This is a genomic window from Paenibacillus helianthi (genome assembly GCF_001909055.1).
Lineage (GTDB): Bacteria > Bacillota > Bacilli > Paenibacillales > Paenibacillaceae > Paenibacillus_AQ > Paenibacillus_AQ helianthi.
Genome location: NZ_LVWI01000037.1, coordinates 230,686 through 327,223 on the forward strand (window position 1 = coordinate 230,686; position 96,538 = coordinate 327,223).

Below are 96,538 nucleotides of genomic sequence, written 5' to 3' on the forward strand. Positions count from 1 at the left end.
TATGAAGCCGGGCAGAAATCTGCAGAAAGGCTGATTGAGCTTTTAAATGGCTACGGGGAGATCGGCATCATCAATTTCACAAATTCCACCGGACACCAGGGCTCATCCGGATCGATTGATTATGGTGCACGGGATGCGAACGAACGGGAGATGGGCTTTCTGAACTATGCTGCCCGGTTTCCCAATATTGAGGTCGTTCAGATTTCCTATACTTCATCCAATACTAGCGACGCTGAACAACTGACCCGGGATATGCTGTTGAACCATCCTGATCTCCGGGGCATTGCCACCCTGAATGAAACGGCTTCACAGGGTGCGGGCAATGTGATTCAGGAGCTGGGCTTCAGCCAGTTGAAGATGGTCGCCTTTGACAGCTCTCCGTCCATGATGGAGCTGCTGCAGAATGGGACGGTTCAGGCCACCGTCATCCAGAATCCCTTCAGCAACGGATATTTAGCCGTCAAATATGCCGTAGAAGCCTCTGAAGGCATTGAAGTGCCTGAACGTGTGGATACCGGCACGAAGCTGATCGACCTGGAGAACATGTTATGGCCGGAGAACCAGAAGTTATTATTTCCCTTTGTCCGGTAGAAGGCTCACATCATTAGAATTTTTATAAAAATGAGTAGGATTTTATATTCGCAACCGCTTTCACGTCGGGCATAATAAGGATGTACCCGGGACATACTGGGCACAACTAAAAAGAAACATATATCAGGAGGTCAAATAATTATGAAAAAAATCACTTCCGTTTTACTAGCTAGTGCTTTGCTGGGTGCAGCTCTCGCAGGCTGCGGCGGCAACAATAATGCTAAGACTGACAATACAGGCAACGCTGCAAAAGCTACCAACAGTGCAAACTCCGGTGCTGCTGGTAAGACTCCAAAGGTCGGCGTGGCTATCTACAAATTTGACGATACGTTCATGACCGGTGTCCGCAATGCCATTGACACAGCTGCCAAAGGCATCGCTACTGTAGACATCGTAGACAGCCAGAACTCACAGCCTACACAGAACGACAAGGTGGACCTTTTCATCACCAAGAAATACGACGGCATGCTGATCAACCCGGTTGACCGCACAGCAGCAGGCGTAATTATCGATAAAGCCAAAACAGCAAATATTCCGGTAGTATTCCTGAACCGCGAACCGCTTCCAGAAGATATGAAGAAATGGGATAAAGTATACTACGTAGGCGCTAAGGCTGAAGAGTCCGGTACGATGTCCGGCCAGCTGATTGTAGACTACTGGAAGGCTCATCCAGAAGCTGATAAGAACAAAGACGGCGTGCTCCAATATGTAATGCTGAAAGGCGAACCTGGACACCAGGATGCCGAGCTGCGTACCACCTACTCCATCCAGGCCATCGAAGATGCCGGCATCAAGGTAGAGAAACTGGCTGAAGACACAGCCATGTGGGATCGTGTAAAAGGACAAGAAAAAATGGCAGCCTTCCTCGGCTCCCACGGTGACAAGATTGAAGCCGTTCTTGCCAACAACGATGATATGGCCCTCGGCGCGATTGAAGCTCTGAAAGCTGCGGGATACTTCACTGGCAACAAGTATATGCCGGTTGTAGGGGTAGATGCGACGGCTCCAGCTGTTCAAGCGCTGCAAGACGGAACCATGCTTGGTACGGTGCTGAATGATGCCAACAACCAAGGTAAAGCTGCAATCACATTGGCTGCATTGCTGGCCAAAGGTGAAACGCCTACCAAAGAAAATGTGGGCTTTAACATCACAGACAACCAATACGTATGGATTTCCTACAAAAAAATCACTAAAGATAATGTAGCTGACGCGAAATAAAGCTTAATACAAATAAAGCCGGGGAGTGGAAAACTGCTCCCCGGAATTCCTTACGGGTAGGAAGCAGAAGGGAACCGCTGTGCCTCTCATGGAAAAAGAAAAATAGCGTAGGGGGCGTAACAACATGGCAAAAACTGAATTTTTGCTGGAAATGAACAATATTACCAAAGAATTTCCCGGTGTAAAGGCGCTGGACGGCGTCAGCCTGAAAGTTAGGCCGGGTTCGGTCCATGCACTGATGGGTGAGAACGGCGCAGGCAAGTCTACACTCATGAAATGTCTGTTTGGGATCTATTCACCGGATGCCGGTGAGATTTTTCTGGATGGTGAAAAGGCTAATATAACCAACTCCAATGATGCTTTGGGTCACGGAATCTCCATGATACACCAGGAGCTGCATCCTGTGCCGTTCCGCAATGTGATGGAGAATATCTGGCTGGGGCGTTTTCCGACGAAAGGGTTCGGACCGATTCAGTTCATTGACCACAAGAAAATGTTTACTGACACTGAAAACCTTTTCAAGGATCTGGATATCGATCTGAATCCCGAAACCCTGGTAGGCAAACTGTCTGTATCCAAAATCCAATCTATCGAAATCGCGAAAGCCGTCTCTTTTCATTCACGCGTTATTGTAATGGATGAACCTACCTCCTCGCTGACCAGTGTGGAAGTGGAGCATTTGTTCCGGATTATCCGGGATCTGCAAAAAAGAGGCGTGTCCATTATTTATATATCCCATAAAATGGAGGAAATCCTCGAGATTTCTGACGAAGTGACGATCATGCGTGACGGCAAAAAAATCGGTACCTGGCCTTCAGCAGAGCTGACAACAGATCTGATTATTTCCAGAATGGTCGGCCGCGACCTCACGAACCGGTTCCCTGAACGCTCCAACGTTCCCGGTGAGGTTTTCCTGAAAGTGGAAGGGCTTACATCGCCAGAACCGAGATCGTTCAAGGATGTATCCTTTGAGCTCAGACGCGGTGAGATTCTGGGTGTCGGCGGTCTGGTTGGCGCACAGCGTACGGAGGTTATCGAGGCCCTGTTCGGACTTCGTGCAATAAAATCCGGAAGCATTTCCATTGCTGGCAAGAAGGTTAATATCCAGTCGCCGCAGGACGCCAAAAAACACGGGTTGGCACTGCTTACCGAGGAACGCCGGGTAACAGGTATTTTCCCGGTGCTGTCCGTTCATGAGAATGGGGCTATTGCCAATCTGGACCGTTACCAGACGCCATATCTGCTGCTTGACGGCAAGAAGAAAAAGGTTGAAGTCGATAAGATGATTGAAAAGCTGCGTACCAAGACACCAACTACGAAAACGCAGATTATGAATTTATCGGGGGGGAATCAGCAAAAGGTGCTGCTCGCCAGATGGCTGCTTACCGAGCCTGAGGTACTGCTGCTGGATGAACCAACCCGCGGGATTGACGTCGGGGCCAAATTCGAAATCTATTCGATCATCGCCGATTTGGCGAAGCAAGGCAAAAGCATCATCATGATCTCTTCGGAAATGCCGGAACTGCTCGGAATGTCCGACCGCGTAATGGTTATGTCTGAAGGCAAGCTGACAGGAATACTAGAAGGCGAGCAGGCTACGGAAACCGAAGTTATGCGTCTCGCTGCACAGCATTAAGGGGGAAACTACTAATGAACGTTAAAAAAGCTCAATCCTTTGTCACTCAAAACGCGATCTATATCGTACTCGTACTGCTGATCATGGGTATTATCATCTATGAGCCAAGCTTTATGTCCATCAATACGCTGCGTGACGTCCTGATTCAATCCTCCACACGTGTAATTATCGCTCTGGGTGTGGCCTTTATTCTGATCACAGCAGGTACGGACTTATCCGCAGGACGTGTTGTAGGGTTCACGGCGGTTATCTCCGCTTCGATGCTGCAAATTCCGGATTATTCTCGCCGGTTCTTCCCTGATCTTCCGCAGGTGCAGGTATGGCTTCCAATCGTAATCGCTATCGTTGCCGGTCTGCTCTGTGGTCTCGTGAACGGGATTATTGTCTCCAAGCTAAATGTTCCGCCATTCATTGCTACACTCGGTACGATGCTGATTGTATACGGTTTGAACTCCCTGTACTTTGATATGGACCCGAACCAATCGCAGCCGATCGGCGGTCTGCGTCCTGACTTCACCAAAATAGGCTCCGGTTTTATAGGTGAAGGAAAATATTCTATTCCGTACATTGTCATCATAGCCCTTGTAGTCGCCGCCATTGTATGGGTGCTCTTCAACAAAACCAAGCTGGGCAAAAACATGTACGCTATCGGCGGCAACATGCAGGCTGCCAAGGTATCCGGGATCAACGTATCCAAGAACCTGATCTACATCTACGCTATTGCTGGTGCCCTGTACGGTCTGGCTGGTGTGCTTGAGGCTGCCAGAACAGGCGGCGCAACAAACAACTACGGTAACATGTACGAGCTTGATGCCATCGCGGCTTGCGTAGTCGGCGGCGTATCCACTACAGGCGGTATCGGTACGGTGCCGGGCGTTCTCGTCGGTGTAATTATCTTCACCCTGATCAACTACGGTCTAACCTTTATCGGCATCAGCCCTTACTACCAATTGATTATCAAAGGTCTGATCATTATTGCGGCGGTATCGTTTGATATGCGGAAATATTCGTCGAAGAAGTAAGCGAAACAACAACAATAACTACTTAAGGTGATTGGGGCGTGGCTACGGTGAGTGTTTGGGCTTTCGGCCGCTGTTAGGTTTGGATTTCCTGATTTAAACCGCTGGTCGCGGTAGAAATCCAAACCTAAAGGCGGACGCATTCGCTCCTACAGCTCCAAACCTCCCCTCCACCATTTGCATCACCTTAGGTAGTTTCCCTCCCCGCTTCGCGAGGGGGAGGGGCAGTATAAAAAGCGTTTGCTGGGTATCCGGCAAACGCTTTTTTTGTAGTGCTGAGGGAGTCTATTGGAACATGATGCCAGTGAGGTGATTAAGGCGTGAAAAGCAGCATCAAGTTCCTTTCTTCACCCAATTAGCTCTGATGTAGCCAATTCTCATTCCTGCTCTTTCCATATTGTTCTGGCTTGTCGAAGTATACGCACATTGACCTACAACTAACTCGCATTTTTGTAATGCTGCTTCGTACATGCGCTTACCTAAAAATGCTGATTGCAGACCCTGTCCTCTAAACTCAGGAAGCGTGGCGGCAAAGGTCAAGGATGCAATCCCGCTATGGATATACATTACCGCAACCCCGGCAGGAATTTCATTTACGAATCCAAGGGAAATACGCCATCCGGAGCGATTGAATAATACTTTATTATTTGCTGCAACGTACTTTGAACCACTTTCCGCTGAACCGCTGCCCAAACAATGTAACTTACCATATAGTTCGAATTCGTCTTCATTTATTTCACGAATGAATATATTGGATGGATAGTCCGGATAAACCTCATTTGGAATACCATACATAGATGTATGGAAAGTGTTTTGATAAAAACCTTTACTGGATAAATACTGAAGTAGCTCAGGGCTGGACTTAGAAGGGATAATTTCAAATTGGCAAGGTCTGTCACGTTCATGATAAAAATGAATAATTTCATCTACTTGGTCTATATCATCAAGTGTGATGCCTTTAACGGTATTAAAAGCCCCCCATGGCATTGTTTTAACATATATCGCCGTTGTATTACCAAATTTCTCTATCTCGGCTCCTTCAGGGTTGCCCGCTCGTTCACGTATGGCTTTTACTCTGGAAACCATATAATCAATTTCTGATTTTTCGATCCGTTCAGCAAGCTCTCTGGTGATAACAGGGAATGGCAAGTTATATTCACTCCTTCCAAATTAATTCTTAATATCTAAGCAAACATGCCCTAGTCTATTACCTCAATCCCGATATGCGAATAAGAGGCGAAGTCGAATAAACCCCGGTCTGTCAGCTTGAGCGCAGGAATGACCGGCAGGGCCAGGAAGGATAAGGTCAGGAAAGGATTGAAGTGATCCGGTGCACCGATCTCACGAAGGGCGGCGTACAGCTGCTTCATCTCGGCATAGACCTGTTCATACCCCTGCTCGGACAGGAGTCCTGCTACCGGAAGCGGCAGGGAGGCAAGAATTTTGTCACCGGATACTACAGTCAGTCCGCCGTTCATAGCTTCGATGTGGCGAATGGCGGTGAGCAGCTCCAGATCGGAAACACCGGCGGCGATAATGTTATGCGAATCATGAGCTACGCTTGCCGCGATGGCACCTTTGGAGAACTGAAAGCCTTTTACGATACCCAGACCGATATTCCCGGTACGGTTGTGTCTTTCCACTACAGCTAATTTGAGCAGATCCTGCTGAACGGAAGGGGCGAAGCAGCCATTCTGCACCTGAACCTGTTCCTTGAGGTGGCGGGTTACGATTGAGTTTGGAATAATTCCGATAACATTGCAGTAGCCGGACTCTAGAGGGATTGAGAGATCACCGTTTTCCACATTGGCCAGGCGGCAGCTCTCGGCAATTGAACTTTGAACCTCAGCCGCTGTATTTTCTGTGAAAGCTCCTGTAACAAGCCCGCCATTGTCAACAACACATTCGCCTTGTTTAAAGACCTGTGAGATGGAGAGTGAATTCAGATCATCCAGCAGCACCAGATCCGCCCGGTATCCTGGTCCAATGGCGCCCCTGTCTTGAAGCCCGAAGCATTCCGCTGTGTTCAGCGTTGCCATCTGGATGGCTGTGATGGGATCAAGGCCTCTGCGGATGGCGAGCCGGATGTTATGGTCCACGCTGCCTTCTTCCAGCAGATCATCGATTAATTTATCGTCGGTCACGAAAAGGCAGCGTCTCGCATTCTTTGCAGTGACGGCGGGCAAAAGGGCTTCCAGATCCTTGGCGGCGGTTCCTTCACGGATCATTAGATACAGGCCCAGGTCAAGGCGTTGTTTGGCCTCCTCCGCATGGACACATTCATGATCTGTCCGGATGCCGGCTGCACGGAAGATGTTGAGGTCTTCCCGGGCAATCCCGGCAGCATGCCCGTCGATCCGTTTCCCTTGGTCAAGTGCACCGGCCAGCTTATCCAGCATCCCAGTGTCAGGCCCTGCCAGCGCGGGGAAATCCATTACTTCTGCGAGTCCCAGCACCATGGGGTCGGCATACAGCGGGCTCAGGTCAGCGGCCTCCAGCCGGGCTGCACAGCTCTCGAACTTCGTTGCCGGCACACAAGAGGGGAGCATGACGTAAATATCCACCGCCAGGTCTCTGGAGCGCTCCAGCATGTATTTAATACCCTCTACCCCGGCCACGCTGCCGATTTCGTGCGGATCGGTGACTACTGCTGTCACTCCATGCTGCAACACCACTTTGGCAAATTCCTTGGGAGTCAGCATGGAGCTCTCAATGTGTACATGCCCGTCGATCAGGCCGGGAATAATCCATTTTCCGGAGGCGTCTGCCGTCCGTTTGCCTTCATAGGAGCCGATTCCTGCAATATATCCATCCACAATGGCAATATCGCCCTCCATTAGCTCACCAGTGAATACATTGACTATGGTTCCGCCTTTGATTACAAGGTCCGCCGGGATTTGCTTGCCTGCCACCTGAATGCGTCTTGTGAGCAGGGATTTCGTACTGTTACTCATAGGTTTCACTTCCTTGTCTGTGTTAAGGTATGCCAAAAATCCTGATCACAAAAAAATGCACACCGGCATTTTTTTGTAATCAGGATTTTACGGTTCCTGGTAGAGACCCCCGGCCCTTATCGCCGAAGTTATACAAAAATGTTATGTCTATAGTATGCGAGGTCGCCATGAATTTCAAGATCACACCACATGTCATATAGAACCCTGCCTGCTTAGGCACATAAATCCGCCCCTGCCCATATCCTGTAGGCATAAGGTTATGGTAAAGGGGAGCGAATGGATGCTGAGGATCAAATTGAATGAGCTGGGTAAAGGCTGGGATACCGGCCTTGTCCAGACTGAAGTATGGCGGTGGGACGGAATCGGCTGGAACGAGTGCATTCCCCAGCAGGAAGAGGATTTTATCCGGGCAGATGACGAGCTGTTCGTAACGATCCCCGCGGTAGAGGGATTGTACCGGGTGGACTATTTCCGTAAACCTCCCGAACCGCAGATTGTACTCCCAGAAGTAGAGGAGAGCGCGTTGAGGGCTGATCTGCTGCACCCTGCGCCTTTCAAGCTGAAAGAGGGCACACTGTGGGGATACATTAATAATGAAGGCCGGACAGCCATTGAGCCCAGATACGACTATGCCGAGGATTTTCAGCCGAACGGTCTGGCTATAGTGCAGCGTAAAGACAGAAGCGGGCTGATTGACGGCACCGGAAAGGAGAAGGTAAAACCCGTCTATTCCTTTATTGCCCCCTTTTCCGAGGGCCGGGCTGTAGTCTCCGATGCGAAAGGGTATACCCTGATTGATGAAAAAGGCAAAGAGGTCACTTCCGCCCGCGCAGACTATTTGAATTCGCTGCATGAAGGACGGGCGCTTTTTTCCAGACAGAGCACCACAGGTACTTCCCGCTATGGCTACTGGGATGCTCAGGGCAAAGAGGTACTGCCTGCCGTATATGAGGATGCTGGTGATTTTATGGGTGGAACGGCACTCGTCAAAATCAAGGATGGAGAATTTGCACTGATCGATCCGCAGGGAGCGGTATTGCATTCTTATCACTATCCGTTTGTGGGGTATCCGGGGGACGGACTGCTGGCGTTTCAGGCAGAAGAGAACGGCAAATACGGCTATCTCCGCACGGATGGAACGATTGCAATACAGCCGCAATTTACCGCTGCACTGCCTTTTTCCGGGGGAAGAGCGGTCATCAATACAGCAGCTGATTACGGTAATGCCTACGGGCTGATTGATATGAAGGGACAACAGATCATCCCGGCCACCTATTACGAGGTGCTGCAGCTTGGCGAGGATCGCGTTGCACTCGGAACCCCCCTGGATGCTGCCCGGCCTTACATCGGGTCTCGTTATGTCATCGCAGATGCGGTAACCGGAAGGATCCTCAGCAATCATCCCCTGCTCGGTGTGAACAATTATCAGAATAGCCTGGCGTCCGTATATGATGCCAAAGAGACTTATTTTATCGATAAAAGCGGCCAAAAGGCCGCCCAGCCCCCCGTTATCCCTGGTGCTGGCACTCTGTCCTTCAGCGGCAGTCTGATCCGGGCGGATGTAGATCTGCGCATGTCTTATTATGACCGCAGCGGCAAACAGGTATGGAGACAAAACAGTGTGATTCCGCTTCGGCCGCCATATTCCGTACTGGAGAAAAAATATAAGCCGAACAAAGACTATCTGGTCTATTATCCCGTGGTGGAAGGCATTGCTATTACGGATGTGTCCAGAGTAGTGAACGACAAGCTGCGCAGCCTTTCTCTTGCTGAGGGTGCAGGGACAGGCGGTACGGCTCAGGATTTCAGCTATACCGGTGATTTTAACGTATCCTTCTTCCGTAAAAATCTCCTGGTCCTGGAGCTGAACGGGTATCGCTTCCCATTCGGAGCAGCACACGGGATGCCGACAAAAATCTATACGCATATCAATCTGCGGAACGGTAAATTTTACAGGCTCGGCGATTTGTTCAAACCGGGCAGTAAATATGTGCAGAAGCTTAGTGATATTGTCGGTAAGCAGATTGCGAATGATCCCCAGTACTCCTATGTATTTCCCAATACCTATAAGGGCATTACCGCAGACCAGCCGTTTTACGTGGATGAAGAGGCACTATATCTGTATTTTGCCCCTTATGAAATTGCGCCGTATGCTGCCGGATTTCCTACGTTCCGTATTCCTTATGCGGAGATTATGGGACTGATCTCAACCGAGGGGGAGTTCTGGCAGTCTTTTCACTAAGAGGAGCTCTGCCCTGTCCCGGTATATAATGTAAGAAAATTTAACAAAATATACGGCTGCCGTTCCAGAAGGAGCGGTGTTGCCGTTTTTTTTCGCGGAATACAAGCCTTAGACAGTCTGCCGCTAGACGGGACAAGCGGTCTGAACTCTACTAGTTCCCAGAATTTAGAAGCGCACAGCAAATAGATTTGTGTTACAATGACTGAGGAACAAATTACAACTTTGTAATATTTGATTCAGCGACTCTTGGCAGAAGACCAAACTACAACAAGAACAAGGAGATGGCAGAATGAAGAGCAAGACTTTAAGAGCAGTGATTGGTGGAAGTGTAGCGGCTGTTATGGCGCTTAGCATCTCTCTTCCATTACAAGCAAATGCAGCATCGGAAACTCAGACGATGACCATAAAGACCACTAACTTTGCACAATTCATGGAATATCTGAAACAATACAGCACAAACGGATTTTCGTTGGACGGTTCCACGGTAACTTTTACGAAGCTTCAGCCTGTTGTTACAAATCCGGCAGCAGCTGCTCCAACAGCTACAGCGAAGCCTGCCGCAACACCAGCGCCTGCGGTTCAGCCCGTAACGCCTGTGGCAACACCAGCACCAACGGCTAAACCCGTAGCAACAGCCAAACCTGTAGCAACAGCTGCGCCAATAGTGGCAGATACGTCCGGAACTGCTGCATTTACCCAGCAGATCGTAACATTGGTCAATAAGGAACGCGCAGCAGCTGGACTTGCGCCTGTAGCAGCACTAGCCAGCCTTAACAAGGTAGCGGCAGCCAAGGCAACAGATATGCGTTCGAACAATTACTTTTCCCACACGTCTCCAACGTACGGATCACCCTTTGACATGATGTCTTCTTTCGGCGTGACTTATCAGTATGCAGGTGAAAATATCGCTATGGGACAAAAAACACCTCAGGAAGTCATGACCGCTTGGATGAACAGCACCGGGCACCGGGCCAACATTCTTAGTGCGAATTTCAATTATATCGGCGTTGGTTTTGACAATAACTACTGGGTACAAGAGTTCATCGGCAAGTAAGCTTCAAAAGCTTCAATCCCTGCAAGGTATAACGGTTCCTCTTTCAATCCCAAGAGAACCGCAGCTGTATCAGCATTTAACCGTTCTCCGGCGCAGCCGGGGAGCGGTTTTTTTAAGAATATAAGGATTAATATGTATTAAGGTATCAATCATGGTTATATTTCTACGCTGAAACGGGTACCGTCCTTTGAAGGGGGGTATCCGTTTCCGCTTGCATTCAGTATTTGCAAATTGAACATAGAAGAATTATGTTTATCTACATAGTTAAGAAGTTTGTAAAATGTGGAACAATACAGAATAGAACGGCACACGGAGGGATAGCTTTGAACGATTCCAAATGGACCTGGCGCGCAGTCAGCTTGATTTCCATAGCGGCTACAATCATTTTACTCGTCGGGTTTGTGTATGCGGTAAAAGATGTGCTGTACCCAAAAGGAGCAGCCACACTAACTATTCTACCGGAGCAGACCGCTGCTCCAGTCTCTGCTGCCGGAGAAACGATCAGAATAGTGGCATTAGGCGATTCACTGGCCAAAGGAACAGGCGATAATGAAGGCAGCGGGTATGTGAAGCGCACGTTAGACGGCTTGACAGCAAAAGGAAGCAAGACAAGTCTGATCGGCAATATGGGGATCAACGGTCTGACAACAGCAGGTCTGCAGAGCAAGCTGCAGCAGGAAGGCGTGAAATATGCGCTTCGCCAGTCTAACGTGATACTGGTGTCCATAGGCGGGAATGACCTTTTCAGAGGGGCTGACCTTTTGGGAAGCGGCAGTGAAGGCCAGCAGATTGCGGTACCGGATACGGAAGGTCAGAAAGCTGGAAGCATGGAGGAAGGTACAGGTGTAAGTACAGGTGCGGGTATCGCAGAAGGGAATGATAAAATATCTCCTGATTCCCTGCTGGCAGCATTGCCTGAAGCGGCGAAACGGCTTAATACCATTCTCGAACGTATTTCAGAGATTAATCCTGAGGCGCAGATCTATTATCTGGGGCTCTATAATCCATTTGGAGATGTTCCCGAGCTGCTCGTGCCTGGTAATCAAGCGGTAACGGCCTGGAATAACGCAGCGATGGATATTATTAATAAGCATAGCAACATGACGCTGGTTCCCACCTTTGATTTGTTCAACCGGCATCTGGACAAGTATCTGTCGAGCGATCATTTTCACCCGAATGGCAACGGTTACCAGCGGATCAGTGAGCGGGTCATACAGGCATTGCAATAAGCCGGGACATTTGTCAGCAGGGCAAAAAAATCAACAGAAGGGAGCTGCAAGGATGACATCAAACCCAAGAGACGGCTCCGGTACGGTAGTGCTGTCTGTCGACGGTGTCCGTAAAAAGATAGGGCGCAAATGGATTATTGATGATGTAACCTTTGATGTGCGTGAAGGTGAAATATTTGGTTTTCTCGGTCCGAATGGGGCCGGCAAAACGACGACTATCCGCATGCTGGTAGATTTGATCCGCCCCAGCGAAGGGAAAATCACCGTATGCGGCTACAACGTAAACCGTGAGCCCGAAAAAGCGCTGCAATATGTTGGTTCCATTGTAGAGAATCCAGAGGTCTACACCTATCTGACCGGATGGGAAAATCTGCAGCATTTTGCCCGGATGCAGCCGGGAGTAGGTAAAGACCGTATCGCTGAGGTAGTCGATATTGTCCGGCTGGATCAGAGGATACACGATAAGGTAAGTACGTATTCCCTTGGCATGCGCCAGCGGCTGGGTATTGCCCAGGCACTCCTTGGACGCCCCCGGCTTCTGATTCTGGACGAACCCACGAACGGGCTGGATCCGAAAGGAATCAAGGAACTGCGTGAGTTCATCCGGCGGCTGGCCGATGAAGGGCTTGCCGTATTTGTCTCCAGCCATCTGCTGAGCGAAATTCAGCTGCTCTGCGACCGGGTAGCCATTATCAGCAAAGGTCGGGTGCTCGCCGTGGGCGGAGTCGAGGATCTGGTTGCCCAGAGCTCGCCATATGTGCTATGGGAGCTGGATCCGTTAAGCAGAGCAAAGAACCTCCTTGGCGGCCGCCCGGATATTTCAATACTAGAGCTGGATGAAGTAACCCTGGATGATTCCGTTATTGCCGGCATGGGGGCGAATTCCCTGATCACTGTGATGGAAGAGGATTTGATTCCGGAGATTGTAGCCGTACTTGTTACAGATGAGGTGGAAGTACGGGCCGTGCATAAAATCAACCCTACACTGGAACAGCTATTCTTGAAGTTAACGGAAGGTGAAACTATTGACTAGCCTAATACCGCTCATCCGCAATGAGTGCCTGAAGATTATTAAAAAGAAGCGCTTCTACATTATTCTGCTTATTCTGCTTGTACTTGTGCCTATGTTTACCTATGCACAGATGCGGATTGCCGAGCGCAGCCGGGATAAGTTCAACTCGGACTGGAGGCTGGAGGTTCAGCAGCAAATCACAGATAATCAGAATTCACTCGGCAGTGACCGGATCCCTGAGGAGTGGAAGTCTTACCGGAAAATATTTGTCCAGCAGCTGCAATATTATCTGGATCACGATGTGAATCCGAATGAGCCTAGCGGAGTAACCTTCACCCGTGAGTTTCTGGACAATTCGGTATCCTTATTTATTCCGCTGCTGATTATGGCTGTAGCCTCCGATTTGGTCTCTGGAGAGCGGACCACCGGAACCATCAAAATGCTGCTGACCCGGCCGGTGAAGCGCTGGAAAGTGCTGTTCAGCAAAATGGCGGCGCTGCTGATGTTTGTCTCGCTGATCGTGCTCTCAACTTTTCTGATCAGCTATCTCGTTTCGGGTCTTGCCTTTGGGTATAAAGGATTTAATGTCCCTGTCTTTACGGGGTTTCAGCTGAATGGAGATACAGTGGATATGTCTAGCGTGCATGCGGTGCCGCAATGGAAATATTTGCTGATGCAGGGCGGATTGATCTGGTTCGTGAGTGTAGTTGTTGCGCTCCTGGCTTTTATGGTATCAGTGCTCGTGCGAAGCACAGCCGCGAGTATTGTAGTGATGATGGCGGCACTGATTGCCGGCACCATATTGACAAATATGGCATCAGCATGGACTACGGCCAAATATTTATTTATGGTCAACCTGGGCTTGACTGGTTATTTATCCGGATCGCCCGCCCCTATTGAGGGGATGACACTGTCCTTTTCTATGGGGGTGCTGGCCGTTTGGGGAATTCTTTCGGTGATCATTTCATTCGCCGTCTTTACGAAACGGGATATTTTGAATTAGAATGTACAAAGTGAACCAAAACGTTTGTTTGCATTTCGCAGATAGAGAAAGAAGGAGGAGCATGAATGCTCGAACAGATCGATATGTTTGCAAAAGTCTCCAAGAACGGCGATACCGCCCGGACTGGATACGATGCTGACGACATTCAGGTGCTCGAAGGTCTGGTTGCAGTACGCAAACGGCCCGGCATGTATATTGGCAGTACGAGTGCCTCGGGACTGCACCATCTGGTATGGGAAATCGTTGATAACGCCGTAGATGAGCATTTGGCCAAATTTTGCTCGAAAATTGATATTACACTCCGCAAGGACGGTTCGGTGACCGTAATCGACAATGGACGCGGAATTCCGACCGGAATGCACAAGACAGGAGTCCCCACACCGCAGGTGGTATTTACGATTCTGCACGCGGGTGGCAAATTCGGAGGCTCAGGCTACAAGAAATCCGGCGGTCTGCACGGCGTGGGAGCTTCAGTAACCAATGCCTTGTCCGAGTGGCTGGAAGTAGAAATATACCGGGATGGCAAGATTCACCGGCAGCGCTTTGAATATTGGGTGGACAAAAGCGGCAAAGAACATGTCGGTGAGCCAGTGACCGGACTTGAGGTTTTGGGGAATACCAATAAGACCGGATCGAAGATCACCTTCAAGCCGGATATTCGTGTCTTTCCAAACGGTATTGCCCTGAACTATGATACGCTGGCGGAACGGGTGCAGGAGATCGCCTTTCTGAACTCCGGGCTGCGCATTAATCTGACGGATGAACGCAGCGGCCGGCAGGATGAATATTTTTATGAAGGCGGGGCCAGCCAGTTCGTACAATTCCTTAACGAGGGCAAGGACGTACTGCATGATGTAATCCATTTCAGCTCGGAAAAAGACGAAATTGAGGTTGAAGTGGCCCTGCAGTACAATGCCGGGTATACCGAAACTATTGCTTCCTTCGTTAACTCGATTCCTACCCGCAGCGGCGGCACGCATGAGACAGGCTTCAAGACAGCCTATACCCGGGTTCTGAATGATTATGCCCGCCGGACACAGCTGCTCAAGGAAAAGGATAAGAACCTCGAGGGTAACGATTTGCGCGAAGGCATGATGGCGGTTATCAGTGTCAAGATGTCCGAGGTGGAGTTCGTCGGCCAGACGAAGGATCAGCTCGGAAGCGCGTCTGCCCGCAGTGCAGTAGATTATATTGTATCCGAGAATATGGCGCGTTTTCTGGAAGAAAATCCGCAGGTGGCACAGAGCCTCCTGAAGAAGTCGATCCAGGCCTCCAAAGCGCGGGAAGCTGCGCGTAAGGCCCGCGATGAAATCCGCAGCGGCAAGAAACGCAGTGAAAGCTCGAACCTTGGCGGCAAGCTGTCGCCTGCACAGTCCAAAGATGTAACACGTACTGAACTGTTCATCGTCGAAGGCGATTCTGCAGGTGGTTCTGCCAAGCAGGGACGGGATTCCAAGATTCAGGCGATCCTGCCGCTGAAGGGCAAACCAATGAACTCGGAGAAGGCCAAGCTGCTGGATGTGCTTAAGAACGACGAATTCAAGGCGATCATTTCCACCATCGGTGCGGGAATCGGACCGGAATTTGCCGTAGAAGACAGCAATTATTCCAAGATTATTATCATGACCGATGCCGATACCGACGGTGCGCATATACAGGTGCTGTTGCTGACCTTTTTCTACCGGTATATGAAGCCGCTCATTGATGCCGGCAAAGTCTTTATCGCCCAGCCGCCGCTGTACAAGCTGACGCGCAAATCGGGCAAGCTTGAGACCGTGCGTTATGCCTGGAGCGACGAGGAGCTGGCGAACTACCTGAAGGAATTCGGCAAGAATTTCGAGCTGCAGCGCTACAAAGGACTTGGTGAAATGAACCCGGATCAGCTCTGGGAGACCACGATGAATCCGGAGTCACGCAATTTGCTCCAGGTGCAGATTGAGGATGCTGCTAAGGCGGAGCGCCGCGTATCCACTCTGATGGGAGACAAGGTCGACCCGCGCAAGCGCTGGATTGTGGAGAACGTCGATTTCACTGAGATTGAGGAATAGCAAGAGCGGCAGGATATCTAAGAGATGCTGCGGTTACAATGTGGCATAGATAAATGTATAGCGGTAAGTGACGATTACTTCCGCTGTTTTTATTTTTTGGTGATCCTTTTATGCGAAGCAAAAGGGAACATTCTCTGGTTTTGTCTTTGCCAGGTTCTACAGAGTAAAGCGAAGCTTATGGGGTGGAAAGTAACGGAGGGGAAGTTTGGAACTGGAGGAGCGCTAGCGTCCGCCTTTGTCTGCAGATTTCAACCGATAACATCGGTATAAATCAAGAAATCTGCAGACAACAGCGGCCGTAAGTCCAAACATTCTCCGTAGTTACGCCGGACACCAATCAGCCAAGTTTTACCTTTGAACATTTCAGGCAATAAACCTGAAGAATTTCCAGCAGCGTAGCCGCCAGGTATCACCAATCATTAAAATGCGGACAGATTGAGGAACAGAAGGTGAGCGAATGAGCAGTTTATCAGAACAGTTTTTGCCGGCTTTTCTGGAAGAGGTCGTCGGTGACCGCTTTGGCCGGTATTCCAAATATATTATTCAGGACCGGGCGATTCCGGATGTCCGTGACGGGCTGAAGCCTGTGCAGCGCCGGATTCTGTATGCCATGTACGATTCCGGTAATACCCCGGACAAGCCGTACCGCAAGTCTGCCAAAACGGTAGGGGACGTTATGGGGAATTATCATCCCCATGGTGACTCTTCCATCTACGAAGGTATGGTGCGGATGGCACAGCCCTGGAAGATGGGCCATGTGCTAATAGACGGACACGGGAACTGGGGCTCGATGGACGATGACCCGGCAGCAGCGATGCGTTATACAGAAGCGCGGCTGTCACCGATCGCGATGGAGATGATGCGCGATATCGAGAAGCGTACGGTGCTGTTCAAGGATAACTTTGACAACACGGCCAAAGAACCAGTCGTGGTGCCCTCCCGTTATCCGAATCTGCTGGTCAATGGGACCAGCGGCATTTCGGCCGGCTTTGCGACGGAAATTCCACCGCATAATCTGCGCGAGGTAATTGACGCGTGCATCGCAGTCATGCAGAAGCCGGATATTGAACTGGAGGATATCATGACCTTTATCAAAGGCCCTGATTTTCCGACAGGCGGCACAATTATGGGCGGCGACGGCATCATGGATGCTTACCGCACCGGGAAAGGGCGCATCTATTTGCGCTCGAAGACGGAGATTGAAACGCTCCGGGGCGGGAAGCAGCAGATTGTGATTACCGAGGTACCGTTCCAGATCGTCAAATCCCGGCTGGTCACTTCAATGGAGAATATCCGGCTGGAGAAAAAGATCGAAGGCATCGCAGAAGTCCGAGATGAGAGCGGACGTGATGGCCTGCGGATCGTAGTCGAGCTGAAGAAGGAAGCGGATGCCCAGGGGATCCTAGCCTATCTGCTCAAAAAAACAGATCTTCAGATCACTTATAATTTCAACATGGTGGCTATTGTCAACAAGTCTCCGCAGCAGCTTGGTCTAAAAGCCATCCTGGAGGCTTATATTGCCCACCAGCGCGAGGTGGTTACCCATCGCACGCGGTTCGATCTGGAAAAGGCAGAAGACCGTGCCCATGTGCTGGAAGGACTGGTTAAAGCCCTGAATATTCTGGATGAGGTCATCGCCGCCATCAAGGCGTCGAAGAACCGCCAGGATGCCCAGAATAATCTGGTCTGGATGTTCGGTTTCAGCGAAAGACAGGCAGACTCCATTCTCACCTTGCAATTGTACAGACTAACCAATCTGGAGATTCATTCACTCCAGAAGGAGCTGGACGAGATGCACGCGCGTATCGCTGTGCTTCAGGGGATTCTGGACAGTGATAAGAAATTGATCGCTGTAATCCGGAAAGAGCTTATTGAAATCCGCGACAAATACGGTATAGACCGCCGCTCCCTCATTCAGGGTGAAGTCGAGGAGCTTAAGGTCAGCCTTGAAGTGCTCGTGAACGCCGAGGATGTCCTTGTTGCTCTTTCGGCTGACGGGTACATCAAGCGTACCGGCATGCCATCCTTCACACGTTCAGGCGGTGAACGGCATGCTTCGGGCGTGAAGGAAGGCGACCATATCATCAAGCTGATGGACCTCAATACCCGGGACAGCCTGCTTGTGTTCACCCGCAAAGGGCAGTATTTCCTGCTGCCGGTGCATCAGATACCGGAGTTCAAGTGGAAGGACCCCGGAACAGCGATTGTGAACGTGATAGCTCTTGCCAAAGGCGATGGAATTGTCACCATTCTCCCAGTCGGCAATATGGAGGATACTCAGGCCAGCCTGGTCTTCATCACCCGTAAGGGGCAGGTCAAGCGTACCGAGCTCAAGGAATACTCTACGAGCCGTTCAGGGGCTGTTGCGGCATGCAAAGTGGCTGATGGGGATGAGATCATCACAGTGGCCCTGAGCAGCGGTGACAAGGAGATCGTGCTGGTGACCCGTGAGGGGATGAGCATCCGCTTCCGCGAGAGCGAAGTGAACCCTATGGGCCGTGTGGCCAGTGGGGTAAGGGGAATTCAATTGCGTGAAGGAGACGAAGTGGTCTCTTGCTTCTGGGTCAGTGAAGATGAAGGCGAAATCCTGTCGGTAACCGAAATTGGCTATGCCAAACGTACTCTGCTGCTGGATTACCCGTCTCAGAGCCGTGGCGGAAAAGGGTTGCCAACCTTTGAATTCAAAGAGGGCAAGCGAGTACGTCCGAACGGCAGCAGAATTTCAGGTGCCTTCTATTGCCGCGAACCACTTGAACTGGTGGCATTAACCCGTGATGGATCAATGTATACCTTCTCCTCTGAATCGGCTCCGCTCGGCGAACGGCGTTCGATAGGCAAGCAGCTGGTGTCTGTTGAGAAAAAGGACGAGATTATAAGCCTTTTCCTGGCAATTAAATAGGTATAGGCTTCATAATGACTGCAAGTTATGAAGAAATAAACGGTGTCCCGAATCTCCTTGTGGAGAATAGGGACACCGTTTTATGATAGATATGCCGTACGTTAATCTTAGTTCAAAGGATGCATTTCTGTATGGCTTTGGGTTAATTATTTTTCCCTTTTGCAGGAAATGGAATTTTTCTCGCGAAAATGTAGTTATGGCGACCCGAAAAGATACCATCCTTATTGATCAAGTAGAAACGGCTTCGCTGTCCTTATCACGACGGTATCCGTTTCAGCGAGAAATATAAGGATAATTTATTGTGTGAAACATATAAATTCTTATATTTCAAGAAAGGAAGGAATACGTGTGCACTCCACTGAATTCAGTAAGATCTGGCATAAAATATTAAAGGATTATAAGTTACATATGGACAGCAAGCTTGCCCCTACACTTACAGACGCCCAACTCACTGTACTGGAATTACTGCAGGAACGTGACGCGATGAAGCCTTCTGATCTGGCTCCGCATCTGGCGACCAGCCCTGCAGCAGTAACGATGCTACTGGACCGGATGGAGAAGCATGGTCTGATTGTCCGGGAGCGTGATGCTGCTGACCGGCGAATCGTATGGGTAAGTATAACGAAGACGGGCAAGAAAGAGACCGAACGCGGACTTCAGATCCGCAGTGATTTTTTTGCTGAGGCGCTGGACCCCATCTCTTCCCATAATCAGCAGCTCCTCCTGTATCTGATGGGGAAGATGGTGGTGACACCAACACCAACATCAACATCAACATCGGCACCAACACCGGCACCCGAGGGCTCAACCCCCTGACCAGTCAGGGTTTTAGAAAACCGAAAGCTCTTTTTCCAAAATGGTTGCTGCCCCACTTCTCCTGACCGCTACGGAACGTACAGCCTATAATTTCGCTTTAGCGTACTCTGCTAGACTAACGGGCCGTAGAACGTTTAATGCCCCTTCATCAAGCCTATTTCAGGTGATTATCCGTACATAACTCCTATGCCTTTTACATGATAAAAGCGGGCAATCAGCCATATAATGCCTATATCACATACAAAAAGCAGGCCTCCGTTACCGGATGGCCTGCTTTTGTGTATGCTGCGACCACAAGCTCCAGGGATGAGTCTGCGGCGGCAGAGAGATCAATTCAACTTCTTCTTTGGTGACGGGGTGGGGGAAGCCGACAAGTGCGGACCACAGAGCAATCTGCTGGCCGGGCTTGTTCACAGCGGCCCCGTATTTCTGATCACCATACAGGGGACAGCGAATGCCGCTGAGCTGTACACGGATCTGGTGGGAACGTCCGGTGAGCAGGTCGATCTTCAGCAGACTGTAGCCTTCGGCACTGCCGAGCACCGTATAGTCCAGAATAGCTTCCTTGCCGCCGGGTGTCCCCTGGCGTACAATCGTCACTGTATTGGTCTTGGCATCCTTGAGCAGTGTATGGACCAGGCGGCCCTTCGCAGCTGGAGGCTTGCCGTGAACCACGGTCAGATAGACTTTATGGAAGCTGTGGGAGCGGACACTCTCGGACAGCCGTGAAGCGGCTTTGGAGGTCTTGGCGAAGATCATGGCTCCTCCAACCGGACGGTCCAGCCGGTGAACCAGGCCCATATATACATTGCCCGGTTTGTTGAAGCGCTCCTTCACGTCCTCCTTGAGCAGGCTTAGCAGATCAGGATCACCTGTTGCGTCCTCCTGCACCGGAATATTGACAGGCTTCACGATGCCAAGCAGATGATTGTCTTCGAAGAGGATCTCGAACCGGGAGCTTCCGCTGCCGGATTCGCCCATCGTACCAGGTGTCATTTCTGACATGGTTTACGCCTCCCAGCGGCCCAGAATACCGCAAGGCAGGTTCATACCGGAGGCAGTAATCGGCAGGCCGATTTCACCGGAGGTCAGCTTGCCGCCGTAGCGTTTGCCCATCGTCATCGAGAGCATGTTGCGCAGTACGGTTGGAGAAATACCGGTCGTGTAGGAGTTAATCAGCATGAACAGCGGTCTGTCGCTCATAATCTCCATACAGCTCTCCAGGAACGGATACAGGCTTGCCTCCAATTTCCACATCTCACCGCCGGGGCCTCTGCCATAGGAAGGCGGGTCCATGATGATCGCATCGTATTTACTGCCGCGGCGCTGCTCGCGCTGAACGAATTTGAAGACGTCATCGGTGATGAACCGGACCGGACGTTCTGCCAGGCCGGACAGCTGTACATTTTCTTTTGCCCATTGGACCATGCCTTTGGCAGCATCCACGTGAACGACAGAAGCTCCTGCGCTGGCGGCAGCAACAGTAGCCCCGCCGGTGTAGGCAAAGAGATTGAGCACTGAAATCGGACGGCCCGCTTCAGCGATCTTGTCCATCATCCAGCGCCAGTTGGCCGCCTGCTCGGGGAATAGTCCGGTATGCTTAAAGTTGGTGGGACGCAGGTGGAAATTCAGCTTCCCGTAGCTGATTTTCCAATCGTCAGGAATAGTCTTCTTCATTTCCCACTGTCCGCCTCCAGCGGAGCTGCGGTGATAATGTCCATGCACATCGCGCCATTTCGCTGTCTCATTCGCAAGCGGCCAGATGATTTGCGGGTCCGGACGGCGCAGGATGATATCTCCCCAACGCTCCAGCTTTTCTCCGCCGCCAGTGTCGATTACTTCGTAGTCCTTCCAATCACTTGCTATATACATGATTAATCCATCCTTCAAAAAGTCATTTAGCCTTTATTGTACAACATTTTGCCTTGCAGCTACAATCTAAATGGTTGCAAAGCTGCGACTATTCTTATTTTGCCCCAATACTCATTTATGTATAATAATTCCAATAATCGAAGAGATCAGGGAGGACGATATCGCAGATAAAAAAATTCGCAGCGGAATATAGATAGCTGTCATTCTGGCGCTACTGGCAATGATTGTGTATGATCAAAGAATTAAATGAATGGAGGCGGAATCGGATGTTTGACCTTTCCCAGCTGTATTATCCGATTACGGCAAAACCTGCCGGAGCCGGTGAGGTAATGCCCTGCAAGGCATTGCGGTCATATATCCGCTGCTTCTGGGGAACTGCAGCCCTGCCAGAGACAAGTGGACTCTTACCAAAGACCGCCCTAATTGGCGAGTCAATTTCTTTATCTCCGGAGCCGGAAGTGATTATCCCGGATACGTGCATGGATATTATTTGGGAATGGGATGAGCGTACGGGAGAATCCGAAGGCTTTTTTTGCGGGATCAATGATGCGCCGTTTGAAGTGGGACAAGCCACGGAGTCAACCGGCAGAGTGTATTTCGCTATCCGTTTTCATTTCTGGGCCGTGCATTTGTTCGCGGATGATCACCTCAGGGATGTTCTTAATGTTCATGTTCCGGTGGAGCAATATTTCGCTTCTTTTCGCAGAGAACTGGGTTACAGGCTGGGCGCTTCTCTTACCTACGCAGAACGTATCACTGTGGCGGAAGAGTATCTGCTTAAGCGTCTGGAACGGACCGTGCATAGCCGGGATAGCTTGCTGAACGCCGTCTACAGTATTCTTAAGCAGAGAGGTGTCGTTGATGCCAGGGCGCTTGAGAGCACTGCAGGGGTAAGCAGCCGTCAACTGGAGAGGCTTTTCCGCGAGTACATTGGTCTTTCTCCGAAAAAGACAGCAGATCTGGTCCGCTTTCAAAATGTATGGCTTGATTTATATCGTTCACCTCCGCCAGCAAGGGCGATGCAGGATATGGTATACGATTACCGCTACAGCCACCAGTCGCATATGATCAACAGCTTCAAGAAGTTTGCCGGCAGAACGCCGCTGGAGGCTTTGGCTTATGCGCGGAGGTAGATGTCGTTTTTTTGCAATACAAAAATGGCAGCAGCGGGTACACTGTTGTCAGCGGGCCAATGTGCAGCTGGATAATAATCTTAAAGGAGTGCGAACCGATGATTTCTTCTTTTGAAGGCATTAACCTGTATACCAAGGATACGGCCGCTTTGGCTAAATTTTATGCTGAACTGCTGGGGGTTCCAGTTCCTTTTGAGGGATTTGGCAATTATGACGGCGCGAAGATCGGTTTTGACCGGGGTCTGCCAGGGCTGATTATCTGGGATGAGAACAAATGGGGCAAGCACACCACTGGAGTTGTTAATCTGGTGTTCTCCTGCAGTAGTCTGGACGAGACCTATGAGCAGCTGAAAGCCCGGGGTCTGGATTGTCAGCCGCCGGCCACCATGGAGTATGGGGGAAAAGAAATGAACTTCCGTGATCCGGACGGCAACGGGATTACCCTTCTGGAAGGCGCTTATTGCGCATGACGTGCCACTTGTGAAAAGAAGCGTTGAACGCGGGCTCTATCCGGTAAGGGAACCGGAGGGCCTTTTTTTTGCGTGCTTAATATTGACAATGAGAATCATTATCAAATAGAATGAAGGAAGTAATACTTGGTTTGAATTTTAACTTGTAATAATCGTATAACATTGTGTTTACTTTGGGAGGAAACCATACATGGCTAAGGTGCTTGTAGCATATGCCAGTTTGACTGGCAACACGGAAGAAATAGCTGAACTGATTGCAGAGGGGATACGCCAGGCCGGAGGTGAGGCTGTTCTGAAATCGGTCACCGACTGCAATGCGGATGAGATCAAAGCCTATGAGGCTGTACTGCTGGGGGCATATACCTGGGGAGATGGCGAGCTGCCGGATGAATTCCTGGATTTCTATGAAGAGATGGATGACCTGGATTTGACAGCCTGCAAGGCTGCAGCCTTCGGAAGCGGAGATACGGGCTATGAAATTTACTGCGGCGCGGTGAATCAGATTGAGGAGAAGCTGAGGGAGCGCGGAGCAGAAATTATTCAGGAAAGTCTGAAGATTGAATACGGGCCTAACGCAGCGGAAAAAGAAGTCTGCCGCAGCTTTGGCCGCCAATTTATCGAAACCTGCGCGGCGGTATCTTAGGAATGGGCGGCGCGGCGGGAAGCAGGACAGCAGGGAAACGCGATGCATATGCCCTGCAATACAGCCGGTTGAATGATTTTCGTATGGAGCATATTATGCTGGGAGGAGCGGGAATTTCCGGCAGCGGGCCATCCACCGGGCTACCGCGCTGGAGGCAGCAGGTGCAGTATGCGGTGGGGCATACGCTGAATGACTTCTACAGTCTGCAGCCCGAGGTGCGCAGGGAAACGCCGATCCAGTTCCTGCTGGAGCGGCGCTGGCCGCCCAAAGGGGATGCTTTTCCATCGTTGCTGCACTATTGGGAGGTCAAGACAGCCGTCGCCGACGAACTGATGCGGATCGTTAGTGTGAATCATCTGCTGGAGGTCCCGGTGCTGCTCTATGAGCAGTGGCATGTACCGGTACCGGTGCTTGATATCGAGCTGGCGATGATTTTTCAGCTGGCCTGGCACTCTATAGTTCCAGGACGCTGCCTCAGCATCCAGAAATTTATGGTGAACGGAAATGAAGACGTAATCACCGGATTTTTGCATATGGCTAATGTGTTCTGCCATCAGGCTTATGGGATGCCAGCCGAGAAGGTGGAGGTCTATTCTCTCCTGGACAGCCGCCGGCATATATTTGATGGTGCGGGAATCCCGCTCCAGGAATCCATGGATTATGTGCGGTTATTGTCCGTATTCCTGGGGCGGGAGGAGTCTACAGGGAAGCTGCTGAAATACGGAGTGCGCAGAAGCGAACAGGAAGAACTGGTTCACCGGGGGTATGGGCTGATGTGAGCGTGAGTCTGCCTGCAGTATAGCCTGCGCTTGCAAGCAGACGGCCAAGGCGATATGGTTAAGAACAGGGGGTGTTCAAAACCATGCCGGAACCAATCAAAACATATAACACCGCTGTGGAGGCCACGCTTGAGGTAATCGGCGGCAAGTGGAAGCCGGTGATCCTATTTTTTCTTACCTTCGGCAAGAAACGCAACGGTGAGTTCATGAGCCTGATGCCTGTTATTACCCAGAAGGTGCTGACCCAGCAGCTGAGAGAGTTGGAAGAGGACGGCGTTATCCAGCGGACTATATTCAATGTAGTGCCGCCCAGAGTCGAGTATGAGCTGACCGATTACGGCTGGAGCCTCAAGGAAATTCTGCACCTGATGTGCAGGTGGGGCGATACCCATATTGAGCGGGTCTACGGTGATCAAGCCGCTGTACTGGCCCAGCCGCAAACGAAAGAATAAAGAAGCCTGACCCGGAAGGATGGGGTCAGGCTTTTCACGCTGTTAGGGCTTAATGAATTTGGAGGTTACGGGATGATTTTACGGCTGCGGAAATCTGCAAAGATACGCATGAACATCACTTCGGTTTCGATGAATTCATGGAATCCGAACCGCCGTGCCTTGCTTCCGTCGGCAAAAAAATCATAGTCCCAGGAGAAGACAAAATCTCCGAATCCCCATGACGAAACGTCCTGGTAGCTGTTCGGCTCCAGCCCGTATTTCTCTACCATGCCATTCCACAGCTGTTCCTTGTCCTCCATCACTACCGAGAGAGACATGGGCAGCGGCGGCGCGGTATCGAGCCCGAAAAAAGCCGCAATCTTCGGCCAGAGTTCATCCCAGCGGAACAGGTCGCCATTTGTAATGTTGAAGGCCTGATTGGCGCAGCGGGTGTCTGTCGCCGCCCATACGGTTGCCTGGGCAAGCAGGCCTGCATCCGTCATTTCCAGCAGACTATGGTAGGCACCCGGCTTTCCGGGGAACCGGAGCGGAAGTTCCAGCTCCTTCGAGAGGGAGGCATAGACAGCGATGACCATTGCCAGATTCATCGGGTTGCCGAGAGCGAAGCCGCAGACCACAGACGGCCGGATCGCCGACCAGGTCCAGGATTTGCCCAACTGCTGCTTCTCCAGGAAGTTCTGTTGATCGATATTGAATTCTGGCGGCATATGATTGGCATCTGTCTCCCGGGCAGGGGTTTTGAAGGGTCCCAAATGGGCTCCATACACCTTATAGCCCTGCATCAGGCTGATGTGCTGCAGATGATGGGCACGGGGCTCAATGGCCTCAACAACATTCACCAGCATGGCCAGATTCGGAGGGACCAGCTCCGCCCAGGTTGGTCGCTCCTGATAGGCGGCGTAAAAGATATGCGTCACCTCCGGCAGGGCCTCAAGCCTACGTCGTGAGTCCTCAGGACTCAGCAAATCGGCCGCGATGTAGCGCACACGGCTTGTATCTTCTCCGCCCCGGCGTGAAATTCCGATAATATCCCATTCAGGCAGGGTTACCAGGTATTCGATCAGATTGCGTCCGATCACTCCGTTTGCACCAACAACCAGTGCGGTTTTACGTATTCCAGCGTCATCTAGTCTCATAAGCGGGTTCTCTCCTTCAACTTGTGTATGCCCTCATTATGTCTGCTGGACAGGGGAGCGGATAGTACGCACTTTGAGGTTATATAGGCACCTGTTAGTAACAATGACTCCTTCTATGATTGTGCGGATACCAAAGGTCATACGTAAAAGCACCCTTCCTTAAGGCACTGTGCCAAAAGAAAAGGTGCTGTTCAGATTGTGATATGCTTTAGCCGATATAGCGGAAATAATCCTGTTTGTTCAGAATGACGAAGCCGCAGCTTTCATACAGCTTCAGTGCATTAGGATTGTCGAGAGCCACTTCCAGATTCACACCGTTGTAATTGTGCCGTTCCCGTTCAATCGTCTGCAAAAGCGCGCTCCGGCCTATACCCAGTCCACGCAGCTTTTTGTCCACCGTAAACCCGTAGATCCAGGTTTCGTTGTCCTCCGTCCATAGCCGCATCTTGCCGGCGGGCTGTCCATTCATTTCAATCACGATGTGTTCCTGCTGATTGTCATTCATCTGCAGTGTGTACATCTCTGCGGCGTCCTCCCGCGACATATCGAATCCTCCGCAGTCCAGCTCGACCAGAATATCAGCATCTTCCTGGCGTGCAGGCCGCAGGACTATGGTTCCTGCGGCTGAACTGGCTTCGACTGAACCTTGTGGTACAGCAGCCCCATCCCATTTCATCTGATATTCCGCATGGTTGAATGCCAGGGGCAGGGTCTTCAGATAACCGGCTGCCGAGGCCGAACTTGCCGGGGCATTGAGCAGCAGTGTTCTGATATTACTACGTTTGATGATGCTCTGTGCCCGTACCCATAGCGAGGTGAAAATGCCTCTGCGCCGGAATCCCGGCCGCACCATTCCGCAGATTTCCATTTCGCCGGCGAAACCGTACAGCCCTATAAAACCAATTAGTTCTTCTTCCTCATAAGTTACCAGCCATTCGGCTCCCCCGGATTCTGGAGACATACGCAGCATGTCCCAATTGAGCTTCAGGCTGATCCCTTCATATTGCTCGCAGCGCTGCTGCAATTGCTCTATATCCCTTAATGTATCAGCTGTAGTCAAACGCATATCCTCCTGAAAATTTAATCCCGCAATGGTCTCAATAACCGGGTTCAGCTGCTGAGAACATCCCCGTATTCCGCATGTTTCTTGAATTGATGTGCAGCATAAGGGCACTGGGGTACAATCTTAACCTGTTCGGCGCGGGCTTTATCCACAACCGCACGCACTAGCTTCTCACCGGCACCTTGGCCCCGCAGATCTTCGGAGACAAAGGTATGGTCAATCACCCAATTCCCTGTGGCCTCTTCCGTTCTGTATGTAATCTCGGCAAGGTCCTTACCGTCACCAGCAATATAAAAACGTCCTTCTCCCTGTTCAATCTGTCCCATATTCTTCACTCCAATCAGGTTATTGTGACTATATTTTACTACCGTGATCTGGAAAAAGCGAGGATATGGACATGCAGATGTATGTAATTAGGTTACACCTATATATCTCTAAGGGTCAGATAATCTATATAACTTGCGCATGCTCTGTAAAATACCATAAGATTACACTAACGCTGTGATGAATAGAAGTTGCATCAGGGGGAATGGCCATGGAGTATGAGGTTGAGGTTCAGTTTGAGCCGGTTTTTGAACTGGTATGCAGTATACATACGTTTATATGCAAGAAATCCAATAAGAAGATGGATCTGGGTGCCTCATGGTCTGCTGATGTGGGAGGCAGGCTTAGCCCGGAACTGCTGTCCGCTTTGGACGAGACAGACCTCGGTAATGACTGGAAGCTGCTGAATCTGCTGATTCACCAATGTCCGGTGAAGGAGAGCGTAGATCAGGTGCTGGAATGGTTGCAGCATTTGCCGGTAGGAGAGATGTACGAGACACTTGCAGAGTACGTCAGCGTGTTCCCGGTGCAAATGGATCAATTCCGCAGCCGGATGCATTTTCTGCTGTCTGAGTGGAACAGGCAATATTTCAGGGACTGCAGTCCGGAGATCAGCGGCAGACTGCGTCAGCACGCGGACGAACGAAGCCTGGAGCTGGACAAGAGTGCTGTTTCTGATTTTGTGAACAGGACAACGAACGGATTTTATTTTCTTCCGGTGGACGGACTGCGCAAGCTGGTGCTGATTCCGCAGTTCCATTTTCAGCCTGCCAATATTATTTACAGCTTCGGTCCACTGACAATTTGCCATTATGCGGCGAGAGTCTCGGTAACAGACGAAGAGATTTCACCTTTTATGTACAGAACTTTGCGCAGTCTGGGTGAAAAAAGCCGTCTGAAGATTCTACAGTCGCTGGGCGGCGGACGCAGAACCTTTACCGAAATCGCCAAGCAAGCCGGAATCTCCAAGGGGATTGTGCATGACCATATCTTCAGCCTGCGCTGTGCGGGCCTGCTGAATGCCTATATCGAGGGGGAGAACGTTACCGCCTACAGTCTGCGTCTGGAAGGAATTCACCGGATGAATGAGCAGCTGTTCGAATATTTAAAATAAACTTAACGCCGTTTGAGCGGTATTACACCAAGTCAAAGTGTTCTCTTAGGGGAGAGAATGCTTTGGCTTTTTGTTTTGCAGGTTTTCGTATAAATTCTGTTTGTGAAGAAAAAATATTTAGTTCTCTCTTTACAGAACCACAATAAATTCCTATAATGTGAACTATCGGTCTTAAACATACTTAGTGGGTAGGAATTGTAAGCATTAAAATTTAGTGAGAAAAGAGATGATTTATTATGAGAAAAAGTACGCTTGTATTGTCCACGCTGCTGATTACAGGTTCAATGCTGCTTGCGGCCTGCTCGGACAATAACAACAGCAATACAGCGACGGGGAATACTCCGACGTCTGCAACAGCTGACTCGGGCGGGACGGCTGGAACGGAGGCGACAGCATCCCCGGCGCCAGTATCAGCGGGTGCGCTAAGCGAACCTTTTACGGCAACGGATTTAACCAAGCTTCCGGCTGTAGCCCAGAACCGCACAGATACGATTATCGTTGGCCTTACGGATCCCAGCGGGGCATTTACACCTTATTTTCAGGAGAGCGGCTATGACGGCAATGTATCCTCCCTGCTGTATGCTTCCCTGGTAACTGTGGATGACAAAGGGGTCCCGACGCCTGAGCTTGCCGAGAGCTGGGATGTATCGGATGATCAGCTTACATACACTTTCCACTTAAGAAAAGACTTGAAGTTCAGCGACGGTTCGCCGCTAACAGCAGATGATGTAGCCTTTACCTGGACGATTCAATACGACAAAGCCTATGACGGCGGCTCCTCATTGCCTTCCCTGAATGTGAAGGGCGGCAAAGCCTATAAAGAGGGAACGGCCAAAACAGTCGAAGGCATCAAGGTCATTGATCCGCAGACGATCTCAGTGACACTGGAGAAGCCGAATGCGACGGCGCTGGTGACACTCGGCTCTAACGTGCTGTCCAAGGCTTACTATGGCAAGGACTATAAGTTCGGCCAACTGGACTATATCAAGAAGCTGCATGAGCACCCGCTTGGCGACGGACCTTACAAGCTGGAGAAATTCCTGCCTGGGCAGGAAGTGCGCCTTACGGCCAATGAGAATTATTTCAAAGGCAAACCTAAGACGGAGCATTTCATCTACAAAACATCGGAAGGCGATGTCTGGCAGTTCCTGGAGACCGGAGAGGTTGATTATGCCTCTTTCAGTGCCTCGGAAGAGAATATTGAGAAGCTGAAAGCACTTGGATTTGTGAACATCATTCCTTATACACCAAGCACTTATGGCTACATGCAAGTCAACCTCAAGCATGAGCAGCTTAAGGATAAAGAGGTCAGACAGGCGATTATGTACGGGCTTGATCGTCAGAGCATTTATGTTGATGCCCAGCAGGGAGCAGGCGCCATTGCCAATATTCCGGCTTCGCCAATCTCCTGGGCCTATACCGAGGAAGGCATTAATCCTTACAAATATGATCCGGAAAAAGCCAAACAACTGCTGGATGCAGCCGGCTGGACCGTAGGTGCAAATGGAATTCGCGAAAAAGGCGGCAAGCCGCTGTCCATCCATTATCTCGGCTCCAAAAGCAAGAACACCGATATTTTCATCGCTGTAGCCAAGGAGAATTTTGAAGCACTTGGCATTGAATTCCAGCCGGAGGTCTTTGCAGACTTCAACTCACTGGTGTCCAAGGTGGAAGGCGGAGACTATGATCTGGTATCCTTCTCGACCAGTATGCTGACCGATCCGGCGGACGGGTTCATGCAGTTCTTTGACGGGGAAATCACCGATTATGATAATCCGAAATTCCTTGAACTGTACAACAAAGCGCTTGCTACAACGGATATTGAACAGCGCAAGGCCGTATACAAGGAGCTGTACCAGCTTTTCAATGATGAGCTGCCGATTCTGTTCACCAGCTACAAAAAAACAGTCTATGCCTACAATGGACGCATCCAGAATCTGACGGTCAGCCCGTTCATCGGGCTTGCCGGAAGCCTGCCGGAGTGGACGCTGAAATAATTACACATTCGTCCCTTGCTTCAGCTGTCATGGGCAGGGGACGATCCATAAGGAGCGGGTCATGAGTACCTATCTGACGAAAAGACTGCTGTACATGCTCGTTATTCTGTTTGCGGCTTCGCTGCTGATCTTCTGTCTCTATGCCTCTACACCCGGGGATTTCATTACAGGAAATATTAAGCTGACTGCGGAACGCAAGGCAGAACTGCGGGAAATCTACGGCCTCAACAAGCCGATGCTTGAACGTTACGGCATCTGGATGAACAATGCTTTTCACGGGGATTTCGGGTATTCGCTTGCCCAGCAGAAGCCGGTGCTTCAGTTGTTCAACGATTATATTTGGAATTCTTTTTTGCTGGCCGCCGTGTCCACTTTTCTAACTTGGGTGATTGCGGTCATTGTGGGGGTAATCTCGGCCTATAAGCAGTATTCCTGGTTCGATACGCTGGTGATGGTGGCTATCTTTGCCGCAATGTCGCTTCCGTCCTTTTTTATCGGCTTATTCCTGATCAAGATTCTGGCTGTGGATCTGAAGTGGCTCCCGCCGGGCGGGATGATTACAACGGGCAGCAATGCCACGGGGCTGGCATATCTGAAGGAAGTGGTGCGGCATATGGCACTCCCGGTTGTGGTGATGACCTTGCTCGGCTTGGGCTCGCTAACCCGTTACTTCCGCAGCAATATGATTGATGTGCTGAAGCAGGATTATATCCGCACAGCGCGGGCCAAAGGGCTGAAGGAGCGGAAGGTGCTGTTTACCCATGCCCTGCGCAATGCTCTGCTGCCGGCGATTACACTAGTCGGCTTCGAGCTCCCGGCACTGTTCGGCGGCTCGCTGATTATCGAGCAAATCTTCAACTGGCCGGGGATCGGCCAGCTGTATATGAAGTCCTTCGGGCTCCGTGATTATCCGCTGCTAATGGGCTTTACCATGTTTATTGCCATTCTGACCGTCATCGGAACGCTGCTCTCGGACATTTTGTACCGGGTTGCCGATCCGCGCGTCCGGTTATAGGGAGGAGGATACCATTTTGGAAGCTAACAGCAGGATGACCGGGCTGCACGAATCACGGGTACAGAGGCAGAAGTCCTCACTGTTCAGACAGTCACTGAAGAGGCTGATGAAGAACAAGCTGGCGGTTGCAGGTTTTGGAGTGGTTGTGTGTATGTTTGTCTTATGTTTCATCGGGCCGTTCTTTTCACCATATACGGATAACAAAATTAATATGACCCTGATGAACAAGGCGCCCAATCTGCAGCATTTACTGGGAACAGATGCACTTGGAAGGGACATTCTCACGCGGGTGATGCAGGCCGGACGGATTTCGTTGACGGTTGGTTTGGCTTCGATGCTGCTGTCCGTGTTTATTGGCGCTCTGCTCGGAGCAATAGCCGGTTATTACCGCGGTATCGCGGATCAGGTGATTATGCGGATCGCCGATCTGCTGATGACGATTCCCAGTCTGCCGCTGCTTTTTATCTTCGGGGCGCTGCTCTCGGAATGGAAGGTTAGGGCGGATTACCGGATGTATATCGTCATGCTGATGCTCAGCATTGTGAATTGGCCGGGACTTGCCCGGATGGTGCGGGGGCAAATGCTCAGCCTGCGGGAACGCGAATTTATGCAGGCGGCGGTAGTGCTGGGCCTGCGGGACAGCCGGAAGCTGTTCCATCATCTGCTGCCGAATGTAGTTCCGCTGCTGATTGTCATGGCTACACTCAACATCGGCGGAGCGATATTAAGCGAATCAGTGCTAAGCTTTTTCGGGCTGGGCGTCATGCCGCCTACGCCGACCTGGGGCAACATGATTGATGCAGCGAACAATATGATTGATTTTCAGGATCATCCGTGGCTGTGGATTCCTCCTGGACTGTCCATTTTTGCCACAGTGATTGCCATTAATATATTTGGTGACGGCCTCAGAGACGTGCTTGATCCCAAACAGAAAAGGTAGGTGGCCAGCAGCTGATGAAGCATTTAATGAATATAGAAGGTCTCAGTACCGTTTTCTATACAGAAGAAGGGAAAGTAGCTGCCGTTGATCATGTAAGCTTTCAGGTCCGAGAAGGAGAAACGGTATGCATTGTTGGTGAATCCGGCTGTGGCAAGAGTGTAACCGCTATGTCGATAATGGGTCTTGTGGAAGCGCCAGGCGGGAAGGTGGCTGGAGGGAAGATCGATTTTGCGGGTGAAGATTTGCTGGGGATGGACCCGAATACCCTGCGGGCGATCCGGGGCAATGAGATTGCCATGATCTTTCAGGAGCCAATGTCATCGCTGAATCCCGTGATGAAGATCGGGGAGCAGATCATGGAGCCGCTGATGGTGCATCTGAAGCTGAACAAGAAACAAGCACGTCTCCGGGCCATAGAGCTGATCACGCAAGTTGGCATTGCGCGCCCGGATCAAATCGCTGACAGCTATCCCCATGAATTAAGCGGTGGCATGCTTCAGCGGATCATGATTGCCATTGCCATCTCTTGTAACCCGAAGCTGCTGATTGCCGATGAGCCGACCACAGCGCTTGATGTAACCATCCAGGCGCAGATTCTCGATATGCTGCGGGAATTTAAAGCAAGCGGAGGGATGTCTATTCTGCTCATTACCCACGATCTCGGCGTTGTAGCCGAAATGGCCGATTACGTGATCGTGATGTATTCCGGCAAAGTCGTTGAAGAGGGTGGAGTCGTGGAGCTGTTCAACAATCCCAAACATCCCTATACAAAGGGGCTGCTGAAATCCAAACCGGTGGTGGGTCAGCGTTTGGAGGAGCTGTATTCGATTCCGGGCCAGGTGCCGAATCCGCTGGAGCTCGAGCCTTCCTGTTACTTCCATGACCGCTGCGAGCAGTGTCTGCCCGTCTGCCGCAGCCGCCAGCCGCAGCTTAAGGAGCTGGACGGCGGACAGAAGGCAGCCTGCTGGCTGTATGAGGAGGCGGAAGTCCATGTCTGAGGCGTTACTTGAAGTTAATCATCTGAAAAAATACTTTCCGGTTACAGAAGGGCTGCTGAACCGCACGGTCGGACAGGTGAAGGCCGTGGATGACATCAGTCTTACCCTTCAACCTGGTGAGACCTTTGGACTGGTCGGTGAATCAGGCAGCGGCAAAAGCACAGTAGGACGGACAATTCTGCGTCTGACCGAAAAGACAGCGGGTGAAGTGAAGTTCAAAGGTCAGGATATCCACAGCCTCTCCTCTGTAGAGCTTCGTCTGCTTCGGCCACAAATGCAGCTGATTTTCCAGGACCCTTATAGCGCGCTTAATCCGCGTGTACGGGTGGGTGATGCGATCGGTGAAGCCCTGCTGGACCATGGATTATGCTCCAGGCATGAGGTGCGGGAGCTGGTGCTGGAATCACTCGATGCCTGCGGCTTGTCCGCTTATCACATCGACCGCTTCCCGCATGAATTCTCCGGAGGGCAGCGCCAGCGGATTGGCATCGCCCGGGCACTCATTCTGAACCCGGATCTAATCATTGCCGACGAGCCGGTTTCGGCGCTGGATGTGTCAATTCAAGCCCAGATTATCAATCTGTTCAGCAAGCTGCAAAGAAGCAAGGGAATGGCCTACTTGTTCATCTCCCATGATCTGAGTGTGGTCGAGCATTTATGCTCCCGGATCGGCGTGATGTACCTTGGTTCCATGGTGGAGACCGCTTCCCGGGACGAGCTGTTCCACAGCCCGCTGCATCCGTATACTAAGGCGTTGCTATCTGCAGTGCCTGTGCCGATTCCTAGACTGAAACGGGAACGGATCGTGCTGAAAGGTGATATTCCAAGTCCGGCGAATCCGCCTTCCGGCTGCAAATTTCATACCCGTTGCCCGTTTGCCGTGGAGGTCTGTAAGGCGCAAACCCCTGTTTTCCGTGACGCCGGAGGCGGACATTTTGTGGCATGTCATTTGGTTTAGTTTAGATGAAAATGGATTAAAATTGAATAATACCCTATTTTGACTTGACAGGTACGCAGTGCTATACTGATTCCAATGTAGGCATATATGGTTAATAAGAGACTAATTAGACCTGCATATCTAATGGGTCTTTTTTTATTTTGTGCCAAGAACTACTCAATGCAGCTAAGCTGACAAAACTTGGCGTATGCTTCCGAGGCAGTTTTTCCGAAGCTGAATCGCGGGTGTTGCGCTAAAAAAATTTTAGGAGGAATATCATGAATACCACAGTACGTTTGACTGAAAGATCCGGCTCGACCTCTTCACAGCGGAGCAAAGGCTTTGTACCGGTTGTCGTCTACGGTGCAGGTTCAGATAGCCAGTCCTTTACAGCAGATGCGAAGACATTGAACGAAATACTCGGCAAAAACCCCCGGGCCATCCTTAAGGTAGAACTCCCGGATTCCGGCTCCAAAAACGTGGTGATCCAGGAAGTGCAGCGCCAGCCGTTGTCCCGCAAGCTGCTGCATGTGGATCTTCACCAGATTGATATGAAGGCTGAACTGGTCACCAAGGTTGCTTTTCACTTCAGCGGAGATCCTGTAGGCGTGAAGAACGGCGGTATTCAGCAGGTAGAGCTGTATGAACTGGATATCCGCACCTTGCCGGACAAGCTGACCGCAACATTTGAAGTGGATATCACCGGCCTCGACATTGGGGACCAATTGCTGGTCTCGGACCTGCCGAAGCATGAGGGCTGGGAAGTGCTCACTCCCGAAGATACGCTGATTATCCGTATTGCACCTCCGGTAGCACTGGAAGAACCTGCTGATACAGATTCGGATACCCCGGCAGCTGCAGTAGCTTCCGAGGAAGCGAAGACAGTGGAATAACTCTAATCACAATTACATGGGCGTATAAATATACGTAACTAACAGGAGCAGACATATCCTTACCAAGGAGCTGTCTGCTCCTTTTTGTTGGCAAGGGGCCATAGAATAGTCTGGAAGAATGAGCGGAAATCCTCCTGAGGGCGGAGGTCCGCTGTATTGTTGTGGAATACAATCGGAAGTACAGGATGGGGATATGAGGCATTCGGTCAATCATTAGAGGGGGTCAGGTTATGGATCAGGCAACGGCGGCAGATTTAGTGATTGCCGGGATAGGCGGGGCAGCTGGAGGAACATACCATCATGTTAATCTGGAGGGAGTGAGCCGGATCGGCGGTCCGGTGCGCGCCCGAACTTTCAAGGGGAACGGCCTCATGAGGCTGGGGGGAAGCCTTACCGTAGATGAAATGGAGACGAATGGTGATCTCAAAGTAGGCGGAGGCCTGCAGATGGGAACGATGAAGCATGACGGGCTCCTGGAAATGGATGGCGGCCTGCGAGGAGAAAACTGTACATTGAGCGGGGTCATCGGTATCAAAGGAGACTGTGAGCTGCGGAATTTCACGGTTGAGGGTTCACTTACCATCAGCGGCTTCCTTAGCGCAGAGCATGTGGAGCTTGCGCTGCAAGGGCAGACCCGAGTGAAGAAGATAGGGGTAAAGAGCCTGGTAGTCCGCAAGGCGGGCTCGGGGGTCTGGAGTAAGCTTGCGGGTGGCGTTATACCAAAGCTCAGGGCAGAGCTTCAGACGAGTGTAATAGATGGTGATTTTATTGATTTGGAGTATACGACAGCGGATGTGGTAAGAGGGGCTATAGTTATTATCGGAGAAGGCTGCAGCATCGGCCGGGTGGAATACCGTGAAGGATTAACTGTACACCCTGGAGCCACAGTAGGGATGGAGGTGAAGACCGGTGAATGAAACAGAAGAGCGGACGAATCTGAAAGTACTGGGGAATTCAACCTCAGCGGGTGGATACTTCCTGGACGTGAAGGTGACCGGGGAATGCACATTTAATGGTGATGTGGATTGCCGGAAAATGACGCTGATGGGCGAAACCGAGGTCAATGGCAGACTGGTTATGGAGAGTATGAAGCTTACTGGTGAATGTGCCGTAAAGGGTGGTATTGAGGGTGAATCCATGCGTGGACAAGGGGATATCAAGGCTGCAAGTATTCACGTGGAGGGCATTAAATTCACTGGAAATCTTAGCGTCTCAGGCGATTGCGATGCAGAGGACATGCACATCAGCGGTGCACTCCAGGTACAAGGAGTGCTAAGCGCAGAGACATTGGAAATATCGCTGTTCGGTCCTAGCAGGGCAGCCGAAGTCGGAGGCGGAAGCATCAAGATCAAACGCAGTCTTGGCGGGAAGCTGATTCGTCCGGGACATCCGGGAAGTCTGCGGTTTACCGCGGGCCTGATCGAAGGAGATCAGGTGGAACTGCAGGGGACGACAGCAGGAACAGTCAGAGGCGGAAATGTTATCATTGGTACCGGCTGTGAAATTGACATAGTGGAATACCGGGATTCTCTGGACATTCATAGGAATGCTACAGTAAGGAACCAAGTGAAGCTGTAAAGTAATCCATTAGAATCAAGGGATAAGGAGTGGAACCTGTGAGCTCAGCTTCAAAAACACCCAATCTGGGCATTGTCATTGCCGGTTTGCTGTTAGGCATACTTATGGCTTCTATGGACAGCACGATTGTCGCCACGGCGATGGGCAACATTGTCGGCGAGCTGGGCGGGATGGACAAATTTGTCTGGGTCACCTCGGCGTACCTGGTTGCCGAAATGGCGGGAATGCCCATCTTCGGCAAGCTGTCGGATATGTACGGCCGCAAAAAGTTTTTTATCTTTGGAATTATTGTATTTATGGCCGGCTCGGCCTTATGTGGTACTGCGGAGACAATTACCCAACTGGCCGCTTACCGGGCCATTCAGGGAATAGGTGGCGGCGCGCTGGTGCCGATTGCCTTTGCCATTATGTTCGATGCGGTCCCGCTGGAGGCACGCGGTAAGCTTGGCGGCGCTTTTGGAGCGGTGTTCGGTCTTTCCAGTATCTTCGGTCCCCTGCTTGGGGCTTATATTACGGATCATATTGCCTGGCAGTGGGTCTTCTACATCAACTTGCCGCTGGGATTGGTTGCTTTGGTTATGGTCGTGGGCTTCTACCGGGAATCGGTGGAGCATTCGAAGCAGCCCATTGACTGGCTGGGTGCAGGAACACTGCTTGGTGCAGTGATCAGCTTAATGTTCGCGCTGGAGCTGGGCGGCAAAGAATACGCCTGGAGCTCCGGGCTGATTCTGGGCTTATTCGCAGCGTTTGCCGTCCTGACGGTGCTGTTTCTGTTCACAGAGACGAAGGCAAAGGAGCCTATTATTTCTTTTGCCCTGTTTCGGCAAAGACTGTATGCCACCAGTATTCTGTGCGCCTTATTCAGCGGTGCGGCCTTTATCGCCGCCTCGGTCTATATCCCCATCTTCATCCAAGGCGTGCTTGGCGGATCGGCTACGAATTCAGGGCTGGTGCTGCTGCCGATGATGGTTGCCTCGGTCATCACAGCCTCAACTGGCGGTTTCCTGATGGCCAAAACCAGCTACCGCAGCCTGATGGTGCCGACACTGGCCCTGCTTGTACTGGGTACTGGACTTGTAGCAACGCTTGCACCCGATGCCTCGCGCCTCCTCCTGACGCTGTACATGATCCTCATTGGACTCGGAGTCGGGGCATCCTTCTCGGTGCTCGGAACAGCAGCGATCCATGGCCTGACACCGCAGCAGCGCGGTTCGGCCAGCGCGACCATGAACTTTATCCGTTCGCTCGGCATGACCATTGGAATTACGACCTTCGGGATCATTCAGAGCCATTATCTAAGCTCGAAGCTGCTAACTGATATAGGGTGGTGGAGCGGAGGAGATCCTTCAGGCGGCCCACTCAATTTTAAGGACCCGCATGCGCTGCTGTCCCCGGAGACCCGGGCTCAGATTCAACCGGAAATTCTGGACAAAATTACTAAGGGTCTGTCTTTCTCCATTACTACCACTTTCGCCTGGGCTGTCATACCAGCCCTGCTGGCGCTGCTGGCGGCATGCTTCATGGGCCGCCAGAGAATGGATGCTTCAGCGGAAGGGAAGGTACCTTCCGGACACTGAGACTGCCTGCGAAGCTAACCTTCGGAGAACGCTCTTATACCAGGCTGCTACTCCTCCCGTGATACCAGAAAACGCAGGACAGTCTTCAGCTTCTCCGGCTGCGTTCTGCGGGCATCCGAGAGATATATTTCCCGGTGGGTCTTGGAGATCCGCCGAAGTCCTTGCTGCGCGCAATATTGCTCCATCTTGCTGAAGCTCGCCGGCTCATCATCGTAGGGTCCCGAATGCAGCATTTGTACACAAAGACCGTCTTCGCAGCTCCCGAAGGTGGCTCTATCCAGTAAGGGCTGCGGCTTCGTCCGCTTAACCTTCTCTATAATTTCGACGGCAAGGGCCGGTGTGACAAAGTCCGGCTGCCGGATCATTATGGTGTAGACCAGCTCGTCCTTGTCGAGTCCTGCCTTCAAGCGTCCTTGTTCACTGAGATCCCATACACCTTCCAGGGGGAAGATGCTATATTCATGGTAACCTTCGGGTGCCGGACCTTTCTTGGGCAGCATCTTGATGGCATAAGATAGGGAATACAGCACTCCAACTGCCTCAGCGAACGCTTCACTGTTAGGATTGCCTTCACCTGACAGCATGAAGTATGGATAGGCGGGCACCGTTATCAGCGTAGGTTCTGATGGGGGCAAATAGAACGCTTTTTCTTGTTTTTTCCACTCGTATTTCATGGATATCCCTCCGTAGTATATAGCGGCTGGCCGCTATGATTTATGATTGCCTTCAGAATACCATGCCTAACTGGACAGGTGTCTGTCATATTCATTGAAAGTGGATAATTAAACTCAGTGAAGGTAGAATGGAAAAGGAAGTGTCATATTCTGGAGTGAATGAGGAGGATATCCATTGATCATACAGGCTGAACTGGTGCTGGACGCCCAAGCGGAGCTTGGCGAGGGTGCCCATTGGGACCCTGAGGCAGGAGAGTTGTTATGGGTAAATATTGAAGGGCAGCAGCTGCGGATTGTTGATTCCCGGACGCTGAATGAGAAGATCTATACCTTCACGCAAATGATCAGTGCGGCGGTTCCATCCGTTGGTGGCGGCTGGGTAGTCGCCTTGCAGGACGGGATCTACAAATTTCAAGAAGACGGGTCTCTGAAATTACTGGCTTCGGTGGAGACAGAGCTATCCGGGAACCGGTTAAACGATGCCAAATGCGACAGCAAGGGCAGGTTGTGGTTCGGCTCCATGAGTATGGAGGACAAACGGGATGCGGGAAGCTTATATGTGATGGAGCCGGAAGGCGAAGTGCGTAAGGTGCTGTCTGGTATCGGAATTTCCAATGGCATGGCCTGGGACGATAGCCGCGGTCTGATGTATTACATTGATACCTTGACCCGGAGAGTCGATGTAATGGATTATGATCTGCAGAATGGCACTGTAACCGGACGCAGAACTGTGGTGGAGTTCCCGGAAGGCGCAGGCGGACCGGATGGAATGACCATTGACAGCGAGGGAATGATCTGGGTTGCCCATTGGAACGGCAGCTGTGTCTCACGTTGGAATCCGCACACCGGGGAGCAGATCGGGAAGATCGAAGTGCCCGCACCGTTCGTGACCTCGTGTGTTTTCGGAGGTGAACATCTGGACGAGCTCTATATTACCACTGCCCGGGTTGGCATGAGTGCTGAGGAACTGCAACGCTGGCCCTTAGCCGGCGGATTGTTCAAGGCGGACACGGGCGTGAAGGGATTAAAGGGCAACCGTTTTGCAGGCTGAGATGCACAGCGGGAAGCCGTCCGTCCGGCTCTCCTGCTGATGAAGCATGAAGCCGGGGATACATACGTGTAAGATGAACTGAGCTTGGAACGATATTCTGAATTTGGGGGAGGGACGGATATGCAGCTATTGAATTTTTGGGAATCAGGAACGCTGCGTCTCGGTGTAAAACAGGCAGAAGGCATCCTGGATGTGGCGGCGGCATTGCATTCGGTGCCAGAGAGGGCTGCAGAAGCTGTTCCGGCAACGCTAAGAGAACTGCTGGACGGAGGAGAGGCAGCGCTCGGCCGTTTGCGCGAATTCGTGGGTAATCTGCCTGTCCAGGGCGAAGGCGCCTTTTATAAAGAGGAAGACTCGCTTGAATTCGCGCCTTTTGTGGCAGATCCCGGCAAAATCATTTGTATCGGGTTGAACTACCGCAGACATGCCGAAGAGACCGGAATGCCGCTGCCGGAATATCCGATTCTTTTCAGCAAATTTACGAATAGCCTGGCCGGACACGGTATGGAAGTTCCGCTTCCGGGCACCACGCAGAAGGTCGATTATGAAGCTGAGCTGGGCATTGTGATCGGTCGGACAGCCAAGAACGTAAGCGAGGAAGAGGCGCTTGATGCGGTTTTTGGTTATTTTGCTGCAAATGATCTGTCCGCACGTGATCTGCAGACGCGCACCAGCCAGTGGCTTGCAGGCAAATCGTGCGACCGGTTTGCTCCAGCTGGGCCTTATGTGGTAACGAAAGACGAGGTGGAGAACCCCGGTTTACTGCGCATTAGAAGCTCGGTGAACGGGGAGGTCCGGCAGGACTCCAATACCTCGGATATGATCTTCAATTGCCAGCAGATCATCAGCTATATCTCCGGGTGTATGACGCTTACGCCAGGGGATATCATTCTTACAGGAACCCCGGAAGGTGTTGTGATGGGATATCCGCCGGAGCAGCAGATTTACCTGCAGCCGGGTGACGAGGTTACGGTGGAGATCGAGAAGCTAGGGAGTCTAACGAACCGCATGATTGCTGACAAGGCTTAAGTGGGGAGAGGCGATGCAGAGAGACAAGCGCTGCACCCTCGCGTTCGCATGGATATAGGAGGTAAATAAGAAGGAACTGTTCATTTGCAGAGCTTGCAGATGGCCGGTTCCTTTTTTTTGACAGCAATAAATGTAACGGGAAATTGGTCCACTGACCTGTGAAAATGGTCCGGAACTGTATTACCGCTCTCGCAGAAGGCCTACCGGCGCTCTCTCCCGGCGAAGATTCGTTATGAACTAAGATGAAAGCGTAAACAAAAATCCGGGTAGAGGAGATTTGATATGGGGGTACCTTCAGGCGAGCTGCTCCGCGGTGTGGGTCCGGTCCGGCCATCCCGCAGGAAGCTGCAGAATAAATACAAACTGTTTCTTATGGCGCTTCCTTTTCTTGTAGTGACCTTTGTTTTCTATTATCTGCCGGTTAGCGGGTGGATCTACGCCTTTTATGATTTCATCCCCGGTATTCCGCTGTCGGACACACCGTATGTAGGGCTGAAGTGGTTCAGGACCATAGTTGCCAATCCTACCCAGACAGCAGAGGTGCTGCGCGTACTGAAGAATACGGTAGCCATGAGTTCACTCGGGCTGGTGACTTCCGTCTTTCCGGTTATTTTCGCTATTCTCCTTACGGAGATACGGGCAGGCTGGTACCGCAAGTTCGTGCAGACGCTGACGACGATACCGAATTTTATCAGCTGGATTCTGGTCTATGCCCTGGCCTTCTCACTGTTCTCGGTCGACAACGGAGTGGTGAACCACATTCTGATACAGCTGGGCTTCGTGAATGAGGAATTCAATTTTCTGGCCTCCAGCTCGCATATTTGGGTGACGATGATTGCCTGGTATTGGTGGAAGTCCCTGGGCTGGGGAGCTATTCTCTATCTGGCGGCCATTGCCGGCATCGACCAGGAGCTGTATGAAGCGGCAGAAGTAGACGGGGCCAGCCGGTTCCGCAAAATCTGGCATATCACCGTTCCCGGCCTCATTCCGACGTTCTTCGTACTGCTGCTGCTCTCCATCGGGAACTTTGTCAACAACGGCATGGAGCAGTATTTTGCCTTCCAGAACGCCATGAACAAGGATGCGATAGAGGTGCTGGATTTGTACGTGTACAATATCGCGTTTGCCAACAATTTTCCGTTTGCCACAGCAGTCAGCATGTTGAAGTCGGTCGTCAGTGTCATTCTGCTGTTTGCGGCTAACACGCTGTCTAAGGTTGTGCGCGATGAATCGATTATTTAAGGACGGTGATTCCAGTTGCGTAAAAAGCTAAAACCCGGCGATGTCCTGTTCCAGGGAATCATCTATGTGCTCTTTGGATTGTTCACCCTGAGCTGCATCTATCCCTTCTATTACCTGTTCATTAACACCATCAGCTCCAATGATCTCAGCGCGGCGGGTTACATCAAGTTCTATCCGCAGCAGATCCATTTCGACAACTATTCTAAGGTGCTGCGGATCAGCGGGCTCAGCCACGCGGCGCTGGTCTCGGTCTACCGGACTGTAGTGGGTACCTTGCTCACGGTGGGCGCCTCCGCCTTTCTCGGTTATCTGTTCACGAAGAAGGAGATGTGGGGCCGGCAGGTCTGGTACCGCAGCGTCGTCGTCACCATGTATTTCAGCGCAGGGCTGATTCCCTGGTATATTACGATGCACAACCTGCATTTAACCAACAACTATCTGGCCTATATTTTGCCGACGATCATTACTCCGTTCAACATCATTCTTGTCAAAACCTTCGTCGAGGCGATTCCTCCCTCGCTGGAGGAGTCGGCAGCCATGGACGGCGCAGGGTATCTGCGGTCCTTCTGGAGTATTATCGTTCCGCTGACCACCCCGATTCTGGCCACCATTACGATTTTCTCGGCGGTCAACCAGTGGAACTCCTTCATTGATACGGCATTCCTGATGACGGACACCAAATATTTCACGCTGCAGTTCCTGCTCTGGAGATACCTGAATGAGTCCAGCTCGCTGGCCGCACTCATCCGAAGTTCCCCGGATATGGCGGCCAGTGTGCAGAACATGCAGACGCCAACCTCTGTGCGGATGACGGTGACGATGATCGTTGTGCTGCCCATTCTGATTGTATATCCGTTTTTCCAGCGTTTTTTTGTCAAAGGCATCATGATCGGCGCCGTCAAGGGCTGACCGGTCCGTAAAAGCAGGTATGGCTGGAGTTCGGCTCTGCCGGCAGGCGGAGCTTTAACTTAGGAGCACTCTTCACCTTTTACCAATTCATTAGGGGGTATGACGCAATGAGATTAAATAAGCTGCCGCTTCTTCTGCTGAGCATGGTTCTGGTGCTGGTTCTGGCATCCTGCGGCGGAGGGAACGGGAATTCGGGCAAGACGAACACAGCGAAGGCTACTGATAAGCCTACGGCTGAAGCAACCAATGCTGCAGCGGAAACGACAGCGCCTAGTGACGGGGCACCCGACCATTCCAAGCCGCTGAAGCTGACGGTATTCTCGACCACAGCTAACTATGCAGGCCCGCAGACCGGCTGGTTCGCCAAATTGATCAAAGACAAGTTCAATATTGAGCTGGAAATCGTAGCCTCCAATCTGACTGGCGGTGACACCAAAATCTCAGCAATGATGGCTTCCGGTGATCTCGGCGATATTATCATCTTCGGGGATGACAAGAACCACTATCCGAATGCCATCAAGGGCAACCTGCTGCTGGATTGGACCAAAGACGGGCTGCTCGACAAGTACGCCCCGGATATTGCGAAGCAATTTCCCAAAGCCATTGAGAAAGCAAAGGTCGCTTTTGGCGGAGGCAGCGCGGTCTACGGGATGGGAAACAGTGTGGCGACGAACCCGTCTGGACCTTCCGAGGGCAAGGATATGACTTGGGGACCGGACCTGCGCTGGGATCTCTATCAGCAAATCGGAGCTCCGGAAATCAGCAAGATCGAGGATTATCTGCCGGTGCTGAAGAAGATGCAGGAGCTGGAACCCAAGAATGAGCTGGGTAAAAAAACCTATGCGTTCTCACTCTGGTCCGACTGGGACGGCAATTATAAAATGACACTGGCGAAACAGTTCGCCAATATGATGGGCTATGATGAAATTCCTGACACTGCCCTATATGTCAAAGCGGATGAAGAGAAGTATTATGATTTTCTCTCCGACGACAGCTGGTATATGAAATCGCTCAAGCTGTATTTTGAGGCCAATCAGATGGGACTGCTTGATCCCGATTCGCTGACACAGAAATTTGATGACGTGGTTGCCAAGTACAAGGATGGCCGTCTGCTCTTCTCCTGGTTCCCGTGGCTGGGTGCTGCCAACTACAATACACCGGAAAGAACGGCGGAAGGCAAGGGCTTCGCTCTTGTACCGTTCAAGGATGAGCTGATGTATTCCACAGGCTTCAATGTATACGGCGGTAACGGGATCATCTCCATCGGTGCGAAGGCCAAGGACCCGGCGCGGATTATGGAATTTATCAACTGGATGTATACACCGGAAGGCGCAATGATCTCAGCAGGCAGCGGAACGGCGGTACCGAATGGACCGAAGGGACTGACCTGGGATATCGACAGCAGCGGCAAACCGGTCGTTACTGACTTTGGCTGGAAGGCATACGCTGATCAGCAGAACACCAAGGTTCCGGATGAATATGGCGGCGGGGACTACTACTACGGCTCGAATCAGATGAACTTCTCATTCGTGGTTCCGGCCATGGTGAATCCGCAGACCAGCGAGCCATATGACCACAATTTGTGGAAAACATCCCTGGAACGCAACCCGTCGAAGCTGGACAGTGACTGGAGAGCAAAGATGGGCGTGCTGACGGCGAAGGAATATTTTGAGAAAAATAATCTGCTTGCCGTTGCCCCTCAGGGCTTCACCGGGAAAGAACCGTTGACGATGGATAAAACTTTGGAACAGAATAAGCAAATCGGTACGGTGATTCAGCAAATTTCCTGGAAAATGGTCTTTGCCAAGAACCAGGCTGAATTCGACAAACTGAACAAAGAAATGCACGACAAGGTGAACGGCCTAGGGTATGCCGATGTGATGGACTTCTCTGTCAAGAAAGCACAGGAGCTGTTTGAGGCCCGTAAAAGTGTAAAATAAGCCATTCTGACAACTAGGAGCAAGGCAGGGCGGTGATGAAGCTGCTCTGCCTTATTCTGTTCGAGTTAGCGTAAATCTGGTATTCTATCAGTATTGGATAAAACGCTTTCATTGGAGGAGAAAAAGGACGTGCGGATGCTCAAAAAGAACGGGGGAAGGCATGCTCCGGCAAGCCATTCCCTGCGGACGACCTTAGTGATCTACCTGTTGGTCGGAACTCTGCTGCCGCTGCTTATTGTCGGAATGGTCTCGTATACTTCAATCTATTCCATTCTTTCCGGCAAAATCGGCAGCGGCATCAGCGCAAGTCTGCGGCAGGAAGCGCTCAGCCTGGAGAATGCCATCGATAATCTGGATTTCGCCTCCAAGCAGTTTGCGCTGGACGGTCAAATCGTAGCAGAGATGTCGTCCTTTCTGGAGGAGAAGCAGATCTACCGCAAATCCCAGATCATGAATTCCATCAATGAGAAGATTAATCTCGTGAACTTCACCAATCCCTACATCGGTCTGACGGCCTATATTATGCCGGGCAGCGAGGACCCGGTGCTGTTCACCAATATGAGCACACGGCGGAATTTTGATATCAGCAGGCTCCCATCCTTTATGCGTTACAACGGGGCTGATTATTACGGGCCCCATGGGACGATGTATGCGGTTGGCGACAATGTTGTGTTTTCGGAGCGGAGAATCGTCCGGGTGAACGGCCAGCATGATCTGTATGTTTATCTGGAGACGAACTACAGTCTGCTGCGCAAAATTTTTAATCCGCAGGCTTACGGGATGCAGGTGAAACATCTGCTCGTCAACCAGGATGGCACGGCTACGAATATCATTGACGGCCAAGTGCCTGCACGGGTTGTGGATGCTGCCGGCACAAGCACAGGGGCTGCCCATGAGGAGCTTGACGGCTATCATCTGTTCCGTTACGAGAGTCCGCAAGGGTGGAAGCTTGTAGCTGTCGTTAAGAAATCAGTATTTAACAGCGAAATTTATACCTGGTTCTACAAAATGATTCTGCTCGCCCTGTTAACGCTGCTGTTTGCCGGAATGCTGGCTTGGCTGATCTGGAGAAGGATCTATGGCCCATTACGTAAGGTGAACCTCGAAATTATCCGTATGGCAGAGAATGTAACGGCTCCGGTAGCCTTCACTAATGTAGAGGAGTTCGACTTCGTGCTGACGAACTTTCAGCAGATGAAGGATCAGGTCAACGAGCTGATCCTGGCTGTAGCCCGCAATGAGAAGCAGAAAAGCCAATTTGAAATCGAGAAGCTGCTGAGCCAGATCAACCCTCATTTTCTCCATAACACACTGAATACAGTGCAATGGCTTGCACGGCTGAACGGCCAGAAGGAGATCGACAAGCTGGTTACGCTGCTGGTGAAGGTGCTCCATTATAATCTTGGCAAACAGAGTATTATCGTTACGATTGGCGAGGAGATTGAAGCGATCCGCAATTATATGGAGTTGCAGCGAATCCGTTATGATTATGAGTTTGAATTCAATGTGCTGGCAGAAGAAGCGGTGCTGAGTGCAGCGGTTCCGCGCTTTCTGCTCCAGCCTCTGGTTGAAAATTCGATCTATCATGGACTCAGCGACAACGGCAGGGTAGATGTCATTATTACGGCCCATGGTCCGGGGGAAGTACAGCTGTGTGTCAGGGATAACGGAACAGGTATGGATGAGGTCCAGATCGGGGAGCTGCTGGCTGACGGTGAAGTTGGCAAGCGCGGGCTTGGGATTGGCTTCTCCTACGTCATGCGTATGTTGAGGACGTATTACGGAGAGCGGATGACCCTACAGATTCACAGTGCAGTAGGGGAAGGAACCATCATCTCCATTATCATTCCCATTAAAGGCAAGGAGGACTTCGATGATTAAAGCTGTTGTAGTCGATGACGAGCGCCTGGTGCGCAAAGGCTTTATCTCGCTGATTGACTGGTCGTCCTTCGGGGTGGTGATCGTCGGCGAAGCCGGTGACGGCAACGCCGCACTGTCACTACTCCTGGAGCAGGAGACAGACCTTTTATTTGTCGATCTGACCATGCCCGGTATGTCCGGCTTTGAGCTGATCCGGCAAGTGCGCCAGCGCTTTCCGGCTATTCGCTGTGTGGTGCTGACCTGCCATCATGAATTTGATTATGTGCAGGAGGCACTGCGCCTCGGAGCCGTTGATTACATTGTCAAAACCCTGCTGGAGGTGGAGAATGCCGATGAGACCATCCGCCGGCTGGTTGAGCGTGTGAAATGGGAAGACAGCACGAGGGAGCTGCTGGCACGTGGAGAGGGCCGGGTGGTGGCTGCTGACCTGGCGCTGATCTATCTTCCACGGCTGCAGGGTGGCAGTGAAGAAGAACTGTTTCAGCTTGCAGTAACGAAGAATAATCCGCTAATCACTATTCAGGACATGTGGATGACCCCGCTGCTCAGCCGTTTTACTGTGGATGAAGCCTGTCTGGAATTCACAAGGATACTAGGCGGACGATGGCGGGCGGCGCTGGTTAGCGGGCTGAGAGACCGGCAGCTTCAGGAAGTTGAAGATGTGCTGGGCAAGATGCTGCGGCAAGCGCTTTTTTACTATAGCGGGGCGGAGGATCCTGCCCGGCTGAACTTTGGTGAGCTGAAGCGAATGGCCGGTGAACGGCATCCCGCAGGAGAAGAGATTTTGGCTGAAGGGCTGAATCTGAGATGGACGCTGGACCACGAAGCTTGGGAAGTGTTCACCTCCAGCGTGCAGCAGCTTCAGCCGGGGCATGAACCCATTACAGCATTCAGTCAGTCGCTGCTCCAGGACTGGAGCCGACTGATCCTGAAGGCAGAAGAATCAGAACAACTGGAAATATCTGTTACCGGGAACTTGAACTGGTATCAATGGAAAAACTGGCTCCGGCAGTTCTCCGGGTGTGTCCAGCGGCGGATGCTTGAGCTCGGACTGAGCAAAGAGGTCATGTTCTGTCTGATTCGTGCAGTCCGCTTCATGAGAACCCATGCAGGAGATAAAATCAACCAAGGGGATGTTGCCGCTGAGATCAATATGAGCAGAGGCTACTTCAGCCAGTGTTTTGCCCGTTTTGCCGGGGAGACCTTTGGCGAGAGCCTGCGGAGCATGCGTCTGGAATTGGCCAAAACTCTTCTGTTGGAGACCCATTATCCGGTTTGTGAAATCGCAGGCAAATCTGGATTTGAGGATGACCGCTACTTCAGCAGGCTGTTCCGTGAACATGTCGGTAAGCTGCCAAGCGAATATCGTGCGGAGGGGATGGAGAGGTGAGGAGAATGGTGAAATATGTTCTTGCCGCCGCGGCTCTGCTCTCCCTGACGGCTTGCCGGGGAGGCAGTATGCCGGTTACCGGCTCAGCAAGTGCTGCAAATCCGGCAAATCATCCAGATGCGGCTGCTTACGGGAGATACGAGAATCCGGTAATGATGCGGATAGGTTTCAAAGTGCCCGATTCCCGGCTTAATACGGGAGACAGCAACGACAATAACCCGATTTCACGTTATTTGGAGAGTCTGACGAATATTAAGGTCATTCATTCCTGGGAAGCGAAGGGTGAAGAAACTTTTACGCAAAAAGTACAACTGGCGATCGACAGCAACGATCTCCCGGACGCGATCGTGGTCGACAGGGACCAGCTCAAAACGCTGATGGACAGCGATATGATTGCGGATCTGACCGAAACCTACAAGGAGTATGCTTCCGAGCTGATCAAGGATATGTATGATTCCACCCAAGGTGAAGCGCTTCGGGATGCCTCCCGGAACGGCAGGCTGTACGGTCTGCCCAACGTGGCGATTAACGCGGATTCGCCGTCCCTGCTGTGGGTCCGTCAGGATTGGCTGGACAAGGTGGAGCTGCCGGCTCCGCGTACCTTTGCGGATATTGAAGCCATTGCCAAGGCATTTATCGAGAAAGACCCGGACGGAAACGGCAAGCGGGACACCGTAGGGTTAAGCGCCTATAACAATATCGTGTACGGCACAAAACCCCATGTCAACGGATTAGATACCCTATTCAGCGTATTTCATGCCTTTCCCACCAATTGGATCAAGGACAGCCAGGGTCATATTGTTTATGGTTCGATTACCCCGGAGACCAAGGAGGCACTGGGCAAGCTGGCTGACTGGTACAAGCGGGGGCTCATTGATCCTGACTTTGCCTTGTATAAGGAAACGCAGGAACCGATCATTTCCGGTAAATCGGGGATGTTCTTCGGCCCGTGGTGGATGCCTTACTATCCGCTGTCAGAGGCAGTCGCTGCGGATACCAAGTCGGAGTGGCGGGCCTATGCCGCCCCGCTTGATGCATCCGGCAAATTCGTGACCCATATGGCTCCGGTCACCGACCGCTATCTGGTTGTCCGCAAGGGTTATGAGCATCCTGAAGCCGTAGTGAAGCTGCTGAATGCCTTCACCCGGCTGGAGCGTAGAAGAGATCCGAATGAGGAGGCGGTTCGGAGCCTGGATGATTTCTCGGCGCAGACCGGCATTCAGCCTCGGGCGTATTACCCGTTCGATCTGCTGATTGATTATGCAGACGCTATCGAGAAGCATTATGCGGATGTGCAGCAGGCGGTTCACGGCAAGATCGATCCGGATTCACTGGACCCTGACACCAGAGTGCTCTATGAGCACTGGCTTGCAGAGGAGGAGCAGCCCAAAAAAAATCTGGAGGGCTGGAAAGCGGCAAATGCCTACAAATACGGAGTCGCAGTATTGTCTACGACAGCGATCGAGAGAGTACGCAGTGTCTTTTACGGAAGTACACTGCATATGCGGAGCAAGTGGCCTGAACTGCAGAAGCTGGAGAGCGAAACCTTCCTGAATATCATCGTGGGTGATTCGCCTCTCAGTGATTTTGACCTCTTTGTAGCCAAGTGGAAACGAATGGGCGGAGAGGACATAACCCAAGAGGTTACCAAGCTTGCGGGCACCACTTACACGAGCCAGTAGCAACATTCGGCACCAGTCCGTTAAATGACGTTGGAAGAACTGAACACTGAAGTATGATATCCCATATAGCAGAGACACAGGCCGGAGTCCCCTTGAGGAGGATTCCGGCCTGTAGCTATATTCATGATGCGGCGCTTACGTTGCTTGCACTTTCGTTCACAGGTTCTCTGAATTTTTATAGACCTTTTGCAGTAAAATAACAAGCTGGTCTACCTCATCCGCAGTGAAGTCGAGGGTAAGCTTGCGGTTCAGCTCTGCCAGAACCGATTGCAGAACCGGGGCGAACTCCAATGCCTTGGCTGTCGGATAGAGCAGGGACGAACGCCGGTCTTTGGGATCGGTTCTGCGCTCAATGTATCCGGCTTCCTCAAGCATCTTCACTGAGCGGGCGGTAGTGGCTTTATCGAATTTCATTTCACTTGTCATTTGATCCTGTGTGATGCCCGGATGGCTCAGAATCAGCTTCAAGAAGCTGTGCTGCCCGCCGCTGCCGATGCCATAAGGCAACAGTTCTTTGACCAGCCACTTTTGGTGCTGGCGATGAAGCTGGGAGATCAGCTTGCCGATGGGTTCTCTTTTCATATTCAACCTGCACCCCTCTTTGGTCAAAATCCTGCTGTCAGCAGACTCAACTCAAAAATATAAGGATTTATAAGTTTCACGCTATAAATCATCCTTCTATTTCTCGCTGAAACGGATTCCGTCCCTTAAAAGGACGGCGAAGCCGTTTCCACTTGATAGTACATTAATATAGTTGCGCATGCAACTAAATTGGAGTACACTGGGAAAGATCTATTCGTTGCGGACGCAACTATATGCGAAAAATGTTCGAAGAGGGTGTTAAATTTGAGTACAATCAGTGCAACCTATCAGGAGGATGCGGCGGTTCAGAAGAAACGCTGGATCATTTTAATCGTTCTGAACTTGTTCACCTTTATGTCCACACTTGACGGAAGCATTGTAAATATTGCCTTGCCAGTGCTCGTAAAGGAGCTGCAGCTGCCGATGGCACAGGTCGAGTGGGTTACAACCGGCTATTTGATGGCGATTTGCGCAGCCATATTGTTCTTTGGAAAGCTGGGGGATATCGCCGGCAAGATCCGGATTTTCAAGACCGGAACCGTTATCTTCATCATCGGATCACTGCTCTGCGGCCTGAGTGCAAGTCTGCCGTTTCTGATTGCATCCCGGGTCATTCAAGCGATTGGCGCTTCAATGACCATGGCCAACAGCCAGGGAATTGTCACAGACATTTTCCCGGCCACGGAGCGGGGCAAAGCGCTTGGGTTGATCGGGACCTTCGTTTCGCTCGGCAGTATAGCAGGTCCCAGCCTGGGCGGCATTATCGTCTCCGCATTGGGCTGGGAATATATTTTCTGGGTGAACGTTCCGATTGGCCTAATCGCTATTGTGCTCGGGTGGAAGGTTCTTCCGAAGGACCTGGTCCGGGTGAAATCCAGAATTGATCTTCCCGGAAGCCTGCTGTTCGCTATATTCATAGTGACCCTGTTCGCCGGTCTGCTGCTTGGACAGCAGCTAGGATATGGGGACAGCCGGATTCTATCGGCGTTGATTGCCGCAGCCGCTGCCTTTCTTGCATTTATTATTGTGGAGCTGCGCCGGACCCAGCCGCTCCTGCAGCTGTCGCTGTTCAAGAACCCCTTATTTTCACTCAGCATTCTGTGTGCGTTTCTGGTATTCGTGGCGAACTTCTGCTTTAACATTATTGCTCCGTTCTATGCACAGAACATGCTGAACCTGTCGCCATTCTATGCCGGCTTCCTGCTCATGCTGTTCCCGATTTCCATGGTCGTTGTAGCACCGCTGAGCGGGGCCTTGTCCGATAAAATCGGCTCAGAGTTCCTGACCTTTGCCGGACTGATTGTGATGGTCATCGCTCAATTCGGCCTGGCCCGCCTGCATGACGGAAGCGCGGTAGCCCTGGTGGGCGTGTGGATCGCCATGCTCGGAGTCGGCAGCGGACTGTTCCAGTCGCCCAACAACTCGCTGATCATGTCCAAAGTGCCGCGAACCCAGCTGGGCTCAGCAGGCAGCGTTAACTCGCTGGTCCGTAATGTGGGTATGGTGGTCGGGATCACCATCGCCACGACCCTACTCTTTAATGTAATGAGCAGCAAAGCGGGCTACCGGGTAACCGGCCTGATTCCGGACCGTCCGGATATTTTCCTCTCTGGCATGCATGTCGTATTCATGACTTCGTCGGCTATCTGTCTAGTTTCGGCACTGCTGACTGGCTGGCGGATGATCACGATCAAAAAAGCCAAAAGGGCAAAGAATGCCGCGGTCTGATATTCTGGCAGCCTGATACTGCAGTACAGGGATGCTCATTTCGTAAGCCATATTTAAGCAAAAGCCTTCCAGCCTGAGTCAGGCCGGGAGGCTTTTCCTAGTACGCCAGCTCAGGCTCACCTATTGAGGGAGAAGTGGCGGAAGAGAAGTTTGGAACTGGAGGAGCGATAGCGACCGCCTTTGTCTGCGGATTTCACCCGTTATAAACGGTATACAATCAAGAAATCTGCAGACAACAGCGGCCGGAAGTCCAAACATTCTCTGGAGTCACGGCCAATCCCAAAACAGAAAAATTGCTAGTTTAATTTATATAGTGGATTTTTGAAAGCACCGCTAGGGCACTACATGGTTGATTTTTATGTGTTTGGAGCGGTTTGTCACAAATCACCACGCCACATTGTCTTCATTATGTACACACATTATGGAGGCGATTAGAATGAGTTTAAGATTTAATTACAGAGCGGCAAATGAACAGGCCTTTCGGGCAATGATGGCCATGGAGCAGCATGCGGGCGGGCGGATCCAGGATAAGGTATTATATGAATTAGTGAAAATCAGGGTCTCCCAGATCAACGGCTGCGCCTTCTGTCTGGATATGCACGCCAAGGACTTAATGAAGCTGGGCGATTATGCAGACCATATTTTGCTGCTTAGTGTATGGCATGAAGTTCCGCTGTTTACAGAAAAGGAAAAGGTGCTGCTTGAGTTTGCTGAGGCTGTTACCCTTATCAGTCAAGGGGGGGTTCCCGTGGCACTGTACGACAAGGTTATGGAACATTTCAGCCAGGAGGAATATGTGGACTGGATTCTGGCGATCAATACGATCAACAACTGGAACCGGATCGCGATTTCTACCGGAATGTATCCCGGTTGTTTTAATTAAAATAGGAGCGGCGAGTCATTAAGCACAGGAGGGACAGCAGTGAAAGACCGGGGAAGCAAGGCGGGTATTCGAACGGGTCCGGAGACCATGGGGGGGAGCCGCATGGAGGAGCTGTACCGCAGTTATTATCGTTACGCCTTCTCGATTGCTTATAGAATGCTCGGAACTGTTGCGGATGCGGAGGATGCCGTACAGGACTGCTTTGCAGAGCTGCAGCGCCGGGAACCCGGCGGTATTCAAAATATGAAGGCTTATGTGGCCAAGGGGATCACTAACCGCTGCCTGAATATGATTGGATCGGCGCGCAGCCGCAGGGAGACATATGTCGGCGAGTGGCTGCCGGAGCCGGTAAGTGAGGCGGATGACGGGCCTGAAGCGTCGGCGGAACGGAAGGATACGCTGTCTTATGCTTTTCTGGTGCTGCTGGAGCGTCTAACCCCAACCGAAAGAGCTGTGTTTGTGCTGAGGGAGGCTTTTCAGTACGAATATGATGCCATAGCAGAAATGGTCGGCAAATCCGAGAGCAACTGCCGGCAAATCTTTAGCCGGGCGAAGCGGACGCTTCAAGCCAGACCGTCTTCGGCACTGCAACCGGCTGCCGGCAATGGTGCTTCAAGAGAACAGCTGCTGCGCAGGTTCACAGAGGCATTTACTGCATATGATGTTGGCGGAATGCTTGAGCTGCTCGCCGAGCAGCCTGTACTTATCGGCGATGGAGGCGGACAGGAAGTGCATACCATTCTTAGGCCTATGGCAGGACGTAAGGGCGTGCTGGCTCTTCTGACCTCACGGCGGGTACTGAAACAGATGCGCGAATGGGAAATTGCAATGGACTGGATCAACGGTGAGCAGAATCTTGTGTTCAAGCAGCAGGGAGTGGTTAGAGCAGTACTCTGCCTGGCACTGGACAAGAGTGGAGAACAGATTCAGGAATTATATCTGATGATGGCTGCCAGCAAGCTGGGTCATGTGACGCCTTGAATCGCATATTAACAGGGCTACGCACAAGCCGTTTATGTTTTTAACTCAATGTTCATAGAGACCTTGCTAATAGCATGAGCATTGGAGGCTTCTCCATAATCGTCAGGTCAAAAAAAAGCGCCGTCTCCCCGTTGCCCGGGCAGGCGGCGCTTCTTCATGGATCTAATTCTTGAAGCTGTGTATCGGAGCGGGGATACGGCCGCCCCGGTTCACGAACCCCGAGCAGTCGAATTGGTTCACGGCCATAACTGGCGCATAGCCGAGCAGCCCGCCGAATTCAACCATTTCGCCGACTTCCTTACCGATGACCGGAATCACGCGGACCGCTGTAGTCTTGTTGTTAACCATGCCGATAGCGGCTTCGTCCGCAATGATTCCTGCGATAGTTTCTTTGCTTGTGCTGCCAGGAATAGCAATCATATCGAGCCCGACCGAGCAGACGCAGGTCATCGCTTCCAGCTTCTCCAGCGTCAGCGCCCCGCGCTGCACCGCCTGAATCATGCCGTGGTCTTCACTGACCGGGATAAAGGCGCCACTGAGTCCTCCCACATAGGAGGAAGCCATAACGCCGCCTTTCTTGACATTGTCATTCAGAATGGCGAGCGCGGCTGTTGTGCCGGGTGCTCCCGCTTCCTCCAGCCCCATGACCTGGAAGATCTCGGCGATAGAATCACCGATCAGCGGAGTGGGTGCCAGGGACAGATCGATAATGCCAAAAGGTACGTTCAGCCGTTTGGACGCTTCCTGGGCTACCAGCTGACCCACCCGGGTAACCTTGAAGGCGGTCCGCTTGATGGTCTCGCAAAGAGTCTCGAAGTCATGGCCCTTCACTTCCTCCAGTGCCCGCTTGATTACACCCGGACCGCTGACACCTACGTTGATAACACATTCGCGTTCACCGACCCCGTGGAACGCACCCGCCATGAACGGGTTGTCCTCAACCGCATTGCAAAAGACCACCAGTTTGGCACAACCGATGGAATCGCGGTCCTTGGTACGTTCTGCAGTCTGAAGAATAATATCGCCCATCAGCTTCACTGCGTCCATATTGATCCCGCTGCGCGAGGAGCCGACATTCACGGAGGAGCAGACTCTTTCCGTAACTGCCAGCGCTTCAGGGATACTGTCGATCAGAATCCGGTCACCTTTGGTACAGCCCTTCTGGACCAGTGCGGAGAAGCCGCCGATGAAGTTTACACCGACCTCTTTTGCCGCCTTGTCCAGAATTTCGGCCACCGGCACATAGGTGTCGGTATGAATTGCACCAGCGGCGATGGAGATCGGGGTCACTGAAATCCGCTTGTTGACAATAGGTACCCCGAATTGCCGTTCCAGATCCTCACCGGTCTTAACCAGTTTTTCTGCGGAGCGGGTGATTTTGTCGTAGACATTTTGGTTGAACACGCGCATATCTGTGTGGGCGCAGTCCATGAGACTGATCCCCATTGTAATCGTACGGACATCCAGATTCATTTCCCGGATCATTTTATTCGTTTCCTGCACTTCGCCAATTGAAATCATAGGTTTAACTCCTTAAATTATAGTCACATCTATTATCTTCAGCCGTCTAAATCCGGTGCATAATATTGAAGATATCTTCATGCTGGAGCTTGATTTCCACACCGATCTCTTCGCCCACATGCTGCAGGTCTTCCACAATCTCTTCAAAAGATTTGCTGGGCGCGGAAATATCCACGATCATCATCATATTGAAATAATCCTGTACAATCGTCTGTGAAATGTCCAGAATGTTCAAATTGTGGCCTGCGAGATAGGTGCATACCTTAGCGATAATACCAACTTTGTCTTTACCCAGTACTGTGATAATCCCCTTCAATGAAAAAGCCTCCTATTATTTAGTTAATATTTTTCTAGTCCTTTGTCCATCCGCCGCTTTAACGGAATGAACCGTTTCAATTATTATGGCAAAGGAAAGGGGAATCGACAACCGAAGTTTTTTTGTCCATCTGATTACAGATTTGATCTTAAGCTCCATTTTACATAGAATACAGTTGACAGAGTTAAGAAGCTATGGTTACTGGCTTGTACTATATTAGCAGCTCGAAGGAGTTATGATGACAACGAGAAAATACAAAGAGCTGGTAGAGCAGCGTACCAGACAAACCCTCCAAACATGGTCTGCACAGGAATTCGTAAGTGAAAAGGATATTTACCGCTTCCTCCATAACTTGAAAGGGACCGCCGGAACAGTAGGTCTTATCAAAGTCGAGAAGCTGGTAGACAGCACACTGCTCTATTTCTCGGAGGATATCCACCGCTGCTGGCCGGAAGAGGAATGGGGAGATTATCTATACCCCCTGCTGGAGCTTTTTGGCGACGATATGGATGCACACGATGGGCTGCTTGGCTCTCGTTCGCAGGAGTCCGGGCATATTCACGGCATGCCGATCCAGCAAGAAATTCTGATCATTGATGACGATGTAGAACTGGTTGCTTTTTTGCGGGAATCCCTGGAGAAGCAGTCCTATTATGTAAGTATTGCCTTATCCGCGGAACGCGGATTGAAGATATTTTATGAGGGCAAACCGGATCTGATTCTGCTCGATGTTCTGCTCCCGGACCAAAGCGGGATTGATGTGCTGAAGCAAATCATCGGCAAGGCGAAGAAAGAGCGGATTCCCATTATTATCGTCAGTGGTGAGCACGCCAAGGATATTCAGATGTATGCCTACTCACTGGGCGTGATGGATTATATGCCGAAGCCGCTGGATATCGATTTATTCCTGGTGCTGATTAAGAACCGATTTGACCTGAAGCGGGAATGGCAGGAATCGATTATCGTAGATGAGCTGACTGGGGCATTCAACCGCAGATATTTCAACCAGACCATGAAGCAGCTGGTGTCAGACTTCCGCCGGACCGGCCGGATATTTTCATTGGCCCTTATGGATCTTGATTTTTTCAAGCTGGTGAATGACACCTACGGTCACCTGATCGGGGATGAAGTACTACAGACCTTTTCGGAGGTCGTGCGCCATTCGATTCGGGTAGAAGATACCTTTTGCCGCTTCGGAGGGGAAGAATTTGCTTTGTTCATGCCAAACACGGATGCAGGTTCTGCATTACTGGTCGTGGACCGGATCCAGCAGCAGCTTGCCGCAAGAACCTTTACCGCGAAAAAAGAGGAGTTTCAAGTGACCTTCTCTGGCGGTATTACGGAGGTCCGTGAGGTAGTAAATGAACCGGACAGGCTGATCGGGGAAGCGGACCAGGCACTTTACGTCAGCAAGAATACGGGACGGAATCGGACCACCCTGTATACGGACAAGCTGGACACAGGCAAAGCCGAATCTCTGCTGAATGTGATTGTTGTGGACGACGATGCGCTGATCCGGCGGATTGTGACTCATCATTTTGCATCCTGGGACCCGGCTGGTATCGACTCTGTGAAGGTCAGCAGCTATGCCAGCGGTCCGCTGTTTCTGGAATCGGACTGGTATGCGCAAGGCGGCAAATATATTATTTTGCTGGATGGAATCATGCCGGAGCTGGATGGTCTGGAGGTTCTGGAGCGGATTCGCAGCAACTACCCTGAAGTGAATATTCTGGTAATCATGCTGACAGGAAGGAATAACCAGCGCGATATTATTCATGCTTTGCAGATGGGAGCCGATGATTATGTAGTGAAGCCATTTCATCTGCCGGAGCTGCTGACCCGTATAGAGCGGTTGGCCCACAGATTTCTGTTCTAGAACAGAAGCCAACACAACATCAGGAGGAACAGAAGGGTGAGGATTGAATGCAAAGAGTACTTGTAGTCGATGATGAAGAGGTCTTGCGCATGCTGATTGAAGACACGCTGGAGGATCTGGAGAATGTAGAGATCCATACCGCCGAGAATGGCACAGAAGCGCTGACCAAGCTGTCGGAGGAGCTGTATGATCTGGTCATTCTGGATTATATGATGCCCGAGATGACTGGAATTGAAGTTCTCGAGGCGCTGGAAAAAGAACAAAAAAACGCCATGCCCATTCTGATGCTGACCGCCAAGGCGCAGGAGAACGACCGTAGTAAAGCCCGCGAGGCCGGCGCCCGCTATTTTATGCCGAAGCCTTTCAGCCCCATGGAGCTCCTGCAGATTGTGGAGGGCATTCTCAGTGAGAACAACGAAGCGCTCTAATACCAGCATCAAAACGAAATATTACCAGATTATTACGCTGTTGTTCGTGCTCATTGTCCTGACAGTGAGTGTCCTCTTCTTTTATATTAATACCCAGCAGAGCAGACTGAAGTCGGAACGGGAGGTCCTGCAGACCAAAGCGAATATCATAGATGAACTGGCCGGGACGCTGAATGAAGTGTTTTTCCGGGCCAGAGGGTATATCGCCTTGAAGAGCACCAACGAACTGGGTCTGCTGAATACGGCACTTGAGAATCTGGATGGTATTCTGAATCAATACGCCGGGCTGAATCTGTCACCGGAAGAGGCGGAGTATCGGGAGGCTTTATCCGCTTTTTATACGAATTACAAGAGTCAAACGCTGCCAAAGGTGATGCGACTGGTCGAAAATGATGACTATGAAGGGATCCGAACCCTTTCGCAGAGCGGCAGCACGAAGTCCTTGAATGATTTTCTCGCCTATACGAAGGCCTTCAAGGAGAGCTCAGATCAGCAGCTAAGTGATATGGCAGACCGTTCTATCCTACGAGCTGACAGCTATACCGTTGCGGCCTTCGGCATCAGTGCCTTTTTGTTGCTCTTCTTTACCTTAATGATCTGGCGGGGGCTGAAGATTCTGATTGATCCGATTGTCCGGCTGGAGGAGGCTACCCATTCACTTGCTGCGGGGGAGACGGTTCTGCTCGGAAAACTGGAAAAGCAGGATGAGATTGGACGCTTGTACGAGGCATTCCTGAACATGGCCCACAGCATCCAGGACAAGGAAGAAGAATTAACGATGCAGAACGAGGAGCTATATGCCCAGCAGGATGAGCTTCAGGACCAGCAGTTCAAGCTGGAGCGTTCATTAAGCGAAATTGAAAGCATGATGAAGGCGCTCGATCAGACCTCGGCTGTCGGCATTCTGTCGGATAAAGGGCTGTTCACTTATGCGAATAGCAATCTTAGCAGCTATACAGGCTACAGAAATGCCGAGATTATAGGCTACCCTTTCCGGCTATTCGAACTGCTGAATATGACTTCCTCCCAGATGGAGCAGATTATCAGTAAATTATCCACCGGCGGAAACTGGAGCGGGGAAATTGAAGTTCTGGTGAAGGATGGCCAGGAGTCCGTATGGCTCCATATGACGGTCATGCCTTATTTGAACGATGAGGGCAAGGTTTACCAATATATCCTCATCGCGAACAACATCACCTCCCTGAAAAGTGTGCAGCAGCAGCTGGCGGTTACCCTCCAGAATACGGAGCAGACTACCTTCATGCTGGAGCGTTATAACCGGTTGAATCATGAGCTTACCTACACGCTGGACAAACAGGAATTCGCCGAGAAATTCAGCGGGTTCATGAATCAGATCTATGACTTTGATTCCAGTCTGTTCCTGCTTGTTCAGGATAAGATTACCGTTGTCAAAGGCGTGCCGCAAGCGAATGTGGAGCGGTACCTCGATCATCACCATTCCGAAATTCTGCACCGCCTGGGAGAAGAGCAATCCTATATTATCCAAAGAGTAGGCTCGCCGCGGGAACAGGGCATCTCTCCTGACGAAGTCTACTGTTATGATTTATACACTTCAGTAGTGGGCAGCAGTAATGAGATTCTGGCGGTCTTCTGCGGCAGCCGGATCGGCCGTACCTTTACCGAAGAAGAACTCAGCGAGATCCAGGGGCTGATGAGCCGGGTGGCGCTGGCGATCGAGCGGCTCATGATGTATGAGGAAATCGAACATGGACGCAAGCTGAACCGGGATATCGTCAACAATGTAAATGAGGGTATCCAGTTCGTCAATACCGAAGGCGTAATGCAGCATATCAACAAGGCGCTCAGTGAGCTGTTCCGCTATAGCGATTGGACCGAGGGTTCGCTGGTTCCTGCGGAGGATTGGCTGGAAGCATTCACCGGCAAGTCCAATGAATCTGCAGAGCTACGGCAATTCTACGAGCATGCGATGTCCGAATCGGCCATGGATTCCAGCACAATGAAATATTCACTGGGCACCGAGGAGATTCAACATGTCGATGTCTATGCAATTCCGGTCCTCCGCCGTGAAGACCGGATCGGGACGCTGTTCGTACACCGCGATATCACACGTGAATATGAGCTTGACCTGATGAAGTCCGAGCTGGTCAGCACAGTCAGCCATGAACTGCGGACTCCGCTGTCCAGTGTTCTTGGCTTCACGGAGCTGCTGCTGTCCAAAACCATGAAGCCGGAGAAGCAGCTTAAATATCTGGAGACAATTCACAAGGAAGCGAAACGTTTGACCGAGCTGATTAATGACTTTCTGGATCTGCAGCGAATGGAATCGGGGACACAGCAGTATAATGTCGAACCGGCACATCTCAGTGAAATTGTGCTCGGCGTTATTGACCAATACAAGCTCAGCAGTACTCACCATATCCTTTTGGAAGACGATGCTGTGCAAGATGAGGTGGCTGTTGACAAGGACAAGATCATTCAGGTGCTTACCAACCTGCTGAGCAATGCCATCAAATTTTCACCGGGAAGCCATGAAGTCAAAGTACTGCTCCACAATGAACCGAACCGGATTATAGTGCGGGTCCACGATCAGGGGCTGGGTATTCCCAAGAATCAGATTGGCCAGCTGTTCCAGAAATTCAGAAGAGTGGATAACAGCGCGTCCAAGCGGATCGGAGGAACCGGACTAGGGCTTGCGATCTGCAAGGAAATTATTGAAAAGCACAAAGGGACCATCGGCATCGAGTCAGTGGAGGGTGAAGGCACTACCGTTTGGTTCAGCTTGCCTATGGAGTTGGCAGAAGACAGCGGGCATGTGGAGGAGTCTGCCAAGTGGGGCGCTGATAAGGAACAGAAGCCTAATGTAATGATTGTTGAAGATGATTACAGCCTGTCCCTGCTGCTCTCGGAAGAGCTGAAGGGCAAGGGCTTCCGGGTCACCCATCATTACCATCCCCAAAAAGCATTCGACCAGGCGCTGAAGTCATCTTTTGTGGCTATTGTCGTAGATCTGATGCTGGGAGTGGAGCTGGACGGTTGGGATCTGATCCGTATGCTCAAAAATGATCCCCGGACCGAACAGGTGCCGATTGTGATCTCCTCGGCGCTGGACAAGACGGATAAGAGTATGCTTGAGAACGTGAAGACATATCTGACGAAGCCGTATCCGCCGGGAGAGCTATCGAACACACTACAGGAAATTGTGGAGATACAGCTGAAGTCGGGAGAAGTCCTCTTTCCGGATAATGACTGCTAATATGGCTTGCCTTACAGTAGACTCTAAGGTATATAGTGATCTTGCAGCAGACAACCAATCAGGAATGCAAGGGAGGAAATGCGAGTGAAATACAGTTATTTGGGAAAATCCGGTTTGAAGGTTAGCCAACTATGTCTGGGTACCATGAATTTCGGCCCAGAAACCGAGGAAAAGGAAGCCTTCAGAATTATGGACGCTGCCTTGGATGCGGGCATCAACTTTTTTGATACAGCCAATGTATACGGCGGCAATGACCGGCGCGGCTGGACTGAAGAAATTATCGGCCGATGGTTTCAGCAGGGAGGCGGCCGGCGCGAGAAGGTTGTTCTGGCTACCAAAGTCTACGGTGACATGTTCGACGAGCAGGACGGTCCCAATTCAGGTGCAGGTTTGTCCGCATACAAGATCAGACGTCATTTCGAAGGCTCACTGAAACGTCTGCAGACGGATCACATTGAACTGTATCAAATGCATCATATTGACCGGAATGTCTCCTGGGACGAGTTGTGGGGCGCATTTGAAATTCTGGTCTCCCAGGGCAAAGCCGATTACATCGGGTCCAGCAACTTTGCGGGCTGGCATATTGCCGCTGCCCAGGCAAAGGCCAAAGAACGCCATTTCCTGGGGCTTGTCTCCGAGCAGCATCTGTACAACCTGCTGGAGCGGACGCCGGAGCTGGAGGTCCTTCCAGCTTCGCAGGAGCTGGGTCTGGGAGTGATCCCATGGAGTCCGCTGGCTGGCGGCCTGCTTGGACGCAATGCGCTGTCCAAAAGTGGTGTGCGCAGCGCCCGTTCGGCCAAGCTGGAGCAGCACCGGAGCCAGCTGGAGCAATTCTCCGCGCTCTGTAAGGAGCTTGGGGAGCATGAAGACCAAGTGGCGCTGGCCTGGGTACTGGCCAATCCTGCCGTTACCGCACCGATTATCGGGCCACGGACGATTGAACAGTTCGAAGACTCGCTGAGAGTCACCGAGATCGTGCTCGATGCAGATACGCTGAAGAAGCTGGACGAGATTTTCCCGGGACCGGGCCGTCCGGCACCGGAAGCCTACGCCTGGTAAGAGTTCCGGCGGAAATCAATATAGTATACCGGCTGCGGGAGCTGGACAGCGCGGGAGCATCCTTTGGGATATTCCCGCGTTTTTTTATTTTTCTCGCTAAGGCAGCGCTGTCCTTAAAAAAGCGGGTGTAGCCGTGGGCGTAGTAATCACCGGGCGTCGCCTCAAAGTCCAGATTGTTTTGCGGAGGCTGGCAAGGATGAATCCAGGGTCTTCCTGTGATAAGCTGAACAGTAAGAATGAACAGTATCGCTATTTTTGCCGAGTGCAGAGGGGGTGGCCATTACGCTTTTTTATTTAATATCCATATTGGTCGTTATAGCGGATCAGGCCGCCAAGTGGGCGGTACGCTCCAAGATGCAGCTGGGGGAAACCATTCCTGTATGGAGCGGGCACCTGCAGTTTACGTATTACGAGAACAGTGGCGCAGCATTCAGCTCTTTTCAGGGATTCGGCCCATATTTCGCCATTGTTGCGGTAGCCTTTGTTGCAGCGGTGTTCTATTACAGACGAAAGGGAGTGCTGAGGGGACCGTTACTGGAAGCGGCGAGCGGATTTCTGGTAGGCGGGGCAATCGGCAACGCCATGGATCGTGTTATTTACCATCAGGTAACGGATTTTCTGGTCTTCGGCAGCCGTGGCGGCATTCTGAACCTTGCAGACTTGGCGATCAACGCCGGGGGGCTGCTGGTTTTGGTACATCTGCTCAAGAAACCGCTGAAGCGTTTTTCTTTAAAAAGGTAAGACCTTCGGGCTGAATGTCCTTGGAATGACTATCCGGCATATCAATAGGCAGGTTTTGTGAAATTCTTGCTGCTTTATCGATTACTAAGTATCATTTTATCTAATAAAAGTTATCATAAAATGTAATGAAGCTGGTTAAATCAGAGCTTTTTACTCTGATTTAAGCGGCTTTTGTGCGTTTTATTGAATTTATTGGATTATAAGTGTGAATTTAGCAGCCGGCTGTCTCGTTGATCGTTTCATATAATTGTGATAGCCTGAATTTATGTTGTTAAGAGGGAAGCAGATTTCATGCGAGGAGAGGTCGATAGTGTTGCAATTACATGTTACGAACAGTCCTTTTACCGAGGAACAGGTTGATCTTCTAAACCGCCTTCTGCCGTCACTGACGCAGACACAGCAGATTTGGCTCGGCGGCTATATATCCGCAATAACACTGCAGGGCATATCCGTTGACTCCACTACTGCGCCGGCTGTGCCTGTAACACCCGTTCCGGGTGCTGCAATTGCTTCAGCTGCTTCAGTTGCGATTGCCCAGCCGTCCTTTTCCCGCGATATCACCGTACTCTTCGGATCGCAGACTGGCAATTGCCAGCGTCTCGCTTCCAGCCTGTCAGGCAAGCTGAAGGAGCAGGGATTCGAGGTCACCGTATCTGCGATGAACAGCTTTAAGCCGAATGCACTGAAGAAGGTAGAGAACCTGCTGATTCTGGTCAGCACGCATGGTGAGGGTGAACCACCGGATAATGCACGTTCGCTTCACGAATTTCTCTATAGCAAAAGAGCGCCCCAATTGAATCATTTACGGTATTCGGTGCTGGCACTCGGGGATACCTCATATGAATACTTCTGCCAGACGGGCAAGGATTTCGACCAGAGGCTGGAAGAGCTGGGCGGCCAGCGTCTAAGCCCCCGTGCAGATTGCGATCTGGACTATGACGAGCCGGTCGCTGATTGGATGGAACAAGTGATTACCGCCCTTAACGGTGCCCAGAGTGCCCCCGCTATTGCTGAAGAGGCTGTGCTTGCGGCCGAACACGCGGAATCGCTGCAATCGGCATACTCCCGCAATCATCCGTTCCAGGCAGAGGTGCTGGAGAATCTGAATCTGAACGGACGCGGCTCGGATCGTGAAACCCGCCATCTGGAGCTGTCGCTGGCTGGTTCTAACATGACCTTCGAACCTGGTGACTCCCTGGGAGTCTATCCCGAGAATCATCCCCGGCTGGTAGAAGAGATTATTGCCGCCATGGGCTGGAACTCCGGGGAAACCGTTCCCCTGAACAAAAAAGGTGAAGAGGGCACCCTTCATGAAGCGCTTCTCCGCCATTATGAAATAACCGTCCTGACCAAACCGCTGCTGGAGCAGGCAGCGAAGCTGTCAACAGCTCCCGCGCTGCATGAACTGCTGCTGCCGGACCGTTCCAAGCAGTTGAAAGAATACATCCAGGGTCGTGATCTGCTCGACCTGATTCAAGATTTCGCGCCATGGGATGTACCAGCCTGCAGCTTCGTAACCATCCTGCGCAAGCTGCCGGCAAGACTATACTCCATCGCCAGCAGCTATAATGCCAATCCTGAAGAGGTTCACTTTACCGTGCGGGCGGTACGCTATGAGTCCCATGGACGAGAACGCTATGGTGTCTGCTCGGTTCACTGCGCGGAGCGTGTGCAGCCAGGAGACACTTTGCCGGTATACATCCAGAACAATCCGAATTTCAAGCTTCCGGCAAATCCCGATGTGCCAGTGATCATGATCGGACCCGGTACAGGAGTTGCGCCGTTCCGCTCGTTCCTGGAGGAACGCGAGGAGCAAGGTGCAGAAGGCAAGACATGGCTGTTCTACGGAGACCGTCATTTTGTGACAGACTTCCTCTACCAGACAGACTGGCAGCGGATGCTGAAGGACGGCGTGCTGAATAAGCTGGATGTGGCCTTCTCCCGGGATACAGAAGAGAAAGTCTATGTGCAGCACCGCATTCTGGAGCATAGTCAAGAGCTCTATGCCTGGCTGCAGGAAGGCGCCCATGTATATGTCTGCGGGGATGAAAAGCATATGGCCCACGACGTCCACGCAGCGCTGATCAGCGTTATTCAGGAGGAAGGCGGACTAAGCCCCGAAGCAGCAGCAGCCTATCTGGACAATCTGCAGCAGGAGCAGCGTTACCAGCGCGATGTGTACTAAACATTAACATACAGTGAATGCGGGAGGAGACTTGCAGCAATGGCGAATAATGAATCAGTGGTGAAGCCCATCGGCGGCCCGCCTAGTGATGTTGAACATATTAAGCTCGAGAGCAATTATTTGCGGGGAGCCCTTGTGGAGACGTTGAAGAACCCGATCACCGGAGGTCTGCCTGAGGATGATAACCGGTTGCTTAAGTTCCACGGCAGCTACATGCAGGATGACCGGGATTTGCGCAGTGAACGGGAACGCTCGAAGCTGGAGCCGGCCTTTCAGTTCATGCTGCGTGTGGTCGCACCTGGTGGTGTGGCTACCCCGGCACAATGGCTGGTCATGGACGAACTGGCACACAAATACGGCAACGGTACCTTGCGGCTGACGACAAGACAGGCCTTTCAAATGCACGGAGTGCTCAAATGGAATTTGAAAAAGACCATCAAGACCATCAACGATACGCTGATGACGACCCTCGCTGCTTGCGGTGACGTTAACCGCAATGTGATGAGCGCTCCCAATCCGTACCAGTCCGAGGTTCATGCCGAGGTCTATGAGTGGGCACGCAAGATCAGCGATCATTTGGCACCGCGTACCCCTGCCTACCATGAAATTTGGCTGGACGGTGAAAAGGTAGTGGACAGCAAAGACGGAGCAGAAGTCGAACCGATCTACGGCCCGGTCTATCTGCCCCGCAAGTTCAAAATCGGCATCGCGGTCCCTCCATCCAATGATGTGGATGTATTCTCCCAGGATCTTGGCTTTATCGCAATTCTGGAAAACGGCAAGCTGGCAGGATTCGATGTAACGGTTGGCGGCGGCATGGGGATGACTCATGGGGATACAAGTACGTATCCGCAGCTTGGACGGGTAATAGGCTTCTGCCGGCCGGAGCAAATGATTGATCTGGCGGAGAAAACCGTTACGATTCAGCGCGACTTCGGCAACCGCTCGGTCCGCAAAAATGCCCGTTTCAAATACACCATTGACCGTCATGGTCTGGAATGGTTTACCGGTGAATTGCAGAACCGGTTAGGGTGGGAGCTTGAACCGGCAAGGGGCTTTCACTTCGACCATAACGGTGACCGTTACGGCTGGGTGAAAGGTGTGAACGGCAGATGGAACCTGACGCTGTATATCCAGAGTGGACGGATTCATGATACGGAGAGCAGCAAGCTCATGACAGGCCTGCGGGAAATCGCCAAAATCCATGACGGAGACTTCCGGCTGACCCCCAATCAGAATCTGATTATAGGCAATGTCAGCAGTTCGAAGAAACGTAAGGTTACGGAACTCGCCAAGCAGTATGGATTGACAGAGGGTGCGCATCATTCGGCTCTGCGGCGCAGCTCGATGTCCTGTGTAGCGCTGCCGACGTGCGGATTGGCCATGGCCGAGGCAGAGCGTTATCTGCCGCTGCTGCTGGATAAGCTGGAGCTGATCATTGACGAAGCAGGACTTCGGGAGGAAGAAATTGTGATCCGCATGACGGGTTGCCCGAATGGCTGCGCCAGACCGGCGTTGGGGGAGATCTCGTTCATCGGGAAGGCTCCGGGCAGATATAATATGTATCTGGGAGCAGGTTTTACCGGCGACCGTCTGAATAAACTGTATAAGGAAAATATCGATGAACAGGAAATTCTGGCAACGCTTGAACCAATCCTCCATCAATACGCCAGGGAGCGCCAAAGCGGCGAGCACTTTGGGGATTTTGTAATCCGCAGCGGATACGTCAAGGCGGTTACCTCTGGACTTCATTTCCACGACTGATTCATGAACTTAACGAACCCGTTTCCTTCTTTAAGAAGGCAGGGTTCGTTTCTTTTTTTGAAAATATAAGAATTTATATGCTTCACGCATTAAATTATCCTTCTATTGCCGTTTCTGCTTGTGAATTCAGATTAAATTTGGATTTTCGGCGAATATCTTTCATAATATAGAGAAGAACGACCAAACTATAACCAAGAGCCATTATTGTAAGTAATGTGTTCTGTACAGAAGAGGCGAAACGAATGATCATCATGAAAACGATGGAAGAGATCGAGAAAATGCGGGCAGCCGGCAAAATTCTTGCGGAATGCCACCGGCAAATCGCCCAAATCATTAAGCCCGGAATCACAACCTGGGAAATTGACCAGTTTGCAGAGAAATTCATTCTCTCCCAAGGAGCTACCCCGGAGCAAAAAGGCTATCACGGCTATCCTTACGCGACCTGCGCATCTGTAAATGATGTGATCTGCCATGGATTTCCGAAGCATGAGGAGTTGAAAGACGGCGATATCGTAACCATTGATATGGTTGTGAACCTGAATGGCTGGCTGGCAGATTCGGCTTGGTCCTACGCCATCGGCAATATTAGCGAACAGGCGGAGAAACTGCTGAATACGACCAAAGAGTCATTGTTCAAAGGTATTGAGCAAGCGGTCGCCGGTAACCGGATCGGGGATGTTGCCCATGCGATACAGGTCTATGCCGAGTCGAACGGCTTCTCGGTCGTACGTGATTTCATTGGTCACGGCATTGGTTCTGAAATGCATGAAGCACCTGAGGTACCTCACTATGGACCCGCAGGGAAAGGACCAAGACTCAAAGAAGGCATGGTATTTACCATTGAGCCGATGCTGAATACCGGAAGCTATCGTACTAAGGTAGATGCGGACGGGTGGACGGCCCGCACGATCGATGGAGGCCTGTCAGCCCAGTATGAGCATACACTGGCCATTACTCCGCAGGGCACAATTATCCTGACTGAACTGTAAACTGCCATACCCGAACCCGGGCGTTCTCCTTCTTGTAAGGAAACGTCCGGTTTTTTGTTTTTTTGACACGGATCGAGCTTCTGATAGTTTTTTTTGCTGTGTGTGTCGGAATTCACGGCTGAATGAAAATTAAATGCATATAATGGTAAGGTTTCAAAGCTGAATCAGAATAGAGGACGAAGAATGGCAGTAGATAAACATTGCAAAAATCTGCACAGGGCACCCAGCCCCGAGCAGTGCATGGACCATTATGGCTGCATTTATGAAAACAACCATCTGATTACTTTGCTGGTGAATCCGGTAGACGGATCGATTACCGATGCCAACAGGGCAGCCTGTGAATTCTACGGCTACCCTATCCGTATTTTTCGGAAACTTCATATTACGGATCTGCAGGCCGACCCGTATGCCGGATTGGAAGATTTCATTGTACAAGGAATGCCTGGTGACGAACATGGGGCTAACAGGGTCTTTATGGACAGGCACCTGCTCGCTGGGGGGCAGGTAATTGATGTGGAGATTCATACCGGCATGATGTCCATGCTCGGGAGGTCAAGCATCTACATGGTTGTTCATGACATCAGCGAGCGGGTTCGTTCGGAGCAGCGGCTTCGTGAGAGTGAAGAGAGATACAGGGATCTGGTTGAGCTCTGTCCCGAAGCCATTATGGTCTATAGCGGAGGCACCATCCTGTTTGCCAACAAACAAACCGAAAAAATGTTCGGTAAAAAGAAACAGGAGCTGATTGGACAGAGAATAGAGTCCTTTTTTAGCGAGCAATACATAAGGAGCGCCAAATATAACAAGCTTATGACCTGGGGCTCCATCGCCAAGGAGAGATTTCGCTTCGAACAGCGGTTCATCCGGCATGATAACCGTATTTTCGATGTTGAGATTTCAGGTGTACCGATCATTTATGAGGAAGAAAAGGCGTTACAGCTGGTGCTGAGGGACATCACGGAGAGCAAAAAGGAAGTGGAGCGGGCAGTCAAGCTGCAGGATCACCGGCATGCAGTGGTTTTTCCGCTGGAGGAGAAGGCAGAACTGGAGAAGCTGTATATTCCGGCCCGGACACTGAGTGGCGATTTCTTCATTTTTCATAAGATTGATGAGGAAAGGGTAGTTGGAATGATTGGTGATGTGACGGGCAAGGGAATCACCGCCGCGCTGAACATCTCTGCCCTTAGGGTGTTGTTTGCGGATTGTATGGAGGTTACTGATGATCCGCTGCAGGTCATGAAGGAATTGAACCAGAAAGCTATACTGCATCTGGGCGAGGATTATATTGCGGGCTGCTGCTTTTGTCTGGATTTTGGAACCGGCTTGCTGAAGGCAGCGGGTGCAGGGATCAATGAATTCATCTATGTGCCCAAGGACCGGGAGGGCCAATGCATTACCGTCAAAGGCGCGCCGCTAGGCATGTTCGGAGACAGTGAATTTGAGGAGAAATCCATATCCTTTCAATCGGGAGACCGTTTTTGCTTTTACAGCGACGGGATGGATCTTCTCTTTGACAGCCAGGAACTGAGCGGCAGCTACGAATATCTGACCGACCGGATTGCGGGAGCTTCATTACAGGATGACTGCACCTGGCTGAGCCTATCTATTAAGTGAATGAAGGAGCGGATTATGAGAGCTGTTCAGAAGGAAATTCGAATCCATGGTTTGGAGCAGCATCAGCGAATTATTGACGGAATTATAGAAGAGCTTCATCTGGAGGCTTATGCGTTTGACATTCGGCTGATTCTGATCGAAGCCATTACCAATGCTTACTACCACGGTAATCATAGCGATGCTAGCAAGCCGATTATTATCCGGTATTTGCTGAGCGGCGAGCAGCTTGAACTTCAGGTGGAAGACTCCGGGGAAGGAGCAGGTACATTGGTATTCCCGGACATGATCAGCAGTGACGAGCTGCTTGATGAAGGCGGGAGAGGTCTGTACCTGATCCGCTGCTTCTCCGATCAAGTGGACATGATTCACAACACGATGTACATCAGCAAATGCGTAAATCCCTCGTAGACAGAAGAAGGAGAGAATCCCGTGAAGTTAAGTCTAAAAGTTAAAATGAGTATTCTGCTGTTTTTGATTATTAGTGTGCCTTTGTCCATTTCGGGAATCATTTCGTATAATCAAGCCTCTAATGCGCTGCAAAAAACGATCGAGGAGGAATTGCGCGATACCACTGCCTCAACTGGCCAATCTGTCGATTCGGAGCTAACGGCCGTAAGTAATTATCTTGGGATTGCCGGTCAAAATGATACGCTGGCAAGCTTTGCGGGTAATCCGGCAGGCAAGACAGCGAAAAGCCTGGCGTATTCTTATATCTCAGGCTTACAGAAGGATCATGCGAAGCTGCTGGAATCTATCATCATAGCCGGCAATGACGGACAGGTATTGCTGACCAGCAGCTCTGTGAATCCGAATCTTAGTGTTAAGGACCGGGATTATTTCAAACAAGCCCTGCAGGGAAAAGAAACAGAGAGCGAAGTTCTCGTCTCTGAAGAAAGCGGTCATAATATTGTGGCTATTGCCCGCCCGCTGGAGCAGAATGGACAAATTACAGGGGTGCTGATCGGAACTGTTCTGTTCGATAACCTTACCGCTCCAGTAGCCAAGGTCAAGGTTGGAGACAGCGGCTATGGATATATGGTCGACCGCACTGGTCTGATTATATATCATCCCAAGAAGGAGAAGATTCTGAAGGAGACGCTTGACGGTAACAGTAATAAGGAACTTAGTGCAATCTTTCAGGTTATGAAAAATGGCAAGGCTGCCCACGGGTTCTACACCTATGAAGGTGTTCATAAGTATGTATCCTTTCAGCCTGCCGGAAACTGGATAGTGGCCACTACCGCCAATGTTCAGGATTATATGGCTCCAGCGATTAATATCCGCAACATGACTATTATTATCACTCTAGCCTGTATAGTAATCGCCCTGCTTGTGGCTTATTTTTTCACCACCCGCAGCATTGTCAATCCGATTATCAGGCTGGAGAAGGCGATGTCTCTTGCGGGAGAAGGGGACCTGACTGTACATACCTCTATCCGCACAGGAGACGAGCTGCAGGAGCTGAGTGAAGCATTTAATACGATGATTGACAAACAGGATGCCATCATCGAGAAAGTGAGGGCAGGCTCGATCTCCTTGACTTCCATGTCGGAAGAAATGGCGGCCTCGTCGGAGGAGATTAGCGCATCGATTCAGGAGATCAGCTCGAGTACTCAGGAGATTGCCGCCGGCGCAGAGAATAACAATCAGTCCGTAATCAATGCCTCCCAGGTTCTTGTACAGCTCTCCAGTCTGGTGCAGCTGGCCCAGAGTAAGGCGTCTGCTACTTCCGGTAATGCCGATCTGACCAATCAGGCGGCCCAGCGCGGAAGAAAACAGGTCATGAATACGGTCGAAGCCATGAACATTATCAGCAGCAGCACACAGGAAACCGAAGATCAGCTGCAGGAGGTGAGTGAACTCTCAGGCAAGGTATCATCAATTATTGGTACGATTAACGCTATCGCCGGTCAGACCAACCTGCTGGCCCTGAATGCAGCCATTGAAGCCGCTAGAGCCGGTGAGGACGGCAGGGGCTTCAGTGTGGTAGCTGAAGAAGTGCGGAAGCTCTCCGATGAAACCCACAGGCAGGCCAGTGAAATTTCAGTTCTGGTGAATGATATGGTCACACGGATTACCCAGGCAGTAGCCTCCATGAGAGGTGCTTCAGAGGCGGTTGAAGGTGGTGTTCGCGAAGTGACTGAGACGGATCACGTTTTCGTGCATATTATCAATTCCGTGGAGCTTATTACAGACAGTGTCCGCGAGATTCTGGATATTACCCGGGACGAGGTAGCTACCTCAGATCAGATTATCAGACTGATTGATTCGATGGGGACCATTTCGGAAGTGGCGGCAATCAATAGTGAGAATGTATCAAGTGCTACAGAAGAACAGGCGGCAACGGTCACAAACTTTGCGGCCTCTGCCCAGGAAGTAAGTGCCATGGCGTATGAACTGGAAACGCTCGTAGAGAAATTTATAATCAGGGGTGAATAGCTTGAGCGAGATTACCATCGAAATGCCGGAGATGTTCTCCGTGGAAGAAGCCAGCGACTTCAGAGAAAAGGTAAAGGAATATATTGATAAGGGGACCTACAGCTTTGTTCTTGATTTCAGTACATGCGCCTTTATCGATAGCACCGGGCTTGGAGTAATCGTCAGCTCCTACAAGAAGTGTGTGGAGAACGGTGGCACAATCAAGCTTCAGTCGCTGAATGCCAATGTGCGGAAGATATTCGAACTTACCCGTCTGACCCATGTATTTGAGATTCTCTAAGAAAAGCTATTCACACAAGCAGCGGCTGTGCTGTCCCACCCGGGACTGCACAGCCGCTGCTTGTGTATCATGGCGTACATGAATGTCTGCTAATCGGTAATATTCCGGGTGTAATATTCAATAATGTCCTTCCGGCGGATAATGCCCAGGAAGATGCCTTTGTCATCGACAACCGGAACAAAATTCTGATCTGCAGCCAGCGTCAGCATATCCTCCATCTGTGCGTGAATCCCGACACTTTCGTTGTGAACATGACGCTGAATATCGCCTACGGTCACATCCCGCATGTTCTCAAAGCTTAATCCTGCCGTATCCTTCAGCTTCCACAGCAAGTCCCCTTCGGATAAGGTTCCCACATATTTACCTTCTCCATCAATAATGGGGATGGCAGAATAATAATGATTCTCCAGTTGTACCAGGGCCTCCAGCATGGTAATGGAGGAGGTAATATACGATACCTGGTCCTTGGGCAGCAAAAAAGCGGATATTTCCATTAGTGAGGCTCCTTTACAGCGGAATTTGCCGATAGCGGTATACTTATTAAAACACAGATTGGGCTGAAAGCGCATAAAAAAATGGTATTCGTGATACTTTAATCTGCATGAAAAAAGGATACAGCATCTCCCAAATGGCTCAGAGAACTATATCCTTAACAGTATTTGGATGACCGGAGTGGGAGATTAAGCGTTGTCGCCGCTTTGGCCGTCTTCATGGCTTAGCTGCCAGATGATCCCGAATTTGTCCTTCAGACTGCCGTAACATTTGCTCCAGAAGGTCTCCTGTAGTTCCATGATAACAGTACCGCCTTCTTTGAGCTTGTCGTACCATGCTTTGATTTTGCCGGTATCAGCATTCATCAGGGTGAGATTTATATTATTTCCTTCAGTATAAGGCATACCGGGGAAGACATCCGAGAACATCACTGGACTTCCGTCAATGAACATCATGGCGTGCATGACCAGATGCTTGGCTTCCTCGGGAAGAGGGTGGGAAGGGTCCGGAGGTGCCTCACCAAAAGTCATGATCTGCGGGGGCTCTGTTCCAAACACTGTTGCATAAAACTCTACAGCTTCACGTGCGTTTCCGTTAAAATTGAAGTACACATTAATTGCCACAGGCTTCACTCCTCTAAAGTGGTTATTGTAAAGGCAAACGCAATATTTCCACATTGTATCATGTACTTGTCCATTTAGAAATATACGAGCAGTGCACAGTCTTTGCCGCCGGAACAGAGTGGGAACCAAGGTCGCTGGAAGGACTCACTGTGAGATTACGTGGATTAGTGCCTCGCAGATGATCTGTATATCATTAGATATGGGCGCCTTTCTGTCTTCAGATGGACAACCTGCGGATGGTTTCAATATACTGGAGGAAAGTATGGGAACTGATGTTAGGACCTGAGGCAAAGGAGGATGGAAATCGTGAATACGGACATCGCGGACCGAAGACTGGCTAATCAGTTTATTCACAGCTCTGCCTCTATGGAGCCGGAGGAGGTTGTCCGGAGATTAGGGGCTCTGCAGGCCCAGGATTATCTGCAGGCTGTGTGGGCGATTGGCCTCCGGACGCCTTCCGCCACGCTGGCCCAGGTTGAACGGGCAGTAGCAGAGCGAAAGATTGCGCTAACCTGGACGCTGCGGGGAACGATTCATTTCGTGCCGCCGGAGGATGTGAAATGGCTGCTTCAGCTATGTGCTCCGCGTCTCTTAAGGCAGGCTGTGCGGAGAATGGAGCAGCTGGAACTGGATGAGAAGACCCTGGGACGCGCCAGGAAAATCATCTATAACGCACTTAAGAATGGCGGAAGTCTACGGCGGCCGGATGTGCTTGCCCTGCTCGAGGCGGAAGGTATCCGCACCGGAGGGCAGCGCGGTTATCATATTTTGTGGCATAGTGCTTATAATGGGCTGATCTGCTTTGGTCCGCGCAGCGGCAAACAGCAAACCTTTGTGCTGCTAGACCAGTGGGTGGAGCATTCCCGGGAGCTGTCCTTCGAGGAATCGCTCTCCGAGCTGGCTTTGCGCTATTTCACAGCCCATGGACCGGCTACCGTACAAGATTTTGCCTGGTGGGCCGGATTAACGCTAACAGAAGCCAGAGCCGGGCTGGACGCAGTGAAGAGCAAACTTGAGACCGGTGTATTCTCTGGCACGGAGTACTGGAGTCCAGCTTCATCCAGAGGACACATGCCAATAGCCTCTGAGGTTCATTTGCTTCCCGGCTTCGATGAATATATTCTCGGTTATGGCGACCGTAGTGCTGTGCTTGAGCCTGAGACCGCCCCGCTTATCGTACCGGGTAATAATGGTGTGTTTCTTCCGACGATTGCCGCAGGCGGGCAGATCATCGGCACATGGAAACGAACCGTCAAGACCAAAGGGGTTGACCTGAAATTCAGTCCCTTTACCAAGCTGGCACAGGACCAAGAAGAAAGGCTGATGTTGGCCGCTGAGCGGTATGCTTCTTTTCTAGGACTTCCTGTCCTTACAATAACAAGATAGAGGAGTAATGAGTGAATTCAGCGAAAGCTATCATCTGCAGCTCTGATTTTGATCTTACGCTTGGCTATCAGCAACCCAACGAAGAGGAAGTGTGGACCTTGGAAGATTATACTTTATTATTGGAACAGCTTTTGCAGCAGGAGCGGAATTTGCAATTCAGCACATTTACCAATCAGACAGCCATCCGGCTGGGCAATGCCATTGTGGAGAGAGCTGTGGCAATGGATAAGCTAATCGTGGTGGATATCCGCAAGAATGGCCAAGTTCTGTTCCATGCCAAAATGAATGACACAGGTCCGAACAACGACCGCTGGATTGCCCGCAAAATAAACACAGCCAACCATTTCGGCCACTACTCTTACTATATGCATGTGCTATATAAATCATGGAACACTACGATTCAGGACAATGCCTTCGTTGATCCGATGGAGTATGCCGCTGAGGGCGGATGCTTCCCTGTATATATCAGGAACGCAGGTCAGGTCGGAACGATTTCGGTCTCCGGATTATCTGGTGAGGAAGATCATGAGATGATAGTCAGTGTTCTTGAACCCTTTCTTAAGGCGGAGCAGGATTAATCTATTCTGATAATAAATTACATTATTTCCATATTAAACGGGCGTTCCACAGCCATATCCCTGGCCGTGTGGGCGCCTTTTGCTTGTGAGCTTCCAGGCTGGTACGAAAATGGTAGGAATGGTTATAAACAAAGCAGGAATAATCTGGACTGATATCGAATAGTTTCGTTCATCACAAAATTCGACTTTTCAACTATAAGAGGGGTTACCGCCATGTTTAAAAAAAATAAAACGTTCTTCCTGATCCTGACTTTTGCTCTGATCTTTCTGCTTCCCTTGATTGGGAGCCTGGTCAAGTGGAAGGGGCAGCTGCCGGGGTATGGCGATTTTCCCGCTCAAAAAGTAGAGGCAGACCCTGGTTTCAGCCTGCTGTACTTTTCCCTGGCCTGCATTGTCGCGCTGCTGATTACATTGATTCTGGTTTTTCCCCGGTGGTTTGGCTTCAAAAAGGTCCGCGAAACACCCGTACCGAAAGACGGGGGAACTCCTTTTCCGGTCTGGTTCTGGTGGAGCCTGCCAGTGCTTGCCATCAGCTGGTTCCTAATGTGGGCCCGGGTCAAGCTGTTCATTTCGTTCGAATACTACACTTTTGTACCATTATGGTGGTCATTCATATTAATTCTAGACGGATTGGTGTATAAAAGAAATAAAGGCGCTTCGATCATATCGCGCAAACCGCATGTGATGCAGCTGCTGGCTGTAGTGTCCTGCTTCAGCTGGTTTGCTTTTGAATATCTTAATTTCTTTGTGATTGAGAACTGGTATTATCCGAATAATGAGGTGTTCTCGAACTTTGGCAATGTGTTCTGGTTCTCACTGTCGTATACGACGGTGCTTCCGGCAATCTTTGAATGGTACCTGTTACTTAAGACTTTTAGCGCGTTCAGGAACCGCTATCGGTATGGTCCGAAATTCAACGTCTCCCGGATTTTTCTGATCATTTACTATGTGATAGGGCTGATATTGGCTTTTGGGATGGGTTATTATCCATATTTGCTGTTCTGGGTGTTGTGGGTGGCACTTGTCCCGATGCTCTCCGCGGCAATGGCACTTGTGGGATTCTGGACGCCTTTTACTCCGGTTAAGAACGGGGACTGGTCCAGTGTCATTCTGATTGGGCTTGCCACACTGTTTAACGGATTCTTTTGGGAGTTCTGGAATTTCGGCAGCGAGTGGTTCCATGATTCTATGCCAACCAATCCTAACTACTGGAAGTACTCGGTACCTTATTTGGACAAATTTCATATATTCTCAGAGATGCCCGTCCTGGGGTATTTCGGATATCTCTTTTTTGGGCTGAACTGCTGGATTATTTGGCTGATTGCTGCCTATATCTTTAAGTTTGATGCGGATATTGAAGTGACGGGAGAACAGAGCTAAAGGTGGAGTGGGTATGGTTGTGTTTGACCGATATGAGGTACTGGAGACGATTTCTGATCAATATATAAAATCCGTATACAGAAGTATCGATTCCGTAACGGGTGAATCGGTCATTCTGAAAGTACTTAAGCCGGAATATGCCGGAACGGAAGCAGTGATGAGGTTCAAGCAGGAGTACAAGCTGCTCAAGGAGCTGAGCGAGAACACGAGCGGTGTCATCAAGCCATACAGGCTGGAGGAGCAGAATAACTCCTACATTATGGTGCTGGAGGATATTCACGGACGTTCGCTCAAAAGAATCATGGCAGAGGATCAGCCGGAGCCAGAGGTACTGATACAGCTGGCGGTTCGGATCGTAGATATTCTGGGGGCGATTCACGAGCGGAATGTCATCCACAAGGATATCAAGCCTTCCAATATCATTTGGAACAGGGATCAGAATATTGTACAAATTATTGATTTCGACCTAGCCGTGAAGCTGTCCAGGGAGAAGCGGGATTTTCAGAACAATGGTGTACTGGAAGGCAGCTTGCTGTACATATCACCCGAGCAGACCGGCAGAATGAACCGCAATGTGGACTACCGAAGTGATTATTATTCCTTGGGCATAGTCCTCTATGAGATGATGACGGGCAAGAAGCCTTATGATGCGGGAGAGATGCTGGAGCAGATCTACTCCATTATTGCCAAAGAAGCAGTTCCTCCATATAAGGCAACTGGGGGAAGGGTCTCAAGCAGTCTGTCAGCAGTAATAATGAAGCTAATGGAAAAGTCTTCGGAGGACCGGTACCGCAGCGCATATGGAATTAAAGCGGACTTGAAGAAATGTCTGGCTGGCCAGGAGAACTTCGTAGTTGGTGCAGAAGACCGGCTGAATATCTTTCGGATTCCGCAGCGGTTATATGGACGCGATCAGGAGCTTGGACGTCTCGTGGATTCGTTCCGCAGAAGTGTCAAGGGCAGTACACAACTGATGCTGGTCACCGGAGAAGCCGGGGTGGGTAAAACCGCACTGGTCCATGAGCTGCACAAGTACATAAGTCAGGAGAAGGGACTTTTTGCAGAAGGAAAGTTCGATCAGTATAACCAGAATATCCCCTACAGTGCCATTATTCAGGCGTTTCGGCGATTAATCAGCCAGTTGATGGATAGTCCTGATGAGAATCACAAGGCCTATCTCAAGGAGGCATTAGCCAAGGCTCTCGATGGGAATGGCAATCTGATTGCCGGTCTGATTCCTGAACTGGACACCTGGATTGGCATTCAGCCGGAGATGGAATCGCTGAATCCGGCAGAAGAAACCAACCGGTTCTATCTTACCTTTGCCAAGTTCATCGAAGGAATTACGCATAACGAGAAACCCTTAGTGCTGTTTCTGGATGATGTGCAGTGGGCGGATTATTCCAGTCTGCAGCTGATCGAGAAGCTGCTGCTGGGTCATCAGCTGCAAAAGGTTCTTATTGTCTGCTCTTACCGGCAGAATGAAATTTATGAGGGGCATCCGCTGATCAGTACGATCTCCGCGATTGAAGTTAGTCGTGAGGTTGGAAGCATAATCCTAAACTCCTTAACTGAGGCACAGGTTGGCAGTCTGGTATCCGATACGTTGTTCACTACACCCTCCCGGGTTCAGGAACTTACCGAAGTAATTTATAAGCGGACCAAAGGAAATGTTTTTTTTATAAAAGAAATTCTCAAGGATTTGTACAGGAATGGGTATTTGTACTTTGACGAGTCGGAAGGATTATGGGCCTGGCAGACGCAGCGGATTGTCAGCTTGCCGGTGAACGAGAGCGTGGTCGACTTCCTGATGCTGAAGCAGCAGGAGCTTCCGCAGAATGTGCGCAGAATACTGATGCTTAGCGCAGCAGTGGGTAATGTATTTGATTTTGGAATATTGGCCCTGATTGCTGATGAACCGCTTGAGGTGGTTGCTCATGCCATAGCCACAGCTGTGGAAAAAGAGTTTATCTTACCCGAGGACTACCGGTACGCCCGGATGTCCAGCTTCCTGTCGGCACCGGAAGAAGAGGCATTGCAGAATCTGGATATCCGATTCAAATTTGCACATGACCGGATTCAGCAGTCGTTTTACCAGATGCTTGACGAAGAGGAACGGGCTGCTCTGCATCTGGCCATCGGCCGTTTGCTGCTTGAACGCCTGAGTCACGGGGAGATCGAAGGGATTATCGTTGATATTGCCGCACACCTGAATAAAGGGCTAGACAGGCTGTCCGGCAAGGCGGAAGTCGATAAAGTGATCAGGATTAATCTAAGAGCCGCGCGCAAGGCCAAGGCAGCCTTCGGCTATGACTCGGCTTTCCGGTTGCTGGAAGCGAATATCGGGCTGATGGGAGAGACATCATGGGAAGAGGACGGAACGCGTGCGGCTGAGATTTACCAGCTATATGCGGAATGCGGATATCTTACTCATCAGGTTGAAGCAGCTGATTCGGCATGTGGGGTCCTGATCAGGCATACCAGAGACAGATTGGCCCTCGCCCAAATCTATGAAATGCAGGCCAATCATTACATGTACCTGGGAATGATGAAAGAGTCCATAGCCTCTGGAAGGCTGGGGTTATCTACACTGGGCGTTCATATTCCTGCCCGGGTAGGCATGGCATCCGTTCTTAAGGAGCTCGTGAAGATTAAAACCGCGCTGCGGGGAAAAACGGTTGATCATATTTTTGAAGCCGAAGAGATGAAAGACCCGGAAATGAAGCTGGTGATGCGGCTATTGATCAACTTTATTCCTCCAGCCTTTATTTCCGGAGAAACTTCGCTGTTCGGGCTGGTTGTTCTGAAGAAGGTGGGACTTACCCTGAAGCACGGCAATGCTCCAGAGTCAGCGCTCGCGTTCATCGGTTATGCGATGCTGCTGTCCGGGTTCGGAGATTCCAAGGGAGCTTTTGATTATGGCCGTCTAGGTATTCGAATCAATGACAAGTTCAACGATCTGCAATGGAAAGGCGCGGCGTATGTGCTATATACGCTATTCTGTCATACCTGGACCGAACCTTGGGATACGCTGCATGAGTGGTACACTACCTCCATTGAGGCGAGTCTGCGCACAGGAGATTTACTCTATCTGGCGCATTCCTGCTACTATGTGAACCTCTGGAATCCCGGGATGGATATTCCCACGAATCTGCAGGAGAGCTTAAGAATGATTGCCATGATCGAGAACACGAAATACAAGGAGTCCTTAGCCACCGCACAGTTGTCCCGGCAATACCTGCTGAATCTATCGGGCGAGCTGCAGGACCGCTTATCCTTTGACAGTGCAGACTTCAGTGAAGCGGCCTATCTGGAGGAGCTGGAGGCAGCCAAATATTACTCCGGGATCGCAATCTACTATATTTATAAAATGAAACTGCTGTTTACCTATGAGAACTACACCGAGTCTCTGACCTATATCGACAAAGCTTACCCGATCATCGACACGCTTGCCGGATCAGCTTTTATGGAAGAGTTCGCCCTCTATACGTTCTTGAATTTGGCCTATGCCTATAAAGATTTGGGCACTAAGCGGAAAAGGCAAGCCAAAGCCAGAATGCGCAAGGAGTACCGCCGGGTGCTCAAATGGGCCAAACATGCGCCCGAAACCTTCCGGCAGCATGAGGTGCTGATGAAGGCTGAATGGGCCAGAATGGCAGGACGTGACGATGAAGCTGGACAGTATTATGATATGGCGATCGAGGCCAGCGATCAGGGAGGGTTTGTACGGTACAAGGCACTCAGTAATGAGCTGGCTGCCCGCTTTTATTATCATAAGGACTTCAAGGAGTTCGCCGGTTACTTGCTGAGACAGTCGGAGTATTATTATTCCGTATGGGGTGCGAAAGGTAAAATTGCCTTTCTCAATGAAAGATACCCGGATATGATCACAAGAATTAATGCCAAAGAGTTCATGAGCGGCCGCACGATAACGGATTACACAGAAAGTCTGGATCTGAACTCTATGATTCTGGCTTCACAGGCCATCTCCAAGGAAATCGAGCTGAACAATCTGCTGGAAGCGCTGATGCAAATCGTCATAAAGAATGCAGGAGCGCAAAGAGGCTGCATCGTGATGACCTCCAAAACCAATCTGCTCGTCGAAGGGGAATACCGGCCGGTTGAAGACCGGATTACGGTAGCGGTGCATGACCGGACAAGGTACGACCATTTGCCATATTCTATCCTGAAGCAGGTAGAGGAAAGCAGCGAGAGTGTGATCTACAATGATGCGTTCTCTGAAACGCCGTTCGTAAATGATCCCTATATTGTCAAACACCGCCCTAAATCGATGGTCTGCATGCCGCTGATCAACCAGAACAAGACCATTGCAGTCATTTATCTTGAAAACAACCTGATGACAAGTGTATTTACTGAGCAACGGATGAAGATTATTAATTTGCTGTCACGGGAAATGGTCTTCTCGCTGGAAAATGCCACTCTGTATTCCGAGCTTGAGCGCTCAGAGGAAAAGTACCGGGAACTGGTTTACAATTTGCAGGACGGCGTCTTTATTACCCAAGACAAAATATGCAAATATGTCAATGGGGCTTTGGCACAGATGCTCGGTTATGTAGCGGAAGAAATGGTGGGGCAGCCTTTTGAGAAATTCGTGAGTCTTCCTGAACGGGATAAGGTGTTGCATTATTATGCCAGAAGGGTTGAAGGGAAACCGGTTCCATTTGAATATGAGACCAAATTGATTCACAAAGACCAGAACCGTGAGGTCATAGTGATCCACAAGGTCACACGGATCAATTATATGAACCAGCCGGCCATTCAGGGTACCGTCAAGGACATCACTGAACGGAAGAAGGCGGAGCAGGAGCTTCTAAGGCATAAAGAGCATCTGGAGGAGCTGGTAGCTGAGCGGACCAAGGAGCTGGAGCTGAATAATGAAGAGTTGAATAAGTACATTCAGCTGATTGAAAAGATATCCATCACCGATGAGCTTACAGGTCTCTATAACCGCAGATATTTTAATAAGCTCCTAGTGATTGAAGTGGAAAAAGCTGCAGCGGCTCAACAATATCTGACCTATATGATGCTCGATATTGATTATTTCAAGAAATATAATGACACCTATGGGCATTTTGAGGGTGATACTGTATTGCGCAGAGTCGGGAGACTGCTGCAAGAGCTGTCCGAACGTGCGGGTGGATTCGCGTTTCGGCTGGGCGGGGAAGAGTTCGGGATCATAGTCAGCGGTTTCACCCCTCAGCAGTCCAGGGAATATGCCGAGAACATCAGAAGAAGCATTGCTGATCTGGGAATCGAGCATGCGCTGAGTACGGATTATGGAATCATTACCGTTTCTATTGGTGTGGCTACAATTCATGTGGACTTTATCCGCGAAGGCGATCTCTACAAGCTTAGTGATGATGCGCTGTATCAGTCCAAAGCCAATGGCAGAAACTGCGTTACCCTGTTTCAGGAGCCAGAGGGAGCCGCCAATCTATAAAAGTTGTAACAATATTGGCCGTGCCGGAGACGGGTTAACCGTTACCGGAGCGGCCTTTTTAAAAAGATAAAAATGTATATGTTTCACGCTATAAATGATCCTTCTCTTTCTCGCTGAAATGGATGCCGTCCTTATAAGGATGGCGTAGCCGTTTCTACTTGTTTCCATGGGTAAATTCCCGCATATTGCAGATACTCTCCGTAAAACGCGGGGAGGCAGCAGTATGGGGCAGGGGAATAAGGGATTATCGGTGTGGGGATTAACAATGCTTGCACTGGGGACGGTGGTCGGCGGCTCCTTTTTCCTGGGATCGTCGGTGGCAATCCGTGCGGCAGGACCGTCTGTGCTGCTGTCCTATGTAATTGGAGGGATTCTTGTCTATTTTATTTTGTCCGCATTGTCGGAGATGACGGTAGCTAATCCGGTTGCGGGGTCCTTTCGAACCTATACGGAACAGGCTTTTGGCCGCGGCGCAGGATTCACGGTAGGCTGGGTCTACTGGACAGGACTCGTGCTTGCGATGTCCAGTGAAGCTACGGCAGTGTCCATTCTGCTGCGGGGCTGGTTTCCCGCCTTGCCGCTTGCACTCCTCGGATCGGGGATTATCGTGGGGGTGACCCTGCTTAACCTGCTGGGTGCAAAACGGCTGAGCAAGCTGGAGAGCGGACTCGCCGCATTTAAATTGCTCGCCATTGTGGCTTTTGTGCTGATTGCCGTGGCTTTAATTGTGGGCTTGGGTACAAGAGGTGCAGGTCCGGTAGGTCTTGGCGTTGCCCGCGGGCAGAGCTTGATGCCTGGAGGGATTGCCGGAATCGCGGGGAGCATGCTGATGGTGATGTTCACTTATGCAGGCTTTGAGGTGCTCGGTCTGGCGGCATCGGAGACGGGCAATCCGGGAATCACTATTCCACGGGCGATCCGGTATACCATCGTGCTCCTGGTCGGATTGTATTTGGCAGCAATAACCGCTCTGTTCCTGCTGTTGCCCCCGGCACGGGTATCTGAACAGATTAGTCCATTCGTATCTGCACTAAGCCTATACGGATTGGGGTGGACCGGGACCGTGATGAATATCGTGCTGGTATCTGCCATTTTGTCTACGATGCTGGCTTCGGTATTCGGTCTGGGCCGAATGCTCCGTTCTTTGGCTGAGGAGGGGCATACTCCCGAATGGATGCGGGACCGTACGGACATTCCCTTTAGAGGTATCCTGATCTCCGGGGCCGCGATGCTGGCAGGACTCTGGATGGGAATGCTGCTGCCGCAGGGGGTCTATCTCTTTCTGGTCAGCTCAGGCGGCTTTTCGTTGCTGTTCTCCTATGTAATCATCATGGCCAGCCATTACCGGCTGCGCAAGCGTCATGGCAGTCCACTGACCGGGCAGCATGGGCTGCGCGGATATCCTTACACCTCATGGATTGCGATCGTAAGTCTGGTAGCGATTCTTGCCAGTATGCCGCTGATCCCGGGACAAGGCGGAGGACTCGCGGCGGGTGTGATGTTTGTTGTGTTATTTTCCGGGATTTATGCGCTTGGAGTCATGCGGAAGACCAGGGAACCGGCCGGATTTCGGAGACAGCCTTTTCAGGTGCCAGCGATAATGGCCCAGATGGAGGCGGCAGAGGAGCTGGAAGGGAAAAAAGAGCAGGATACTATGAATGAATAGGGAAGGGAAATCCTCGAGAGGTTAGTTCAGCTTACGGGATTCCTTTTTTTCTACGACAGCATAATTAACTACCTTATAAGTGAATTCCATTTTGCTCTAAGTCGTTGAGGTAGCCTGCGCTATTGCGATTAAATTTTTAATGGTCGTAACAAGTGAAAAAGCCTTTCCAAAACTCTCTGGAAAAGTTAAGTAAATTGTTAACCATTAGCTCGTCACTCTGATGCGTATAGGTTTGTTTCACCCATTCCAGTAGCAGGGACAGTTCCCACTCAGCCGTTTCACTACTTTTGTCTTCCTCAGGAGTGAGTAGGCTAGCGATTTGTTCCAAGGGTTTCACTAGCCGCGAAACGGCTGTATGACTAGGTTTTAATTCTTCAATTTTTACTGAATAATCTGACAACACCTTGAAGTAAATTAAGCTCTTTTTTTACTCAAGCATCTTTGTAAGGAAGCTTGTATGGCTTGTGCACGTTCATAAATTTTGGTAATCCTAACGCTGATAATCTGCCGTTCTACCTTACGGATTCTAAAGGTAATAAACTGGATACAGGGGTCGCCGATCAAGGCGAGCCAGAGGGGGTCTTCGCGTTCATGACGGTTGTTCATAAGCTGCCGCAAGAGATGGTATTGCAAGTCAATGTGAATTGCCCAACTGAAGTCATCAACCCCAAGTACCAAGTAATCCGTGCTTTAAAAATTCCAATGAGAAACGTGGACACCTCATGAGTGTCCACGTTTTTTTGTCGCGAATAAATGAATTTTGAACCGGGGTCCCTTTTCTTGGTTTTGAGATTCTTAAAGTATGGATTCAGCAATCGGTATGCCGGGACAGCAACCGTCAGTGCTTAGGTAAGAACTTTTATCACTTCAACAACAATCTTAGATTAATAAACTATACTCCGTTAGCTGAGCGAAGGGCTGCCACGCGGCAGCCCTTACGATGTTGAACTATAGTTCCCCCGAGGGAGTTTAATAAGCATAATGGTGTTAATAAAATTTAGTGTATATGCTCAGGGTGACACTTACCTTTATGACAGTACCTGTACTAAATGTGCGTACTTACATAGTTAGAGTGCAATCTTTATACTCAAAGAACGAAATAAATAAATTTCTATACACCCGGAAATATAGAAACTTAAGAAAGAGGGATAATTATATGTCTAATGCCTGGAAAGTTTACTTATTAGCCGCTGTTAGCTTCTTGCTTGGAACATCCGAGTATATCATAGCAGGGATTCTCGACACAGTTGCAAGAGACGTTAATGTCTCTGTCGCTGCTGCTGGTCAGCTCATTACTGTTTTTTCACTCGCCTATGCTTTTGGAACACCTTTCCTTATCGCATTTACAGCACGAATGGAGCAGCGCAAGCTTTTAGTTTATTCACTTGGCGTATTTGTGATTGGAAATAGTATCGCCGTAGTTTTACCTGGCTTTGAATTTCTTATAGTCTCACGCGTTATTCTTGCACTAAGCATGGGAGTATTCGTTGTAACCTCCTTTACTGTCGCTACCAAGATGACTCCACCTGATAAACAAGGAAGTGCAATTGCAACAATCCTTATGGGCTTTAGCACCTCGTTGATTATCGGTGTTCCGCTAGGCAGAGTTATTGCTTCCGCTTATGATTGGAGATTGATCTTCGGAGGAATCGGTGCACTTAGTATTCTTGCGATGATCGTTATACTCTTAGTCATCCCACGCTCAAATGGCGACGAGTCGGTTCCCTTACGCAAACAGCTTGCTTTAATTAAGCAACCGAAAATAATTGTAGCCCTAATGATCACTTTCTTATGGATTTCTGGTTATTCTATTGTCTACACCTACATTTCTCCCTTCCTACTGTCGGTTACAGGGATGAACAGTAAAACAGTTATCATTGCTTTATTCGCTTTCGGGATTGCCAGCTTATTCGGCTCAAAGCTTGGCGGCTATAGTACGGATAAATGGGGATTCCCTCGTACTTTATTTGTCAGTATGGTACTGCATGTAGTAGCCTTAGTTCTACTGTCATTATCAGCCCACTCGCCTGCTATCGTTTTCCTTGTGCTCATATTTTGGGCTCTCTCCGCTTGGTCAACAAGTCCAACTCAGCAATATCACTTAATGACGCTTGCTCCGGCGGCTTCAGGCATTATGGTGAGTATGAATAGTTCAGTTTTACAGCTTGCTATGGGTGCTGGTGCAGGAATTGGAGGCGTTGTAGTGGAACAAGCTTCCTTAGCTTCGATTAGCTGGATTGGAGCTGCGGTTGTTGCCATCGCTGCAACAACCGTTATGGTATATTTACGAGTAACCGGCTCCAAAGCTCCATTAGAACTTAGTAAAGCTATAGGAAGAAACTAATATCTAAAAGGTTAGTGCTTAGCCAACTGCAAAATCCAAAGCGCACAAAATCGCTCAAGCGATCCAGTTGATTAACCGGCAATACGAATTTTCGTGTCGGCGAGTGCCGAGAGGCTATATAAGAAATAAGGAGGACAAATCTTTGAAAACTCTTGTTGTCGTGACACACCCGAGCATAGAAACATCCGTAATTAATAAGCGATGGGTAGAAGAACTCAAAAAACATCCTGAAAAGTATACTGTTCACGAATTGCATAAGGCTTACCCTGATGGAAGCATAGACGTGAAAAAAGAACAAAAAATGGTTGAATCACATGGTAATCTTATTTTGCAGTTCCCTATATATTGGTTTAATTGTCCGCCTCTCCTTAAAAAATGGCTTGACGATGTTTTAACTTATGGGTGGGCTCATGGTTCAAATGGAGGAGATAAATTAAAGAATCGCAAAGCTGCTTTAGCTGTATCTGCCGGAAGTAAAAAAGAAGATTATAGTGAAGATGGAAGATATCCCTATGTACTTGATTATTTATTATCTCCTTTCGAAACTACCTTCTTATACTGCAATGCAAATTACCGTTCGTTCTTTGCGTATTATGGTACGGAAAACGAGACTGGTGAAAATGTGCCTGATACAGAAAATGAGCCGTCTGTAAGCGAATTGGAAAAAAGCACACTAAATTATTTGAGTTTTCTTGACAATCTGTAATAGTTAGCTTTATTAAGACTGCTATAAAAAAAGAAGTATTTCCCTGTTCAGGAGATACTTCTTTGTAATATAAACAAAACAACTTTGCCTACCGCTGTACAGCCTCCAGAGCTGGCAAACTGTTTTTCTCTCCCCACTCGCACATCATATTTAACAATGGAATGAGAGAAAGACCACTTTCAGATAATGAATATTCAACTTTTGGAGGTATTTGGGGAAATTCCTTGCGTATGATAAGCCCATCTGCCTCCAGCTCTTTTAACATGATGCTTTGTGTTTTAAAGGAAATGGTACCGATACATCGCTTCAGCTCATTAAACCGCATTACCTTATTTTCAGACAGCCAATACATAATGATCATTTTATATTTACCGCCTATTAAGGACAACGTGTATCCAAAGCCAGTTTCTTTTAGTTTCACGCCAGTTGGAATATAGGTTTCGCGCACAAGTACACTCTCCTTTTGGTAAGTATATGATATAAATATGCATACTTTATAATACATCATTATGCAATCTTATTGAAAGGATGTAAATCGCTATAATAAATTTTAGAAATGAAATGGGACCGGAACGATGGCAGCGCGAACGCGGTGGGCGAGTGATGGCCAAAACAGGAACCGGTTAGTTCAGTAAAGATAACCTTTTTGTTACTTCTTCAGATATTCGATTCACAATGGAGAATGTATCTAAATAACCCTCTATGACAATGTCTGAACTGGGTTTAACTGTCCTTCCTTTAACTAAATAGAAGTCCCGTAATACGACGGTGACTAGCCTTCGTCCGTCGAAAGAATTGCTCTAAGTCATTGTTCGTTCTTGGAATGTAGTAATGGTCATAACAAGTGAAAAAGCCTTTCCAAAACCCTCTGGAAAAGTTAAGTAAATTGTTAACCATTAGCTCGTCACTCTGATGCGTATAGGTTTGTTTCACCCATTCCAGTAGCAGGGACAGTTCCCACTCAGCCGTCTCACTACTTTTGTCTTCCTCAGGAGTGAGTAGGCTAGCGATATGTTCCAAGGGTTTCACTAGCCGCGAAACGGCTGTATGACTAGGTTTTATTCTTCAATTTTTACTGAATAATCTGACAACACCTTGAAGTAAATTAAGCTCTTTTTTTCCTCAAGCATCTTTGTAAGGAAGCTTGTATGGCTTGTGCACGTTCATAAATAATTAATCCAGGAAGCCCCAATGGTGGATCTCCATCTTCAAGGAGCAGAGCTCGAACGGCTGCCACATATCCCTTAGCAGTTCGTACAAATTTTGAGCATGTCTTTCACCCGTTGGAATGCCTTGTTCGTTCACTGCTTCGGTAACTTCCGAACCGTTCGATGTTGCTTAAAGCGTAGTTCCCCAACGAGAGCTGGCACGTCATATCCATACGAGGAATGCTTCAAGCTAAGCATCTCAGCTTCAGCAGATTTATACGCAACGCCTGCGTGTGCACAGTCTGGATTTTTACAAGCATAAGCCATGCTCCATGCATGGATGATTCCGTCTCTTGTGATAATCTTTTCTCCCATTCGGTATGGGTTCTCCGCAATTTAGATTCACAGTGTGGACCATTTTTAAACTCAGGTCTGAAGTAAACTCTGAGCGCGGCACCCAATCTATTTTTCTCAAGCATGAAGGTCATCTCCTGGGGTAAATTCTGACCTATATACCTTCGACAAAAGACTGGAAACCTGCTAGTTAATCTTGCTGTAGTAGTTTTTTTTTTTTTTTTTGAATTTGCTTACGTGCAGATTTTGTTGCCGGGCAGCGTCTGAGAAGTCCTCCAGGCGAATAGATATTGGTGATGCGGGTTTTAGTTCAATGACCAATACCTGTCACTAAAGGGGGAATTAGTATGCATCCGTCTGCAATCTATGCTGCAACAGTCGATTCCCATACCCTTGCAACATTTCGAGCACTTGTTGAGGCAATCATACCTGATTCACCAGTGTCTGCCATATATCCGCTGGAGCTGACTGCAGGAGCAGCTGATTTGTGCATACACGAGTATATGATCTGGGAGCTGGACCACAGCCTGTCTCTTGTATTGGGATTGGGTTTGACGGACATTCCATTGTCCTGTTCCACCGCAGGATTGCTTAATGCTGGTGCCCTCCATTTAGCCGCCTTGGGACAGCTGCAGTATCCCCCCAATCACCTGCTTTGGGAAAGCGGACCATTCAGCGCAATATCCCCGGCTGACCGGATTCGTGTTCTTGCTATGCTGGAGCAAGGGATTATTGACCCAGGGGTTTTGCCTTCTCCATACCGGAACGATTTGGGGTTTACCCGGTATATGATTGACTTTCTTAACCGGCAAACGATGTTTGGCAACTATTCGGAGTGGTCGGCATACGGAACGACCCGGCTTAGGACACCGACCGAACGAAGGCTGGAATATTTCCCGGTCTCATGGAAGCAGGCGGAATATCCTGGAGTTGTGCCGGGATACCGGGCGCTCATTGGATATATGCTGACCATCCAACGCAAGGGAGGGGAATCCACCATTGAATAGTGCAGAAACAATGTTCGATGCGGACGTCATCGTGATCGGATCAGGCGGTGGAGGTGCCGTTGCAGCGAAGGAACTTGGGGAGGCAGGCTTGAAAGTGCTGGTATTGGAAGCCGGACCATGGTACGGAAACAAACAATGGGCGAATCCGAACAGCGAGCGGGGCGGAGAGTGGAGCTCCGAGTATAAGGATTTGGATGTAGGGATATACAAGAAGATCTTCAATGCATATGAAAACAATATGAATGATTTTGTGTCCGGCGTATTCCGTTTTGGGCCTGCCGACCGCCGCCGCACACCGTGGCACCGGGTCATGCGCCAGAAAGGTGACATCTGGCAGCTATCTGGGGTAGGGGGAACGACCCAGCTTTATTGGTCGCAGTCACCGCGCGCTTTCCCCCTTGCGGTCGACAATATTTGGCCGATCAGCTATCGGGAGCTGATTCCTTATTACGAAAAGGCCGAAGCCACGCTGCCGGTCCAGTTCGCGCCTACAACGCCCAAGGAAGAGCTTTTTTTCTACGGCGCCAAAAGGTCAGGCTGGCAGCTGAATCCGACGCTGAATGTCACGACCCCGGGTTACCGTCCCAATCCGAATGCCATTCTTCCCACCAACGAGCATTTGATGGACCCCAATTACTCGCTTGAGCAACTGTCCAACATGGAAGGATGTACCTTGAAGGGGAATTGTGTCAATGGTTGCTCATCCGGGCCTTCTGTGGATAAGATCGCCAAAAGGAGCACCCTTGTCAGCTACGTTCCACTCGCTCTCAAAACTGGAAACGTTGCAATCCGGCCGAACTCCTTCGTGATCAAGCTCTTGACGGCGCAAGATCAGAAAGAAGGACTTCGCGCAACTGGTGTGCAGTTTCGGGATACGTGGACGGGAGAAATCGGCGAGTTAACGGCTAGAACGGTTGTTATGGCCGCTGGCTGCATCGAATCTCCGCGTCTCTGGCTGAATTCGGGGCTACCCTTTAACGAATGGGTGGGAAGAGGACTAACCAATCATTGCTTTGACTGGGTTGCAGGCGTTTTTGATGAAAAGGATCTGATGCGCACTATTGGACAGCCAGCGGTCTATCCGTATGTCGGCCATACTTCGGGGGCCAGGGTCGATATTCCGGGAACCGGGATTTTTCAAGTCTCTTGCCTAAGCCCTGGTCTAATGGCCTTCTTGACCTATGGGTTCAGTGAAGCGGGATATGACGCTCTTAATCCGCCGGAGCCGGGAGCGCCGTGGGATATTCACGGCCGTGTCGTTGGTCCTCAGCTCAAAGAGCTGATGATGAACTATTCCCGGACGATGAGCATGCTGATTCTTACGGATGACGAGACACTCTATCGTAACAGGGTACAGGTCGATCCACTCCTGAAAGACGAGAACGGTCCGATTCCGATCATACATTATACTCCTAGCCCGAAGACACTGAAGAAGAGGGATCAACTGGCGAGATACGCTTCGGAAACGCTGAAGCAAGCCGGTGCCAGAAAGATTATCCGCTCAGATACTCCCTTTGGCTCCATGATCCATCTCGAAAGCACGATGCGGATGGGATATGTCACCGATACGAACTGTGAGGCTTATCAAGTGAGGCGCCTGTTCATAGCCGACAACAGTGTGCACTTCAATGGAATCGGCGGCCCTAACCCTACTCTCACGACACAAGCGCTGGCTACCCGGACGGCAGAGAAGATTGTCACTAAGTATTTCAGCTAACCACCCATTGCGGTGGCATAATACAGGACGGCTCCTGATAAAGCGATAATAAGCAAAAAGGCGGCTGCTTTTCCGAGCACTTTCATTGTTCTTGCCCCCCTTCCATATGCATTCTTTTGTTATGCATGAAGTATGCACGGCGGCAGGGAAAATATACCTCAATGGAGCCCCCACTAAGGGACTATCTCAAAAGCTTTGGAAAAAGCAAAAGGGATGGCCCCTTTTTCGAAATATAAGAATTTATATGTTGTACAAGCCGTTTCAACTTGCCTCTCACTCATGGTATTTAATTCCGAATAATCCAATAATGGATGGGGGATGTTATATCTTGAAAGGGGTGGCATATGAAAGCGAAAAAAAGAGTATCTGGTCCTTTCGAAAACAGGCTGAAAGAATTAGAAAAAACAATTGAATCGAAGATTTCCGGCAAGTTGGATGACAATGAGTCTGCCATCACTCAATTGTTTGCTAATTGCTCCGATCTGGTCGTGCGCAAACTACATATGTTAGGCTCCATTCCCGGTATGGTGGTTTATTTGAAGGTTTTAGTTGACGATCAGCTTTGGGATGCCGGATTTTTGGAGCCTTTGATGCAGCCGGAGGCCGTATCTATTGACAACCCCCGTCAGCTCTATGAAATACTGAATTTCAAATTCGCTTCCATTGTACAACCCCGTATCGCCACGAACATGAATGAAATCGTTCAAAGCATCGTTAGGGGAGAAGTCGTGTTATTCGCCCAATCCTCCTCAGAGGCGTTCACCTTTGGGCTAAGCGACAAGCTGCATCGTCCGCTTGAGGAACCGGCAACGGAAGCAGTCATTCGCGGTCCGCGATACGGTTTTAATGAGAAGCTCGATATCAACATTGCCCTCATTCGCCATCGACTCCGGACGCCCCTGCTAAAGACGGAAAAGCTCTGTGTAGGAAGACTTTCTCAGACTGACGTAATGATTGTATATATTGATAATCTAGCAGAACAAAGCGTAGTTGAAGACGTGAAAAAACGGATATCCAGCATCGATATGGACAGCGTACTGGAATCCGGATATATCGAGGAATTGATTAGCGATCATCCCTACTCACCGTTTCCCCTGATGCAGGCGACTCAACGGCCCGATTTGGTTTCAGGTTCACTGATCGAAGGTAAAATAGCGGTCCTCATTGACGGCTCGCCGATGGTACTTGTTCTCCCGATCACATTCTGGTTCGGGTTTCAGTCAGCCGAGGACTATTATACTAATTTCATATACGTTACGATGCTGCGATGGCTCAGATATTTATTCGCTTTTTTAGCGATGGCGCTCCCCTCCTTATATATTGCCGTAACGACCTTCCATCAGGAAATGATCCCGACAAGCTTGGCCCTCAGCCTTGCAGCGGCGCGGGAAGTTGTTCCTTTTCCGGCAATAGCGGAAGGATTGATCATGGAAATTACCTTTGAGGCGCTGCGCGAAGCAGGAATCCGCCTTCCCCGTCCAGTAGGCCAGACGATCAGCATTGTGGGCGCACTTGTCATTGGACAGGCTGCGGTTCAGGCAGGTATTATTTCCGCTCCCCAGATCATCGTCGTATCCGTTACAGGGATTGCTTCCTTTCTCATCCCGAACCCGGGCATGAGCCAGGCGATCAGTATTATACGGTTTCCGCTTATGCTTCTCGCTGCAAGCTTCGGCCTGTATGGAGTTGGGATTGGCTTGATTTGTATCTTGATCCATCTGGTAACCCTGAAATCCTTCGGTGTTCCCTATATGACACCAATTGCACCATTTAACCCCACAGGACTAACGGATACTTTGATCCGTGCCCCATGGCGGGTAATGCGGAGGCGTCAACAGCAAACACAGCGAAGAATGGAGTGAAAGGAGCAAATGACCAGAATACTCCGGACATTCAGGTTCCTGGTTATTTTCGTTATTCTCGGATTGACGACCGGCTGCTGGGACCGCAATGAAATGGACGATCTCGCTTTGGTCATGGCAAGCGGAATTGATCTTACAGATGATGGACAGCTCGAAATAACCCTTCAGATCGCCCTTCCAACGGGAATCCCCAGTGCCGTACAGTCCGGGGGGAGAGGCAAGAAATCAGTCATCGTCATCTCGGCCAACGGGAAGAACTCATCGGAAGTGACAGGGAAATTGCAGCAGCAACTGTCTCGTACCATTTATTTCGGGCATAGAGGCGTCATCATTTTCGGAGAACATTTCGCCCGGCATGGTATCAATAAGGTAGTGGATACATTTACCAGATTCCCTGAGAGCCGCTCCAATAGCTATGTGCTAACAACTTATGGAGGGACAGCCAAAGAAATTTTGAACACCCCTTATCAGCTTGAACTCATTCCGGGTATCGGCATCAACAAAATTCAATCCAGCAAATTAAGCTTTCCTGTCAAAATGGACGAATTCTTGAATGCCCTGGCCTCACAAGACAGATCACCGGTTACCGCTGCCATAAGGGTCATTCATAAAGGCACTGATAAGGAAACGTTCACGATTGACCGGGCTGCAGTTTACCATAGAAATCAATTATCCGGATACCTGTCATCCGATGAAGTAAAACTATTACGTTGGTGGACAGGAAAGACACACCATTTGAGGTTTAGTGTGCAAATGGAACCTGAGAACGAACAATACGGAGGGACCGTAGGTGTTGAACTGCTGCATAGCAGCATGAAAATGCACTCGGTAATCAAGAATGACCTCCCCAAAGTAAAGGTGTCGTTACATGCCTCCGTCCGGGCGGTCGATAACGATACGGAGCTGGACCTGAGCAAAGTGAATCATATGAAACGTGTCGAAACCTTGTTGTCGAATCAAATTCAAAGCGAGGCAGAGAGCATGATAACGCATGTACAAAAAGTGCTCAAGTCGGATATCCTCGGCATCGGAGAGAACATCCACATCGAGCATCCGTATGCATGGGGAAAAATGGGAGATAAATGGCTTGATATTTTTCCTGAGGTTCCCGTGACTGTCGATGCCCACATCAAGATCGAACGAACGGGCAAAACGCACTCCCCCGCACATAAAGAAAAAAGGGACTAATCTCAACTGGAAAAGGGGTTGCTTGCGATGAAGATGAAATTGACGGGTCTACAGGTTTTCTGGATCATCCTTATCATGGATCTCGGGATGACATTGGTCATGACGGTCACCCCAAGCCTACAGGCAAAACAGGATGCGTGGATTTCCGTTGTCGTTGCCGGAGGTATCGCTTCGCTGATCGCACTCTTGGCGACGCAAGCCGCGAAGCTTTACCCCGGACAGACTTTTTTCGAATACAGTCATATAATTCTTGGGAAATGGATCGGCAAAGCTGTAATCGTAATATACTTGATTCAATGGTATACAATCACCCCCATTATTCTCCGCCAATTCTCCGATTTGGTCCAAGTCATGCTGCTTCACGGAACACCGAAAGAAGCAGTCATGCTTCTGATGATCATCGTGATTGTCTATGCAACCTATGCCGGCGGAATTGAAGGCATTGCCCGCTGTGGCGAGGTTCTGGGGCCGATCATCTTGCTCATGATCAGCCTTGTCCTGATCGCTAGCGCCAACAATATTCAATGGAGGAACATCCTCCCGGTCTATGCGGATAGCGGAATGACGGGAATACTGGGTGGAGCGCTGGCACCAGCCTCCTACCTCGGTCATTCTGTTGAATACCTTATGTTTGCCGCATTTTTGACCCAGCCGCGTAAGGGGGCGGTGTACGCGTTCGGGGCCGTCTTGACCTCGGTATTCTTTGTACTGATAACAACGCTGATGGTGATCTTCACTTTGGGGGTCAATCTTTCCTCTAACACGTGGTACCCTTTTTTCGAAATGACCAAAAAAATATCACTGTTCGGCTTTATCGATAATTTCGATGCGATTCCGGTCGTCGTATGGCTTGCCAGCGTATTTGTCAAATTTGCTGTGATGCTCTTCCTGATGAGCTATGGTACCGCCCAATTTTTGCATGTCCGCAACTGGAGGAACCTGATTTGGTTCATTGCCCCGGTGATGTTTGTATTTGCGTTAATTCCCCAAGATGTAACGGAGGCGACTTCAAATTATTTGCAGCGTTACTGGGTGCCGTTTGCTATGCCGGTGAATATGCTCGGCCTGCCCTTGCTCTTGCTTGTAGTAGGTAAATGGAGACAAAAGAAACGGCCGGCTGCTGCAGATCATGCTTAAGACCGTATGTTCAGAGGAGATTTGGCAGGACCGCCGTACAAATTATACGTATAGCCTAAAGACAGTTCATCGGTGGGGGTATAGGAAGTAGAATCACAATACTCGGTGCAAAGATTATAGATAAAAAACGGGGCTGTCCCATAAGTGGGTTTTCTATGATTTAGACAGCTTTCTTCATTCTTAAGACCACAAAAAGTGAGCAAAGCAGCGATTCTCCCGTTATTGGAGGATCGCTGCTTTGCGTTTTTGGTCATGGGTGGCTTGCTTCAGCAGATTATGGGCAAGTGAAAGCCACCCGACTTCAAGCGTCACTTTTTCGATGCCGCGAAGCAGAAATCGCCGGAAGCCCCGGTTGTTCTTCAGTTGTCCAAACACACTCTCCGGTTCCGTCATCCGGCGCACGGCCAAGGCGTAACCTTCATCACTCC

Annotated in this window: 77 protein-coding genes and 1 riboswitch (1 of these 78 cut by a window edge); of the genes, 62 read left to right on the plus strand and 15 right to left on the minus strand. The window is 50.4% G+C overall.

Annotated elements, in window-relative coordinates; all coding sequences use genetic code 11:
- From A3844_RS12905 to mglC, 4 genes are all read left to right on the plus strand, one after another.
- Positions 1-591, plus strand: the 3' portion of a protein-coding gene (locus A3844_RS12905) for a substrate-binding domain-containing protein (RefSeq protein WP_074107577.1). Its footprint begins 426 nt before the window's first position; the window shows 591 of its 1,017 coding nt (coding positions 427-1,017); its start codon lies off the left edge, out of view; its stop codon occupies positions 589-591.
- A 141-nt stretch (positions 592-732) separates the two neighbouring features.
- On the plus strand, positions 733-1,809 hold the full coding sequence (locus A3844_RS12910; RefSeq protein WP_143186237.1) for a galactose ABC transporter substrate-binding protein: 1,077 nt from the start codon (positions 733-735) through the stop codon (positions 1,807-1,809).
- 124 nt (positions 1,810-1,933) lie between these two features.
- Entirely contained in the window at positions 1,934-3,445 is a 1,512-nt protein-coding gene (locus A3844_RS12915) for a sugar ABC transporter ATP-binding protein (RefSeq protein ID WP_074087689.1), read from the plus strand.
- Between the two features lie 14 nt (positions 3,446-3,459).
- Positions 3,460-4,467, plus strand: a complete 1,008-nt coding sequence (gene mglC / locus A3844_RS12920) for a galactose/methyl galactoside ABC transporter permease MglC (protein ID WP_074107578.1) — start codon at positions 3,460-3,462, stop codon at positions 4,465-4,467.
- A gap of 330 nt (positions 4,468-4,797) precedes the next feature.
- Here the strand turns inward: mglC and A3844_RS12925 are convergent, their stop codons facing one another.
- Both A3844_RS12925 and ade read right to left on the minus strand, forming a co-directional pair.
- Positions 4,798-5,613 carry a GNAT family protein gene (locus tag A3844_RS12925; RefSeq protein ID WP_083606825.1) on the minus strand — a complete coding sequence of 272 codons (816 nt, stop codon included), beginning with the start codon at positions 5,611-5,613 and terminating at the stop codon, positions 4,798-4,800.
- A 50-nt stretch (positions 5,614-5,663) separates the two neighbouring features.
- Positions 5,664-7,418, minus strand: a complete 1,755-nt coding sequence (gene ade / locus A3844_RS12930) for an adenine deaminase (RefSeq protein WP_074107579.1) — start codon at positions 7,416-7,418, stop codon at positions 5,664-5,666.
- 56 nt (positions 7,419-7,474) lie between these two features.
- Positions 7,475-7,574, minus strand: a riboswitch (purine riboswitch).
- 124 nt (positions 7,575-7,698) lie between these two features.
- Here ade and A3844_RS12935 point away from each other — a divergent pair.
- From A3844_RS12935 to A3844_RS12970, 8 genes are all read left to right on the plus strand, one after another.
- Positions 7,699-9,660, plus strand: coding sequence for a WG repeat-containing protein (locus A3844_RS12935; protein ID WP_074107580.1), 1,962 nt, complete (start codon positions 7,699-7,701; stop codon positions 9,658-9,660).
- A gap of 289 nt (positions 9,661-9,949) precedes the next feature.
- The gene (locus A3844_RS12940) at positions 9,950-10,714 is read left to right on the plus strand and encodes a CAP domain-containing protein (protein ID WP_074087693.1); all 765 of its coding nucleotides are present in this window, start codon (positions 9,950-9,952) and stop codon (positions 10,712-10,714) included.
- A 323-nt stretch (positions 10,715-11,037) separates the two neighbouring features.
- Positions 11,038-11,943, plus strand: a complete 906-nt coding sequence (locus tag A3844_RS12945) for a GDSL-type esterase/lipase family protein (RefSeq protein WP_074087694.1) — start codon at positions 11,038-11,040, stop codon at positions 11,941-11,943.
- Positions 11,944-11,995: 52 nt separating this feature from the next.
- Complete coding sequence (locus tag A3844_RS12950; RefSeq protein ID WP_074101349.1) at positions 11,996-12,976, plus strand: ABC transporter ATP-binding protein; 981 nt, start codon at positions 11,996-11,998, stop codon at positions 12,974-12,976.
- Positions 12,969-13,958, plus strand: coding sequence for an ABC transporter permease (locus tag A3844_RS12955; RefSeq protein ID WP_074087696.1), 990 nt, complete (start codon positions 12,969-12,971; stop codon positions 13,956-13,958). Before A3844_RS12950 ends, A3844_RS12955 begins: the two co-directional genes overlap by 8 nt.
- A gap of 65 nt (positions 13,959-14,023) precedes the next feature.
- Positions 14,024-16,006: a DNA topoisomerase IV subunit B gene (gene parE / locus A3844_RS12960; protein ID WP_074087697.1), complete on the plus strand. Its 1,983-nt coding sequence runs from the start codon at positions 14,024-14,026 to the stop codon at positions 16,004-16,006.
- Between the two features lie 457 nt (positions 16,007-16,463).
- Positions 16,464-18,905: a DNA gyrase subunit A gene (gyrA, locus tag A3844_RS12965; RefSeq protein WP_074107581.1), complete on the plus strand. Its 2,442-nt coding sequence runs from the start codon at positions 16,464-16,466 to the stop codon at positions 18,903-18,905.
- A gap of 348 nt (positions 18,906-19,253) precedes the next feature.
- A complete protein-coding gene (locus A3844_RS12970; RefSeq protein ID WP_074101353.1) occupies positions 19,254-19,721 on the plus strand; it encodes a MarR family winged helix-turn-helix transcriptional regulator in 468 nt (155 codons plus the stop codon).
- 258 nt (positions 19,722-19,979) lie between these two features.
- Here A3844_RS12970 and A3844_RS12975 read toward each other — a convergent pair whose 3' ends face one another.
- Entirely contained in the window at positions 19,980-20,717 is a 738-nt protein-coding gene (locus A3844_RS12975) for an RluA family pseudouridine synthase (RefSeq protein WP_083606838.1), read from the minus strand.
- A gap of 12 nt (positions 20,718-20,729) precedes the next feature.
- Positions 20,730-21,593 carry a class I SAM-dependent methyltransferase gene (locus A3844_RS12980; RefSeq protein WP_074087700.1) on the minus strand — a complete coding sequence of 288 codons (864 nt, stop codon included), beginning with the start codon at positions 21,591-21,593 and terminating at the stop codon, positions 20,730-20,732.
- Between the two features lie 266 nt (positions 21,594-21,859).
- Between A3844_RS12980 and A3844_RS12985 the strand changes: the two genes are divergently transcribed.
- The 5 genes from A3844_RS12985 to A3844_RS13005 all read left to right on the plus strand — a co-directional run bounded on the left by A3844_RS12985 (position 21,860) and on the right by A3844_RS13005 (position 25,070).
- Positions 21,860-22,726, plus strand: coding sequence for a helix-turn-helix domain-containing protein (locus tag A3844_RS12985; protein WP_074107582.1), 867 nt, complete (start codon positions 21,860-21,862; stop codon positions 22,724-22,726).
- Positions 22,727-22,824: 98 nt separating this feature from the next.
- On the plus strand, positions 22,825-23,196 hold the full coding sequence (locus A3844_RS12990; RefSeq protein ID WP_074087702.1) for a VOC family protein: 372 nt from the start codon (positions 22,825-22,827) through the stop codon (positions 23,194-23,196).
- A gap of 190 nt (positions 23,197-23,386) precedes the next feature.
- A complete protein-coding gene (locus A3844_RS12995; RefSeq protein ID WP_074107583.1) occupies positions 23,387-23,839 on the plus strand; it encodes a flavodoxin in 453 nt (150 codons plus the stop codon).
- A gap of 2 nt (positions 23,840-23,841) precedes the next feature.
- A complete protein-coding gene (locus A3844_RS13000) occupies positions 23,842-24,618 on the plus strand; it encodes a hypothetical protein (protein WP_074107584.1) in 777 nt (258 codons plus the stop codon).
- A gap of 83 nt (positions 24,619-24,701) precedes the next feature.
- A complete protein-coding gene (locus A3844_RS13005; RefSeq protein WP_074087707.1) occupies positions 24,702-25,070 on the plus strand; it encodes a winged helix-turn-helix transcriptional regulator in 369 nt (122 codons plus the stop codon).
- Between the two features lie 65 nt (positions 25,071-25,135).
- Here the strand turns inward: A3844_RS13005 and A3844_RS13010 are convergent, their stop codons facing one another.
- The 3 genes from A3844_RS13010 to A3844_RS13020 form a co-directional block, all read right to left on the minus strand.
- Positions 25,136-26,206 (minus strand): SDR family oxidoreductase, encoded by a 1,071-nt coding sequence (locus tag A3844_RS13010; protein WP_074107585.1) that lies wholly within the window; start codon positions 26,204-26,206, stop codon positions 25,136-25,138.
- 208 nt (positions 26,207-26,414) lie between these two features.
- Complete coding sequence (locus tag A3844_RS13015) at positions 26,415-27,266, minus strand: GNAT family N-acetyltransferase (protein ID WP_167374675.1); 852 nt, start codon at positions 27,264-27,266, stop codon at positions 26,415-26,417.
- Positions 27,267-27,316: 50 nt separating this feature from the next.
- Positions 27,317-27,595 carry a GNAT family N-acetyltransferase gene (locus A3844_RS13020; protein ID WP_074101364.1) on the minus strand — a complete coding sequence of 93 codons (279 nt, stop codon included), beginning with the start codon at positions 27,593-27,595 and terminating at the stop codon, positions 27,317-27,319.
- A 209-nt stretch (positions 27,596-27,804) separates the two neighbouring features.
- Between A3844_RS13020 and A3844_RS13025 the strand changes: the two genes are divergently transcribed.
- The 10 genes from A3844_RS13025 to A3844_RS13070 all read left to right on the plus strand — a co-directional run bounded on the left by A3844_RS13025 (position 27,805) and on the right by A3844_RS13070 (position 38,642).
- Positions 27,805-28,707, plus strand: a complete 903-nt coding sequence (locus tag A3844_RS13025; RefSeq protein WP_074107587.1) for an ArsR/SmtB family transcription factor — start codon at positions 27,805-27,807, stop codon at positions 28,705-28,707.
- A 236-nt stretch (positions 28,708-28,943) separates the two neighbouring features.
- Entirely contained in the window at positions 28,944-30,704 is a 1,761-nt protein-coding gene (locus A3844_RS13030) for an ABC transporter substrate-binding protein (protein ID WP_074107588.1), read from the plus strand.
- Between the two features lie 61 nt (positions 30,705-30,765).
- Positions 30,766-31,719, plus strand: coding sequence for an ABC transporter permease (locus A3844_RS13035; protein ID WP_074087715.1), 954 nt, complete (start codon positions 30,766-30,768; stop codon positions 31,717-31,719).
- Between the two features lie 34 nt (positions 31,720-31,753).
- Positions 31,754-32,659, plus strand: coding sequence for an oligopeptide ABC transporter permease (gene opp4C / locus A3844_RS13040; RefSeq protein WP_074107626.1), 906 nt, complete (start codon positions 31,754-31,756; stop codon positions 32,657-32,659).
- Positions 32,660-32,673: 14 nt separating this feature from the next.
- Complete coding sequence (locus tag A3844_RS13045; RefSeq protein ID WP_074101369.1) at positions 32,674-33,657, plus strand: ABC transporter ATP-binding protein; 984 nt, start codon at positions 32,674-32,676, stop codon at positions 33,655-33,657.
- Entirely contained in the window at positions 33,650-34,615 is a 966-nt protein-coding gene (locus A3844_RS13050) for an ABC transporter ATP-binding protein (protein ID WP_074107589.1), read from the plus strand. Before A3844_RS13045 ends, A3844_RS13050 begins: the two co-directional genes overlap by 8 nt.
- A 257-nt stretch (positions 34,616-34,872) precedes the next feature.
- Positions 34,873-35,487, plus strand: a complete 615-nt coding sequence (locus A3844_RS13055; RefSeq protein WP_074101371.1) for a 50S ribosomal protein L25 — start codon at positions 34,873-34,875, stop codon at positions 35,485-35,487.
- 230 nt (positions 35,488-35,717) lie between these two features.
- Positions 35,718-36,404 (plus strand): hypothetical protein, encoded by a 687-nt coding sequence (locus A3844_RS13060; RefSeq protein WP_074107590.1) that lies wholly within the window; start codon positions 35,718-35,720, stop codon positions 36,402-36,404.
- Complete coding sequence (locus A3844_RS13065; RefSeq protein ID WP_074107591.1) at positions 36,397-37,065, plus strand: hypothetical protein; 669 nt, start codon at positions 36,397-36,399, stop codon at positions 37,063-37,065. Before A3844_RS13060 ends, A3844_RS13065 begins: the two co-directional genes overlap by 8 nt.
- Positions 37,066-37,169: 104 nt before the next feature.
- Positions 37,170-38,642, plus strand: a complete 1,473-nt coding sequence (locus A3844_RS13070; protein ID WP_083606839.1) for an MDR family MFS transporter — start codon at positions 37,170-37,172, stop codon at positions 38,640-38,642.
- A gap of 47 nt (positions 38,643-38,689) precedes the next feature.
- Here A3844_RS13070 and A3844_RS13075 read toward each other — a convergent pair whose 3' ends face one another.
- Positions 38,690-39,316 (minus strand): GyrI-like domain-containing protein, encoded by a 627-nt coding sequence (locus A3844_RS13075; protein ID WP_074107592.1) that lies wholly within the window; start codon positions 39,314-39,316, stop codon positions 38,690-38,692.
- Between the two features lie 175 nt (positions 39,317-39,491).
- On the opposite strand from A3844_RS13075, the gene A3844_RS13080 reads away from it, so the two are divergent.
- The 8 genes from A3844_RS13080 (at position 39,492) to A3844_RS13115 (ending at position 50,440) form a co-directional block, all read left to right on the plus strand.
- On the plus strand, positions 39,492-40,367 hold the full coding sequence (locus A3844_RS13080; RefSeq protein ID WP_083606827.1) for an SMP-30/gluconolactonase/LRE family protein: 876 nt from the start codon (positions 39,492-39,494) through the stop codon (positions 40,365-40,367).
- Between the two features lie 120 nt (positions 40,368-40,487).
- Positions 40,488-41,396: a fumarylacetoacetate hydrolase family protein gene (locus A3844_RS13085; RefSeq protein WP_074107593.1), complete on the plus strand. Its 909-nt coding sequence runs from the start codon at positions 40,488-40,490 to the stop codon at positions 41,394-41,396.
- Between the two features lie 282 nt (positions 41,397-41,678).
- Positions 41,679-42,638, plus strand: a complete 960-nt coding sequence (locus tag A3844_RS13090) for an ABC transporter permease (protein WP_074087732.1) — start codon at positions 41,679-41,681, stop codon at positions 42,636-42,638.
- A 15-nt stretch (positions 42,639-42,653) separates the two neighbouring features.
- Positions 42,654-43,547 (plus strand): carbohydrate ABC transporter permease, encoded by an 894-nt coding sequence (locus tag A3844_RS13095; RefSeq protein ID WP_074087733.1) that lies wholly within the window; start codon positions 42,654-42,656, stop codon positions 43,545-43,547.
- Positions 43,548-43,654: 107 nt separating this feature from the next.
- Positions 43,655-45,487: a type 2 periplasmic-binding domain-containing protein gene (locus A3844_RS13100; protein WP_074107594.1), complete on the plus strand. Its 1,833-nt coding sequence runs from the start codon at positions 43,655-43,657 to the stop codon at positions 45,485-45,487.
- 135 nt (positions 45,488-45,622) lie between these two features.
- Positions 45,623-47,368, plus strand: coding sequence for a sensor histidine kinase (locus tag A3844_RS13105; RefSeq protein WP_074087825.1), 1,746 nt, complete (start codon positions 45,623-45,625; stop codon positions 47,366-47,368).
- Positions 47,361-48,758 carry a response regulator transcription factor gene (locus A3844_RS13110; protein ID WP_074107595.1) on the plus strand — a complete coding sequence of 466 codons (1,398 nt, stop codon included), beginning with the start codon at positions 47,361-47,363 and terminating at the stop codon, positions 48,756-48,758. The genes A3844_RS13105 and A3844_RS13110 overlap by 8 nt, the downstream gene beginning before the upstream one ends.
- Before the next feature lie 5 nt (positions 48,759-48,763).
- Positions 48,764-50,440 (plus strand): extracellular solute-binding protein, encoded by a 1,677-nt coding sequence (locus A3844_RS13115; RefSeq protein WP_074107596.1) that lies wholly within the window; start codon positions 48,764-48,766, stop codon positions 50,438-50,440.
- A 156-nt stretch (positions 50,441-50,596) separates the two neighbouring features.
- On the opposite strand, the gene A3844_RS13120 is transcribed toward A3844_RS13115, so the two are convergent.
- Entirely contained in the window at positions 50,597-51,022 is a 426-nt protein-coding gene (locus tag A3844_RS13120; protein WP_074087826.1) for a MarR family winged helix-turn-helix transcriptional regulator, read from the minus strand.
- A gap of 264 nt (positions 51,023-51,286) precedes the next feature.
- On the opposite strand from A3844_RS13120, the gene A3844_RS13125 reads away from it, so the two are divergent.
- The 3 genes from A3844_RS13125 to A3844_RS13135 all read left to right on the plus strand — a co-directional run bounded on the left by A3844_RS13125 (position 51,287) and on the right by A3844_RS13135 (position 54,614).
- Complete coding sequence (locus tag A3844_RS13125; protein ID WP_425270602.1) at positions 51,287-52,750, plus strand: MFS transporter; 1,464 nt, start codon at positions 51,287-51,289, stop codon at positions 52,748-52,750.
- A gap of 436 nt (positions 52,751-53,186) precedes the next feature.
- Entirely contained in the window at positions 53,187-53,633 is a 447-nt protein-coding gene (locus A3844_RS13130) for a carboxymuconolactone decarboxylase family protein (protein ID WP_074087741.1), read from the plus strand.
- Between the two features lie 87 nt (positions 53,634-53,720).
- Complete coding sequence (locus A3844_RS13135) at positions 53,721-54,614, plus strand: sigma-70 family RNA polymerase sigma factor (RefSeq protein ID WP_074107628.1); 894 nt, start codon at positions 53,721-53,723, stop codon at positions 54,612-54,614.
- 162 nt (positions 54,615-54,776) lie between these two features.
- Here A3844_RS13135 and A3844_RS13140 read toward each other — a convergent pair whose 3' ends face one another.
- Positions 54,777-56,132 (minus strand): PFL family protein, encoded by a 1,356-nt coding sequence (locus tag A3844_RS13140; RefSeq protein WP_244169765.1) that lies wholly within the window; start codon positions 56,130-56,132, stop codon positions 54,777-54,779.
- Positions 56,133-56,181: 49 nt separating this feature from the next.
- Complete coding sequence (locus A3844_RS13145; RefSeq protein ID WP_074087745.1) at positions 56,182-56,451, minus strand: ACT domain-containing protein; 270 nt, start codon at positions 56,449-56,451, stop codon at positions 56,182-56,184.
- A gap of 235 nt (positions 56,452-56,686) precedes the next feature.
- Here A3844_RS13145 and A3844_RS13150 point away from each other — a divergent pair, with 235 nt between their 5' ends.
- The 12 genes from A3844_RS13150 to A3844_RS13205 all read left to right on the plus strand — a co-directional run bounded on the left by A3844_RS13150 (position 56,687) and on the right by A3844_RS13205 (position 73,061).
- On the plus strand, positions 56,687-58,327 hold the full coding sequence (locus A3844_RS13150) for a diguanylate cyclase (protein ID WP_083606829.1): 1,641 nt from the start codon (positions 56,687-56,689) through the stop codon (positions 58,325-58,327).
- 47 nt (positions 58,328-58,374) lie between these two features.
- Positions 58,375-58,755: a response regulator transcription factor gene (locus tag A3844_RS13155; RefSeq protein WP_074107599.1), complete on the plus strand. Its 381-nt coding sequence runs from the start codon at positions 58,375-58,377 to the stop codon at positions 58,753-58,755.
- Positions 58,733-61,990, plus strand: coding sequence for an ATP-binding protein (locus A3844_RS13160; protein ID WP_074107600.1), 3,258 nt, complete (start codon positions 58,733-58,735; stop codon positions 61,988-61,990). Before A3844_RS13155 ends, A3844_RS13160 begins: the two co-directional genes overlap by 23 nt.
- Positions 61,991-62,074: 84 nt before the next feature.
- The gene (locus A3844_RS13165; protein WP_074087751.1) at positions 62,075-63,049 is read left to right on the plus strand and encodes an aldo/keto reductase; all 975 of its coding nucleotides are present in this window, start codon (positions 62,075-62,077) and stop codon (positions 63,047-63,049) included.
- Between the two features lie 273 nt (positions 63,050-63,322).
- The gene (lspA, locus tag A3844_RS13170) at positions 63,323-63,790 is read left to right on the plus strand and encodes a signal peptidase II (RefSeq protein WP_244169762.1); all 468 of its coding nucleotides are present in this window, start codon (positions 63,323-63,325) and stop codon (positions 63,788-63,790) included.
- A 313-nt stretch (positions 63,791-64,103) separates the two neighbouring features.
- Entirely contained in the window at positions 64,104-65,975 is a 1,872-nt protein-coding gene (locus tag A3844_RS13175; RefSeq protein ID WP_074107630.1) for an assimilatory sulfite reductase (NADPH) flavoprotein subunit, read from the plus strand.
- 39 nt (positions 65,976-66,014) lie between these two features.
- Positions 66,015-67,739 (plus strand): assimilatory sulfite reductase (NADPH) hemoprotein subunit, encoded by a 1,725-nt coding sequence (gene cysI, locus A3844_RS13180; RefSeq protein ID WP_074107601.1) that lies wholly within the window; start codon positions 66,015-66,017, stop codon positions 67,737-67,739.
- Positions 67,740-67,981: 242 nt separating this feature from the next.
- Positions 67,982-68,728, plus strand: coding sequence for a type I methionyl aminopeptidase (map, locus tag A3844_RS13185; protein WP_074107602.1), 747 nt, complete (start codon positions 67,982-67,984; stop codon positions 68,726-68,728).
- A gap of 183 nt (positions 68,729-68,911) precedes the next feature.
- A complete protein-coding gene (locus A3844_RS13190) occupies positions 68,912-70,342 on the plus strand; it encodes a SpoIIE family protein phosphatase (RefSeq protein ID WP_074107603.1) in 1,431 nt (476 codons plus the stop codon).
- A gap of 15 nt (positions 70,343-70,357) precedes the next feature.
- Positions 70,358-70,750 (plus strand): ATP-binding protein, encoded by a 393-nt coding sequence (locus tag A3844_RS13195; protein ID WP_074087833.1) that lies wholly within the window; start codon positions 70,358-70,360, stop codon positions 70,748-70,750.
- A gap of 21 nt (positions 70,751-70,771) precedes the next feature.
- Complete coding sequence (locus A3844_RS13200; protein WP_074107604.1) at positions 70,772-72,781, plus strand: methyl-accepting chemotaxis protein; 2,010 nt, start codon at positions 70,772-70,774, stop codon at positions 72,779-72,781.
- On the plus strand, positions 72,774-73,061 hold the full coding sequence (locus A3844_RS13205; RefSeq protein ID WP_244169763.1) for an STAS domain-containing protein: 288 nt from the start codon (positions 72,774-72,776) through the stop codon (positions 73,059-73,061). Before A3844_RS13200 ends, A3844_RS13205 begins: the two co-directional genes overlap by 8 nt.
- A gap of 89 nt (positions 73,062-73,150) precedes the next feature.
- On the opposite strand, the gene A3844_RS13210 is transcribed toward A3844_RS13205, so the two are convergent.
- Together A3844_RS13210 and A3844_RS13215 are read right to left on the minus strand one after the other, a co-directional pair.
- Positions 73,151-73,555, minus strand: coding sequence for a CBS domain-containing protein (locus A3844_RS13210; protein WP_074087760.1), 405 nt, complete (start codon positions 73,553-73,555; stop codon positions 73,151-73,153).
- A 186-nt stretch (positions 73,556-73,741) separates the two neighbouring features.
- Entirely contained in the window at positions 73,742-74,176 is a 435-nt protein-coding gene (locus A3844_RS13215; RefSeq protein WP_074087761.1) for a VOC family protein, read from the minus strand.
- Between the two features lie 297 nt (positions 74,177-74,473).
- Between A3844_RS13215 and A3844_RS13220 the strand changes: the two genes are divergently transcribed.
- The 7 genes from A3844_RS13220 (at position 74,474) to A3844_RS13255 (ending at position 87,697) form a co-directional block, all read left to right on the plus strand.
- Positions 74,474-75,562, plus strand: coding sequence for a winged helix DNA-binding domain-containing protein (locus A3844_RS13220; RefSeq protein ID WP_074107605.1), 1,089 nt, complete (start codon positions 74,474-74,476; stop codon positions 75,560-75,562).
- Positions 75,563-75,573: 11 nt separating this feature from the next.
- Positions 75,574-76,140: a heme-degrading domain-containing protein gene (locus tag A3844_RS13225; RefSeq protein ID WP_083606831.1), complete on the plus strand. Its 567-nt coding sequence runs from the start codon at positions 75,574-75,576 to the stop codon at positions 76,138-76,140.
- A 213-nt stretch (positions 76,141-76,353) separates the two neighbouring features.
- The gene (locus A3844_RS13230; protein ID WP_074107606.1) at positions 76,354-77,520 is read left to right on the plus strand and encodes a small-conductance mechanosensitive channel; all 1,167 of its coding nucleotides are present in this window, start codon (positions 76,354-76,356) and stop codon (positions 77,518-77,520) included.
- Between the two features lie 13 nt (positions 77,521-77,533).
- Positions 77,534-82,981: a diguanylate cyclase gene (locus tag A3844_RS13235; RefSeq protein WP_074107607.1), complete on the plus strand. Its 5,448-nt coding sequence runs from the start codon at positions 77,534-77,536 to the stop codon at positions 82,979-82,981.
- 223 nt (positions 82,982-83,204) lie between these two features.
- Positions 83,205-84,647, plus strand: a complete 1,443-nt coding sequence (locus A3844_RS13240; protein ID WP_074107608.1) for an amino acid permease — start codon at positions 83,205-83,207, stop codon at positions 84,645-84,647.
- Between the two features lie 1,156 nt (positions 84,648-85,803).
- Positions 85,804-86,991, plus strand: a complete 1,188-nt coding sequence (locus tag A3844_RS13250) for an MFS transporter (protein ID WP_074107610.1) — start codon at positions 85,804-85,806, stop codon at positions 86,989-86,991.
- 142 nt (positions 86,992-87,133) lie between these two features.
- Positions 87,134-87,697 carry an NAD(P)H-dependent oxidoreductase gene (locus A3844_RS13255; protein WP_074107611.1) on the plus strand — a complete coding sequence of 188 codons (564 nt, stop codon included), beginning with the start codon at positions 87,134-87,136 and terminating at the stop codon, positions 87,695-87,697.
- An 88-nt stretch (positions 87,698-87,785) separates the two neighbouring features.
- On the opposite strand, the gene A3844_RS13260 is transcribed toward A3844_RS13255, so the two are convergent.
- Positions 87,786-88,145: a winged helix-turn-helix transcriptional regulator gene (locus A3844_RS13260; RefSeq protein WP_074087776.1), complete on the minus strand. Its 360-nt coding sequence runs from the start codon at positions 88,143-88,145 to the stop codon at positions 87,786-87,788.
- Positions 88,146-89,546: 1,401 nt separating this feature from the next.
- On the opposite strand from A3844_RS13260, the gene A3844_RS13270 reads away from it, so the two are divergent.
- The 5 genes from A3844_RS13270 to A3844_RS13290 all read left to right on the plus strand — a co-directional run bounded on the left by A3844_RS13270 (position 89,547) and on the right by A3844_RS13290 (position 96,110).
- Complete coding sequence (locus A3844_RS13270; RefSeq protein WP_074087780.1) at positions 89,547-90,206, plus strand: hypothetical protein; 660 nt, start codon at positions 89,547-89,549, stop codon at positions 90,204-90,206.
- Between the two features lie 10 nt (positions 90,207-90,216).
- Complete coding sequence (locus A3844_RS13275; protein ID WP_074107632.1) at positions 90,217-91,923, plus strand: GMC family oxidoreductase N-terminal domain-containing protein; 1,707 nt, start codon at positions 90,217-90,219, stop codon at positions 91,921-91,923.
- A gap of 344 nt (positions 91,924-92,267) precedes the next feature.
- Positions 92,268-93,785, plus strand: coding sequence for a spore germination protein (locus A3844_RS13280; protein WP_074101405.1), 1,518 nt, complete (start codon positions 92,268-92,270; stop codon positions 93,783-93,785).
- A gap of 9 nt (positions 93,786-93,794) precedes the next feature.
- Complete coding sequence (locus tag A3844_RS13285; protein ID WP_074101407.1) at positions 93,795-94,973, plus strand: Ger(x)C family spore germination protein; 1,179 nt, start codon at positions 93,795-93,797, stop codon at positions 94,971-94,973.
- A 27-nt stretch (positions 94,974-95,000) separates the two neighbouring features.
- Positions 95,001-96,110 (plus strand): GerAB/ArcD/ProY family transporter, encoded by a 1,110-nt coding sequence (locus A3844_RS13290; RefSeq protein ID WP_083606832.1) that lies wholly within the window; start codon positions 95,001-95,003, stop codon positions 96,108-96,110.
- Positions 96,111-96,329: 219 nt separating this feature from the next.
- On the opposite strand, the gene A3844_RS13295 is transcribed toward A3844_RS13290, so the two are convergent.
- On the minus strand, positions 96,330-96,538 hold a 209-nt coding region (locus A3844_RS13295; RefSeq protein ID WP_074107613.1), incomplete at its 5' end, for a transposase.

What these genes read in the sequence shown, in the direction of transcription:
- A3844_RS12995 (WP_074107583.1), top strand. Translation starts at nt 23,387, where the DNA reads ATGGCTAAGGTGCTTGTAGCATATGCCAGTTTGACTGGCAACACGGAA.
- A3844_RS12940 (WP_074087693.1), top strand. Translation starts at nt 9,950, where the DNA reads ATGAAGAGCAAGACTTTAAGAGCAGTGATTGGTGGAAGTGTAGCGGCT.
- A3844_RS13250 (WP_074107610.1), top strand. Translation starts at nt 85,804, where the DNA reads ATGTCTAATGCCTGGAAAGTTTACTTATTAGCCGCTGTTAGCTTCTTG.
- A3844_RS13275 (WP_074107632.1), top strand. Translation starts at nt 90,217, where the DNA reads ATGTTCGATGCGGACGTCATCGTGATCGGATCAGGCGGTGGAGGTGCC.
- A3844_RS13000 (WP_074107584.1), top strand. Translation starts at nt 23,842, where the DNA reads ATGGGCGGCGCGGCGGGAAGCAGGACAGCAGGGAAACGCGATGCATAT.
- A3844_RS13045 (WP_074101369.1), top strand. Translation starts at nt 32,674, where the DNA reads ATGAAGCATTTAATGAATATAGAAGGTCTCAGTACCGTTTTCTATACA.
- A3844_RS13285 (WP_074101407.1), top strand. Translation starts at nt 93,795, where the DNA reads ATGACCAGAATACTCCGGACATTCAGGTTCCTGGTTATTTTCGTTATT.
- A3844_RS13240 (WP_074107608.1), top strand. Translation starts at nt 83,205, where the DNA reads ATGGGGCAGGGGAATAAGGGATTATCGGTGTGGGGATTAACAATGCTT.
- A3844_RS12935 (WP_074107580.1), top strand. Translation starts at nt 7,699, where the DNA reads ATGCTGAGGATCAAATTGAATGAGCTGGGTAAAGGCTGGGATACCGGC.
- A3844_RS13005 (WP_074087707.1), top strand. Translation starts at nt 24,702, where the DNA reads ATGCCGGAACCAATCAAAACATATAACACCGCTGTGGAGGCCACGCTT.
- map (WP_074107602.1), top strand. Translation starts at nt 67,982, where the DNA reads ATGATCATCATGAAAACGATGGAAGAGATCGAGAAAATGCGGGCAGCC.
- A3844_RS12985 (WP_074107582.1), top strand. Translation starts at nt 21,860, where the DNA reads ATGTTTGACCTTTCCCAGCTGTATTATCCGATTACGGCAAAACCTGCC.
- A3844_RS13230 (WP_074107606.1), top strand. Translation starts at nt 76,354, where the DNA reads ATGTTTAAAAAAAATAAAACGTTCTTCCTGATCCTGACTTTTGCTCTG.
- A3844_RS13220 (WP_074107605.1), top strand. Translation starts at nt 74,474, where the DNA reads ATGGAAATCGTGAATACGGACATCGCGGACCGAAGACTGGCTAATCAG.
- A3844_RS13280 (WP_074101405.1), top strand. Translation starts at nt 92,268, where the DNA reads ATGAAAGCGAAAAAAAGAGTATCTGGTCCTTTCGAAAACAGGCTGAAA.
- mglC (WP_074107578.1), top strand. Translation starts at nt 3,460, where the DNA reads ATGAACGTTAAAAAAGCTCAATCCTTTGTCACTCAAAACGCGATCTAT.
- A3844_RS12990 (WP_074087702.1), top strand. Translation starts at nt 22,825, where the DNA reads ATGATTTCTTCTTTTGAAGGCATTAACCTGTATACCAAGGATACGGCC.
- A3844_RS13110 (WP_074107595.1), top strand. Translation starts at nt 47,361, where the DNA reads ATGATTAAAGCTGTTGTAGTCGATGACGAGCGCCTGGTGCGCAAAGGC.
- A3844_RS13290 (WP_083606832.1), top strand. Translation starts at nt 95,001, where the DNA reads ATGAAGATGAAATTGACGGGTCTACAGGTTTTCTGGATCATCCTTATC.
- A3844_RS13190 (WP_074107603.1), top strand. Translation starts at nt 68,912, where the DNA reads ATGGCAGTAGATAAACATTGCAAAAATCTGCACAGGGCACCCAGCCCC.
- A3844_RS13195 (WP_074087833.1), top strand. Translation starts at nt 70,358, where the DNA reads ATGAGAGCTGTTCAGAAGGAAATTCGAATCCATGGTTTGGAGCAGCAT.
- A3844_RS13020 (WP_074101364.1), bottom strand. Translation starts at nt 27,595, where the DNA reads ATGGGACAGATTGAACAGGGAGAAGGACGTTTTTATATTGCTGGTGAC.
- gyrA (WP_074107581.1), top strand. Translation starts at nt 16,464, where the DNA reads ATGAGCAGTTTATCAGAACAGTTTTTGCCGGCTTTTCTGGAAGAGGTC.
- cysI (WP_074107601.1), top strand. Translation starts at nt 66,015, where the DNA reads ATGGCGAATAATGAATCAGTGGTGAAGCCCATCGGCGGCCCGCCTAGT.
- A3844_RS13070 (WP_083606839.1), top strand. Translation starts at nt 37,170, where the DNA reads ATGGCTTCTATGGACAGCACGATTGTCGCCACGGCGATGGGCAACATT.
- A3844_RS12950 (WP_074101349.1), top strand. Translation starts at nt 11,996, where the DNA reads ATGACATCAAACCCAAGAGACGGCTCCGGTACGGTAGTGCTGTCTGTC.
- A3844_RS13050 (WP_074107589.1), top strand. Translation starts at nt 33,650, where the DNA reads ATGTCTGAGGCGTTACTTGAAGTTAATCATCTGAAAAAATACTTTCCG.
- A3844_RS12910 (WP_143186237.1), top strand. Translation starts at nt 733, where the DNA reads ATGAAAAAAATCACTTCCGTTTTACTAGCTAGTGCTTTGCTGGGTGCA.
- A3844_RS13135 (WP_074107628.1), top strand. Translation starts at nt 53,721, where the DNA reads ATGGGGGGGAGCCGCATGGAGGAGCTGTACCGCAGTTATTATCGTTAC.
- A3844_RS13105 (WP_074087825.1), top strand. Translation starts at nt 45,623, where the DNA reads ATGCTCAAAAAGAACGGGGGAAGGCATGCTCCGGCAAGCCATTCCCTG.
- A3844_RS12980 (WP_074087700.1), bottom strand. Translation starts at nt 21,593, where the DNA reads ATGTATATAGCAAGTGATTGGAAGGACTACGAAGTAATCGACACTGGC.
- A3844_RS13150 (WP_083606829.1), top strand. Translation starts at nt 56,687, where the DNA reads ATGATGACAACGAGAAAATACAAAGAGCTGGTAGAGCAGCGTACCAGA.
- A3844_RS13060 (WP_074107590.1), top strand. Translation starts at nt 35,718, where the DNA reads ATGGATCAGGCAACGGCGGCAGATTTAGTGATTGCCGGGATAGGCGGG.
- A3844_RS13235 (WP_074107607.1), top strand. Translation starts at nt 77,534, where the DNA reads ATGGTTGTGTTTGACCGATATGAGGTACTGGAGACGATTTCTGATCAA.
- A3844_RS13055 (WP_074101371.1), top strand. Translation starts at nt 34,873, where the DNA reads ATGAATACCACAGTACGTTTGACTGAAAGATCCGGCTCGACCTCTTCA.
- A3844_RS13130 (WP_074087741.1), top strand. Translation starts at nt 53,187, where the DNA reads ATGAGTTTAAGATTTAATTACAGAGCGGCAAATGAACAGGCCTTTCGG.
- A3844_RS13035 (WP_074087715.1), top strand. Translation starts at nt 30,766, where the DNA reads ATGAGTACCTATCTGACGAAAAGACTGCTGTACATGCTCGTTATTCTG.
- A3844_RS13085 (WP_074107593.1), top strand. Translation starts at nt 40,488, where the DNA reads ATGCAGCTATTGAATTTTTGGGAATCAGGAACGCTGCGTCTCGGTGTA.
- A3844_RS13030 (WP_074107588.1), top strand. Translation starts at nt 28,944, where the DNA reads ATGAGAAAAAGTACGCTTGTATTGTCCACGCTGCTGATTACAGGTTCA.
- parE (WP_074087697.1), top strand. Translation starts at nt 14,024, where the DNA reads ATGCTCGAACAGATCGATATGTTTGCAAAAGTCTCCAAGAACGGCGAT.
- A3844_RS13115 (WP_074107596.1), top strand. Translation starts at nt 48,764, where the DNA reads ATGGTGAAATATGTTCTTGCCGCCGCGGCTCTGCTCTCCCTGACGGCT.
- A3844_RS13210 (WP_074087760.1), bottom strand. Translation starts at nt 73,555, where the DNA reads ATGGAAATATCCGCTTTTTTGCTGCCCAAGGACCAGGTATCGTATATT.
- A3844_RS13090 (WP_074087732.1), top strand. Translation starts at nt 41,679, where the DNA reads ATGGGGGTACCTTCAGGCGAGCTGCTCCGCGGTGTGGGTCCGGTCCGG.
- A3844_RS13155 (WP_074107599.1), top strand. Translation starts at nt 58,375, where the DNA reads ATGCAAAGAGTACTTGTAGTCGATGATGAAGAGGTCTTGCGCATGCTG.
- A3844_RS13075 (WP_074107592.1), bottom strand. Translation starts at nt 39,316, where the DNA reads ATGAAATACGAGTGGAAAAAACAAGAAAAAGCGTTCTATTTGCCCCCA.
- A3844_RS13120 (WP_074087826.1), bottom strand. Translation starts at nt 51,022, where the DNA reads ATGAAAAGAGAACCCATCGGCAAGCTGATCTCCCAGCTTCATCGCCAG.
- ade (WP_074107579.1), bottom strand. Translation starts at nt 7,418, where the DNA reads ATGAGTAACAGTACGAAATCCCTGCTCACAAGACGCATTCAGGTGGCA.
- A3844_RS13100 (WP_074107594.1), top strand. Translation starts at nt 43,655, where the DNA reads ATGAGATTAAATAAGCTGCCGCTTCTTCTGCTGAGCATGGTTCTGGTG.
- A3844_RS13025 (WP_074107587.1), top strand. Translation starts at nt 27,805, where the DNA reads ATGGAGTATGAGGTTGAGGTTCAGTTTGAGCCGGTTTTTGAACTGGTA.
- A3844_RS13270 (WP_074087780.1), top strand. Translation starts at nt 89,547, where the DNA reads ATGCATCCGTCTGCAATCTATGCTGCAACAGTCGATTCCCATACCCTT.
- A3844_RS12975 (WP_083606838.1), bottom strand. Translation starts at nt 20,717, where the DNA reads ATGACACCTGGTACGATGGGCGAATCCGGCAGCGGAAGCTCCCGGTTC.
- opp4C (WP_074107626.1), top strand. Translation starts at nt 31,754, where the DNA reads ATGACCGGGCTGCACGAATCACGGGTACAGAGGCAGAAGTCCTCACTG.
- A3844_RS13010 (WP_074107585.1), bottom strand. Translation starts at nt 26,206, where the DNA reads ATGAGACTAGATGACGCTGGAATACGTAAAACCGCACTGGTTGTTGGT.
- A3844_RS12915 (WP_074087689.1), top strand. Translation starts at nt 1,934, where the DNA reads ATGGCAAAAACTGAATTTTTGCTGGAAATGAACAATATTACCAAAGAA.